This window comes from Gemmobacter sp. 24YEA27 (assembly GCF_030052995.1).
Lineage (GTDB): Bacteria > Pseudomonadota > Alphaproteobacteria > Rhodobacterales > Rhodobacteraceae > Pseudogemmobacter.
Window position 1 is genome coordinate 3,075,062 of sequence record NZ_JASJPW010000001.1, and the last position, 113,646, is coordinate 3,188,707.

Genomic DNA, 113,646 nt, shown 5'->3' on the forward strand with positions numbered 1-113,646 from the left:
GACGCCTTCACCGCCCATGAGCCAGACGAGCGGGGCCAGCAGCACAAGTATCCAGATCGCGAAGAAGTCGAAGATATTGCGCGCCTCGAGCGCTGCAATCGCCGGCGGCAGCGCCACAATACAGAGGATCAGGATCAGCCGCAGCGCAATGCCAGAGGCCTCCCCTCTGACAAAGGGGATCACCACCAGCAACAGCATCGCGACTGAGACCGGGATAACATAGGAGAGCGGCATGACGGACCCCGGGCTGGACACCGGCCGCAATATTGCCCGGAGCTTTGTCCGGAATATGGCTTTCCGGCTCAGCCCGTTCTGCGCATCGAACGCCAGAACCAGATCAGCGGCCAGCGCATCACACTCGCGCCCCCGATCAGGAAGACAAGGCCCCAGACCGGGCCGTTGCTCCATGTCACCCAGCCCAGCAGCGGAATGCCGATCACCACCAGCATCATCGCCGCCCGGATATGTTTGTCACGGGTGGGAAACATCGCGATCACATTGGCCAGAACCAGCCAGAGACAGGCCAGGATCAGAGAAAGGTCAATCATGGCAGCCCCGTGCGTTCGGGCGCGTTGCAAGGCGCCTTCGGTGTCAACAATGTTACAGTCAGGCCCGTCACAGGCTATCGGCCAGTGTGAGCGCAAGAATACAGAGGTGAAGGACCGCACAACCGATCCCCACCGGCATGGAATAGGCGGCGATCACGCCGATGATCAGCCCGATCCCGGGCCCGGCCGCCAGCGCAACCGCGACCAGCATCTCACCGAGACCGGCCAGATAACTGCCACTCGCAATGGTCGAGAGATAGAAAAACAGCCCCACAAACCCCGCCACGACCAGCAGGGCCAGAAGAACCGCCAGCTTCCACCCGCGCCTCCAGGCCACCCAAGCCCCTGCCGCGCTCAGCCAGGTGGCGGCGAAGAAGGCAAGGAGCAAGAGGGCCACGTCCACCCGTTCAGGCCGCCTGACCAAGCAGTTTCGCCGGCAGCCCGTTCGCCCAGGCCGAGATGGTCCCGGCGCCAAGGCAGACAAAGATATCGCCCGGCCGCGCCTGTTCGCGGAAGAGCCGGGCAAGATCCGCCTCGTCGATCACCGCCCGGGCATGACGATGGCCATGCGCGATCAGCCCGGCCACGAGATCATCGCGGCTCGCGCCCTGGATCGGGTCTTCGCCCGCCGCATAGACCTCGGCGATGCCAACCACATCGGCCTCGTTGAAACAGGTGCAGAAATCATCGAACAGGTTGGAAAGCCGCGAATAGCGATGCGGCTGATGTACCGCGATTACCCGCGCGCCTGGCGTGCCCGATACCGCCTGGCGTGCCGCTTTCAGCACGGCGGCGATCTCGACCGGGTGATGGCCGTAATCATCGATGATCGGCACGCCGTTCACCTCGCCCACCCGGGTAAAGCGGCGGTTGACGCCGGCAAAGCCTGCCAGCGCCGCGCGGATCTCTTCTCGCTTCATCCCGAGATGGCGGGCGACAGCCACCGCCGAAAGCGCATTCGACACATTGTGGTCGCCCGGCATCGGCAGCTCGCAGCCTTCGATAACCGAGCCTTCGCCCTCATTTTGCAGCTGGATATCGAAGCAGGACATGCCCTTTTCGAACCTGAGATTCACTGCCCGCACATCGGCCTGGGCGTTGAAACCAAAGCTGATCACCCGGCGGTCGGCGACGCGGCCGACCAGCGCCTGCACTTCCGGGTGGTCGGTGCAGCAGACCGCCACGCCGTAAAACGGGATATTGGAGACGAAATCGAGGAAGCCCTTGCGCAAAGCCTCGATGGTGCCCCAGTGCTCCATATGTTCGGGATCGATATTGGTCACGATGGCGATGGTCGCGGGCAACCGGTTGAACGAGCCGTCAGACTCGTCGGCCTCGACCACCATCCATTCACCGGCGCCTGCGCGCGCGTTCGACCCGTAAGCATGGATCACGCCGCCATTGATCACGGTCGGATCAAAGCCGCCTTTGTCGAGCAGCGTCGCCACCATCGTCGTCGTGGTCGTCTTGCCATGGGTGCCCGCGACCGCGATGTTTGACCGCAGGCGCATGAGTTCTGCCAGCATCTCGGCGCGGCGCACCACGGGAAGCTTACGGCGGCGCGCCTCTTCCAGCTCCGGGTTGCCGCGTTTGATCGCCGAGGAAATCACCACGACCGAGACGTCTTCGCCGATATTCTCGGCCCGCTGCCCTTCATGGAATTCCGCACCGAGGGCCACCAGCCGGTCGGTGATATTCGACGCCTTGCTGTCCGAGCCCTGCACCCGGTAGCCCAAAGTCAGCAGGACCTCGGCGATGCCCGACATGCCGATGCCGCCGATGCCGACGAAATGGATCGGCCCGAGCTCCAGCGGGAGTTTGGTTGCGGCGTTCATCTTTTATCTCCTGCGAGCTCTTCGACCAGCGCCACCAGAGTTTCGGTCGCATCCGGGCGGCCACAGCTCAGCGCATTGGCGGCCATCTGCCGCGCGCCCCGGGATTTCCGAGGACGGCGGCGACTTGCGCGCTCAGGCTGGCGGGGTCAAGCAATTTCTCAGGGATCAGCACCGCTGCCCCTGCGTCAACCAGGCCGCGCGCATTGGCGGTCTGGTGATCGCCCGTCGCGGCGGCAAAGGGGATCAGCACCGAAGGGCGCCCGATCACCGAAATATCCGCCACCGATGAGGCGCCGGACCGCGAGATCACCAGCTGCGCCTCGGAAAGCCTGCGGGGAATATCGTCGAAGAACGGCCTGATCTCGGCGCGGATCCCGGCCTCGTAATAGCCGGCCTGCGCCCGTTCGGCATCCTCGGCCCGGGCCTGATGCGCCACGCGCAGATTGTCGCGCAGGCGCCCGGGCAGCAAAGCGAGTGCCGCTGGCACCACATCCGAAAGGATGCGCGCGCCCTGGCTGCCACCGATCACCAGCAGGCTCATCGGGTAGTCACCCGGCTCGATATAGGGGGCGCCGGCGCGTTCCAGGACGCTCGCGCGCACCGGATTGCCGACAGGCTGGCCCTCGACCCCCTCCGGCAAAGCGGTCGGCCAGGTGCCGCAGGCGACAAGGTCAACGCGTTTGGCAAAAAGCTGGTTCACCCGCCCCAGCACGCCGTTTTGTTCATGGATCATCCGGGGCCGGCGCAAGAGGAACGCCGCCGACAGCGCCGGTATGGTCGGATAGCCGCCAAAGCCCACCACAATGGCGGGCTTGTCGGACAGCATTTTCACCGCCGCCCCGATCACCCCGCCCGCGATGCGGAAGGGCGCTGCCAGTTTCGCCACCGCGCCGCCGCGCGCGAAAGTGGCCGAAGACACTTTCTCGACAACCACCGCTTTGGGAAATCCGCCAGCATAGCGCGTGCCGCGCTCATCGGTCGAGAGCTTCACCCGCCAGCCGCGTGCCAGCATGGCTTCGGCCAGGGCCTGGGCGGGGAACATATGTCCGCCGGTGCCCCCGGCCGCGATCAGCAGCAAAGGCGCCATCAGCGCCTCCGCCCGAAGAGTTCCGCCATCCGGTCGCGCGGCCTCGTGCGGGTCAGTGCCAGAAGCATCCCCACCGTGATCCCGGCGGCGATGATCGAAGAGCCCCCGTAAGAGACGAAGGGCAGCGTCATGCCCTTTGCGGGCAACAGACGAACGGCAACGCCCATATTGATCATGGCCTGGACGCCGAAGATGCAGGCAAGGCCCGATCCGGCAAGGCGGGTGAAAGTGTCGCGTTCGGCGGTCAGCCGCACCAGCGAGCGCACCACGACGATCCCGAACAGCGCGAGGATCACGAGGACGAGCACAAGGCCGTATTCCTCGGCCGCGACCGCGATGATGAAATCGGTATGCGCATCGGGCAGCGACCATTTCACCTGGCCCTCACCGACGCCGACGCCGAAGAAACCGCCTTCCTGGATCGCGTTTGCCGCATAGCCAAGCTGGGTGCGCGGGTCGACATCCGGGGACAGGAACCCGTCGATGCGGCGGGCAAAGTGTTCAGACGCGCCATAGGCGGTAAAGCCGCCGAATGCGACAATGCCGATCACGCTTGCAATCAGCACCATCGGCGCTCCGGCGATGAAATAGATCACGCCCCAGGAGAAAACGATCAGCGCGGACTGCCCGAAATCGGGCTGCATGGCCAGAAAACCGACCACAAGCCCAAGGATCCCGAAGGAAATCAGCTTGCCGGGTGGCCCGTTGATATCCTGGGCCGCCGCCATCATCCAGGCGGTGACGATCACGAAACCGGGCTTGAGAAATTCAGAGGGTTGCAGCGAAAAGCCGCCCAGCGACAGCCAGCGAATGGCGCCCTTGCCGTGATCCTGACCGACGAGAGGCAGCGCCATGACAAGCACCAGCGCGATCACGAAACCAAGGATCCCAAGCCGCCGCACCACCGCAGGCGACATGGTCGAAATCGCCAGCATCACCACGAGCGCGATACAACCGAAAATCGCCTGACGCTGCACATAGAAGAACTGGTTCAGCTCGTTCCGGCTTGCAAGCGGCACCGAGGCCGCAAGGCCCAGCAGCAGCCCGATCCCGAACAGCATGAAAACCGAACACATGGTCCAGCGATCAACCGTACGCCACCAGCGCGGCAGCACAGGCTCGCGTACAGCAACGGGTGAGGAACCATAGACCATCTCAGTCATGGGGAGCCGCCTCGATAAATCGGTAAACCGAATTTCTGCCTCTGGCCCGGGTGTCCCCCGGGTCCGTAATGTGAAACTCTACCGGCAAAGAGGCCGGAAGGCCAGCGAAAATCCGGCCGGATTGTGGCGGCATCTGCTGGCTTTTACCTGGCAGGCGGGGGTCGCCCGGCGCCATGTCTCAGGTCGCTTCAGCCCGGCCCGTTTGACGTCAGGCCGCTTCGTCAGGGTCGCTCGCCAGATGCTGATATTGCTGCAGGAGACGCAGATCTCCCGCAGGGCCAAGAGCCTGGCTGCCGGCCGCATGCAGGCAGGCCGCCCAGAGCCGATAGCACCCGGCCTGCCGGATCAGCTGGTCGAAGCGCGCGCGATGCCAGGCGACCGCCGCTTCATGTAAAGAGGCCACCCCCGGAAGCGCCATCAACGCGGCGACCTCTTCGGCCAGCGGCGCCGCAAGCGCGAGCGCTGCGCTATTTTCCTGGCTGTTGAAATTGCGCTCGACCCAGTAATGCAGGTCGATCTCTTTCTGGCTGCGATTGGGCAGGCCGCGATCTGACTTGACCACAAAAGCCGCAGCCGAGCGCAGCGAATAGTGGTGCATTTCGGCAAGGTCACGATAGCCGGTCAGCGGGATCAGGGACAGCCGGCCGTCCTGGCTCAGGACAGGAGACAACGCGCGGCCGCTGCCATCAACCCAGGCTGCAGGCCCCTGCCCTGCGCGGCGCTGTGGACGATGCACCCCCGGGCGCTGAAACGCCGCTGGCCGGAACAGGCTCTTGAACATCGTGGCCGCAACCGGATGCATCATATCGGGCGGCGCCGAGCGGAGAAACTGCGCCGTCACCGGCCGCTCTTCGAACCCTGCGATACCGCCCGCACCGAACAGACGCCAGGCCAGGGCCACCGCCTCCGCCCCTCGGGCAATGCCGCGATCAGATCGGCAAAGCGGCCATTGCCGCAATGGATCACCGGGAATTCATCGACATCCGAGATCAGCATCCAGTCGGCGGCCTTGCGCTCCGGCCCGGCCCAGATCGCCTTGAGCGCGCGCCATTGCACGCTGGCAGCTTTGCCTTTCGCAGAGGCCAGCGCGGCCATCGGCGGCTGCGGCAGATGGCGCAGCACGCCTGCCTCGGCCAGGGCGTCCAGCAGCCGGTCGGTCCCATCGCGACAGTCATTCGAGGCGATCAGAAAATCGCTCGCCCGAGCAGCCGGTGCCAGGCGAGCCATTCAATCAGATAGGGCCCTTCATCGCGGACCGAGGTGGCACAGAGAATACGCATCTTTCATGCGTCGCGCAGATCCGGCGGCGGAGCAAGCCCCCCTCGCCCGGGCCGCGCGCCCTCAGCCGTCACGCAGGGCCTTTTTGCCGGCCATTTTCGCCAGCGTGCCGTCTTTCCACATCGCCTCATGCAGGCCGACCATCGCGATATGGCCGATCAGCAGCGCGCCAAAGACCCAGCCCAGTTCGCCATGCACCGCATCCCGAAAGTGACCATCCAGGCAATGGGCTCTTCGCGGGTCGGAAACAGCGGGAAGCCAAAGGGCGAAAAGCCGCGCCCCGAGCCGAAAGCCCGCGCCAGCGCCGCCAGCGGCACGATCAGCATCACCAGGTAAAGGATGCCATGCCCGGCTTTGGCCGCGATGCCGATGAACCCGCGCCCATGATCGGGCCGGCGCCCGGCATTCGCGAAAGCCCAGGCCACCCGGATCACGATCAGCACGAAAACCGCAGTTCCAACCGGCCCATGCGAGCCGACAATGGCGCTTTCCCTAGGCGAGACGCCAAATCCCACCTTGAGGATCATCGTCATGAACTGCCACAGCACCAGGGCCGCGATCGACCAGTGCAGCGCACGGGTCACTTTGCCATAGGCGCGGGGCGTGTCTCGCAGGGGGAGCCTCATCCGGGTCATGCTCGTTATCTGTTTCACCTGGTCTCGCAGCGCGGGTGTTCCGTTCAGGGTTCTGGCCGCGCCTTTCTTACCGCCTAAGGGATAATGCTGCACCTGCCAACCGCCAGAGGTAAAGTTGACTATTTTTCCAGGTGGCTTTATCCCGGCGCCACGAGCGTCATCCCGGCCCGCCGGACATGCCGCAAAACGCCGTCACTGTTCCGCAGGTGCGCCATGACCGAAGCCCCCCGTCCTGATGTGGCCCGTCCTGATGTGGCCCTGCCAGATGTCGCCACTCCCGAAGTTGCCGCGCCACACCAGACCTGGCCCGCAGATCTCGCAGCGCGCTACCGCGAGAAAGGGTATTGGCGCGGCGAAACCTTCGGCACCCTGTTGCGCCGGCTCGCGGCTGAACACGGGCCACGGATCGCCGTGGTCGGAGGGGAAACCCGGCTCAGCTATGCGGATCTGCTGACCGCCGCCGAGCAGGCGGCACGGGGCTACCTGGCGCTTGGCCTGCGGCCTGGTGAGCGCGTGGTGGTGCAGCTTCCGAATATCGCGGGCTTCTTTCCTTCGGTCTTTGGCCTGTTTCTGGCCGGGCTTATCCCGGTCTATGCCCTGCCCGCGCATCGTCGGACGGAGATCTCGCATTTCATCGCCCGCTCGGATGCGAAAGCGCTGGTGATCGCCGACAGCTGGGAGGGGTTTGATTACCGCGCCCTCGCCCGTGAGCTGCGCGAAGAGGCCGCAGGCCTCGAGGTCATTGTGATCGGCGAAGCGCAGGAATTCACCAGCTTCGCAGATCTTGGCGCATCAGGTGAGGGCGCATCAGATCAGGACGCAGGCGCGCTGCCTGAGACCGATCCGTCCCGGGTCGCCTTCATGCAGATTTCTGGTGGCACCACGGGGCTTTCGAAACTGATCCCGCGCACCCATGACGATTATATCTACAGCTTCCGCGAAAGCGCGGTGATCTGCGGGCTGACCCCAGACAGCGTCTATCTCTGCGCCCTGCCGGTCGCACATAATTTCCCGATGTCCTCGCCCGGCGTGTTCGGGGCGCTGTCAGTGGGCGCGAAAGTGGTGCTCTGCCCCAACCCCGCCCCCGCCACCGCCTTCCCGCTGATCGAGGCCGAGCGGGTCACCATCACCGGCCTTGTGCCGCCGCTGGCGCTTTTGTGGATGCAGGCGGCCCCCGGAAGCACGCATGACCTTTCCAGCCTCGAAGTGCTGGGCGTGGGCGGCGCGAAATTCATCCCCGAAGCGGCGGCGCGGGTGCGCCCCACTCTGGGCTGCACGCTGCAACAGGTGTTCGGCATGGCCGAGGGGCTGGTGAATTATACCCGCCTTGATGACCCGGAAGAGATCATCATCTCGACGCAGGGCCGCCCGATCAGCGAGGATGACGAGGTGCTGGTTCTGGATGATGAAGGCCAGCCGGTCGCCCCGGGCGAAGCGGGCTACCTCCACACCCGTGGCCCCTACACGATCCGCGCCTATCACAACGAGCCGGCGGCCAATGCCCGCAGCTTCACCCCCGACGGGTTCTACCGCACCGGCGACATGGTGAAGCAGCTGCCCGGCGGTTACCTGGTCGTCCAGGGCCGCGCAGGCGACCATATCAACCGCGCCGGCGAAAAGATCTCGGCCGAAGAGATCGAGGATCACCTGCTGGCCCACCCGGCGGTGTTTGACGCTGCCGTGGTCTCGATCCCGGATGCTTTCCTGGGCGAGCGCATCTGCGCCTTTGTGGTGGTGAACCCGGGCGTTGAACGGCCAAAGCCCGCCGCCGTGAAGGCCTTTGTCAGGGGGCGCGGTATCGCCGCTTTCAAAGTGCCCGATGAGGTGGTTTTCGTGACGGAATTCGCCACCACCGCCGTTGGAAAGATCAGCCGCAACAAGCTGCGCGCCGGGCTGCGCGCGCGCTATCTGGAAGAAGAAGCCGCAAAATGACTGTTTCCGGTGAGACTGTGACCCTTGAAAATATGCGGGCCGATATTGCGCGGCTGATCGACCTTGAACCCGAAGAGATCGGCAATGACGATCACCTGCCCGATCTGGGGCTGGATTCTCTCCGGCTGATGCGGCTCGTGAGCGCCTGGGAACAGGACGGGCTGAAAGTGGATTTCGCGGTCTTCGCCGAAAGCGCGACGCTCGGCGAATGGTGGGAGGCGATCTCGCACCTGCGGGCGGCTGGTTGAAATGGCACAGGATGTTCAGGACACGCGCCCGCTGACCGAGGCGCAGGAGGGGCTGTGGTATTTCCAGGCGCTCGATCCGGCCAATCCGATCCTGAATACCGGGCAATATCTCGAGCTGACCGGCGCCGCTGATCTGGCGGCTTTGCGCGAGGCGGTGGCGCGCACGGTGCAGGAGACCGAGGCGCTGCATCTGCGTTTTCGCGCGGCCCCCGCGGGCCGGAGCAATGGCTGGCCCCCGGCGGCATCACCTTGGGCGAGGTCGATCTGACGGCCCATCCGGATGCCGGGGCCGAGGCGCTGGCGCGGATGCAGGAAGACAGCGCCCGCCCCCTTGATCTGGCGCGAGAGCCGGTGGCGGCCTTTACCCTTTTCCTGCTGCCAGACCGGGTGTTTCTCTATGAACGCATCCATCACCTCGCGACAGATGGCTATGGGATGGTGCTGGTTTCGAACCGGATCGGCGAACATTACGGCCATCTGACCGGCGCAGGGCCGGCGCCGCTGCCCTTCCCGCCGCTGGCGCGCGCGGAAGACGAGGATGCGGCTTACCGCACCGGCCCGCGCCGGGCGGCGGATGCGGCCTGGTGGAAGGCAGAGATGACCGGCGCGCCTGTGGTGACAAGCCCGGGCACGCTTGCGGGCGAACGCGCTGTCAGCGCCCATGATTTCCGCCGCGAAAGCCTCTGGCTGCCGGGCACGCTGACCAGACGGCTGGCGGCGTTCTCCGAGGAACATGACCTCGGCTGGCCCGATGTGCTGACCGCTTTGACCGGCGCCTGTCTCGCGCGCTGGTCGGGGGTGGATGGTGGCGGGGGCGAGGCGGTGATCGGCATGCCCTTCATGGCGCGGATGGGACGAAAGATCGCCCGGCTGCCCTGTATGGCGATGAACGTCCTGCCGCATCGGATCCGCCCCGAGGAAGAGGCACCGCTGGCGGAATGGCTGGCAAGCGAGGCGAGGCGGATGCGCGAGGCGCGCAAACACGGGCTGTACCGCTCGGAACAGCTGCGCCGCGATCTGGGGCTGATTGGCGGGGTAAGGCGGCTGCACGGGCCGCTGGTCAATGTGCAGCCCTTTGACCGGCCTCCGGTTTTCCCGGGGCTGGATTGCAGGCTGCATATTCTGGGCGCCGGCGCGGTCGAGGATCTGACCTTTACCTTCCGGGGCGATCCCGATGCGGGGATCCTTTTTGAGACCGACAGCAATCCAGGCCTGTACAGTCCCGATGAGACACAGGGTCATGCATTGCGGCTGGTGGCTTTCCTGGAAGGAGCACTTGCGGCAGAGCGGCTGCGGGATGTGCCTTCGGCCAGCCCGGCAGAGATCGCGGCGCAGGAGGCAAGAGCGGCGGCGAGCCGTTGTGATTTGCCGGACACCACGCTGACCGACCTGATTGTTGCACAGATGCAGGCGACACCAGAGGCGCCGGCGCTGCGTTTCGGCGCGACAGGGTTGAGCTACGCCCAGCTTGATGTGGCGAGTGCCGCACTTGCGGCTAAACTGCGCGCGCGGGGCGCCGGTCCGGAACGGATCGTCGCAGTGGCGATCGAACGGTCGCTGGAACTCTCAGTGGCGCTGATCGCGATCCTGCGGGCCGGGGCCGCCTGGCTGCCGCTCGACCCCGATCACCCGCCAGAGCGCCTGGCCCGGATCATCGCCATGGCACAGCCGGTGCTGGTCATGACCAGCGAGGCAATCGCGCCGCTGCTGCCGCAGGATGCCCCGCTTTTCCGGCCTGTGGACTGGCCTGCAGACCGTGCCACAGACTGGCATGAAATCTGGCCCGCAGATTTGCCCCGAAATCAGACGGCCGGCCCGATCCTGAATCCCGGCTCAGGCCCGGGCGACAGCGGTGCGACAGCGGTGAAGCATCCCGGCTCTGCCGGGATGCTTCCGGGGGGGGCAGGGGGGGCTCTGCCCCCCCTGCCCCCCCCCGCGCCAGGCCCTCAGGCCGCAGCGCCACGGGCCAAAGGCGGCCCGGCCAGCACTGAAATCGCGCGGGAAACAGCGGTCCATTTTGGTGCCGCAACCCTCTCACCCGCGCTCTCCGAAACTCCGGCACCCGCCGCCTCCGGTGACGGCCTCGCCTATGTCATCTACACCTCCGGCTCTACCGGCGAGCCAAAAGGTGTGATGATCGAACACCGCGCCATCGTGAACCGCCTGCTCTGGATGCGTGATCACTACGGCATCGGCCCCGGCGACCGCATCCTGCAAAAGACCCCTGCAACATTCGACGTCTCGGTCTGGGAGTTCATCCTCCCCTATATTTCAGGTGCCGAACTGGTCATGGCGCCCCCTGACGCCCATCGCGACCCGTCGGAAATCGCACGGCTGATCCGCGACCACCGGATCACCACGCTGCATTTCGTGCCCTCGATGCTCTCGGCCTTCCTTGCCGCACCCGCCTCAGAGGGCCTCGCCATCCGCCGCACCTTCTGTTCCGGCGAAGAGCTCACCGCCGATCAGCGCGCGCGCTTTCACCGCCGCATCACCGGCGAATTGCACAATCTTTACGGGCCGACCGAGGCTGCGGTCGATGTTTCCTTCTGGCCCGCAACGCCAGAGGACCAGTCCAACCCGCTGCCGATTGGCTGGCCGGTCTGGAACACCTCTTTGCCGGTGCTGGATGAATACCTGCGCCCGGTGCCTGCCGGGATGCCCGGCAATCTTTACCTCGGCGGCGTGCAGCTGGCGCGCGGCTATCTTGGCCGCCCGGATCTGACAGCCGAGCGATTCATCGAAGACCCGCGCCACCCCGGCCAGCGGCTCTATGCCACCGGAGATGTTGCGAAAACCCGGGCTGATGGGGCGGTTGTCTATCTCGGGCGCTCGGATCACCAGGTCAAGATCCGGGGTCTCCGGATCGAGCTGGGTGAGATCGAGGCCGCGATCATGGCGACCGGTCAGGCGCGCGAATGCGTGGTGCTGGCGCGCGAAGACCGCGCCGGGGAAAAGCGCCTCGTGGCCTATCTTGTGCCCGAGCTGGCACCCGAGACCGGCACGGCGGCAGACTACCGGCCGGGCAGTCTTGCGCCTTTGCTCGCAGCCCGCCTGCCCGCTTACATGGTGCCTGCGGCCGAGATCGCGCTGACCGCTCTTCCCGTCACATCGAACGGCAAGCTTGACCGCAAAGCACTGCCTGCACCCGAATTTACCGCCTCGGGCCGCGCGGCCGGGACCGGGGCCGAGCGCCTTCTCGCCCGGCTCTATGCCGAGGTCCTGCATCTCGACGCCCCGGCCCCGGCCGAGGCCGATTTCTTCGCGCTTGGCGGCGACAGTCTGTCGGCCGTGCGCCTCGCGCTGCGGATTGAGGAAGAGACCGGGCGCGCGCCTGGGCTTGGCACGATTTTCGGCGCGCCGGTCCTTGATATGCTGGCGGCAACGCTCGACGCGGCTGGACCGACCGATGACGGGCTCAGGTCACTGATCCGGCTGGCGCAGGGCAACCCCGGCAAAGCGCCTCTGTTCCTGATCCATCCCGCAGGCGGGCTTGGCTGGGGCTATCGCGCCCTCGCCCGTGCGCTTGCGCCTGACCGCGCGGTCTATGCGGTACAGCATCCGGGGCTTGATCCGGCGCAGCCGCTGCCCGACAACCTCGGGGCCCTGGCGGCGGATTACGCGGCGCTGGTGGCGCAGGCACAGCCCGAAGGCCCGATCCACCTTGCGGGATGGTCTGTGGGCGGCATCATCGCCCAGGAAATGGCGGTGGAGCTGGCGCGAACGGGCCGTGAGCCCGGGCTCGTGGCGCTGCTCGACAGCTATCCGACCGATGTCTGGCGCGACGAGCCGGAACCCGATCCGGCGGCCGCACTCAGGGCGCTGCTGGCAATTGCCGGGCATGACCCCGAGGCGCATCGTGACCTCGACAGCCGGGACAAGGTGGTCGCGTTCCTGCGCGCCGGAGACAGCGCCATGGGCGCCCTGCCCGAAGAAGTGCTCAATGGTGTCGTGCGGCTGGTGACGGATACCAATCGTCTGGTGCGCAGCCATCAGCAGCGGCAGTTCGCAGGCCAGATCACCCATATTCGCGCCGGGCACGACCATGCCGGGCGCGATCTCACCGCCGCGCTCTGGGCGCCCTATGTCGGCCAGACAGAGATACTGGAAGTCCCGTTCCTGCATTCGGAGATGATCTCGCCCGCCGCAGTTGCCCTGATCGCACCGGAACTGGCAAAACGGATGGGCTGACCGCCCCTCCGCTTCAGCCCATTCGCTTCAGCCCAGTGCGAAAGGCAGCGCGAGCGGCAACGATCCCGCGATGGTCTGGATATGCGCGTGATCGGGCAGAACATGGATTTCCGGCGCGAAACCGGGATGTTCGGCGAGGCCCTTCACGAAATCCATCGTCGCAGGCGCGGGCCCGTCGGGCGGCGGGCCAGAGGCGCCGCTGCGCTTTTCCTTATCGCCCAGTGCCATCATCAGCGCCGGAGGGGTGTCGAGCTTTGCTGCCCCCGCCGCAACCCGGCGGATCAGATCCTCATCCCACCAGATCGACGGGCTGATCGCGGCATAGCGTGCAAAAGCCGAAGGCCGCGTCAGCGCCGCGTAAAGCGTGAAGAGCCCGCCGAAGGAATGGCCCCAGAGGCTGCGGCGCGCGGGGTCGACCGGCAGGCCATCTTCCGCCGCCAGACGCAGATCGCCGGTCAGCCGGTCGAGAAACTGCGCCGCGCCCCCTGCCATCCGCCCCTCATGGACATGATCCGGCCGGATCCCGTCCCCCGGCCCGTCCGTCGCCGTAAAGTCCGGCGCGGTGAAATCCAGCGTCCGGCGCTCGCGCGAGAACTGGCGGTCGGTATCATACCCCACCCCCACCAGCATCAGCCCGGGCACCAGCGCCAGATGGTCTTCCGTCAGGAAATCAAAGGCCGCATTGCCGTCGAGCATATACAGCACCGGCCAGCCCGCCGCCGGCGCCATGCCCTTCGGGACCGCGAGATAAAGCCGGTGGCCTGGCCCGGTCTTCACGGTTTTTTGCGACAGGCTGTGGCTGGGAAGATCGGCGTCCATGATCTTCAGCTCTGCCGGTTTTCGGGCATGATCGGGGCCGGTCTTGCCGTTTACAGACATGGTATTCTTCCTCTGGCAGGGGAAAACACAGCAATCGCGCCACATCAGCCGCCGATAACCGCGGCAGGCACATAGTCAGGCGCATCCTCCTCTGCCAGTTAGCCCCGGGCGAATTAGTTGACAATCCCTCTCAAGAATATACTGCTGCACCGGAAGACCGGCGTCAGACCGGATGGGGGCGCGGCAACAATTTCGCGGCCCGGTATCCTGTCTGACCGATTGTCTCCTGTCTGACCGATTATTGCCTGACCGATTGCAGCCCTGATGACGACACCCGGAACACCACCCGCTTCAGATCCTGCGTCCGGCCCGGTGGCCGCCGCCCCACAGCCCCCTTCCCGCGCCAGACCCGCCAGGGACCATTTCTGAGCCGATCCAGCATGATATCGAGGAGACCAATATGGCATTCCCCCCGCTGCACCGCTTTCGCGGCATTCTTGGCGCCTCTGCCCTGGCCTTTGCCGTGATGGCGGGCCCGCTGAGCGCCGAAACCATCTTTTCGGCCACAACCGACGGCTTCCCTGGCGTGGTGCGTGCCGGTGCGGTGGATCAGGGCGCGGCCGTGGTTGCGGGATCGGCCGTGTCGATCACCGGCGAGCGGATGATCCCGGGTCAGGAAATCACGCTGATGCGCGGCAATACTGTCCTGAATGAAGGCGGGCCGATCCGCGTTGGCGACGACGGAAAATTCCGCTTTGACCTCAAGCTGGACGCCAAAGCCGTGACCGGCTTGCAACCGATCCTGGTGATTGCCGAGAAGCCATCAGCCGCGACGGTGGTGGATCTGAAGATCTCGCCGGACCTTGCGACTGAAGGCGCGGATAAATTCGACATCACCAGCGCGCCGGTGACGCGTGGTCTTTATCAGCTGGCTTACAGCCCCTCGCGGCATGTGTTCTATGTCACCTCGGCGGTGGGCCGTCCGCCGGTGAAAGACTCGGCACTGTCCAAAGTCGATCCCGACACGCTGAAAGTGATCGAACAGATCACGCCCGGTGCAGAACCTGCGCCAGAAGGCAGCGCGGCCCCGGCAGTGGATGAGGATGGCCGCCCCGCGCTTTACGCGGTTTACGGTCTGGGCCTTGATGAAGCGGCGGGCCGGCTCTGGACCACCAATACCCGGCAGAACACCATCGCCGTCTACAGCGCTGATGACCTCTCGCTGGTGAAACAGTTCGAGCCGGATTTCATCGCACATCCGTTCTCGGTGCAGATCGATGAGGCGGCGGGCCGTATCTATATCTCTTCGGCGCGCTCGCCGGTGATCGAGGTGATCGATTCGAAAAAGCTCGAAAAGCTCGCGCCTTACACGATTCCCTCGCAGCTTCGCGGCGAGAGCTTTGGCACCCAGGTCATCCATTTCGACGCAGAGACCGGCAAGCTGTTCGCCGCCTCGAACGCGACGCCGGAGCTTGCGGTGATCGACACCAGAACCGGCGAGATCCGGGTGACGCCGCTGCCGGGTTCGATCGGCGCGGCTTCGGTGGCTTATGATGCGGCGGATGATCTGGTGTTCGTGGCCTCGCAAACAACCGATAACCTGCTGATCGTGAACGGCGCCGATGGCTCGGTGCTGCATGATGTCGAAACCGGGGCCGGGGCGCTTTACGTGACCTATGAGCCGAAATCGAAGCTGGCTTTCGTCGGAAACCGGGGCGCGGGCACCATCACCGTGGTCGATACCGAAGGCCAGGTCGTGGCAAATTTCGACGCCGGCAGCCTGCCCAATGAACTGGTCGCCGATGCCGAGGGCACCGTCTGGGCGGTGAACAAATCGCGCGGCGAAGATGATGACAGCGGCGACCGCATCTGGCGGATCAGACCGAAAGCCGATTAAGCGGTCCGCTGCCGCGACCGCTCTGCGACGGGGGCGGATCACCGCCCCTGTCCTCGTAAGAAAGCCGCCCGTCACAGGCATCGCGCCCCGATGCCAGAGATGTCCGGTGCCAGAGGTAACCCGATGATCCGCTTCCGCCCGCTTTCCCTGACCGCTGCGCTGCTGACAGCGCTGGCACAGCCAGCACTGGCCGAGATCCGCGCCACCGATATCCTCGGGCGCGAGGTGGTGCTTGAGGCCCCCGCGACCCGGATCGTATTGGGCGAAGGGCGGCATTTGGCGGTGCTGGGCCTCCTCCATGACGATCCGGTGGCGAAAGTGATCGGCTGGCGCACCGATAAGGGGCTCGATGAGCCGACACTGGCCGCATATCGTGCGAAATTCCCCGCGATTGACGCGATCCGCCCGGTCGGCACCGGCAATCGCGAAATCTCGGTCGAGACGATCATCTCGCTTGATCCCGATCTGGTGGTGCTTTCGCTGATGGACGAAGGCAATCCGGCGATGGAGCGCGCCCGTGACCAGATCGAGGCTGCCGGTATCGCCGTCGCCTATGTCGATTTCTTCGCGCATCCGCAGGAAAACTCGATCCCGTCGCTGCGGCTTTTGGGCGAGCTGACCGATGGCACCGCCCGGGCGGAAGAGTTCGCCGAATTCTACGAGACCCGGCTGAAGCGGATCCGCGACCGGCTCGCGGATCCTGCGATCAGACGGCCACGCGTCTTCTTCCATGTCCATGCCGCGCCCACGAATTGCTGTTCGACCGTTGGATCAGGGGTGTTTCGCGATTTCATCGAGACGGCGGGTGGCGCGAATATCGGGTCTGACGTGGTGCAGGGGGTGCTGGGGAATGTCAGCCTCGAATTCCTGATCGGCGCCGATCCTGAGTTTTATGTCGCGACCGGCGGCGATCACATGCGGGCGCGCGGCGGCCTGGTGCTGGGGTCGGATATCACCGCGCCAGAGGCGCGCGAAAGTTTCGACGCGCTGATTGGCGCCACCGGGTTCAACGCGCTGACCGCCGTGGCCGAAGGCCGCGCTTACGGGGTCTGGCATCTCTTCAACGACACGCCGAGCCATATCGCGCTGATCGAATATCTCGCAAAAGCCTTCCACCCGGACCTTTTCGAAGATGTCGCCCCCGCAGCGACGCTGAACGAAATCGAGACCCGTTTCTCGCCGGTTCAGGTGCCCGGGACCTGGTGGATTTCGGAAGAGACCTGATCCAGCATGTCCGGCTCCGAACTTCTTGACCGCTATCACCGGCAAAACCGCCGCCGTGCCGCCCTGGTGGGGGCAATGGCGGTGTTCGCGCTGATCGCGGTGCTGGTCGATCTGACCACCGGCCCTTCGGGCCTGCCTTTGTCCGAGACGATCCGGGCGCTGAGCGGGGGTGATGTGCCGCGCGGCACCTCGGTGATTGTCTGGCAGGTGCGCCTGCCCGTGGCCGTCATGGCGCTGCTTGTCGGAGCCGCCCTGGCGCTCGCGGGGGCAGAGATGCAGACGGTGCTGGAAAATCCGTTGGCCGAGCCTTTCACGCTGGGGGTTTCCGCGGCCGCAGCGCTTGGCGCCGGGGTGGCGATTGTGCTGGGGCTGACGATCCCTTTCCTGCCGCCCGCCTGGGGGATCACCGCGAATGCCTTCCTGTTCTCGCTGGGGGCGCTTGGGCTTTTGCAGCTGATGGGGCGGCTGCGGGGTGGCGGGCCGGAAGTGCTGATCCTGTTCGGGATCGCGCTGAACTTCACCGCCGCCGCCTTTCTGTCGCTGTTGCAATTCGTCGCCTCGGCTGAGGATCTGCAACAACTGGTGATCTGGACCATGGGCAGCCTCCAGGCCGTCAACTGGGGCTCGGTCACGATCCTTGCGCTGGTCATCGCCGTGACTGTGCCCTTCGCGCTGATGGCGTCCTGGAAGCTGACCGCGCTTCGACTGGGCGAGGAACAGGCGCGCGGCTTTGGCGTCGATGTCACCGCTTTGCGCCGCTGGGCGCTTTTGCGCGTCAGCCTGCTCGCCGCCACCGCCGTGTCTATGGTGGGCGTGATCGGGTTCATCGGCCTTGCCGGCCCGCATATCGCGCGGATGCTGGTGGGCGAGGATCACCGTTTCCTGCTGCCCGCCAGCATTTTCACCGGCGCACTTCTGATGTCCGCCGCCTCGACGCTCTCGAAACTGCTGATCACCGGCACTTTGCTGCCCGTGGGGCTTGTGACCTCACTGATCGGCCTGCCGGTCTTCTTCTGGCTGATCCTGCGCGGGAGGTCTGCGCGATGAGCCTGGTGCTGCACGATGTTTCCACGGGCTATGGCCGCCGCCGTGTGATTGCGGGGCTGAGCCTGCCTGATCTGCGGTCGGGCGAGGTCACGACCCTTGCCGGACCGAACGCTGCCGGAAAATCGACGCTGCTGAAGGCGATTGCCGGCCTTGCACCTTTCACAGGCCAGATCGCGCTGGACGGTCAGGACCTCGCGCAGCTGAGCGCCCCTGCCCGGGCAAAAATCGTGGGCTTCATGCCGCAAAGCCTGCCCTCGGGCGCCTCGCTCAATGTGCTGGAAACCGTGATCACCGCGCTTCGCGCCAGTGGCGAACGCGCCGTGACCGAGCCGCCCGAGACCCGCGCTATGGCGGTGCTGTTGCGCCTCGGGATCGACCATCTCGCGCTGGCGGGGCTGGATCAGCTGTCGGGCGGGCAGCGCCAGATGGTGAGCCTTGCGCAAGCCATCGTGCGCGCGCCGCGCCTTTTGCTGCTGGACGAGCCGACCTCGGCTTTGGACCTCGCGCGTCAGGTACGGCTTTTATCCGAGGTGCGCCGCATCGCAGCCGAAGGCCGGATCGTGCTGACCGTGTTGCACGATCTCGCGCTGGCGGCGCGCTGGTCGGACCGGATCGCGATCCTGCACAAAGGCGGCCTTTACGCCTTTGGCCCGCCCGCCGAAGTCGTGACCCCCGCCATGCTGGCGGAGGTTTACGGCGTCATAGCCAGGGTCGAGCGCTGCAGCCAGGGTCATCTGATGGTGCAGATCGACGGCGAGATGCCAGCGAGAGATCCGGCGAATAATCCCGGTGAAACTGCGGGGGATGCGCGCAGAAGATGACCGAAATCTGCCTCAGCCTCCCCCCGCGCCGGACGGGTGGTCTCGCACGTCTCAGCAGGATGGTGCTGCGGCTGGAAAAGGGGATCGGCGCCCTGCTGGTCGCACTGATCTTTCTGGCGATGGTCGCGGGCGCCGCCTCGGGCTGGCTGCGCCGTCCGCTGGCCTGGACCGATGAATTTGCCGTGCATCTGATGGTCTGCCTCGCCTTTCTCGGCGCCTCGATGGCGATTGCGCTAGGCCAGCATATGACGGTCGGGCTTTTGCCCGAGGCGCTGAGCCCGAAGAACCGCGCCCGTCTCGCGCTGGTCAATGATCTGGCGCTGCTGGTTTTTCTGATCGTGATGGCGGTGATCATCTGGCGCTGGCTGGATCTGCCGGGCCTGATCCGCGCCGGATCGGGCGCCGCGCTGGCGCAGGAGACCTTCAGCTTCATCTATACCGACCCGACCCAGACGCTGGGGTGCGGAAAATCTGGTTCTGGCTGGTGATGCCGGTCACCACGCTGACCTCGATCCTGCATGTCCTGGCGCAGATTGCCGCTGACCTGACCACGCTGAGAGAGCTGCCATGATCGCGGGTCTGTCTTTCACCGTCCTGTTGCTGATGGGCGCGCCGATTGCCTTTCTGCTGGTCGCGACCACGCTGATCCTGATTGTGGCTTCCGGGAATGAGGTTCTTCTGACCGGCTTTCCGCAACAGCTCTTCGCCGGGATCGAGAGCTATTCGCTGCTGACGCTGCCGCTCTTCATCCTGCTGGGCGAGCTGATGGGCGCGGGTGGCATCGGGCGCCGTCTTTTCGCGCTGGCGGCTGCGCTGATCTGGCCGCTGCGCGCAGGTCTCGCCTATATCAATCTGCTGGCGAACCTGATGATGGCCTCGGTGCTCGGATCGACCGTGGCGCAGCTCACGATCATGTCGCGCCTTGCCGTCCCCGAGATGGAGCGCGGCGGCTATCCGAAAGATGTATCAGCCTCTGTCACAGCCGCCGGAGGCCTGCTGGCGCCGGTGCTGCCGCCTTCGATGAACCTGATCGTCTTTGCCGCCGTGGCGCAGCTGCCGGTCGACCAGCTGTTTCGCGCGAGCCTTTTGCCCGGCCTCGCGCTGGCCGCGAGTTTCGCCGCCGTGATCGCCTGGCTCGGCTGGCGGTTCAACCTGCCGAAAACCGGCCGGATGGCGCTGAATGCCCGCCTCATCGCCCTGCGCGACGCGCTGCCCGCGCTGATCATCCCCGGCGTGGTGGTAGGCTCGATCCTCGGCGGCTTTGCCACGCCGACGCAATCGGCGGCACTGGCCTCGCTGGCCACGGTGCTGATCGGGCTGCTTGTTTACCGCGAGATGCGGATCCCGGACCTTGCCCCGGCGCTGGTGCGCACTGCCGTCACCTCGGGCGCGGTGCTGTTTCTGGTGGCCGGCGCGCAGATCATCGGCTGGGTGCTGACCTATGGCAATCTGCCCGCCGAGGCCGCGCGTCTGATCCAGGACCTCGCCCATTCGCCGCTGATGTTCCTGATCCTGCTGAATATCCTGCTGCTTTTGCTGGGCACCGTGCTGGAGCCGATCCCCGGCATCATCCTCACCGCGCCGGTGCTGCTGCCGGTCGCAACCGATGTCTATGGCATCTCGCCCACCGCATTCGGTGTGATCCTGTGCCTCAACATGGCGCTTGGCCTGCTGACCCCGCCGGTGGGCGCCGGGCTTTACACGGCGTCCCTGATGACCGGGGTGTCCTCCACGCGCCTCTCCTGGCTTCTCACCCCTTTCTTCATCGCGACCCTTGCGGTTCTCGCCGGGCTGACCGTGATCACCGCGCTGCAATCCACCATGACCGGAGGCTGATATGGCATTCCTGCGCCCGACACCCCTCGCCCTCGCGCTTTTCGCCCTCGCAAGCCCCGCCGGGGCCGAAGACCTGCGCATCGGCCTGATCACGCCGCCGCCGCATCAATGGACCCGCTCGGCCAATCACCTCGCCGGGGAACTTAACACCGCAACCGATGGCCGTCTGAACCTCGCGATCTTCCCCTCGGGCCAGCTCGGCAATGAGGCGCAGATGCTGCAACAGCTGCAATCGGGCGCGCTGGATCTTGCCTTCCTGACGGTCGGAGAGCTGAGCAATCGCGACGGGAATTTCGGCATCCTGACCGCGCCTTACCTCGTCGACACGGCCACACAGGCCGCGACATTGCTCGAAGGCCCGACCGCCACCGGGCTGCAGGACAATCTCGCAGCCCTCGGTCTGCACGGGCTGGGCTATGGCATGGCGGGAATGCGGATCGTCCTGCTCGCCAGACCGCTGGAAGACGGCGGCACGGTCGCAGGCCGCAAGATCCGCACCGTGCCGCTGGCGCAGGAGCTCGACTTCTGGACCCGTGCCGGTGCCGCCCCCACGCCCCTGCCGCTGCCGGACCTGTTCGACGCCTATACGAATGGCCAGATCGACGGCATGCAGCTGGATTTCGAGGGCACGTTCAACAACCGCTTCCATGACTATTCCGCCGTGGTGCTGGATACCGAACATATGATCTTCCCGATGGTTGCTGTCGCCTCGGCGCGGAAATGGAAAAGCTACAGCGAAGAAGACCGCGCCGTGATCACCCGGCTCGTTGCCGCCGAGACCGCACAGATCCGCGCCGTCTATCCGCAGATCGACGCCGATTACCGCGCGAAGCTCATTGAGGCCGGCGCCAATGTCGTAAAACCCGGGCCAGAGATCTTCGGCGATGCGGTGACGGGCTGGTACGAGGCCTGGCGGGAAAAAACGCCGCTGCTGATCCAGCTGGAAACGGAAGCCAAAGCGATCAGAGAATAGGCTCAAGCCCCGCCATGGCGGGGCTTTCAATCTGGCAGGATAGTCAGGCGATGGTCAGGCGATGGTCAGCCCGGGGGCGCCATCGCCAACCTCGCCAATCACTGCCGCCGCCTCGAAACCCTCCTCCCGGAAGATCCGCAACACCTCGGCCACCGCCTCCGGCGCGCAGGCAACCAGCAACCCGCCCGAAGTCTGCGGATCGGTCAGCAGCACCTGATCCACCTTCGACATTTCCCGCGCGAAGGCGATCTCGGCGCCATAGCTCGCCCAGTTCCGCCCTGAGGCACCGGTGATGAACCCGGCTTCCGCCAAAGCCACCGCATCCGTCAGGACCGGCACCGAGGCCCAGTCGATGCGGATCCCCTTCCCCGCGCCGCGCGACATCTCAAGCCCATGGCCCCCAAGCCCGAAGCCGGTCACATCGGTCATCGCATGAACCCCCGCCAGCCGCGCGAGCCGCGGCCCCGGCGTGTTCAGCTTCGTCGTCGTCGCGATCATCTGCGCATAGCCCGCAGCGCTCAGCTTTTCCTTCTTCAGCGCCGCCGAATAGACGCCCACGCCCAGCGGCTTGCCGAAAACCAGCACATCGCCGGCCTGCGCAAGCGCATTCTTCTTCACATGCGCCGGATCGACCACGCCCAGAGCCACCAGCCCGTAAATCGCCTCGACCGAGTCAATCGTATGGCCGCCGGCAATCGGGATCCCCGCCGCCCGGCAGGCCTGTGATCCGCCTTCAAGGATCCGGCCGATGGTCTCAACCGAGAGCACATTGATCGGCATCCCCACCAGGGCCAGCGCGAAGATCGGCGTCGCCCCCATCGCATAGACATCCGAGATCGCATTCGTCGCCGCGATCCGCCCGAAATCCACCGGGTCGTCGACGATCGGCATGAAGAAATCGGTGGTCGCGACGATCGCCTGATGCTCGTTCAGCTGATAGACCGCCGCATCATCCGAGGTCTCGATGCCCACCAGCAAAGCCTCCGGCACCGGCAGTGCAGAGGTGCCGCGCAGGATCCCCGAAAGCACGCCGGGCGCGATCTTGCAGCCACACCCGCCGCCATGGGACAGTGAGGTCAGGCGCGGTTCGGGCTGCGGGGTCTGCATCTGGGTCATGGCTGTCACCTCTCAATCTGGGCGGACCTCCGGACAGGCCCCTCAATGGGCGCGGCATACGCGCCATCGCCGGTCCCGGGGCTGCAAAACACCCCCGTATCCCAGCCGCATCCTGACTTTGCCAGTCCCGCTCCGCCGGGGCAAGTATGCGGAAAGGACAAGCCGGCCAGCCCTGCCATTTCACCTTGAAAGACTGGCCCCGAAACCTGCCAGAAACCGGTTTTTCAGGTCATCTGACCGGCGCGCCAATCGTTATGTACACCAGGAAATAACGTGTTTTCCTTGACTTCCCTGATCTTAGACCGGACCATTTGTCTTATCTATGACGTGATTGAAGCAACCCATCGCGCGCGGATCCGGCCGGCACCCTGCCCGCCAGGCACAAGCGCAGACAGGTAGTAAAAGGAGGGGTCACATGAATATCGACCTTTCGCGCCGCAGCTTTATCAAGCTGTCAGGGGCGGGGGTGGCAGCAACGTCTCTGGCAGCCATGGGCTTCCATGAGGCCGAGGCAGCAGAGGCCGCGCATGTGCGCGATTTCAAGCTGGCCACCATGACCGAAACCCGCAATATCTGCACCTATTGCTCGGTCGCCTGCGGCGTCATCATGTATTCCAAAGGGGATCTGGCCGCCGGCGAAAAAGCCGAGCTGATCCATATCGAAGGCGATGCCGACCACCCGACCAACAAGGGCACGCTCTGCCCAAAGGTGCGGCGCTTAAGGATTACGTCAAGGCCGAGACCCGCCTGACCCATCCGCGCCTCCGCCGCCCCGGCTCGGACAGATTCGAGGAAATCTCCTGGGATGAGGCCTTCGACAAAATCGCCCGCGCCGTCAAAGACGACCGTGATGCGAACCTGATCGAGAAGAATGCCGATGGCGTCCAGGTCAACCGTCTGACCACCACCGGCTATCTGGCGGCCTCGGCCACCACCAATGAAACGGCCTGGGCGACCTGGAAAGTGGTCCGCTCGCTGGGCATTGTAGGTTTCGACAACCAGGCGCGCGTCTGACACGGCCCCACGGTGTCCAGTTTGGGCCCGACATTTGGCCGTGGAGCGATGACAAACTCCTGGACCGATATCAAGAATACCGACCTCGTCGTCATCATGGGTGGCAACGCCGCCGAAGCGCATCCCTGTGGCTTCAAATGGGTGACCGAGGCCAAGCACCATCGCGGTGCGAAACTGATCGTGGTGGACCCGAGGTTCAACCGGTCGGCCTCTGTCTCGGATTACTATGCACCGATCCGTCCCGGATCTGACATCGCTTTCCTGATGGGGGTGATCCGCTGGTGTATCGAGAATGACAAGGTGCAGTGGGATTATGTCCGCAACTACACCAATGTCGGATATCTGGTGCGCGAAGACTTCGGCTGGGCCGATGGCATGTTCACCGGCTATAATGAAGAGACCCGCAGCTACGACCAGACCAGCTGGGAATATGAGCTGGGCGAGGATGGCTATGTCATCACGGATGAGACACTGACGCATCCGCGCTCTGTCTGGCAGCTGATGAAGAAGCATGTCGAGATCTACACGCCTGAATTTGTAGAGAATGTCTGCGGCACGCCGAAGGATCGCTTCCTGAAGATCTGCGAGATGATCGGCGAGACCTCTTCGCCGACAAAGACCATGACCTCGATGTATGCGCTTGGCTGGACCCAGCATTCCAAAGGCTCGCAGAACATCCGTGGCATGGCGATGTTGCAGCTGCTTCTGGGCAATATCGGGGTGCCGGGTGGCGGGATGAACGCCTTGCGCGGGCATTCCAATATCCAGGGTCTGACTGACGTTGGTCTGATGTCGAACCTGATCCCCGGCTATCTTGCGATGCCACGGGAGACAGAGCCCGATTTCCAGACCTATATGTCGACACGCGGCAACAAGCCGCTGCGCCCGAACCAGATGAGCTACTGGCAGAACTACGGCAAGTTCATGGTTTCCTTCATGAAGGCGCTGTGGGGTGACAAGGCGACAGCTGAGAACGGCTGGGGCTATGACTGGCTGCCGAAGCTCGACATCGCGCAATATGACGCGATGCGAATGTTCAACATGATGAAGAATGGCGAGGTGAATATCTACTTCTGCCAGGGCTTCAACCCGATCCTGTCTTTCCCCAACCGGGGCAAGATGACCGAGGCGTTTTCCAAACTTAAACTCCTCGTGGTGATGGACCCGCTGGCGACCGAAACCGCCGCCTTCTGGGAAAATCACGGCATTTACAACGATGTGGATAGCGCCAGCATCCAGACCGAGGTGCTGGAACTGCCGACCACCTGTTTCGCCGAAGACGAGGGCGCGACGGTGAATTCGGGGCGCTGGCTGCAATGGCACTGGGCGGGGGCGACCCCTCCCGGTGAGGCGCGGACCGATGTCTGGATCATGACGCAGATCTATCAGCGGATCAAAGCGCTCTATGAGGCAGAGGGCGGCAGATCGCCCGAACCGGTTCTGAACCTCGCCTGGGATTACGCGGATCCCGAAGAGCCCACCGCAGCTGAACTGGCGATGGAGCTTAACGGCCGCGCGCTGACCACGCTTTACGACGCCACCGACCCGACGAAAGTCGTGCTGGAGGCGGGGAAGCAGGTCTCGGGCTTTGGGCAGCTCCGGGATGACGGCTCCACGATGGGCGCCTGCTGGATCTATGCCGGCTGCTTCACCGAGGACGGCAATATGATGGCGCGGCGCGACAACAGCGACCCGTCCGGCATGGGGGTGTTCCAGCAATGGTCCTTCGCCTGGCCGGCCAATCGCCGCGTGCTCTACAACCGCGCGTCTTGTGACCTTGACGGCAAGCCCTGGGATCCGTCCCGCGTGCTGATCGAGTGGAATGGCGAGAAATGGGTCGGCCCGGATATCCCGGATATCGCCGTCACCGCCAAACCGCGCGAGGTCGGGCCCTTCATCATGAACCCGGAAGGCACCAGCCGTTTCTTCAGCCGCAAGCTGATGCGCGACGGCCCCTTCCCGACCCATATGGAGCCGTTCGAAAGCCCGATCGCCAATCCGCTCAACCCGGAAATGCGCGGCAACCCCGTGGCCCGCGTCTTCCCGGATGACATGGCGAATATGGCCACCAGCGCCGAATTCCCGCTGGTTGCCACCTCTTACCGTCTCACCGAGCATTTCCATTACTGGACCAAGCACAACTATGTGAATGCGGTGAATCAGCCTGAATTCTTCGTGGAAATCAGCGAAGAACTGGCGGCGGAAAAGGGGATCAAAAAGGGCGGCATGGTCAGGGTCTGGTCAAAACGCGGCCAGGTCTGGGCGAAGGCGGTGGTGACGAAACGGATCCGTCCGATGATCTGCGACGGCAAACCCGTTCATGTCGTCGGCATCCCGATCCATTGGGGGTTCAAAGGTGCGGCGAGGAAGGGCTTTGGCCCCAATACGCTTGGCCCCTTTGTCGGCGACGCCAATATCGAGACGCCCGAATTCAAGGCGTTCCTTGTCAATATCGAACCCGCATCGGAGGGCCTGGCATGACCGAACGCGCCCCTCAACCCACCACGGCGGCGGCGAACCCTCCGGTTCAGCCGCTCGCCTCAAACCTGCTTCCCTCGGATGTCGTGCGCATTTCGGCCACCGCCAATGTGCCCGCGCCCGAGCGGCAGCTCGACAAGGTGGCAAAGCTGATCGATGTGTCGAAATGCATCGGCTGCAAGGCCTGCCAGTCGGCCTGTATCGAGTGGAACGACACCCATCCGGCTATCGAAGAAAATGTGGGGGTCTATGAGAACCCCCATGATCTGACGCCGGAAATGTTCACGCTGATGCGCTTTTCCGAATATGAAAACCCGCAAGGCGATCTGGAATGGCTGATCCGCAAGGATGGCTGCATGCATTGCGAGGATCCGGGCTGTCTGAAAGCCTGCCCGGCGCCTGGTGCCATCGTGCAATATTCCAACGGCATCGTTGATTTCGTGTCCGCGAATTGCATCGGCTGCGGCTATTGCGTTTCCGGCTGCCCCTTTGACGTGCCGCGGATCCATCAGACCGCGCATGTGTCGAAAAAATGCACGCTCTGTTCCGACCGGGTTGCGGTGGGGCAAGGGCCGGCCTGTGCGAAAGCCTGTCCGACCCAGGCCATCACCTTCGGCACAAAGGAAAGCCAGATCGCGCTGGCCAATGAACGGATCGAGGATCTGAAATCGCGCGGTTACGCCAATGCCGGGCTTTACGATCCGCAAGGCGTGGGCGGCACGCATGTGATGTATGTGCTCCATCATGCCGATAAGCCCGCTTTACGCCGGGCTGCCGGATGATCCGCGCATCTCGCCGGTGGTGGAAAGCTGGAAAGGTGCCACCAAGACCGTCGGCCTTGCCGCTATCGGTCTGGCTGCGGCAGGGGCGGTGCTGCATGGGCTCTTCTCGAAGGGCAATACCGTTACCGCCGAGGAAGAGCATGAGGCCGAAGAGCTGGTGGTGAAGACCGCAGCGGTTCAGCCCGAGAACCGGGAGGAGCTGTGATGTCCCATCAGTATTCCGCCCCCGGCGACCATATCGAAAGCACGAAACCGGTGACGGTCAGCCGTTACCGGGGCATCACGCGGCTGAACCACTGGGTCACGGCCGTGTCGCTGATCCTGCTGGCGATCTCGGGGCTGGCACTGTTCCACCCGTCTTTGTTCTTCCTCTCGGGCCTGTTCGGCGGTGGCCAGGTGGTGCGCTGGCTGCATCCGGCCATCGGGATCGTGCTGTTTCTCAGCTTCTTCCTCTTGTTTTTGCAGATGTGGAAGCTGAACCTGCCGAGACGCGAAGACGCGACCTGGGTCGCGCATATCGGTGATGTGGTCCAGGGCAATGAGGATAAGCTGCCCGAGCTTGGCAAATACAATGCCGGGCAGAAATTCGTCTTCTGGGCGATGACCGGGCTGATCCTCCTGCTGATCCTCACCGGGCTGATGATCTGGGAGAAACAGGTACATCTGTGGAGCGACTACGCCCCATGGGCGGCCACGATCCCGGCGCGGCGCATCGCCCTTCTGGTCCATGCGCTCTCTGCCGTGGGGATCATCCTTGTGTTCATCCTGCATGTCTATGCGGCGATCTGGACCCGGGGCACGCTGCGCGCGATGACGACGGGCAGCGTGACCGGCGGCTGGGCCTTCCGCCATCACCGCAAATGGCTGCGGGAGCTGGCGAAGAACCGCAAAGCCCCCGATAATCATAACACCCGGCGGAGTGATCCGCCGGCCCTCTCCCCGGCCCGTCCCCGGTCCGGGGAGGATAAAATGCGGCCGGAGAGACCCATGACCAATGACATCCAACCCGACCCTTCGGTCATCGGCGGCGTCCCCGAGGCGCCGTTCGCATTCCTGCCCGACCCGGTCGCGGTCTTTACCCGCCGCGCCGGGCGCTTCGCCTTTCTGGCCCAGACCAGCCGGCTTGCTCCCTACCTGACATTCCTCGCAGAGCTCACAGAGATCCAGGCCCGGCTGGCGAAATCCGGCCCTGCGCCGGTGATCGCGCCGGACCAGCTGGCGCGGGCCAGGGCGGCACAGATGCCGCCCATCGACCGCGCCGCGCTGGCGGCTGATCCCGCCTTGCACCAGCTGCTGGCGCGGCTTTGCGAGGCCGCCGCCCGCATCACCATGCCAGACCCCGCCCGCACCGCACTTGAGGCGGTGACGGCGGCGGATGAGGGGGATCGGACCTGGCTCTTAACCAATGCGCTGGCGGGCGAGATCCCCGAAGACAGCGCCGCGCCGCATCTCTTCGCCTCGGCCGCCGTGCAGGTTTATCTTGCGCGTCTCGCCGCCGGGCTGGCGGTGGAAAACCTGCGCCCGATCCGCACCGGCATCTGCCCCGCATGCGGCGGGCGACCGGTCTCGTCGCTGGTCACCTCGACCCCGGGGATCGAGAGCATCCGCTACGCGGTCTGTTCGGGTTGCGCTACGCAATGGAATGAGGTTCGCATTCATTGTCTCGCCTGCGGCACCAATAAAGGGCTGACCTACCGCTCTGCCGAGACCACCGAGGCGACGGTAAAAGCCGAATGCTGCCGGGAATGTCACTCCTGGATCAAGATTTTCTACCAGGAAAAGAACCCGAGCCTTGACGCGGTGGCCGATGATGTCGGCAGTATCGGACTTGATATGATGATGAAGGAAACCGATCTGAAACGCGCAGGCTTCAACCCCTTTCTGACGGGCTACTGATGGAGGGGTTTCGGGCCCTCCCCTCGGTCGATCAGGCCCTGAACAGTGCCGAAGGTGCGGGCCTTGTCGCCCGCCATGGCCGCCAGGCCGTGCGCGAGGCGCTGCGGGCGCGCCTTGACGAGATGCGCGATGCAATCCGCGCCGGCGAGGATGGTGCGGTGCTGGCGCAGCGGTTGCCGGATCTGGTTGCAGCCGATCTGGCCGCGCGTGACCGCACCCGGCTCAGGCCGATGCTGAACCTCACCGGCACGGTGTTGCACACCAATCTCGGCCGCGCGATCCTTGCCGATGAGGCGGTGCGCGCGGCGGTGACCGCGATGGCGAACCCGCTGGCGCTGGAATTTGATCTGGAGACCGGCGGGCGCGGTCAGCGGGACGACCATCTGCGCGGCCTGCTGGTGGAACTTACCGGCGCCGAAGATGCCACCATCGTCAATAACAACGCCGCCGCCGTGCTGATCGCGCTGAACACCCTTGCCCAGGGCCGCGAGGCAGTGGTCTCGCGCGGTGAGCTGATCGAGATCGGCGGCGCCTTCCGCATGCCCGATATTATGGCGCGGGCCGGTGCGAAGCTGGTCGAGATCGGCACCACCAACCGCACCCATCCCAAAGATTACCAGGGCGCGATCACCCCTGAGACCGGCGTGATCCTGAAGGTCCATACCTCGAATTACCGGATCGAGGGCTTCACCGCCGAGGTCACAGCCCCCGACCTGGCGCTGATCGCGCGCGAGGCGCGGGTGCCGATGATGAACGATCTTGGCGCAGGCTCGCTGGTTGATCTGTCGCATTACGGGCTCCGGCGTGAGCCCACGGTGGCCGAGGCCGTTGCGGAAGGCGCTGATCTGGTGACCTTTTCCGGCGACAAGCTGCTCGGGGGGCCGCAGGCCGGATTCATCGTCGGGCGTAAGGACCTGATCGCCGCGATCAACCGCAACCCGCTGAAACGCGCGCTGCGTCTCGACAAGATCCGCATCGCCGCGCTTGAGGCAACGCTGAAACTGTATCGCGACCCGGACCGGCTGGCGGAGCGGTTGCCCACATTGAGGATGCTCGCACGCCCGATGACAGAGATCGCCGCCCAGGCGCAGCGGCTGGCGCCCCGTATTGATGCTCTGCTGCGGCCCTTTGGCTTTGACGCCACCCCCTGCCCCTGCGCCAGCCAGATCGGATCTGGCGCGCTGCCGGTCGATACGATCCCCTCGGCCGGGCTGCGGCTGACCGGTCAGGGCGGCGACGCGCCCGACCGGCTGGCAGCACAGCTGCGCGCCCTTCCCATGCCGGTGATCGGCCATATCCAGGGTGGCGCGCTGATCCTTGATCTGCGCTGTCTTGAAGAGGACGCTATGCTGACTGACGCCCTGGCCGCGCTGTGATCATCGGCACTGCAGGCCATATCGACCACGGCAAGACGGCGCTGGTCCAGGCGCTGACCGGGGTGGATGCCGACCGCCTGGCCGAAGAAAAGGCGCGTGGCATCACGATTGAACTTGGCTTCGCCTATACCGATCTCGGCGATCCGGCTGAACCGGAGATCCCATCGGGGCGGATCACCGGCTTTGTCGATGTGCCCGGTCATGAGCGGCTGATCCGCACCATGCTGGCCGGTGCCGGCGGCATCGACTTTGCCCTGCTGGTGGTGGCGGCCGATGACGGCGTGATGCCTCAAACCCGCGAACATCTTGAAATTCTGAACCTTCTCGGCCTCCCCGGTGGCGTGGTCGCGATGACCAAAGCCGATCTCGCCGATGAGACGCGGCGGGCAACCGTCCGGGCGGAAATCCGCGCCGCACTGGCCGGAACCGGCCTGGCCGCCGCGCCGGTTGTCGAGGTTTCCGCCCAGACCGGCGAAGGCATCGCAGAGTTGCGCCGGATCCTTGCCGAAGCCGGGGCCGAAATGCCTGGGCGCGGGGCATCCGGGCCGATGCGGCTTTCGGTTGACCGCAGTTTCACCATTGCGGGCGCGGGCACGGTGGTCACGGGGACGATGATCGCGGGCCGGGTGGCTTTGGGTGATCAGGTGATGATCTCGCCCCTTGGCCTGCCGGCGCGGGTGCGCGGCATCCATGCCCAGAACCGCAAATCTGATCAGGGGCTTGCCGGGCAGCGCTGCGCGCTGAACCTGTCCGGCGATGGCGTTACGAAAGACGCGATCCAGCGCGGCGACATGATTCTTGCACCCGGGCTGCATGCCCCCGCCGGGCGGATCGACGTCATGCTTGAAGTGCTGGCCTCGGCCCGCAGGCCCGTCACAACCTGGATGCCGGTGCATCTTTATACCCATGCCTGCGAGGTCGCCGCCCGCGTCGTGCCGATTGGCGGCGATATCGCTCCGGGCGAGACCGGTTTCGCGCAGCTTGTGCTGGAGCGCCCGATTGCTGCCACCATGGGCGACCGTTTCATCCTGCGCGACACCTCTGCGACCCGCTCGCTCGCCGGCGGTTTCTTCATCGATCTGCGGGCGCCCGCGCGCAAACGTGGCACGCCAGAGCGGCTGGCCTGGCTTGAGGCCGCGCGCGAAACCTCTCCCGGGGCGGCGCTGATGCGGCTCTTGCAGGTTGCGCCGGTCGATATGCCGGTCTTCCTGCGCGATCGCGGGCTTGATCCGGCTTCCGGCCCGGATCTCGCGGCCAGGGCCGGGGCGGTGCTGCTTGGCCCCCTCGCCCTCTCGCCCGCTCAGATCGAGGCTCTGCGCGCGGGGCTCGCCACCCATCTGGGGGAATTCCACGCGGCCAATCCCGACCTCGCCGGCCTTGGCCGCGAGCGGTTGCGGCTGATGCTGAGCCCGCGCCTGCCGAAAGATGTCTTCCTTGTATTCCTTCAGGAAGAGGCCGGCGCCGGGCGCCTCGTGCTGGATGGCGCATTCCTGCGGCTTCCCGGGCATCAGGTGCGGCTCTCGCCCGAGGATGAGGCGCTTTTTGCCCGCATCTTCCCCCGGCTTCTGGGCGAAGAGCGCTTTCGTCCGCCGCGGGTGCGCGATTTCGCGACCGAATTCGCCGTCGAAGAGAAAGAGCTGCGCCGGCTGATGCGCCACAGCCAGAGGCTCGGCCTTACCGATCAGATCGCCACTGACCATTTCTTCGCCCGCGTTGTAGTGCGCGAGATGGTGGCGATCCTGCGCGATATCGCCGCTGCCAGCGCGGATGGCTGGTTCACCGCCCCCGCCTTTCGCGACAAGGTGCAGAACGGGCGCAAGGTCGCGATCGAAATCCTTGATTTCTTCGACCGCAACGGGCTGACATTGCGGCGCGGCGATCTCAGACGGCTCAATCCGCACCGGATCGACCTCTTCGACTGACGTCACCAAAGACGAGGGTCAGAAGGTAGCCCCTGGATGCGGCGCGCCCCGCGCAGGGGCAAATGATGCACCAGGCAACCGGAACAGGCGCCGCTGATCGTCGCGATACGAGACATGCAAGGGCCGCGCCGCATGGTGCGCCGGATCAGAACGACGCCCGTATGCCAGGACACACGCCGGTCTCGCCGGGATCGGTTCTCGCTGCAGCAGGAGGCTGTTCCCGGGTGCCGTCCCGGTCATGGCACATGGCAGCGGGCGTGCTGGCCAGGGGTCAGCCGCGCGATTGTTTCTCGGCGATACCAGAGAGCCCCTCGCGACGCGCGAGCTCCTCAAGCACATCGGTCAGCGTGACATCGCGCGACGTCAGCATGACGAGGAAATGGTAAAGCACATCGGCGCCTTCGGAAATCAGGCGCTCGCGGTCGCCTTTGGAGGCTTCGATGATCGCCTCGACCGCCTCTTCGCCGAATTTCGCGGCGCATTTCTCAGGGCCCTTTGACAGCAGCTTGGCGGTCCAGGAGGTTTCGGGATCGGCATTTTTGCGCGCAGCGATGGTGGTCGCGAGGCGGGCGAGGCTGTCTGTGTCGGATTGGGTCATGGCTTTACTCCAGCCGCATCGGGATGCCCGCCGCCGCCATATGGGCCTTGGCTTCGGCGATGGTATAGGTGCCGAAATGGAAGATCGAGGCCGCGAGCACGGCTGAGGCGCGGCCTTCGCGGATGCCCGCAACAAGGTGGTCAAGGTTGCCGGCGCCCCCGAGGCGATGACCGGGATCTTCACCGCGTCTGAGATCGCGCGCGTCAAGGGCAGGTTATAGCCGTCTTTGGTGCCGTCGCGGTCCATCGAGGTCAGGAGGATCTCGCCCGCGCCTTTGGCCTCGACGAGCCGGGCAAAATCAACCGCATCAATGCCGGTCGGTTTGCGGCCGCCATGGGTGAAGATCTCCCATTTGCCGGGGCTGACGGTTTTCGCGTCGATGGCCACGACGATGCACTGGCTGCCGAAACGGTCGGCGGCTTCGGCGACGACATCGGGGTTCGCCACGGCGGCGGAGTTGAAGCTGACCTTATCGGCCCCGGCGAGCAGCAGCGCGCGGACATCTTCATGGCTGCGCACGCCGCCGCCCACGGTCAGCGGCACATAGATCTGTTCGGCGGTGCGGGTGACAAGGTCGAACATCGTGCCACGGTTTTCATGAGTGGCGTGAATGTCGAGGAAGGTGATCTCGTCGGCGCCGGCGCGGTCATAGGCGGCAGCCACGGCGACCGGGTCACCGGCATCGACCAGATTGACAAAATTCACACCCTTGACCACGCGGCCATCGGCAACGTCGAGGCAGGGGATCAGGCGGGTCTTCAGCATCCGGTCAGGTCTCCTGTGAAGGGCCGGGCCAGGGGAAAAGCAGGGGGCGCTGCCCCCGTCCCGCTGGCGCGGGACTCCCCCGGGATATTTAGCGACAGATGAAAGCCGGTCAGGCCTTCAGGGTTGCGAGGGCGGTGGCAAGGTCGATGGCGCCATCATAGAGCGCACGGCCCGAGATGGCACCGGCGATCACGCCGGTATCGCGCAGCTGGATCAGATCTTCCATCCGGCTGACACCGCCCGAAGCGATCACCGGGATCGAGACGGCACGGGCAAGCGCTTCGGTCGCGGTGATATTCGGGCCCTGCATCGCGCCGTCGCGATCGATATCGGTGTAGATAATGGCGGCGACCCCGGCATCCTCGAAGCTTTTCGCGAGATCGGTGACCTGGACGGTGGTTTCTTCGGCCCAGCCCTTGGTCGCGACAAACCCCTTACGGGCGTCGATGCCGACCGCGACCTGGCCCGGGAAGGCGCGGGCTGCCTCGCGTACGAGGTCAGGATTTTCGACCGCGACGGTGCCAAGGATCACCCGCGAAAGACCTTTTTCCAGCCACATCGCGATGGTCGCCATGTCGCGGATACCGCCGCCAAGCTGGGCGGGAACCCTGATCCGGGCGAGGATTGCCTCGACCGCTGCCGCATTGACCGGCTGTCCGGCGAAGGCGCCGTTCAGATCGACGAGATGCACCCATTCACAGCCGGCGGTCTCGAATTTCGCAGCCTGGGCGGCGGGATCATCGCCGAAGACGGTGGCGGCGGACATCTCTCCGCGCAGGAGGCGCACACATTGGCCGTCCTTCAGGTCGATGGCGGGATAGAGGATCATGGGCCCGGGCTCCGTCATGCTGGCATCATCGGTCCTTTGGCACGGGCGGGGCCGGAAGGGAAGGCCCAGGCCCGCGACCAGAGACCATCACCGGCCCTGCCCCGGCCTCCCGCCACGTCAGGTTTGATATGCCCGGGGCTTCGCCGGAGGTCTGTCTGAATTCAGGGGGCGAGTTTTCAGCGCAGGAGGAGACTGCAACGAGACCTGTCGCGCGGCCTTTATCATACCAGCAGGCAGTGGCCGCCTGATCGCGGAACGACCTGTAACTCCGGGATGCAGCTGCGCGGCAAAAGCCTCGCAATCAGGGGCCGTGTTCAGGAAATCTGCCGTGATTGTTGCACATGCCCCCGGGTGTCGGGAACCGGATCGGAGTGTAAGGCACCTGGATGTACGAGAAGCGGGCCTGTTACACCCCGCGACAGTTTAAGGCCGCAGCTCAGGGTTTCCAGGCGAGGAAGTTCGCGATGATCCTGAGGCCGGTGGCGGCGCTTTTCTCGGGGTGGAACTGGGTCCCGAAAATATTGTCGCGCCCGACAATCGCGGTCACATCGCCCGCGTAATCCACCCAGGCGATGCGGTTTTCCGCCGAGGCCGTGCGAAATTGCCAGGAATGAACGAAATAGGCATGATCCCCGCTGTTCACACCTGACAGCACCAGATGCGGTCGGTCGATCTGCAGATCGTTCCAGCCCATATGCGGCACTTTCAGCGCGGGATCAGCCGGCGAAATCCGCCCGACCTCGCCCCGGATCCAGTCAAATCCGGGGGTTTCGCCATGTTCAAACCCGCGCGAGGCCAGCATCTGCATACCGATGCAAATGCCAAAAAACGGCCGCGCCCGGGTGATCACCGCCTCTTCAATTGCCTCAAACAGCCCGTCTTTTGCGGCGAGCGCCCTGCGGCAGGACGGGAAAGCCCCGTCGCCTGGCAAGACGATACGCGACGCGCGCAGGACATCCTCGGGCCGCGATGATACGATGATCGCGCCGGCCCCGGTCTCATCGGCCATACGCTGAAACGCCTTGGCGGCGGAATGGAGGTTGCCGCTGTCGTAATCCACCAGAACGGTCAGGGTCATAGGAGCACTCCCGCGGTCAAAGGGCGCAAACCGGAGTTTTGCAAAACTCCGGCCAAATTTCTTGCAAGAAATTTGCGGCGCGCACAGGGCACCCGTGTCACAGCGCACCCTTGGTCGAAGGCAGGACCCCCGCCATGCGCGGATCCGGTTCCACCGCCTCGCGCAGCGCACGCGCGACCGCCTTGAAACTGGCTTCGGCGATGTGATGGCTGTTGATCCCGTGAAGGCGGTCGACATGCAGCGTGATGCCGCCATGGGTCGAGAGCGCCTGGAAGAACTCGCGCACGAGTTCCGTATCGAAGGTGCCGATCTTCTGGCTGGGGAAATCGACATTCCACACAAGGTATGGCCGCGCCGACAGATCCAGCGCCGCCGCCACCTGTGTGTCATCCATTGCAAGCCCGAAATGGCCGTAGCGCCGGATCCCTTTTTTGTCGCCAAGCGCCTTTACCAGAGCCTGGCCGAGCGCGATGCCGGTATCTTCGACCGTATGATGGTCATCGACATGCAGATCACCCTCTGCCCGCACCGTGATATCGATCAGCGAATGGCGCGCCAGCTGGTCGAGCATATGGTCAAAGAACCCGACACCGGTCCGGCAGTCATAGCGACCGGTACCGTCGAGATTAATCTCGACCTCGATCCCGGTTTCCGCCGTTTTGCGGCTTATCGTGGCCTTGCGCATCTCATCTGCCTCCCGCGGTCTTTGCGGCAGGGAATAGTCGCCCCTCACCCGCGCGGCAAGGGTGTGAAATGCAAAAGGGCGCCCTGAGGCGCCCTTTGCTTTCCGAACTGGAGCGGGCGAGGCGATTCGAACGCCCGACCCTAACCTTGGCAAGGTTATGCTCTACCCCTGAGCTACGCCCGCACCGTTTCGGTGAACGGGGATTTAGGCGAAGCGCCCGGCCACCGCAAGAGAAAAATTCCGTCTTGCGGCTTCGGCGATGCTTTTCTTCCGCATGAGGAAAACACCCCCGGTCTTCCGTCTGAGAAAACGCATCGGGGGGCCGGCGCCCCCCCGCCAGATGACCAGGTTCACTCCAGCTCGATCAGCAGGTCCTTCGCTTCGATCTGCACACCGGGGCTGACATGGATCGCCTTCACCGTGGCCTCGCGGTCGGCATGAAGCCCGGTTTCCATCTTCATCGCCTCAATCGTCAGCAGGAGATCCCCTGCCCTGACCTTTTGCCCCAGACTCACCGCAACGCTCGCGACCGAGCCCGGCATCGGTGCACCGATATGGGCGGGGTTGCCATCGACTGCCTTGGGGCGCGCCGCTGTCTTCGCCTTCACCGCGCGGTTCGGCACCCGGATCGTACGGGGCTGGCCGTTCAGTTCGAAAAAGACCTTCACCTCGCCCGCGTCATCCACCTCGCCCAGCGTCAGGAAGCGGATCTCCAGCGTCTTGCCCGGGTCGATCTCGACCGCGATTTCTTCGCCAGGCTCCATCCCGTAGAAAAAAGCCCGCGTCGGCAGGGTGCGCACGGGGCCGTAAACCCGGTGGCGGTTCATGTAGTCGAGGAAAACCTTCGGATACATCAGATAGCCGTTCAGATCCTCGTCATCGATCTTCATGCCACCAAGCTCGGCCGAGACCTTCGCGCGGGTCTCTTCCAGATCCACGGGCGGCAGGAGCGCGCCGGGGCGTTCGGTCAAAGGTTTCTCGCCTTTCAGCACCTTTTTCAGGATGCCCTGCGGCCAGCCCTGATAGGGCTGCCCCAGATTGCCCCTGAGCATATCGACAACCGAATCGGGGAAGGCCACATCGGTGCCCGGATCCTCGACCTGGGTGCGGGTCAGACCCTGGGCCACCATCATCAGCGCCATGTCCCCGACCACCTTGGACGAGGGCGTCACCTTGACGATATCGCCGAACATCTGGTTCGCATCGGCATAGGATTGCGCAACCTCGGGCCAGCGGTCTTCCAGACCAAGCGAACGCGCCTGGGCCTTGAGATTGGTGAACTGGCCCCCGGGCATCTCATGCAGCCAGACCTCCGAGGCCGGCGCCGCCGTGCCCGATTCAAACGCGGCATATTGCGCCCGGACATGTTCCCAGTAATTCGACATCTCGCGCACGGCCCCGATATCAAGACCGGTGTCGCGCTCGGTGTGGCGCAGGGCCTCGACGATAGACCCAAGGCAGGGCTGCGAGGTGCCACCCGAAAACGCATCCATCGCCGCGTCAATCGCATCGACGCCCGCATCACAGGCCGCGAGCACCGTCGCCGCCGATGCGCCGGAGGTGTCATGGGTGTGGAAATGCACCGGCAGGCCGATCTCCTGCTTGAGCGTCTTGATCAGCACCCTGGCGGCCGCAGGCTTCAGCAGCCCCGCCATATCCTTCAGCCCCAGCACATGGGCGCCGGCGGCTTTCAACTCATTCGCGCGCCCGACATAGTATTTCAGATCATATTTCGACCGGTCCGGGTCAAGCATATCGCCGGTATAGCAGATCGTGCCCTCGCAGAGCTTGTTCGCCTCCAGCACCGCATCCATCGCGACGCGCATGTTTTCGACCCAGTTCAGGCTGTCGAACACGCGGAACACATCGACGCCGGTCTCGGCGGCCTGTTTCACGAAGGACTGGACGACATTATCCGGATAATTCGTGTAACCGACCCCGTTCGAGGCGCGCAGCAGCATCTGCGTCATCAGGTTCGGCATCGCGGCCCGCAGGTCGCGCAGCCGCTGCCAGGGGCATTCCTGCAGGAAGCGGTAAGCCACATCAAAGGTCGCCCCCCCCCAGCATTCAACCGAGAAGAGCTGCGGCAGATTGGCCGCATAGGCCGGGGCCGCCTTGATCATGTCGATCGAGCGCATCCGCGTCGCCAGGAGCGACTGATGTCCATCGCGCATCGTGGTGTCGGTCAGCAGCACCTGGGTCTGCGCCTTCATCCAGTCGGCGACGGCCTGCGGGCCCTTTTGTTCCAGAAGGTTGCGGGTGCCGTAGCTTGCCTGAACATCACGGACGACCGGCGCTTTCGGCGCCTTCGCCTCTGCCGGTTTGGCGCGACCATTGGTCTCGGGGTGACCATTGACCGAGATATCGGCGAGATAGGTCAGGATCTTGGTTGCCCGGTCCTGACGCATCTTGAAGCTGAAAAGGTCCGGCGTCGTGTCGATGAACTTCGTCGTATAGGAACTGTCGAGGAAGGTCGGGTGCTTGAGCAGATTGATGACGAATTCGATATTGGTCGCCAGACCGCGGATGCGGAATTCGCGCAGCGCCCGGTCCATCCGTGACAGCGCCTTTTCCGGCGTCTGGGCATGGGCGGTGACCTTCACCAGCAGACTGTCATAATAGCGCGTGATCACGCCGCCGGCATAAGCAGTGCCGCCATCAAGCCGGATGCCGTTGCCGGTGGCCGAGCGATAGGCCGTCAGGCGGCCATAATCCGGGATGAAATTGTTCAGCGGATCTTCGGTCGTCACCCGGCATTGCAGCGCGTGGCCGTTCAGCTTCACCTCGGCCTGGCTGGCCACCCCGGTCGCTTCGGGAAGCGATTTGCCTTCTTCGATGAGGATCTGGGCCTGAACGATGTCGATACCGGTGACTTCCTCGGTGACGGTATGTTCAACCTGGACGCGCGGGTTCACTTCGATGAAGTAGAATTCCTGGCTGTCCATATCCATCAGGAATTCGACCGTGCCGGCGCATTCGTAATTGACATGTTTGCAGATGCGGCGCGCCATTTCGCAGACCGCTTCGCGCTGTTCCTGGCTCAGATAGGGTGCCGGGGCGCGTTCGACCACCTTCTGGTTGCGGCGCTGCACGGTGCAGTCACGCTCCCACAGGTGCCAGACATTGCCTTGCTTATCGCCAAGGATCTGTACCTCGACATGGCGGGCGCGGAGAATCATTTTCTCCAGATAGCCTTCGCCATTGCCGAAAGCGGCCTCGGCCTCACGCCGGCCTTCCAGCACTTTGGCCTCAAGTTCGTCTTCCGAATTGATCGGCCGCATGCCGCGACCGCCGCCGCCCCAGGAGGCTTTCAGCATCAAAGGATAGCCGACCTCACCCGCCTGTTTGCGAATGAGCGCCATGTCGTCGCCCAGCACCTCGGTCGCCGGGATAACGGGCACGCCCGCCTCAACCGCGACCTTGCGGGCCGAGGCCTTGTCGCCAAGCGCGCGCATGGTTTCCGCGCGCGGCCCGATAAAGGTGATGCCAGCAGCATCGCAAGCCTCGACGAAATCGGGGTTTTCCGACAAAAGCCCATAGCCCGGATGGATCGCATCCGCACCCGAGAGCCGTGCGACCCGGATGATTTCCGGGATCGAGAGATAGGCGCCGACCGGGCTCATACCCTTGCCAATCAGATAGGCCTCATCTGCCTTGAACCGGTGCAGCGAGAGCTTGTCCTCTTCTGCATAGACGGCGACCGTCTTCTTCCCCATTTCATTGGCAGCACGCATCGCACGGATCGCGATTTCACCGCGATTGGCGATAAGGATTTTGCGAAATTCGGGCATGGCAGACCTCCCCCGGGACTGTTTCTTTGGGGCGCACTCTATGGGCGCTGCACTGCGGCGCAAGGCCGCAGCGCAGAAAACCTGCAAATTTTGCGAAATATGCAGGCACAGTTTGCAGTTGCAAATCTGTTACCATACGGACGTCGGTGGCCCGGCTGCGCGCCCCGCGGCGGAAATGCGCGGACTGTCAGAATCGTTCGTGAATATACCCCGCCAGATCCGGGCGCTTTGCGCGCAGCACTTCAAGGAAATCGCGCTTGCCCAGATGACAGGAGAAAAGAAGGATCTTTCGGCCAGCCTGCGCGACCAGCTGAAATTGCAGCTTTTTCACCTGATGCAGCGCGACCGGCCCGCCGGGACGCAATCACACCGGGGCGTCAGACCCAGGCTCGTCAGCCCGATCAGCAGCGAAAGCAGCGAGAAGAGCAGCGAAAAGCCGCTGAGAAACCGCAGTTGCATGCTGCCATCGGCAAGCCGCTTTGCACGGCTGCGGTCGCGCCAGATTTTCCAGATCAGAAACATCATTCCGAAGATGGCGGCGATCACAATCTGGCGAATGATCAATGCTGACATAGTCCCTGACATTTCCCCGCATCCGATCCGGACAGGCTTGCGGGTCCGGGCGGCGGATTTGTGGCATGATGCAGGCAACTGGCCCCTGCCTCGCAATTGCTTGCGCAAAAAGCGTTGATTTGCGGGGACCTCCGGAACATTCCTTGAACATCCGAAACACGCAGGCTAAATTTGACCTTATGGACCACTGGGATGATCACGAAGCCTTCGAGGCAGCAGCAGCCCCTGTCCCGCTTTCGCAGCGGGCACTCGCGGCACGTCCGAAACCTTATCTCGACGGGCTGAACCCGGCGCAGCTAGAGGCTGTGCTGACGCTGGACGGGCCGGTCCTGATGCTAGCGGGGGCCGGCACCGGCAAGACCAGGGCGCTGACGGCGCGAATCGTGCATCTCATGCGCGAGGGGCGTGCGCGCAGCAATGAGATCCTTGCGGTGACATTCACCAACAAAGCCGCGCGCGAGATGAAATCCCGCGTCGAGGTGATGAACCAATCCGAAAGCGGCATGCCCTGGATGGGCACCTTCCACTCGCTCAGCGTCAAGATCCTGCGCCGCCATGCGGAACTCGCGGGGCTGAAGCCGAGTTTCACCATTCTCGACACCGATGATCAGCTGCGCCTGCTGAAACAGCTGATCCAGGCCGCGAATATGGATGACAAGCGCTGGCCGCCCCGGATGCTGGCCGGTCTGATCGACACCTGGAAGAACCGCGCCTGGACCCCGGACAAAGTGCCCTCCTCGGAAGCCGGCGCCTATGACAATAAAGGCACCGAACTATACGCCCAGTATCAGGACCGGCTGCGCACCCTGAACGCCTGCGATTTCGGCGATCTGCTCTTGCATTGCGTGACGATCTTCCGCGCGCATCCCGATGTTCTGGCGCAGTATCAGCGCTGGTTTAAATATATCCTCGTCGATGAATATCAGGATACCAATGTCTGCCAGTATCTCTGGCTGCGCCTCCTGGCCCAGGGCCATCAGAATATCTGCTGTGTCGGCGATGACGATCAGTCGATCTATGGCTGGCGCGGGGCCGAGGTCGGCAATATCCTGAAATTCGAAAAGGATTTCCCCGGCGCCAAGGTGATCCGGCTGGAGCAGAATTACCGCTCCACCCCGCATATCCTGGCGGCGGCCTCGGCGGTGATCCGGGGCAATGCCAACCGGCTTGGCAAGACGCTCTGGACCGAAGCCGAAGAAGGCGAGAAGGTCCGCCTCACCGGCTATTGGGATGGCGAGGAAGAGGCGCGTGCGATCGGCGAAGAGATCGAGGCATTGGCCGGGGAACACGCGGACATCTCCCGGTCGGGCTGAATTCCCAGGCGATCCTGGTGCGGGCCTCGCATCAGATGCGCGCCTTCGAGGACCGCTTCCTGACCATCGGCCTGCCCTACCGCGTGATTGGCGGCCCGCGCTTTTACGAGCGCCAGGAGATCCGCGACGCGATGGCCTATTTCCGCCTCGCAGTCTCGCCCGAGGATGATCTCGCCTTTGAACGCGTGGTGAACCTGCCCAAACGCGGGCTTGGCGATAAGGCGACAGCATCCATCCGGGCCGAGGCGCGGCGGATCGGCATGAGCCAGCAGGAGGGCGCGCGCTCGCTGATCCAGGCGGGGGGCATCGGCGGCAAAGGTGCGGGGCAGCTGCGGCAATTCATTGAAGGCATCGACCGCTGGCATGAGGCGGTCCTGACCACGCGGCCCGATACCGCTGATCAGGTGATCGAGCCACTCCTGCCGGACACACCGCCCGAAAGCACTTCGGGCCATGTGCGGCTGGCTGAGATCATTCTGGAGGAATCCGGTTATATCTCGATGTGGCAGAATGCTGAGAAAGATAAGAACCCGGATGCCGAGGGGCGGCTGGAAAACCTCAAGGAACTGGTAAAGGCGCTGGAACAGTTCGACAGCCTTCAGGGCTTTTTGGAACATGTCGCGCTGGTGATGGAGAATGACAGCGAAGAGGCCGCCGAGAAGGTCTCGATCATGACGCTGCACGGGGCCAAGGGGCTGGAATTCCCGGCGGTCTTCCTGCCCGGATGGGAGGAAGGGCTGTTCCCCAGCCAGCGCAGCATGGACGAATCCGGTCAAAAAGGCATCGAGGAAGAACGCCGCCTCGCCTATGTCGGCATCACTCGGGCCGAAGAGCTGTGCTATATCTCTTTCGCCTCGAACCGCCGGGTCTACGGGCAATGGCAAAGCCAGTTGGCCTCGCGCTTTGTCGATGAACTGCCGGTCGCGGATGTGGATGTGCTGACGCCGCCCGGACTGATGGGCGGCGGCTATGGCGCGGCGGCGGGTGGCGGTTTTGGGGGCGGCGGCTTTGGTTCGGATGTCGAGGCCCGGGCGACCAAAGCCGATGTCTATAACTCGCCGGGCTGGCGCCGGCTGCAAAGTAATGCCGGCCCGCGCCCGGCCACGCCGCGCCGCCAGGTGACGATTGATCTGGAGGTTCTTGCCGGTTTTTCAGTGGGCGACAGGGTGTTCAATCAGAAATTCGGCTATGGCAGAATTCTCGATATGGAAGCCGATACATTTGAAGTCGAATTCGAGAAAGCCGGTGTGAAACATGTGAAAGCCGGCTTCGTGACTGCCGCCAGTGCGGATGATGAAGTCCCCTTCTGATCAGGCTTCCCATCATTGGCGCAGCCGGAATTTTCCAAAATTCCGGCCCGATTTCTTTGAAGAAATCGGCGCTCATCTCTGGCGGGCGGCGTGCAGTCTTTCGAGGCCGAAAATGGCAATGCCGGCCATAAGCCCCCAGAACGCCGCTCCGATCCCGAAAGCTGTCATGCCAGATGCACTTACTGCAAGGGTCAGCGTAGCCGAGAAACGCTGATCCGGGGCGGCGCAGGCGGTTGCCAATGCACCAGTCAAAGGACCGAGCAGTGCCAGCGCCACCAGCGTCACCATAACCGCGGCCGGCAGCGCTGTGAGCAGCATCAGGATCATCGGGCTGAACAGACCGAGGCAGATCCAGATCGCCGCATAGACGATCCCCACCTTCCAGCGCCGCGCCGGATCTGAATGCACATCCGGCCCCATACAGATCGCAGCCGTGATTGCGGCCATCGTCACACTATGGGCCCCGAACAGCCCGGCAAGCGCCGAGAGCCCGCCTGTCACCCCAAGCGCGGGCGAGACCGGCGGCTCGTATCCGGACGCCCGCATCGTCGCAAACCCAGGCAGGTTCTGTGAGGCCATATTCACCAGATAGAGCGGCACCGCGAGGCCGATCAGCACCCCGGGCGAGAATTCCGGGGCGACAAGAACAAGGCCCGGCAGGTGGAAGGTCAGATCCGGCCAGGCCGCCGCGCCGGTGATGACTGTCGCACCGAGCCCCGCGAGCAAGGCCGCCAGCACCGCCATCGGCGCATTGAAAAGCCGCACCAGCGCAAAGACCGCGACCATCGGCAGCACAAGACCCGGGCTCTCGCCCGCAACCCTTGCCCCTGCCATGGAAAATGGCAGCAGAACGCCGGCCAGCATCGCCCCCGCAATTCCGTCCGGGATCGCCCGGATCAACCGCCCCAGCGGCCCGATCACCCCGGTCAGCGCCACCAGCAGGCCAGAGACGATAAAAGCCCCTGCCGCCTCGGCCATAGTCACGCCGGCACTGGCCGCGATCAGCGCCGCCCCGGGCGTCGACCAGGCCAGCACCGCCGGCACCCGGTAGCGCCAGGACAGAAAGGCCGAACCCGCCGCCTTTGCAAGACAAAGCGCCAGGATCCAGCTGGTGGTCTGGGCAGGGCTCGCCCCCACCGCAGCCGCAGCCGAAAGCACGATTGCGATGCTGGATCCAAAGCCGATCAGCGCGGCGACAAGGGCTGCGGGAAACATCGCTCAGCCCCGCGCGGCGCAACGACACGCTGCAAGGATTAAAACCGGCGCGGACAGGGGCAGAGACAACACTTAGGGGCTCGCTTTCCGTTCAGGATCGGGTCGTTGTTAGCAATCGGCCCGCCTCGCAGCAAGCAGGCTCTCCGCCGGGCCCGTCAGCCGCCCCTGCAAGAACCAGGGCGATATAAGGCCAGAGGCTGATCAGGCGCAGCGGTTTCGCCGATAAGCACCATTGCATCCGGCAATGATCCCTGAATGTCAGAGGAGATTATGGCACCGGGCGATCACCTTGCCTGTCGTCCCGGCGCACAGCCTGCCAGGCCCCGACCAGGGACAGGTCCATCACCAGCTCCGTCACCCCACGCGCGCGCTCTGACATGCGCGCGGCGCCACCTCGTCAAAAAAGGTCCAGGTATTGGCGAAACCAGGCTGCGAGATGCCCAGCTCTGCCCGGCTCAGGTCATTGCGTGAAAAGACCGAATGGCTGTGCTTCACCCGCAAAAGCAGCTCCTCGAGGATCAGCCCCGCCACCGGATCGGCCGCCGCATAGCTCAGCGCCAGAGCATTAGTGTTGAGCAAAAGGTCCGTACCGCCAAGGCTGTAGCGATCCATTCCGCGAAAGCCATTCTTTGTTTGCGCCTCGGAGCCGGGATAGACCGCATTGGTCTCAAGCCCCTCAATAGCGCGCTCGCCCTCATAGATCTTCATCATATTGGCGTAGAAATAGCCGATGCCGCCGATCAGGCGCTGCGCCTCGTTCCGGCCATGATCGAGGAAGGTCTGCAGGCTCGAGATCAGCCAGCGCGTACTGAGTTCCGCCGCGAGGTTCTTCCCCTCCTCACGCCAGATGCGGTGGAAGAGATCACGGGCCTTGTCGGTCAGCTGGGTGTCGCGGCGCAGGTACGAGATCGTCAGTCCCAGCGTCCAGGCCAGTTCGCTGCGACCACGAAAGTGATAACGCAGAATATCGGCCTGGTCGCGTATATCGCTGCGGCCGACCTGGGGCATTTCGGCGTCAGCGGGCATCTCTACTGCGCCAAGTGCGGCAAGGTCAGTCTCGGGGCCCGGCAGAATATCAGCGACCTGCTCCGGGGCACCCACCCGCTCCGCCGCCCGGCGGGCAAGGGCGGAAAGCCCTGGCACATCCGGCGGCGGCGCGGGCGGCCAGACAGGATCCCCTCCCCCGGGCGCCCCGGCGCGATCCGCCGCAAGCAGCCGCTCTTTATAAACCGGCAGGAGTTTGGAATTGTCGGCAAAACGGTTGAGCCGTTCCAGCCGCGCCAGCGTTGCGGCGGGCAGTGACAGGTTTTGCACCATCGCCGAACAGTCAAACCCCTGTGGCAGCGCCTGGAACCCGGCATAGGATAAAAGCCGTGTCACCCCATGGTCCGGCGCGCGGCGATACTCTTCAATGAACACTGTCCCGGGAAAGGTCTCTTCCAGTTTTGCCGTCAGATCTTCCCAGCGGAAATCCCTGACCGCTGCCGAGAAATCCTCAAAGCGCGAGAATTTGGCCTGATAGCGCAGATGCTGAGCATAGCAGCTGCGCAGCCATTCCGTTTCGTCGCGGCAAAAAAAGACGAAAACCGGCCGGTGGCGCGCAAAAATCCGCGACATGATGCGGATGTTTTTCACCAGTGTCGGATAGACCTGCGTGGTATTGGTGCGGCCGAACAGATCGCCGGCGAAATCCTCTTGCGAAAGGATGGTGACCGGGCTTTGGCTTTTGCCGGTCTCATGGTTAAGCCGGGTCAGAAGCCCCTTGGCCGCATCGAAATCTTTGGCGGCCAGTGCCTTACCGGCCTGCGATGGCAGCGGCCCGGCAAGGGTCGAGACCCCGGCTGACAGCAAAAGCGCGGTATTCTGCCACAGCATATTCTGGATCGCCGTGGATCCGGTCTTATGCGGGCCAAGATGATCAATCAGCGAAGATTGCGCGGGAAGGACAGACGGAACTGGCACGATACTCACAACTGGAGCGGAACTGGTTATAGGGGGCACAAAAGACAAAAAAAGGCAGACAGGACCGACACTGGCGGGAAACAACCGCCCTTGCCGGCAATTCAGGTCTTCAAAACACAGATCTTCTGCGAATCGCAAAAGATTAACAAAAGATTAACCCACCCCGCTGAAAACAGTGACTCCTCTTTGCAGACCTGGTTAATTGCCACCCGTCCTGCGCCACAGCCCGCGCTACTCCTGACCACTTGCGAGGCTCGTGAAACAATGGCTTATCCGGTCAGGACGAGGAGGAAGCGCATGGACCAGGATTTCATCATCATCGGCGGCGGGATCGCGGGGATCTCGCTGGCTGCCAGGCTGGCCCCGGCCGGGCGGGTGCTGCTTCTTGAGGCCGAGGATCAACTGGCGCATCACGCCTCGGGCCGCTCGGCCGCGCTTTATGAGCCGAATTACGGCCCGCCAGCCGTGGTGGCGCTGTCGAAAGCCTCGGAGCCGCATTTCCGCGCAACGGCGGATATTTTAACCCCGCGCGGTCTTCTGATGGTCGCAGGCGCCGGCGAGGAAGATGCGTTCAAAGCCGAAGCGCATGATATGGAGATGACGCAGGTCACGCCGGATGAGGCGAGAGCGATGGTGCCGATCCTGAGGCCAGACCGCATCACGCTTGCGGCGCATTCCAACTCCGCAGAGGATATCGACACCGACCTGCTCTTGCAGAATTTCGCCCGTGAGGCCAGGGCGGCGGGGGCTCAGATCCGGGTCAAAGCGCGGGTGACCGGGATCCGGCGCGAGGGCAGCGGCTGGCATGTCACTTGGCAGGGCGGCGAGGCGCGGGCACAGGTGCTGATCAATGCCGCCGGTGCCTGGGTCGATGAGGTCGCGGCCCTGGCGGGAATCGCGCCGCTTGGGTTCAGGCCGCTGCGCCGTTCCATGGCGCGGATCCCGGCGCCTCTGGGGGTGGATGTGACCCGCTGGCCGATGGTCTTCGGCCCGGAAGAGATCTGGTACATGAAGCCCGATGCCGGCGCACTGATCGTCTCGCCGGCCGAAGAAGACCCGGTTGATGCGCCGCATGACGCCTGGGCCGATGATATGGTGCTGGCCGAGGGCCTTGCGCGCTACGAGGATTGCGTGACCGAACCGGTGACGCGGCTCCTCGCAAGCTGGGCGGGGCTGCGGACCTTTTCGCCCGACCGTCAGCCCGTGATCGGCTTTGCCCCAAAGCAGGCGGGGTTCTTCTGGCTGGCGGGCCAGGGCGGCTATGGTTTCCAGACCTGCCCGGCGGCGAGCCAGCTCGCGGCCGCGCTGATCCTTGGGCAAAGACCGGATCTTGCGCCCGACCTGGTCGCCGCGCTCGCCCCCGCACGCTTTGCGTAAGAAAGGCCCGCCCAACGGTAAAATGACCCCGTGACAGCCCGGCCCGGATCGGCGACGATCCGCGCCATGACCCGTATCCTGATCGCACTCGCCCTGAGCCTGACCCTCGCCGCCTGTGGTGGCACCGGGTCGAAAGACCGACCCGCCGCGCGGCCCTCCGCCCCAATCGCGTCAAACGTCGTGACCGCGCCGAATTTCGGTGATGCAAAGCCGGTCACCGGCTGGGGCGGCAAGCCCCCTCAGGGCTATGCCGTGCATGGGATAGACGTCGCGCGCTACCAGACTGAGGTCGACTGGGCGACCGCCCGCGCCAATGGCGTCAATTTCGCCTTCATCAAGGCAACCGAAGGCGGCGACCGGGTCGATCCGATGTTCGAAGAGCACTGGCGCGGTGCCGGTCGCGCCGGTGTGCGGCGTGGCGCCTATCACTTCTTCTACCACTGCCGTTCGGCAGAGGAGCAGGCCCGCTGGTTCATCCGCCATGTGCCGAAAGTGGCAGGCGGTTTGCCCCCGGTCCTCGATATGGAATGGACCCCCTTCTCGCCGACCTGCACCATCCGCCGCGATCCTTCGGTGATCCGCGAGGATGCCCGCATCTTCATCGATATCCTGACCCGGCATTACGGGCAGAAACCGATCCTCTATACCTCGATCGACTTTTTCGAAGACAATCAGATGTGGAAGGTGACCGGGGCCGATTTCTGGCTGCGTGCGGTCGCGAAACACCCGCAGGACCTGTATGCCGGACATCACTGGCTGTTCTGGCAATATACCTCGACAGGATTGATCCCCGGTATCAAGGGTGAGGTCGACATCAATGTCTATGAGGGCAATGCCTCGCAGTGGAACGCCTGGCTGGCCGCGCGCGCGCCGTAACGTGGGGCAAGGCGGGGGCCAGCCCCCGCACCCCCGGATATTTGAGGACAGATGAAAAGGCCGCCCTTTGCAAAGAGGGCGGCGCTTTTGTTTTCATCTGTCTGAAAATATCCCGGGGCCCGGGGCAGAGCCCCGGACACCAGTCCAAATGCTCAGCCGTCGACGCGGATGCGGAGATTGGCCGGGTCATGCGGGCTGTCTTCAACCACAACCGCATCCCATTCTTTCAACAGCATTTTCACCTTCAGCTTCGTGCCGACCTCGGCCAGATCCGGGCGGACATAACCCATGCCGATCTGCTTGCCGAAGACCACCGACCAGCCGCCCGAGGTCAGGCGCCCGATTTTCTCGCCATTCAGAAGCAGCGCCTCCTTGCCCCATGGATCAGTGTCCGCCGGCCCGTCGATCAGTACGGTCACGCATTTCGCACGGATGCCTGTCTCGAGCATCGCCTGTTTGCCGCGGAACTCTTTCGACAGATCGACAAAGCGCGGCAGATCCGCCTCGAGCGGCGTGGCGTCGCGGCCAAGCTCGGTCCCGAAAGCGCGGTAGCTCTTTTCCTGGCGCAGCCAGTTTTGCGCGCGGGCGCCGACCGGGGTCAGGCCGTGTTTTTTGCCTGCCTCAAGCAGCAAATCCCAGAGATAGCGGCCGAATTCGATCGGGTAATGCAGTTCCCAGCCCAGCTCGCCGGTATAGGCGACCCGGATCGCGCGGACCGGGCACATGCCGAGCTCGATATCGCGGCAGGAGAGCCAGGGGAAGCGCTTGTTCGAAAGCACAGTTTCCGGGTTTGCGTCTTTGACGATCTCATTAAGGATAGCGCGCGACGTCGGGCCAGCCAGTGCGAAGACACCCCATTGCGTGGTGATGTCATGGATGTCGATATTGCCGCCACCACCTGCGATGAAGTCTTCCGCTGCTTTATGCAGGAAATCAGCGTCATAGGCGGTCCAGGCCCCGGCCGAGATCAGATAATATTCATCCTCGGCCAGCCGCACGATGGTATATTCGGTGCGGGTGGTGCCGGCCTCGGTCAGCGCATAGGTCAGATTGATGCGACCAACTTTCGGCAGTTTGTTGCAGGTAAAATGGTCGAGGAAGGCGGTCGCGCCCGGGCCCCGCACGAGATGCTTGGTGAAGGCCGAGGCATCGATGATGCCGCAGGTTTCGCGCACGGATCTCGCTTCGCGTTCAGCGAATTCCCACCAGGCGCCGCGACGGAAGCTGCGGGAATTGTGATCGAAATCAGCGGGTGCATCGACCGGGCCATAATAGTTCGGGCGTTCCCAGCCATTGACCTGACCCATCTGCGCGCCAAGCGCGAGCTGGCGGTCATAGGCCGGCGCGGTGCGCAGCGGGCGCGCCGCTTCGCGCTCCTCATCCGGGTGGTGAAGGATGAAGACATGCTCATAGCATTCCTCATTCTTCTTCACCGCATATTCGGTGGTCATCCAGGAGCCGTAGCGCTTGGGATCAAGCGACGCCATGTCGATCTCGGCCTCGCCCTGCACCATCATCTGGGCGAGGTAATAGCCGGTGCCGCCAGCGGCGGTGATGCCAAAGCTGAACCCTTCCGCCAGCCACATATTGCGCAGGCCCGGCGCCGGGCCGACCAGCGGGTTGCCATCGGGCGTATAGCAGATCGGGCCGTTGAAATCATCTTTCAGACCAACGACTTCCGACGAGGGCAACCGGTGGATCATCGACATATATTCTTCCTCGATCCGCTCCAGATCGAGCGGGAAGAGGTCGGCGCGGAAGCTGTCCGGCACGCCGTAGGGGAAGCGTGCGGGTGCGCCGCGCTCATAGGGGCCAAGGATCCAGCCGCCGCGTTCTTCGCGGACATACCATTTCGCATCGGCATCGCGCAGCACCGGGTGCTCGGGGTTGCCGGCGGCGCGGTAAGCGACCAGCGCCGGGTCGGGCTCGGTCACGATGAACTGATGTTCGACCGGGATCGCGGGGATCTTGATGCCGAGCAGTTTCGCGGTGCGCTGCGAATGGTTGCCGGTCGCGGTCACGACATGTTCAGCATGGATCTCGAACTTCTCTTCGGTTGGCACCAAGTTGCCACCGACATCGGCCATACGGGTGACCGAAACGATCCATTCCGAACCCGTCCAGCGATAGCCGTCGACCTGGATCTTGCGCTCAATCGTCACGCCCAGCTGGCGCGCGCCCTTGGCCATGGCCTGGGTCACATCGGCGGGGTTGATATAGCCGTCCTGCGGGTGGAAGAGCGCGCCGATCAGATCATCGGTTCGCAGGAGCGGCCAGCGCTCTTTCATCTGCGAAGGCGTCAGGAATTCGTGATAAACGCCCGCGGTCTCAGCGACCGAGGAATAGAGCATATATTCGTCCATCCGGGCGTCGGTCTGCGCCATACGCAGGTTGCCACAGATCGAGAACCCGGCATTGAGGCCGGTTTCAGCCTCGAGCCCCTTATAGAAATCGACCGAATATTTATGGATATGGGTGGTGGCATAGCCCATGTTGAACAAAGGCAGCAGGCCGGCGGCGTGCCAGGTCGAGCCGGAGGTCAGCTCGTCACGTTCGACCAGCATCGTCTCCCAGCCCGCCTTTTGCAGGTGATAGGCAATCGAAGTGCCAACGGCACCGCCGCCAACGACGAGGGCTTTGACATGGGTTTTCATCTGGGCTTCTCCGGCGGGATGATCGTGGCGGAATATCGTGGATCATTACTGCCAGAGCGGCAGAAGACAGGGCTGCACCGCACGACCCATAGCGTCAAAAAGCGACATCAGCGCAGTTCGCGGGACTGCGGGCCGTCCCTTGTGGGGGCCTGGTGCAGGCCGTGCGTGTCCGTGGAGCGCGCCCGGAGGCGGCGCGATGACATAGGCACCCCCGGTCGGTGATTGATCCGCCGGCCCTGAAGGGATCATTCTCTCCGACGCCCCGCCGGACCGTGTCGCGGCATCTTTCATCAAGGCCTGGCGGCGCGTGTCCAGCCCATTGACGGAAAGCGCCTTGCCATCCGACCCTGATACATTCCGGCGGGTCCAGGCCTTCGGTGCCTCGGGGAACATATCGGCCAGTGCGGTCACGCCCCTGCCGGGCAGATGCGACATGACGGCGCTGCCAGCGTGCGCGGCCCAGGTAAGGACATATTGGTCAAAGGTGACCTGATCACGCCCCTCCTCCAGATTGGCCTGATTGGTCTTCTGAAAGCTGACCCACAGCCAAGCGGTCAGGGCCACCGCCGGCAGCATGATGCCGACCCGTAAATTCCCTGAACGCATTCCACACCTGCAGAACCGTCGGGCACCATGCCGTCCGGCCCAGGGGGGACTTCAGAAATCGGACAGGTCTCGGGCAATGGCCCGGCAGTTTTCAGCCAGATGCCGCGCTTTCCAGCAAGCCTGCCGGTCTCAGCCCTGCCGGGATGCGGGCCTGATCCGGGCCAGAAGTCCCGGGACTATCCCCGCCAGCGCGAAGAGCCCCGCCGCCGCGACGATGACGGAAGGCCCCGCCGGCGTGTCCTGCCAGAGCGAGAGCTGCAGCCCCAGAAAGACCGAGACCATACCGAACCCAACCGCCAGCACCGCCATCGCCTCGGGTCCGCGCGCCAGCCAGCGCGCGCTTGCCGCCGGGATGATCAGCATGGCCGCAATCAAAAGCGCGCCCACCAGCTTCAGCGCCACCGCAACCACCACCGCCAGCGCCACGACCAGCACCAGCCGTTCCCGCGCGGGGTTAAGGCCCGAAGCATGGGCGAGATCCTCGCTCAGCGTCGTGGTCAGAAGCGCCTGCCAGCGCCAGGCGATCAGCGCCGCCACAAGCCCCGCGCCGATCCATATCCAGGCCAGGTCGCCAGAGCCAACCACGAGGATATCGCCGAAAAGCCAGGAGGACAGATCGCTGCGCACGGTCGGGAAATAGCTGACCGCCACCAGGCCAAAGGCCAGCGCGGAATGCGACAGCACACCCAGCACCGTATCCATCGCCCAGCCCCTGACCGCCAGCGCCGCCACCGTCACCGCCATGGCAAGCGCCACGACCAGGGTGCCAAGGCTCACCGGCAGATCTGTCGCCAGTGCCAGCGCCACGCCAAGGATCGCGGCATGTGCGGTCGCATCGCCGAAATAGGCCATGCGCCGCCAGATGACGAAACAGCCAAGCGGGCCGGTCGCAAGCGAAAGCCCTGCCCCCGCAAGCGTCGCGCGGGTTACCAGATCGTCAAACATGCGGGGCGTTTCCGTGATGGTGGTGATGATCATGCGGATGGTCGTGATCATGGCCGCAGTGATGATCCTGCGGCCCGTTATGATCATGATCGTGTTCATGGCGATAGAGCGCCAGTGCCCCATGGGTGCCCATGCCGAAAAGCGCGCGATATTCCGGCGCGGTCGAGACCACCTGCGGCGTGCCCTGGCAACAGATATGACCGTTGAGGCAGATCACCCGGTCGCTCGCCGCCATGACAACATGCAGATCATGGCTGACCATCAGGACGGCAGCACCGGTCCCGGCCCGCACCTCCTCGATCAGCCGGTAAAAAGCCGCCTCGCCCGGCTGGTCAAGGCCCTGGGTCGGTTCATCGAGAATGAGGAGCTGCGGGTTGGACAGCAGCGCCCGCGCCAGCAGTGCCCGCTGCATCTGCCCGCCCGACAGCGCGGCCATCTGCAAGCCCCCCTTGCCGTCCAGCCCGACCTGGGCCAGCGCGGCTGCGGCGCGCGCATCGGTCACACGCGCGGGCAGCGACAGAAAGCGCCGCAGGCTCAGCGGCATCGTCCGCTCGATCACCAGCCGCTGCGGCACATAGCCGATCCGGAGCCCAGGCGCGCGGGTGATACTGCCCTTGCTCAGCGGCAGAATGCCAAGAAGCGCGCGCAGGAGCGTCGATTTCCCCGAACCGTTCGGGCCAAGAATGGTGACGATCTCGCCAGGCTCGACGCCAAGCGAAATGTCATGCAGCACCTCATCGCCGCCAAAACGGATGCAGATACCGGTCGCGCTGAGCAGACTGCCCGCACTCACGCCGCCTGCTCCTGACAGCTGGGGCAAAGGCCGAGCGCCTCGACGGTCGAGCGTTCAACGCGAAAGCCAAGAAGGCCGGCCGCAGAGTCCAGCGCCTCGCGCACCGTCGCTGCCGGGGCCTCGGCCACCGTGTTGCAGAGGCGGCAAATCAGGAAAGCGGGCGCATGGGCCTCCCCGGGATGCATACAGGCGGTAAATGCGTTCAGACGCCGCACCCGATGAGCAAGCCCTTGTTCAACAAGGAATTCCAGCGCCCGGTACGCCACCGGCGGCTGATTGCCATAGCCCTCGGCCGCGAGACGCTTGAGCACATCATAGGCCCCCATGGCGCGATGTTCCTCAAGCAGGATCTCCAGAACCCGCCGCCGCACCGGCGTCAGCCGCGCACCACTGAGGGCAACCAGCCCATCGGCGCGTTCCAGCACATCCTGGGCGCAATGGGCATGATCATGGCGGGCAAAGGCCGCAGCCGGCTCCTGGCAGGCCGGACAATCTGATGCGTGATCATGCGCCATATTGGCCCCTTGACGTGTTATGGTATTACATACATAGATCATGCGCCTCTCAAGCGGAAGACCTGTCTCATGCGTTATATCATATCGAACACCCTTTCCAGCGCCGCCATCCTGCTTGGCAGCGCCGCTCTCCTTCCTGCGGCCTTTGCCACCGCCGCCTTTGCCGAAGTGCCGAAAGTGGTGACCGATATCCCGCCGGTCCATGCGCTGGTCGCAGCGGTGATGGGGGATCTCGGCCAGCCCGATCTTCTGCTGGAACCCGGCGCGTCTGAACATCATTTCCAGCTCCGCCCCTCCCAGGCGCGCGCGCTCTCGGCGGCGGATCTGGTGGTGCTGATCGGGCCGGAGCTGACGCCCTGGATTGAACAGCCGCTCGCGCTGCGGCCGTCCGGCGCGGCGGTGCTCGGCCTCCTCGCGGCAAAGGGCACGCATCTGCAGGACTATGGCACAGACGGCGATGCAGAGGGGCATGATCACGACCACGGCCACGATCATGAGCACAGCCATGAAGACGGACATGACCATGGCGAGGCCGCGGACGACGGTCACGACCATGGCCATGATCACTCCCATGAGGGAACCGACCCGCATGCCTGGCTCGATCCCGCAAATGGCCGGCTCTGGCTCGGGGTGATCGCGGCAGAACTGGGCCGGCTGGATCCGGAGAACGCAGTCGCCTATCAGGCCAATGCCGCCGCTGCCGCAGAGAAAATCACTGCCGCCGATACCGAGGCGCAGGCGCTGCTCGCCCCGGTCAAAGACCAGCCTTTCGTAAGCTTTCACGACGCCTGGGGCTATTTCACCGCGCATTACGGGCTCAGCTCTGCCGGCGCAATTTCGCCGGGGGATGCCAGCACGCCAGGCGCGAAACATCTCACCGAACTGCGCGCGAAAGTCGCCGCCGGAGCGGTGGTCTGCCTTTTCCCCGAGGCCGGACAGGACCCGGTCCTGGCGGAACGGGTGGCTGAAAACACCGGTGTCCGGATCGGCGCCGCGCTTGACCCCGTGGGGACCGCGATGGACCCGGGGCCGGACCTTTATACGCTGCTGCTGACATCGACCGCCCGGCAACTCGCCGAATGCCTGTCGGCAGGCCCCGTCGCGCAACCCTGATCAGCGGTTCTGAATCTGGCGCTTGCCCCCTGGTGCAGCTTTCGCAATGTCAGCCTTACCCACTGACGGACCCGTAGCGACATTGCGGCCGGGGCTGCACAGGAGCGCTTAACGGGGTATCGGGCTGATCATCCACGGCGGCATCACAGATCAGCTGATCGCGACGAAAGATGCGCCGCAACCAGGATGACCCACGCAGCAACCGCATCGGTCACCCGCCGGAACCGGACCGCTCCAATAGGCGGCGGCCCGCTCTCACTGCAACAAACCGGGCGCAAGGATGCGCCCGGTATTCCTGTGATCAGCCGGTCACCAGACCTGCGGCGCGGAACAGCCCCAGCACATCCGCCTCGGGGCGTGCGCCGAAATGGCCGATCACCTCGGCTGCGGCGACGCAGCCCATCCGGCCTGACACTTCGAGCGAGGCTCCGGTCGCGAGACCATAAAGGAAGCCCGCCGCGAACTGATCCCCTGCCCCGGTCGCGTCAACCGGCACCACGCGGGTGACCGGCACCACCACCTGCTCATCGCCCCGGATCAGGATCACTTCGGAGCCAGAGCGCGTGCAGACCACCAGCCCGGCATCCTGCGCCGCCTGTTCCAGCGCCGATGACAGATCGGTCTCGTAAAGCGAGGCCCATTCATGTTCATTGCCGATGACGTAATCGAGGTCTTTCACAAGCTTGCGGAAACTGTCGCGATGACGGTCGACGCAGAATGGGTCCGAAAGCGCGATCCCCGCCTTGCCGCCGCCCTGACGGGTGAGCTTTGCGGCGCGTTCAAAGGCCGCCTTGCCCTTGTCTTTGTCGTAAAGATAGCCCTCGAGGAACAGGATCCCGGCGCCACCGGCGACCGAATCCGACACATCTTCCGGCCCCAGTTCGGACGAGACCCCGAGATAGGTGTTCATCGAACGCTCGCCATCGGGCGAGACGAAGATCATCGAACGCGAGGTCGGAAGCTCTGCGCCCGGCACCGGCGGGTTCACGAAATCGGTACCCTCATCCGCCATGCTTTGCGCGTAGAAGCGACCAAGGCCATCATCGCTGACCCGCCCGATAAAGCCCGTCGAAAGGCCAAGGCTGCCGAGACCCGCGATGGTATTCGCGACCGAGCCGCCCGGCGCCTCGCGACGGTTGTCCATCGCATCATAGAGAAACTCGCCCCGCTCGCGCTCGACCAGCTGCATGATGCCCTTTTCGATGCCGGTGCGCGTCAGAAAGCTGTCATCTGCGGTGGAGAGTACATCCACGATGGCATTTCCGATGCCTACGACCTGGTATTTCTTCATGTCTTCTCCTCGAAAAGGCACCAGTCTCTGATGGGGCAGATGCCGCATTTGGGGTTTCGCGCGACGCAGATATACCGCCCGTGCAGGATCAGCCAGTGATGCGCGTGTTGCTGGAATTCGGCGGGGACATTGTCTTCGATGGCGCGCTCGACGGCGGTCTCGTCGCGGCCCGGACAGATGCCGCTGCGGTTGCCGATGCGGAAAATATGGGTGTCGACGGCCTGGGCCGGAATGCGGAACCACATATTCAGCACGACATTGGCGGTCTTCCGGCCGACCCCGGGCAACGTCACCAGCGCCGCGCGCGAGGACGGCACTTCGCCGCCATATTCATCGATCAGGCGCTGGCTGAGTTTGATGACGTTTTTCGCCTTGTTGCGATAAAGGCCAATGGTCCTGATATGGTCGATCAGGCGCTCTTCGCCAAGCGCGAGCATCTTTTCCGGCGTATCGGCGATCTGGAACAGCTCGCGCGTCGCGCGATTCACGCCCTTGTCGGTGGCCTGGGCAGACAACGCCACCGCCACCAGCAGCGTGAAGGCGTTGGTGTGATCAAGCTCGCCCTTCGGCTCGGCTTCGGTTTCCCGAAAGCGGGTGAAGACGGCGTGCATCGCATTATAATCGAGCTGGCGTATCATGGCAGGGCTTTGCCATGGCGGGAGGGCGGGAAACAAGCGTTTTGCGCCGTTTGCAGCGGGAATAGCCTCTGGCCAATGACGGATGCCTCCGGCGAGGGCGCCTTGATCAGGGGAAACAATCGATCACGACTGCTGTTCAGAAAGCCACAGCACATGGACCGATCGGCACAGAGCCGCGCATGGGACAGGTCAGCGTCACCCCACTGTCACCTATCCCGTCAAGGTGATATAGGATAAGGCAAGCCCGGCCTTTTGCGGGCCACACCTCTGTCAGACAAGAGCAGCACTATGACCAGGATTTCTATTCTTCTTGCATCGGTTTGCGCCATCGGCCTGTCGGGCTGCGTTGATCCGAATGCCTATCCGGACAATCCCAATGCCCGCTCGCAACAGGGCGCGATCATGGGCGGTCTGGTCGGCGCGGCTGCGGGCGCCAGCTCGGGCGGCAAGGGCAGCCTTGGCAAGGCGGCCGTGGGCGGCGTGATCGGCGCAATCGCGGGCGGCGCCATCGGGGCGACGCTGGATCAGCAGGCGGCCGAGCTGCGCTCGCAGATGTCGCCGGGCGTCAATGTCACCAATCATGGCGATTACCTGCTGGTGAACATGCCGCAGGATCTGCTGTTCGCAACCGACAGCGCCACGCTTTCGGGCTCGCTGCAAGGCGATCTGCGCGCCGTCGCGCAAAGCCTGACGCGCTATCCGAACAGCCAGGTCCAGATCATCGGCCATACCGATTCGACCGGGGCTGCAGCCTATAACCTCGACCTGTCGCAGCGCCGCGCCAACTCGGTTGCGACCGTTCTGCGCAACAATGGCGTGCCGGCGGGCCGGATCTCGGCAATTGGCCGGGGCGAAGATGTGCCGGTGGCCTCGAACCAGACCGCCGATGGTCGTGCAAAGAACCGCCGCGTCGAAATCTATATCCGCCCGACCAACTGAGCCGGCGGAAAGAATGCAGAAGGGCCGGGATTACCCGGCCCTTTTTTTTCGGGTGTCCTGAAGGTTTTTCCCGCTCTGCTATCTGCCGGATCAGCCCGGGATGTTTGCGACCGGCGTGTTCTGGCTGAAGAGACTGACCCAGCCCCCGTACTGCCGGCGCCAGAGCGAACTGACATAGTAAGCCTCATCGCGCGTTGCGCCCGTGCGGCGAAAATCGGCGCGACAGGCCAGGAGCGCGAGCGGCGTAGCTTCTTCCAGTCCCGGTGCAACGGTGCCGGGAGGCACCTTGCCAGACGCATCCGAGTCACGCGGGTTCAGGTCATGCAGACCGATACGGCCCAGGCGCATCACGCGCCGCCCCATCTGCTGTGACATCTCCCGTGACCAGCGCCTGCCAGACCCCTGTCTCGGCCGCTGTCGTCAGCTCGGCGAGCAGATCAGTTGCCACCAAGGATCCCTTCCAGAAGCCGCCCCGCCTCCTGTGACACCGCCTCGCGGGCGCGACGTTTGGCGGCCTCCTGCAGGCTTTCCTCTGCGGCGGCCTCGATCCCAAGCTCGGATTTCAGCTTTGCCTCCAGCTCGGCTTTCGCCCGCGCTTCTGCCTCTTTCGCCTCGGCCTTCAGCCGTTCCTCGGCGGCCTTTGCCTCGGCCTCCATCTTTTCACGGGCGATGGCCTCGAGATCCAGGCGGTAAGTGGGATCGGCCCAGGAACCGGTGATCCGCAAGGGCACCATTACGCCGCCGGTGCCCTCACCGTCTCCCGGGAAGGCGGTCGGGCGCAGCCGCATGTCGAGATCGCGGTCCCCCAGCCCGATGCGCCCGCGCCGCTTGCGGTCAGGTAGGGGGCGACGAGGCTCAGGTCGCTGGTGGTGAGGTTGCCGTCCAGAATGGTGAATGTGCCGGCGATCCCGTCGAAAATCGTCTTCTGCCCCTCGCCAACATAAGAGGTGTCGAGACGGCGCAGCATACCCGCGATGTCGAGACCCCGAACTTCCCCCTTGCCCAGTGTCAGGCTGCCATCACCTTTCAGGCTGCGCATGATCTCGTCGATGGAATTGCCGACGCCGAGGAATTTCAGATTGAGGCTCGCCTTGGTAATCATCCGGTCCCAGCCGGCAAGGTCCTGCATCAAAGGCGCTACATCGAGACCTACAAGCGAAAGATTGCCCCGACCGACAGACCGCCCCGCCCGTTGACGACGAATTCCCCGCTGACGGCGCCGCCATAGGCGGCAAGCTGGCGCAGATCGAACACCGCGCGCGCGCGGTCAATGGTCAGCATAAACCTGGTTTCGCCGAATTTCACCACGCCCAGATCAACCGAATTGGCGGCAAGGCTGATATTGGCGTCGACGAGACCAAGCGCCGAGACGTCGATATGATCCCTGGGCCAGCCCGGCGCCTTCATGCCCCCGGCTGCGCCGCCGCCGGGTGCGGTTCTGTCACCGCCGCCCGAGAGGCCAGCGAACTCAAGCGCATCTGCGCGCAGATTGCCCGAAATTTTCGGACGCGCCTCGCCCTGGCTCAGATCAAGATCGCGGCGAGGATCGCCCGGCGATCAAGATAGAGCGCGCCTTTTTCATCCAGCACCACCTGGCCGGTCACGGAAAGCCTGTCGGCGCCAAAGCCCGCAGGAGGGGCCGAGACCGCCGTTCCGAACGCCGCCCCGAGGGCGGGGATATCGGAAAGACTGGCAGTCAGCGCGCCCTCGGCCGCCCGGGGCGCCCAGCCGCCGCGCCCGACAAAGCCGATCCGGTTCTGACCGATGGTCAGATCAAGCGTCAGCGGCACCACCCGCCCATCGGCAAAGGCGGAAAACACCCCGCCTTCGGCGCTGATCGACAGGGGCTGACCAGAGGCGACCGCGCGCGCGGTCAGGGTGAAGGGCCCGGTGAAGTCAGGGATGGAAAACTCGGCATCAACCCCGTCCAGCACCAGATCCTGGCCCGTGCCATGGTCGATGTAACGCAGCGTCGCACCGGAGATGAGGCCGCGTTCCAGCGTGAAGGCGGTCGGGCCAGCGGGCGCCGTAATGGCGGGTGCGGTATCCCCGGCCCCGTCTGTTATGGCGACTGGCTCGGGCTGAAATTCCCAGTTGGCCTCGCCGCTTTTGCTGCGCTCAAGTTGCAGTCGCGGACGTTGCCATGCGATCCCGAGGATTTTCACATCGCCCCCGAGGAGCGCCGAGGCACTGAGTTCGATCGTCACACTGTCCGCCGCAAAGAGCGGCACTGTGCTGTCGGACCAGGCGGCATTGGCGATGGTGACCGGGCCGGTTTTGATGCCCAGAACCGGCCAGAACCGGGGCGAGACCTCGCCCTCGATCTGCAGGGCGCGGCCGGTGGCCTTTTCGAACTGATCCGCCGCCAGCCGGGCGATCCGATCCGCCGGGATCATCATGACCCCGACCACCAGGATCAGCACGAGGACCGCCAGACCCGCAAGCGCCCGCCAAACCCACCGCATCGCCGTCTCCAGTCTTTTATTATGCTCTGGTAACGAGTTTAGGAGCGGAGCGGTTCCCCGGGCAAGGAGCGCTGCATGATGCAGCACGGCTCTGGCATCAAATTGCCGGGAGCGCGGGCTGTGTTGCGGCCCTGACCGGGGCGCAGGAACCTCCGGCGGGAGTATTTTTTCAAGAGGAATTGGGCATACCCCCAGGCGTGAGGCGTTCATGCCCCCTATCCAGGGGGGCGGGAATGGCCTATAGGCGCGCGCATGTCGCAAAATCCTCCGCTCCTCCGCCCTGACCTTGCCCGTGCAACCGTCCCCGAAATGGCGCGCCGTGAGGGGCAGCCGACAATTGGCATGGTCTCGCTCGGATGTCCCAAAGCGCTGGTCGACAGCGAGCGGATCCTGACGCGGCTCCGGGCCGAGGGCTATGCGATCTCGCCTGACTATAAAGGCGCCGATGCGGTGATCGTGAACACCTGCGGGTTTCTGGATTCCGCGAAGGCCGAAAGCCTGGATGCGATTGGCGAAGCCCTGCGCGAGAATGGCCGGGTGATCGTCACCGGCTGTCTGGGGGCCGAGCCCGAATATATCACCGGCGCGCATCCGAAGGTGATGGCGGTGACCGGCCCGCATCAATATGAACAGGTGCTGGATGCGGTGCATGGTGTGGTGCCGCCCTCGCCCGATCCCTTTATTGATCTTTTGCCGGCCTCAGGCATCCGCCTCACGCCGCGGCACTTCTCTTATCTCAAGATTTCAGAGGGTTGCGACCATAAGTGCAAGTTCTGCATCATCCCCGATATGCGCGGGAAGCTGCAGTCACGCCCGGCAAAGGCGGTCTTGCGCGAGGCGGAAAAGCTGGTCGAGGCGGGCGTGAAAGAGCTTCTGGTCATCAGCCAGGACACCTCGGCCTATGGCACCGACTGGAAAGGCCGCGACGAGAAATTCCCGATCCTGAGCCTTGCGCGCGATCTCGGCGCGCTCGGCGCCTGGGTCCGGATGCATTACGTCTATCCCTATCCGCATGTACGCGAGCTGATCCCTGCCATGGCAGAAGGGCTGATCCTGCCCTATCTCGACATCCCCTTCCAGCACGCGCATCCCGAGGTCCTGAAGCGCATGGCGCGGCCCGCGGCGGCCTCGCGGACGCTCGACGAGATTGCCGCCTGGCGCGCCGCCTGCCCCGATATCGTGCTGCGCTCGACCTTTATCGTCGGCTATCCCGGCGAGACCGAAGCAGAGTTCCAGACGCTGCTCGACTGGCTGGATGAGGCGCAGCTCGACCGGGTCGGCGCGTTTAAATACGAGAATGTGAGCGGTGCGCGATCAAACAGCCTGCCCGATCATGTGCCGGAAGAGGTGAAGGAAGAGCGGTTCGCCCGCTTTATGGAAAAAGCCCAGGCGATTTCCGAGGCGAAGCTGGCAGCGAAAATTGGCAGCCGGATCGAGGTGATCGTCGACGAGGTGGACGCCGATGGCGCCACCTGCCGCACCAGAGCAGATGCGCCCGAGATCGACGGCAATCTCTTTATCGACGAGGAGTTCGAGGGGCTTACGCCCGGCGATATCGTCACGGTCGAGGTGGACGAAGCCGGGGAATATGACCTCTGGGGCCGGCTGGTCTGAACCGCCCCCTCCTCTGAGCCGCCCGCTCTGAGACGGCGTCGCGGCGAGACCGGTTTCGGCACCGCTACGCCGTTTTCGCGCCATCTTCTTTTGCCAAAGAGAGCCCCGATTACGGAGGATCTCTTATGTTTTTAAATCATTCCTTTACCCATGGCAGGCGCCTGTCTACCGCGCTGCTGATCGCGGGCGCGCTGTCCTTGACCGCTGGCGCGCTGCAGGCCCAGGACAGTATCCCGGTGCCGGATACCGCCCCTGTCAGCGCCCTCGGCACCCTGCGCAGCGCTGCTCTGGCCGGAGATTTCGCTTTGCTTGAGACCGCGATCCAGGCGGCCAGAGAAGGGGACAGTGACGGCGGCAACGGCGATCAGGCGCGGGCGATTTTCGCCCTTTTCAACAGCACCGACCCGGCAATTGACCGGGCAACAAAGGCCTGGCTTGCCGCCGATCCCGCAAATCCAAACGCCATGACCGCGCGCGGCTGGACCTTGCGCAGCCGTGGCTTTGCGCTGCGCGGTGACGGCTATATCGACGATGTGCAGCCCGCAGCCCTCGCACGGTTTCGCAGCCTGCATGCCGAAGCCTGGGATCTCGCCCTGGCGGCAGTTGCGGCTGATCCGGCCTCGCTTCCGGCCTCGGATCTGAAGCTGAGCGTCGCGCATACCACCGGTCATGCCTCTGTTATTCCCGTCGAATTCACCCGCATGATGGAACTTGTGCCGAACCGTCAGACACTTCTCTGGGCCTCGGTCGGCATGGCGCCGCAATGGGGCGGAAAAAGCGGCTGGGGGCGCGAGGCCTGTGCGCTCTGGGCCGAAAAGATCCCGGCACCCGAAGGTTATGACGCTGCGGCCTGCGCCATTGAGGCAAGCTATTTCGCCACAGATGAAGCCGCGATCCAGGCCTGGGCGCGCGCAGATCTGCGAAAAGATGACAGCCCCTTTCTTGATGCCTGGCGCAGCCATGACGCAACCCATGGCCGCGCTGGCAGCGACACGGATCGCGCCTGGGCGAAGGACTGGCTGACCCGCGAGGGCAAAAAATCGCAGCTGACCTTCCGCCAGGCGATCCAGCTGGAACAAATGAACGGCCGCAGCCCGCTCAGCGACGGGCCGGGGCCGGTGCTCGACACGGTTCTGCGCCGTGATCTGGCGGCGATCTGCCGCGCCGCCGACGAGGACCCGGGCAACTGGCGCAAGGTCTTCGACTGCAATGAGGGGCTTGGCTACAGCCGCTTTATCGACCTGCCGCGCGACAAAGCGGCCGAGGTGGCACGGCTGGAACGGCTGGTCACCCTCGCCCCTTACGAACCCTATATGTGGGAGTATCTCGCCATGGAATTGCGCGACAGCACCCCGCCAGAGCGGCTGACCGTCGAGGCCGGGGCCGGGATGATGGCGGCCTTCCGCACCGCGCTGGCGCTTTCAGGAAATGCGCTGGATGTCGCCAGCCGCTATGAGCGCTTTGCCCAGGGGATCTGGAACGATATGGACCGGATCAATGTCGATGCGATCGACACGACCGGCGCGCCCGCTTTCGCGAAAGAGGCGTTTGACACCGCCATCGCATGCCCCGTCGTCCATGCGATCCGCCTGCATCGCGGATTGTGCAAAGAGACCGGCACCAAAACCGCCGCCTGCGAGATCGAACATGACCAGGCCTATCGCGTCGATTACCTCGACCGCGCCGCCCGCCGGGGCGCCTGCGAAGCGGAGGGCACCCTGACGCGCCCGCTCAGAGAGCTGAAACTGCCGCTGCCGGATTTCGGCAACAGCGGCTATGAGTAAAGCCGTGCAGTTGCAGGTCCGGGCGCGCGTCAGCGCCCGGTCTCTTCGCGCCGCGCCTCAAACCAGGCCCTGACGCAGGCGGTGACATGCGAAAACCGGTCGCCGCCCAGATGCACCCCGCCATACCAGCGGGTGACGACGATGATATGGTCCTGCAACCCCTCGCGCTCAAGCATCCTGAGGATGATCGCCGCCGCACCGCTTTCACCGTCATCATTGCGCAAAGGGCCGTCTGCCAGTGTATTGGCGGCCCAGGAATTATGGGTGGCTTTGGCGAATTTCCTGTCGCGTTTCAAAGCGGTCAGAAAGGCCAGCGCACCCGCCTTGCCCGCCACCGGCCCGCCCGACACCGCATAGCGCGAGCCACGGTCACGGATCACATCGGCAAGCGTGAAGCCCCCATCCGGCAGATCCGCCATCCGCTCAGCCGCCCGCGATCCGCTTCACCGTCGCGCGAACCACCGCGAGCCGTTCGGAATTCGCGGGATGCGAGCCCATGAAACGGTCGCCGGGATCGGGCAGACGGGTGAAGAAATTCGCGCCCCGGATCGGATCATAGCCCGCCGACAAGGCGATCTCGGCCCCGAGCGCATCGGCCTCAAGCTCGAATTCCTTGGAATAATGCTGGGCGGCAAGCCCCGCACCGATCTCCTGGACACGTTTCAGCTCCTCGCCGGTAAGCCCGGCGGACTGGCCGAGGATTCCAACAAGGATCGCGCCGGTCATCGCCTGATCCTGACGGCGCGGGATATGGCCGGCAATGTGATGCGCCGCCTCATGGCCCAGCACAAAGGCCAGCTCATCGGGGTTCTTCGCCAGATTAAGCAGGCTGCGGGTGAAAACGATCACGGGGCGGCCATTGTCGTCAAGCGTCTGGAAGGCATTGGCCGGCTGCGCGCGGTCTTCATCCACCGCGATCTGGAAGGCACAATTGCCCCTGCGCAGCTTCTCGCGGCAATAGCGAATAACAACCGGGGTCATACGCGCGGCGACGTCGAGGATCGGATCATTGGCGGCAAGCGGCTTGCCGTTCGAGGTCAGGACTTCCTGGCGTATGGTCCCGCCTGGCCCACCCCCTGCCGGATAGGCCGCCGGAACCACACAGCCCGACAGCACCATGGCAGCTGTGAGGCCTGCGGCGAGAACCGGCATCCGGCCCAGACGGCGCAGGGCGGCCATCAGACCGCACATGAGACTGCACATGAGACCGGGCATCAGGGCCAGAGGGGTAGTTTTGGACGGGGAATCGAGAACCATGGCGCCGGACAATCTGGAAAAGACAGCTCAGCCTTAGCAGCATCTCTCCCCTGGCGGAAAGGGCACATTGCCACCCCGGCCGAATGCGGATCGCGCGCCGCCCCTGCACACAAATAGTTTACCGCCAGACCAGGTGGCCCGCAAAAGGCTCCCCTTCCGAAGGGAAATAATTGCCGAAGCGCGGTCTGATACATTGCCCCTCGCGTGCAAAGCGGCCATGCTGGCATCATGTTCACGATCGAGCACGAATATGACGCGACGGTTGTCACCCTGATCGACGAGGGAGGCGATGGAATGCCGCTGACCGGCGATGTCACCATCACCGCTTTCGATGAATGCGTGACGGTCGAACAGACCGATCCCGAAACGGATGAAACCTCGCGCATCACGCTTTCCATGGCGCAGATCGCAGACCTTGCCGCCGCGCTCGACCTTCCCGAGGGCAGCTACCGGATCGACACGCGCAAGCGCTGAGACCGGGCACCACTCTCGCGCCGATCAGGGGCCTTGCCAATGTGTCCCCTTCTGATGGAGGCCACGGGCGTCAGTCTTCAGTCCAGGCGGAAGAGCTTGTCGCGTGATTTGGCACCCCGGACCAGGGTGAGCCGCGATTTGGCCACGCCCATCGCTTTCGCGAGCAGGTCACGCGCCGCAAGGGTTGCGCGGCCATCTTCGGGCACGACCGTCACGCTGATCCTGACCGGCACGCCGGGCTCCAGCTGTTCGCGCCGCGCATTGGGCGTTACCCTTACCGCGATCTCCGCTCCGCTCACCGCCATTCCGGTCAGATCCGGCAAAGTCATATTCGCGTCCTTTCCCCTTGCGGTCAGCATCCGGCTTCGCAACTCTGGCCACAAGACAGGAGGCCCGGATGGTCACAGGTTTTTTCTCGGATGAGCGGTGTTTCTGGCATGGCGGCGGCAATTATGCGCTGACCCTGCCGGTTGGGGGCCTTGTACAGCCAACCTTGGGCGGGCTGCCCGAAAACCCTGAAACCAAGCGCCGGCTGAAGAACCTGATCGAGGTGACCGGGCTGATCCGCGATCTCGACCATCGCAGCAGCGATCCGGCCACGGATCAGGAACTCGCCCGGGTGCATCCCCGGGCCTATCTTGATGCCTTCCGCGCGGCCTCGGATGCGGGCGGCGGCGAGCTCGGTCTGCGCACACCGTTCGGGCGCGGCGGGTATGAGATCGCGGCGCTTTCTGCCGGGCTGACCGTCGCCGCGCTGCGGTCTGTGCTGGCAGGTGACCTGCAGAACGCCTATGCCCTCTCGCGCCCGCCGGGGCATCATGCGCTGCCCGACTGGCCCAACGGGTTTTGCCTGATCAACAATATCGCGGTGGCGATCGAGGCCGCCCGCGCCGAGGGCCGTGCGACCCGTTTCGCAGTGGTGGACTGGGATGTGCATCACGGCAATGGCACCGAGGCGATTTATTACGCCGATCCCGATGTGCTGACGATGTCCATCCATCAGGAGCATAATTACCCGCTCGATACCGGCGACGCGGCGGATCGCGGCGAAGGTGCCGGGCTAGGCGCCAACATCAATCTGCCATTGCCGCCCGGCGCCGGTCACCTCGCCTATCTGACCGTGTTTGAAGAAGTGGTGATCCCGGCGCTGTACCGGTTTCGCCCCGATGTGATCCTGGTGGCCTGCGGCTTTGATGCCTCGGGGGTTGATCCGCTGGGCCGGATGCTGGCCACGGCCGAGACGTTCCGGCAGATGACGCGGATGGTGATGGGGGCGGCGCGGGATCTGTGCGGCGGCCGGCTCGTCCTGAGCCATGAGGGCGGCTATTCCGAGGTCCATGTCCCGTTTTGCGGCCATGCGGTCCTTGAAGAGCTTTCAGGCAGCAAGATCAGCGCCCCCGACCCGCTGGCCGCGACACTTTTGCAACGGCAGCCCCCGGCGCGGGCGGATGCGTTCCACCTGGACTGGATCCGCGCGCTTGTCGCCCTGCATTCTGCCTGAGCCACGGAATTGCGGGCTTGCTCGCGCGCCCTGACGCCCGCTTTCGCCGGGAAGCCCCATCTGCGCTCCCGGGCAAGGGCATCCCCCGGGCAGGAGGCGCCCCGCGAGATCGGCCTGCCCCACCATACAGCCCGCCGCCGCAGAACTGTCACGGGGGTGTCAGATCTGGTGCCGCTATCAGACGCAGCAAGCCGTATCACCCCGACCACGCGCGCCCTTTCCGGCAGGGCATCCAATCCTGATGACAGGGCCTCTCGCGATCTGGTCCCCGTGCGGATGGGCGGTTATAGCAGAAGCTACCCGGCAGACAGCCCCGGGGCCGGAGCCGAAAATGACAGACCAGATCACCGTCGAGACCGCGATTGCCGGGCTTCGTGCCGCCGCCGACCCGGCCCGTGCCGCCGAGGCCGCCAGCTATCACAAGACCGCCCGTGACTATCTTGGCATCCCGGTGCCGGTGCTGACGGAAATGGCAACGGCCTGGCGCCAGGGGATCGATATTGACCAGAGGGTCGCGCTGGCCTCCGGGCTTTGGGACAGCAATATCCATGAGGCGCGGATCGCGGCGGCCAAGCTGATGGTCCAGGCCCGGATCCGCCCGGATGACGGCGTCTGGGCGCTGATCGCCTCCTGGGTGCCGCAGTTTGATGGGTGGGCGATAGCCGATCATGTGGCCGATGCCGGCGGGCGCCGGCTGATCGCCGATCCGTCGCGTCTTGACGAGGTCGAGACCTGGACCACCTCGCCGCATATGTGGTCGCGGCGCGCGGCGCTGGTCTTCACCCTGCCCTGGGCAAGGATGAGCAACCCGAAAGCCGCAGACCTTGAGATCCGCGAACGGGTGCTGGGCTGGGCCGGGCGCTATGTTACGGAAAGTGACTGGTTCATGCAAAAGGCGGTCGGCTGGTGGATCCGCGATTTTTCGAAACATGATGCAGCGCGCACCGAAGCGTTCCTCGCCGGCCCCGGCCAGGGGCTGAAGAGTTTCGCGAAAAAGGTTGCCCGTACCTGGCTCCCTCGGGACTGACGCCTCGCCACCTCTCGTTCGATAATCACGAACCCGGCTTTCCGCCTCCGGGGACTGCCTCTTCCGGCCATGAAATGGCATATGGGGGAGGACAGTTTCGACAGGAGGCAGGAATGACCACTCTTTTCTACAAACAGGGCGCATGTTCGCTGGCGCCGCATATCGTGCTCGAATGGATCGGCGCGCCTTATGAGGCCGTGCGGGTCACCGCCGGCTCGCCCGAGATCCTCGCGGTCAATCCGACCGGCGCGGTACCGGTCTTGCGCGAAGACGATGGCTGGCTTTTGACCCAGGCCGGTGCGATCCTTGACTATCTGGCGCATAAGCACCCCGGGGCCGGGCTTTCCGGCGGCGACAGCCTGCGCGCCAAAGCCGAGGCGCATAAATGGTCGGCCTTCCTGACCTCGGATGTCCATGCCGCCTTCTGGCCGGTCTTCATGCCCGACCGTTATACGACCGATGGCTCAGATGCGGCGAAAACCGCCGTCACCGCCGCCGGGATCGAGCAGGTGAAGAAGAAGTTCGCGGTGCTGAACGACCATCTCGCGGGGCGCGACTGGTTCCTCGACGGCGGGCGCTCGGTGATCGATGCCTATGCTTTCCCGATGATCCGCTGGGGCCGTGCGAAAATTCCGGGCGGGCTGAAGGACTACCCCTATATCCAAGCGCTGCATGACCGGCTGGCGGCTGACGAACAGGTGCAGAAAATCCTCGCGCGTGAAGCGGGGAAATAACCCCGCGAAAGGAGAGCTGAAATGACAACGGGCATCCATCACGTCACCGGAATCACGGCCAGTGTTCAGGCCAATGTCGATTTCTATATGGGCTTTCTGGGCCTGCACCTGGTCAAACAGACCGGCGGATTTGAGGATGCCGAACAGCTCCACCTGATCTATGGCGACGAAACCGGCAGCCCTGGCTCGCTTTTGACCTTCCTGGTCTGGGAGGCGGCGGGCCGGGGTCGCACGGGTCTCGGCCAGGTTTCGGAAATTGCCCTGGCGGTGCCGTCAGAGACGATCGGCGACTGGCTGACCAGGGCGCTCTCAGAGCGGATCCAGGTCGAAGGCCCGGGCCGGGAATTCGGCGAGCCGGTCTTGCGGCTGAAAGACCCGGACGGGATGGTCGTGAAGCTGACCGGCACCGATAGCATGGCTGCGATGCGGGTCCGGGGCGTCACAATCCTGACCGATAAGGGCGATGAGACCGCCGGTTTCATCACCCGCTTCGGCTATGGTGAGACCGCCCGCGACGGCGCCAGCCGCCGGCTCAGCTCTGACACGGATGTGGTTGATATTCGTGAGGTTTCCGGATTCGTGCCCTCGATCCAGGGCGCGGGCGTCGCCGATCACGTCGCCTTCCGCGCCCCGGATGTGGCAGCGGTCCAGGCGATGCGGGTCTCGCTTAAGGATTACGGGCCCACCCATGTCCATGACCGCAAATATTTCCTGTCGCTCTATGTCCGCGAACCGGCTGGCACGCTGATCGAATATGCCACCGACGGGCCGGGGATGAGCGTTGATGAGGCGCCGGATCAGCTGGGCAAGCGCCTGATGGTGCCGCCCTCCGATGCTGCGCGGGCAGATGATCTTCGGGTCATGCTGCCGCAATTCGCCCGACCGGGCGAGGAGAGGTTTCCGATGCGCGATCTTGCCTTCATCCACCGTTTTCACCAGCCTGAAGACCCCGATGGCTCGACCATCGTGCTGCTGCATGGCACCGGCGGAAACGAAACCGATCTGATGCCGCTGGCGCATAAGATCCATCCGCGCGCCACATTGCTGGGTGTGAGGGGCCGCTCGACCGAGGAAGGCATCAACCGCTGGTTCCGCCGGTTTGACGCGGTGACCTATGACCAGGAGGATATCCGTGCCGAGGCGGAGGCTTTTGCGGATTTCACCGCTGGCGCGATAAGGGGCTATGGGCTTGACGAGGGCAAGCTTTCTTTCCTCGGCTATTCCAATGGCGCGAACCTGCTCGGCGCGATCCTGCAACTGCATCAGGGCGTGGTGAATCGCGCGCTGCTCCTGCGCGCGGTGCAGGCGCTGGAGGTGCCGCCTGGTGGTAAGCTGGGTGCACCAGAGGTCCTGATGCTGAACGGCGCCCGCGATCCCTTCGCCCGAATGGCCCCGGCGCTGGAAAGCGCTCTGCGCCAGGGCGGTGCAGATCTGACCGCCGAGACGCTTTCCGCCGGACATGAGCTGGCCGCTGACGACCTGACCCATGCCCGGGCCTGGCTCCGGGCCCGCACCTAACCCTGTGTCGCCCCCTGGATCATCTTGAGCCAGGGGGCTTCGCCGTTGAAATGCCCCAGCAGATGGTCGATGAAGCGCCTGAGTTTCAGCGGCATCGGCTGCACCGGCGGCCAGAGCGCCGTCACCGGCAGGCTGCGCGTGCCGCATTGGCCCAAGACCGCCACCAGCGCCCCGATTGAAGTGCAGGTGCCGCGATAAAGCCGGGCAGCATCGCAAAGCCAAGGCCAGCCACCGCCATATCGCGCATCGCCTCGCCATTATTGACGCTGATCCGCTCGGTTACGGCGGGCGAGACCATGCGGCCGCCCTCGCTTAACTGCCAGAGATCCGCGTTGGAGATATGGCTGTAGCCGATCACCGGCTGGCCGGTCAGGTCCTGCAAACCTGCGGGACTGCCGTGGCGGGCGAGGAAATCGGGGCTGGCACAGACCAGCGAGCGATCCTCGCAAAGCTTTCGCGACATCAGCGCGCCGCCCGGTGACTGGCCAACCCGGATCGCGAGGTCGAACCCTTCGCGCGCAAGGTCGCGGGCGCGGTCGTCATAATCGACCCGGATCTCCAGCCCCGGGTGAAGCCGCGCGAAATCCGCAATGATCCCGGTCAGATGCAGGGTGCCAAAGGTCATCGGCGCGGCAAGTGAGAGCGTGCCGCGCAATCCCTCGCCATCGCCTGTCCCTCCCCAGGCGGCGGATTCCGCCGCAGCGCGCAGATCGGTCAGCGCCGGGCGAAAGCGGTTGGCCAGCCGGTGCGCGGCCTCGGTCGCGGTGATGCGGCCGGCATTGCGGCGAAACAGCGCCACGCCAAGCCCGGTTTCCAGATCACCCAGCCGTTTTGAGACCACCGATTTCGACAGGTTCAGCCGCGCGGCAGCAGCGGTGACGGTGCCAAGCTCCATCACAGTCAGGAAAGTGTCGATTTCATCAAGAGTGTAGCGCATGACCGACTGTCGCCTGGACAGGGCCGTTCGTAAAGCGCGAACACCGGATCAGGCAATGCCTCGCTGGAAGGAAACGGCCGCTGCACGCATATTCAGGACAACGAAAGGAGGCCGATCATGGCAAACTCTTCTGACCTTACACTCGGCGGCATCCACCATCTGACAGCGATCACCGCCAATGCCCCCGAAAACAAACGTTTCTATACCGAGACGCTGGGCCTGAGGCTGGTGAAAAAGACCGTGAACCAGGATGATACTTCGGCCTATCACCTCTTCTATGCCGACGGGCTGGCAAGCCCGGGCACCGATCTGACCTTCTTTGACTGGCCGGTGGGGCGCGAGCGGCGCGGGGTGCATTCGATCAGCCGGACCGGCCTTCGGATTGCGCCTGACAGCTTTGATTTCTGGGCAGGGCGGGTCCACGATCATGGGCTGGTCAGCGGGGCTGTCAGCACGGTTGACGGGCGGGTGAGCCTCGATTTCGAAGACCCCGAAGGCCAGCGTTTCCGGCTGACCGCCGATGAACCGGGTGTGGCGAACCCCTGGGACCGGAGCCCGGTCGAGGCGGCGCATCAGATCCGGGCCTTGGTCCGATCACCCTCTCGGTCGCCGACCTGGCGCCGACAAAGGCAGTGCTGGAGCGGGTGATGAACATGCGCGCGACCGGAGAATATGCGAGCCCGGATGGCGAAGGGGTGGTGCATGTCTTCTCGATGGGCCAGGGCGGTCCGGCGGCGGAGCTGCATGTCGCGGTGCAGCCCGGATTGCCGGTGGCCCGTCAGGGCGCAGGTGCGGTGCATCATGTCGCCTTCCGCACCCCGGATACGCAAGGCATCCAGGACTGGGCCGCACGGCTCAGGGAGTTCCGCATTCCCTCTTCCGGCGAGGTGGAACGCTATTATTTCCGCAGCCTCTATTTCCGCGAGCCCGGTGGCAATCTGTTCGAAATCGCCTCGGACACACCTGGTTTCACCGTGGATGAGCCCCTGGAAAGCCTTGGTGAACGCCTGTCGCTGCCGCCCTTCCTCGAAGCAAAGCGCGAGCAGATCGAGGCCAGGCTGAAACCTCTGTAACCTGGTCGTGCGATTAACCAGAGGCGGTGGCCGCCCGCCTCACGGCGGGCGGCGGGGAGGGGGCAGGGGAGGGGAACCCCTCCCCTGCCCCTCCCCGGTTGCGCCTTTGCCGCAACCGCATCTCCCTGAGGTCAGCCAAAGACCAAAAGAACAAGGATCCCGCCCGTGATCAACAGGCAGCCGGTCACTTCGCGCGGCGCGATCTTTTCGCGAAAAAAGAAGACCGTCGCCGCAAAGGTAAATAAAAGCTCAATCTGACCAAGCGCCTTCACCACTGCCGCGTTTTGCAAGGTCATCGCCGAAAACCAGCACAGCGAGGCCCCTGCCCCGCAGACACCCGCAAAAAACGATACTTTCCATGCCTTTGCGATGCGGGAGAATTCCTCCCGCTCGCGCCAGAGCATCCAGCCCCCCATCACCACCACCTGCACGACCAGGGTCGCCACCAGCGTCAGGGTCGCCTGGGTCAGGAAATCCGGCCCGCCAAGCGAAAGCGACGCCGCCCGGTAAGACACCGCCGACCCCCGAACATCGCCCCGGACCCCAGCCCGATCAGCGCATTGCGCGAGAAGACCGAGGTCAGGAGGCTCCGCCACCCCCCCTGGACATGCGCGACAGATATCAGCATCACACCCGCCACGCTGATCGCGATCGCAGCCAGCGCGCCCGGCGTCACCCGCTCGCCCAGAAAGATCAGTCCGAACAGCGCGGCTTGTGCGGGCTCGGTCCGCGAATAAGCTGTCCCGACCGCAAAATTCCGAAAGGAAAACAGGTGGATCAGCAGGAATGTCCCCGCGATCTGCGACAGCGCTCCAAGCAGAACCCAGAGCGCGAAGTCAATCTGCGGCACCGGCAGTGGCCCGCGCCCCGAGGCCAGCACCCCCGCCAGCATCAAAAGCGCCACCGGCAAACCAAAGCCAAAGCGCACGAAGGTCGCGCCGGTCGTGCCCATCGCGCCTTTCAGATGCTTTTGCGCCGCCGAGCGCAGGTTTTGCAAAAAGGCACCGGCAAGGGTGATCGGGATCCAGATTTCCATGCTCAGAACCTCCAGTTTTTAAGGCGACTATGCGAGCGAGGCGCCACTGGCAAGCGCCCGAAGCATGCGCCATCCCCACAGGACGGCACGCGCCCCAGTGAAAGCGCCCGGATGAAAACACACGGAAAACCTTCCCTTGTGCCGCCATGCATGTCCGTCCAGACTCGCGTGAAACCCGATTTCAGGATGTCCGATGCGCCCGTTCGCTCTTGCTGCCCTTGTCCCTCTGGTCGCCGGCCTGCTCACCGCCGCCCCCGCCTTTGCCGCCTGCCAGGGCGAGGGTCTCTTTGAATGCAGCATCGGCAAGAAAGCGCTGGAAGTCTGCCGTACCGGCAGCGCGGTAAGCTATCGCTTCGGCCCCGCAGGCAAGCCCGAGCTCGAGATCGCCACGGCGCTGAGCGAACTGCAGTATCAGCCCTGGCCTGGCGTCGGCCGCGCGATCTGGGAGGCCGTCACATTCCACAATGACGGCACCAGCTATGAGGTCTGGTCCAGCTTTGACCGCCAGGACCCGGATGCAAAGCCCGAAGGCGGGGTGAATGTGCTCAAAGGCGAGAAGCTGATCGCCGCGCTCGACTGCACCAAAGGCTCCGTTCTAAGCGGGCTCGATCTGCTTTACGGCGCGAAAGAGAGCATCGGCCAATGCTGGAGCTTTGAGAACCACCGCTGGACCACCGCGCCCTGCAACTAGGCCAAATCCCCTTTTGATAGCCCATGCCGTCCGCCCCGGGCGGACCGATCTTCTGCTGCCCTTCATGCAGGATCGGTTTTCTCCGCCGGCGGAACGGCGTCAGGGGAAAGCGCGCCTTCACCCATACCCGCGCGCGGAGCGGTCGGGCGCGCGCCGTCCCAGGCCTCGCCCATCGCGAGAAGGCAGCTCAGCCCATCCGCATAATTTTGCAGCAAAAGCCAGTTTCCATCCGCATCGGCACGGATCTCGATCATCGCCTCGGAATCGCGCAACCCCTGGCCCTGGGTGGCAAAGTCCCGCCCATGTTCCAGACGCGCCAGCAGCCGGGCCCTCGGGCGCAGATCGTCTCGCCGCCAGGCCCCTTTTGCACCCGGCCTGTCTCTCCCGGGCCTTTCAGGGCCTCCTGCGCCGATAACCCAGGGGCACCGCCCGGAAACACGGCGAGACAGGCGGCGGATAAAAGGGCGAGGCGCTGCGTCATGCATGAAATCGTAACATAGAAATGACAAATGCCATGCAAAAACACGCCCCTCCGGCGGGCAGCGTTTGAGTCCTCCCGGCCACACCTGGCCCACACAATATCCGGTGGTTAACTTTTTCCCTTTCTCCTCATCCGGTGGTGGTGCCTATAGTCAGAGCAATGAACCGGGGGAACACCCGGTCTTGAGGCAGGCCAATAACAACAAGCAAGGAGGGCGCGATGCGCTGCCCGTTCTGCGGTAATATCGACACCCAGGTGAAGGACTCGCGTCCCGCCGAAGATCACGTCTCGATCCGTCGTCGCCGTTTCTGCCCCGCCTGTGGCGGGCGTTTCACCACCTATGAGCGCGTGCAGCTGCGCGATCTGGTGGTGGTCAAATCCAATGGCAAACGCGAGGATTTCGACCGCGACAAGCTGGAGCGTTCGATCCGGATCGCGATGCAGAAGCGCCCCATAGACCCCGAGCGCATCGACCAGATGATTTCCGGCATCGTGCGGCGGCTAGAAAGCATGGGCGAAACCGATGTGCCGTCGCGGACCATCGGGGAAATCGTGATGGAATCCCTCGCCAGGATCGACACGGTTGCCTATGTTCGCTTTGCCAGCGTTTACAAGAACTTCCAGGCTGCGGGTGATTTCGACCGCTTTGTCAGCGAGCTGCGGCCCGCCACCGACAAGGCCGAGGAGTAATCCCCCGGGGCCCGAAAAAGGCCCCGGAGTGACCATGACCCGTCAGATCGATGAGACCCATATGACCCATGCCCTGCGTCTCGCGGCGCGGGGCAATGGCACATGCTGGCCCAACCCTTCGGTGGGATGCGTGCTGGTGAAAGACGGGCGGGTCGTCGGGCGCGGCACCACACAGCCCGGCGGGCGCCCCCATGCCGAACGCGTGGCGCTGGCCCAGTCTGGCGCGGCCGCGCGCGGCGCCACCGCCTATGTGACGCTGGAGCCCTGCGCCCATCACGGCAAAACCAGCCCTTGCGCCGAGGCGCTGGTCGCAGCCGGCGTCGCGCGGGTCGTCACCGCGATCACCGATCCCGACGCCCGCGTCGCAGGACGCGGCCACGCGATCCTGCGCGCGGCCGGCATCGAGGTGACCGAGGGCATCCTCGCCGCCGAAGCCACCGAGGTCACGGCAGGCTTTCTCAAACGGGTCACCCGCGGCCTCCCCTTCGTGACGCTGAAACTTGCAACCACGCTCGATGGCCGCATCGCGACGGGCACCGGCGAAAGCCGCTGGATCACCGGGCCGGAGTCGCGCCGCGCCGTCCATGCAATGCGGATGGCGCATGATGCAGTGATGATCGGCTCCGGCACCGCCCGTGCCGATGACCCGGATCTGACGGTGCGCGGCATCGGCGCGACCCGCCAGCCCATCCGTATCGTGATCGACAGCCAGCTGAGCCACCGCCCCGACAGCCGCCTCGGCCGCACCGCGCGCGAGGTGCCGGTCTGGCTGATGCATGGGCCCGATGCGCCCGCCGCCGCACAGACTGCCTGGGCCGCAACGGGCGCGAAGCTGCTCCCCTGCCCCAGAACCGGCCCCCATCTCGACCTGACGGCGGCGCTGCAAGTGCTCGCCGCCGAGGGCCTGACCCGCATCTTCTGCGAAGGCGGCGGCAGCCTCGCCGCAGCGCTGATCCGCGCGGACCTCGTCGATGAACTGGTCAGCTTCACCGCCGGCGCGCTGATCGGAGAAGACGGGCGCGCCGCCCTCGGCCCGCTGGGGCTCAGCGCCCTGCAAGACGCGCCCCGCCTGGATCTGATCGCGCAACGCCGCATCGGCACCGATACCCTCAGCCAGTGGAGATTCTGACCCTCGGCGCGCCACAAAGAAACAAGGCGCCCGTGTGGAACGCCCCGGCCCCTGCCTGAAAGGCCGCGGCGTGCTTGTGGCCCCCGCGCGCCCTCCGGCTCAGAAATCGGTCGGCGCGCCGCCTTCCTGCTTGCGCCGCGCCACAAAGCGCGCGAGCTCCTCCTGCGCCGTATGATCCATGGCCGGAGGCTCGAATTCCGCAAGGATCTGCTTATAGATCCGATGCGCCCGCTCGGCGGTCCAGGTCGCCCCATCCAGCGCCCAGGCCTCATAATTGCGCCAGTCGCTGGCAAAGGGCTGATAGAACGCGGACTGATAGCGCGCCTGGGTATGGGCGCAGCCAAAGAAATGCCCTCCCGGCCCGACCTCGCGGATCGCCTCCAGCGCGATGTCGTCCTCGCCGGAAGCAAAAGTCGCCTCCTCGAAATAGCGCTGGATCATTTGCAACACTTCGCAATCCATCACGAATTTCTCAGGGCTCGCGATCAGCCCACCCTCCAGCCAGCCCGCCGCGTGATAGACCATATTGGTCCCCGACTGCACGGCGGCCCAGAGCGAGTTCGAGGTCTCCCACATCGCCTGGCCATCGGGCACATTGGCCGCGCAAACGCCGGAAGACCGCAGCGGCAACCCGTAATACCGCACCAGCTGCCCGGTCATCTGCGTCGCGCGCATATATTCCGGGGTCCCGAACGCGGGCGCGCCCGATTTCATATCGACATTCGAGGTGAAGGTGCCGATCGCCACCGGACAACCGGGGTTGATATATTGCAAAAGCGCCACCGCCGCCAAAGCCTCGGCCAGCGACAAGGCCACCGCCCCCGCCATGGTCACCGGCGCCATAGCCCCCGCCAGCGTGAAGGGTGTGATCACCACCGGCTGGCCGCGCCGCGCAAGCCGCATCGCGCCGTCGAGCATCGGATAGTCGTGTTTCAGGGGCGAGACCGAGTTGATATTCGTGTACATACGCGGCTTTGCGTCAAATTCGGAATGCGAAAGCCCGCCCGCGATGCGGACCATCTCCATCACGTCCTCAACCCGTTCGGCACCCAGCGAATAGGCGTGAACCACCTTATCGGTCACCACCAGCTTTTCCTGCAGGCAGTCGAGGTGCCGGACGCTTGCGTGAATATCAATCGGTTCGACCGGATAGCCGCCCGCAACATGGATACAGTTGAAATACTGCGTCAGTTTGATGAATTCCTGGAAGCTCGCGAAATCGCCCGAGCGTTTGCCGCGTTCCAGATCCCAGGAGTTCGGCGGTGACGACACATTTACAAACACCATGTGTTTGCCGCCGATCACGATCTCACGCCCGGGGTTACGCGGCGTGATGGTGAACTGGCTGGGAGCATGGCCCAGCATCTCCATCACGAAAGCCTCATCCATCCGCACATTGGTGCCGTTGATGATGCAGCCCGCCTTACGCATGATCTCCAGCGCCTCGGGGTTCAGGAACTCAATGCCGATCTCCGAGAGGATCGTCATCGCACCCCGGTGGATACGCTGGACGCCGTCGGCATCCTGTGGCTCGGTCGGGCGGTCGGGGTTCAGCGGGATTCGCCAGGGCATCTGTTCAATGGCCAAAGCGCCGCGAGATTTCATCCCGGCGCGCCCGCCGCTGCGCTTGCGCCGGCCCGTGTCAGCCCCGCTGTCAGAAGCGTGGTCACCTGCCTGGATCCCTGAATCCCCGGTCATCTGCGGCCCTCCCTGAAGCTCCGGGCGCACGGCCCGGTCAGGAATCACGATGACTGAGCCTGCGCGCAGAGGCGCAACAAACCGGCGACATGCCGGTGTCGTTTTTGGCGCGCGCCTGCAGATAATCAGTCCGACAGCTGATCCAGCCAGGCCGGCAGCGCACCGATATCACGCAAGACCAGATCGGCATGCGGCGCCAGATCTGCCTCTGTGGCGATCCCGGTCAGCACCGCGATCCGCGTCATGCCCGCCGCGTGCCCCGCCTCCATATCATGGCGCGAGTCGCCGATCATCGCCACCCGCCCGGGCCTGAGGCCCTGTTCGCGCAGAAAGGCGTTCAGCATCCCCGGCCCCGGTTTCGCCCCATGGCCGCTGTCATAGCCGGCAATGTAATCGACCAGCCCGGTCAACCCATGTGCCGCCATATGCGCCTTCGCCGGGCGCTCGGAATCATTGGTGACGATGCCAAGTTTCAGCCCGCGCCCCCGCAGAGCGGTGAAAAGCGGCACCAGCGGCACCGCCTCGACCATCCGCGCCTGGGCCGCCGCCTGGTCGATCCGCCCGGTCAGTTCGGCCAGCCCGACCCCCGGCAGATGCGGTTGCAGCGTTGCGGCTATATCCGCCGCTGTCGACGCTATGACCGGGCTGTCGGGGTGAAAATCATTGGTATCAGGCAGATAGCCGACAGCCGCCGCCAGCCGGCTGGCATGATCCGCATCGCTCGCGATCTGGGTCAGAAAGCTTTGCGCCCAGGCGCCCCAGCTTTTGCGAAAGTCGAAAAGCGTGCCATCCTTGTCGAAAAGCAGGGCGTCGATCATCAGGCGGGTTCCTCTGGCTGCGGCCCTTTGCACTTAGGACCGGGGGGTAACAGGATCGTCTCGCAGACTGCAGCCGCCGCCAGAAACGCGTGTGCGGCCGGATCGGGGCGGCTCTCAGGTCCAGTCGGGCACCTCGCCCCGGGCAAAGCCGCCCGCGCCGCCGCCACCTCTGCGGGCGCACGCCCCGCCCCGGCCGCGAATTCTACGACCCGTGCATCATCGCCCAGCAGGAAATCCATCACCGCCGCCAGGACCTCAGTCTCGCCGGCCCGCGCCTGCAATTCCAGGATCCCGATGCCGCTTTGCGCCAGGAACGGGCCAATCCGGTCCTCATCCGCCGCAAGCCAGGCCAGGGCCTGAAGGGCCAGGATCTGCGCGTTTTCCTGCTGCGTCATCGGGGGGTTCTCCTGCTGTCATCGCGCACGTCCGAGGCTTCATCCATCCCACAGCCATCGGCGGCCGGCAATGCCGCATGTCCCGGCTGAGCCGGGGTGGGTCGCGAAAAAAGGCAGGGAAGCCACGCGCGATCTTGGGGGAAAGTGCCGACCGAGCCCCCTCCGGGAGAAGATTTTTCTAATCGTGAACCCGACCTCGGACCTGGCCCTTGCTGTTATCCAGAGCTTTACCCACAGATTCCAGGATTTATCGCCAAAAGGTGAGCGGGATCGAAGCGATTTGAAAGGATTTGTTAACCATCTGCATAACAAAATCCTGACAGATAAAACCGCGCTGTCTTTCCTGCATGCGACCAACCGAAGATCCTGCAATCTGACTTTCCGTCCCGCCCCCCCCAATCGGCCGATAATCCCCGTAATTGTCCGCCGCGCCCCGTTCCGACCGACCTTCCAGCAGGGAAGCCTGATATGCCACGCCGTATCCTGATCGCGGACTCTATCCCGGCAAACCGGGTCATCTTCCAGGTCCGGCTGAGCGATGGCTTTTTCCGGCCCCTGCTGACGGCGGATGCCACTTCCTGTCTGCGCGCAGCACGGCGCGAACGTCCCGATCTGATCGTAATCGATTGTGACCTGCCCGATATGCCCGGCCCGCAGGTGATCACCGCGCTGCGCAGCGATCCGCGCACCCGCAACCTGCCGGTGATTGCCCTCATCGCGCCAGACACGCCAGAGCGCCGGCTGGCCGCGCTGCGGGCGGGCGCAGATGACGTGATGGTCAAGCCGCCCGATATGTCGGTCCTGCTGGCGCGGATCCGCAATCTGCTGCGCCAGCGCGAGGAAAGCCAGATGATGTCACGCGCCTGGGGGTGCGAGATCCCCGAGATGCTGGGCCTCGCAGACCGCAAGGGCAGCTTTCTGCCGGTCGGCCCCGTCGGCCTGATCGCCGCCCGGCCCGAGACCGCGCAGGCCTGGAAACAACAGCTGGACCCGAGGCTGCGTGACCATGCGCGCGTACATGCCCCTGCGGAAGTGGCGAGCTATGGCGAACAGGCGGCCCATACCCATGTCTTCCTGATCGAGGCCGATACCGGCACCCATGGCGGCGGTCTGCGGCTGATGACCCAGCTTTCCGGCATTTCGCATTTCCGCCACAGCATGTTCTGCATCCTGGCGCCGGAAACCAGTGACACCGCCGCGCTCGCCTTCGATATGGGCGCCCATGACGTGATCGACCCTTCTGTCAGCGCCGAAGAGCTGGATCTGCGCATCCGCCTGCTTTTGCGGCGCAAGCAACAGGCCGATGCCGAGCGGAGCTCGATCGAGGCCGGGCTGCGGCTTGCGATCATCGACCCGCTGACCGGTGCCTATAACCGCCGCTATGCTTTCCCGCGCCTGGCAGGCATCGCCGAACAGGCGGCGGTCGAGGGCAGCGAATTCGCGGTGCTGGTAATCGACCTCGACCGGTTCAAATCCGTCAATGATTGTTATGGCCACACCACCGGCGACACTGTCCTGGTCGAAGTGGTCCGCCGCCTGCGCGACAATCTGCGGATCGATGATATGCTGGCGCGGATCGGGGGTGAGGAGTTTCTGATCGCCCTGCCCGAAACCACCGCCGCCGAGGCGCAGCGCATTGCCGAACGGCTGCGCTGCGTGGTCGGCGCCACGCCGGTCGATGGCGGCAATGGGGTCACGCTCAGCGTGACGGTTTCCATCGGCGTGAAAACCGGCGGCGGCCCGATGGCGCCTTCCGAGGATATCACTGCCATGGTGGATGCGGCCGATGGCGCGCTTTTGCGGTCGAAAACCCTGGGCCGCAATGTCGTAACGCTCAGCCATTCCTCTGTGTGACGCCACCTCTTGCCGCCATCCTGCGGCGCCCCGGTGATATGGCGCGGACGGAAGAGCCCGCGTCCAGCGCCTTGCCAAAACCGGGCACCAGACCTCGCCCTCGCATCCTCAGACCAGGCAGCGCCGCACCTGTCTGTGCAGGAGACCTGCTGGCGGCCCCTGCGCCCTGGTCAGGAAGACAGCTGGCGGAAACCGATGCCACATCCCCACAGGCAGAACAGCGCGGACGGGCCCGGTACCCGAGGTCAGCGGCGGATCGCCGCCAGCTCTGCCAGGCCCGCCAGAAATTCCGCGCTGCTCAGCATGACCTCCTGCCGTCCGAGCGCCGCCGCCTCCCCCATCGCAATCCCGGTGAGCTTTTGCGCAAAAACAACGGCATCGGCCAGGGAACGACCGCGCCCCAGCCCGGCAATGATCAGCGCCGCGAACAGATCCCCGGTCCCCGACAGCGCCAGCGGCAAATGCGGCGCGGGGTGACGGCTCACGCCGTCCGGCGTGATCACAACGCTTTCAAGACAGCCCTCGGGGCTGTCTTCCAGCACGCATCCGGTCGCAATTACCCGCGCACCAGGCCTCAGGTTCAGCCCCGCCCGCGCCAGCGCCAGATCTTCAGGCCGCGTAATCTTCTGCCCCGACAACAGCGACAGCTCAAACGGGTTCGGCGTGGTCAGATCGGCCAGCGGCAGCAATTCGTCGCGGATCACCGCCACCACCGCTTCGGGCACATAGCGCCCCGGGCCGGCATCGCCGATCACAGGGTCGCAGAGATAGACCAGTCGCGGGTTGATCTCGCGCGCTTTTGCGATGAATTCCGCCGCCAGATGCGCGATCGCGGCCGAACCGATATAGCCCGTCACGATGTAATCGGCCCGTTCGGGCAACCCACGCTCCATCGCGCCCAGAAGCAGATCGGCGAAAAAATCCTCGGGCAGCGCGCGACCGCGCAGGCTCGGGTAATCGGGGGTATTCGAGAACACCACCGTCGGGATCGCCGCCACCTCCAGCCCGGCCGCGCAAAGCGGAAACAGCGCCGCCGAATTGCCGACATGGCCGAACACGACCTGGCTCTGGATCGAAATGACGAAAGGCGGGGTCTGCATGGCTATGTCCTTCCTGCGCAGGATCCCGGTCATGGCCCGGCGCGCGCGGGCAGAGGTTACATCCGCCCGCGCGCAAAAGACCATGGGGTAAACCACGGGGCTTTGGGGAAATTTCTGCAAAGAAATGAAGACGGGGGCCGAACGGCAACCGCCCGCCCCGCCCCTCAGGACAGGCTCCTCACAAGGGGTCCCGGATGCCCCCTTATAACGCGCCCGTGATAACGGGCGTTGACAGACCACCACCCCGGCGGGTAGCGCAGAGGCGACGGTTCCCGCGAGGGAGGAAAGAGGGAACGCAGCAGGGCATCCGCCCGATCTGCGGCTGCCCCCGCAACTGTGAGCGGCGAGGGTTTCGCGATATGCCACTGGGGTTCATGGACCCTGGGAAGGCGCGAAACCCACTGACCCGCGAGCCAGGAGACCTGCCGTCGGCCATATTCACGGGCAGGCGCATCGGGCGGGGGTTCCTGATGGCAAGGATGACATGCGGGTGATTGCCCGTCGGTTCCTTGCAGTCTGCAGTGACGTGCAAAACGCCTTTCGGGGTAAAATTCATGCCGTCCATTTCCCGCCGCACATCTGTGCGGCTTTTGCTGACACTTACCGCTCTCACCCCCATCGCCGCTGCGCCGGCGCTGGCAGAAGAGACCACCATCGGCCTTGGCACCATCTGGCTGCCGGTCGATGACGACGCAGGCCAGGGGCTTGACGCCACCGCGCCCACCGCCAGCCGGCTGGGCGAAAAAATCCGCGACATCCCTGCTGCCGTCGAGGTGATCGGCACCGAAACCATGGCCGAACGCGGTCTTCATTCGATCGCCTCCGCCGTATCGCAGACCGCAACCGGGGTCACCTCGATCGCTGCACCGGGTTATGACAATGCCTTCGCCGCGCGCGGCTTTCAGGGCACGAGCTCGGTGATGATGCTGTTTGACGGCACCAGGCAGTTTCCCGGGCGCGGCAATATCTCTTTCCCGGTCGACAGCTGGCTGATCGAGGAATTCGAGGTCCTGAAAGGCGGCGGCTCGGTGATCCATGGCCATGGCGCGATTGGCGGTTTCGTCAATGCGATGCCCAAACGCCCGTTTGACGGTGCGCCGCGCCATTTGCTGACCGCGCTTGCGGGGTCAGATGGCAGGCTGCGCTTTGGCGCCGACAGTGGCGGCTCGCTCTCGGACACGCTTTCCTACCGCGTCGCGGTGATCGCGGATGGATCTGACGGCTGGATCGACGGTGCGGATGACAGTCTCGGCGCCGTGACCGCCGCGCTGAGCTGGAAGGCGACGCCTGATCTGACCTTCACCCTGTCCGCCGATTACGCAAAGCGCGAGCCGATGGCCTATTATGGCACGCCTTTGCGCAACGGGATCCTCGTCGCGGGGACCGAGGCGCTGAACTACAATGTTGAAGACGCGAAGACCGACTTCACCGATCACTGGCTGCAGCTGAAAACCGAATGGGCGCCGTCGGACGCGGTCCGCGTGTCGGCAGTGCTTTACCGCATCGGCTCTGACCGCAGCTTCCGCAATGCTGAAACCTATGAATGGGATCCGGTGACCGATACGGTATCGGTCGGCGAATTCGTCGCCATCGACCAGGATCAGGATCAGACCGGCTTCCGGCTGGATGCAGGCTTGCGCCATGGGATCGCGGGCTATGACAGCCATACGGTGATCGGCTTTGACCTGAACCGCTCGAAATCCAGCTATGCCAGTGCCTTCAGCTTCGGCTCGGTCACGGTCGATCCGTTCAACCCGCGCCCCGGTCGTTTCCCCACCGGCCTGACCCCGGTGGCGCAATACCGCTCGACCCTAGACCAGCGCGCGATCTTTCTGGAAAACCGCACCGAGCTTGGCAAGGGGCTGGCGCTCAGCCTTGGCCTGCGCCAGGACTGGTTCGATCTGAGCCGCCAGGGTGTCGCAAACCCCGCCACGAGCTTTGACGCCAGCTACAACTCTCCATCAGCGCGGGTCGCGCTCAGCTGGGCGGCGACTGAGACCACGGTGGTTTACGGCCAGCTGGCCTGGTCCACCGACCCGGTGAACGTGCCGCTGATGGATTACGCCGCGAATTTCCGCGATTTCGACCTGACCACGGGGCGACAATTCGAGATCGGGCTGCGCCAGAGCTTTGCCGATGGCCGCGCCGAATGGTCGCTTACCGCCTATGATATCGTGAAGCGCAATGTGCCGGTGCTGGCGCCGGGGTCTTTCACGCTGCAACAGGCCGGGCAGCAATCCTCACGCGGGATCGAGCTGGCAGCCAGCGCCACGGTGACCGACACCCTGCGGCTCAGCGGCAATATCGCCCGCACCAAAGCGCGGTTTGACGATTTCACCTTCTTCGATTTCAACACCTTTTCCTGGGTGGATTATTCGGGGAATGTGCCGATCCTCGTGCCGGAAACCTCGGCCAATCTCTGGGCATCCTGGGATTTCGCCGATGCCTGGACCGCGCATCTGGGTGTGCAATTCGTCGGCAAGGCCTGGTATGATTACGCCAATACCGAGAAACGCGGCAGTTTCTCGCTGATCAATGCCGGGCTTGACTGGCAGGCGGGCGAGACCTCGACCCTGTCATTGCGCGTGACGAACCTCTTCGACAAGAGCTATGCGGCATATCTCTACCCCGAAAAGGGTCAGGTGGTTCTCGGTGCGCCGCGCCGGTTCGAGTTGCAGCTGACTTCGAAGTTCTGAAAGTGCGCCCATGACCGATGCCTCACAAGACGAGACCTTCGCGTTGCTTGCCCGGCTTTTCGGGGCCGAAGGGCATTTGTGGAGCATCGGCACCCTTGCAGGGTTCATGGGGTTTGACCTGACCGGTATCCCGCAAATGATCGGCGGGGCACTGGTGCTGGAAGGTGAGACCGGGCGCGCCCGTCTCACCCCCGGCGCAAAGCTTCTCGCATTCGAGACCCTCAGCAGCGAGCCGAGGGGCTGGAACCACGGGATCGCGCTCTGCGAGGCAGGTGGGCTGCCTCCCCGCCCCCGCGACCGCCACCTTACCGTGGTCGCGGATGACGCGGCCCTGGTCGCCGCAGACCAAGGCGCACCGGCGCTTGATCTGGGGCTGGGCCATGCCGGGCTTCGCTGTTTCTTTCGACCTGCAGCGACGGCCCGCGCCCAGGCTCTGCTGCTGGCCGGCCAGCACTGGAACGATTGCCGCGAGGCGCTGGCCGCGCTTCCGGGTGACTGGATTGCCGAGACGCCTTTTCTGCGCGCCGAGCGGGTGGCGGATGGCGCCTGCCCGATCCATGCGATCCCTTCCGCCGGGATCCGGGGCCTGACCCATGCCGCGACCACGCCGGTACCAGAGGGCTGGCTGCCCTTTGCCCATATCTTCCCGCCGCATCCGGCGCGGGTGCGCCCGGGGCAGCGCCGCCCGTTCGATCCCGATCTCCATGCCGCATTCCAGTCTATCCTCGCGCGCCATGGCCGCCCCGACCTGACGACGCTGAAAGCCGCAACCCGCGCGCGGCTGCAAAGCGGCCTGCCGCCCGAGGCAACCGATGCGCCCGGGCAGAAGCCCGACCGCCACGCCCAGGCCGTCATCCGCGTCACCCTGCGCCAATGGCTCGCCGAGACCGGCGCAGCCCCGCCGAAGCCTGGCTCTCGCGCTATGACCGCCCGCTTCTGGCTGCGGTCCGGAGCCAGACATGACCCCCTTCCCCCCTCTGACGCGGCGCGGGGCACTGGCGCTCGGGTTTCTGCGCTCCTTCCGGCCCTTGCGCCGCGCGGGGCCCGTGCACAGGATGCGCACGCGCCCCGTTTTGTCACGACCGAACTGATCCTGACCGAAACCGCGCTGGCGCTTGGGCTCACCCGCTCGCCGCCGGCAATCTGCCGCTCTATCGCCGCCTCGTCGGCGTTCCGGCATTGCCCGATGGCCTGCATGACCTCGGCCCGCTCAATGAGCCGAATATGGAGCTGCTGTTTCACCTCGCCCCGATCTGATCATTGCCGCCGACTGGCAGCGCGGGCCGCAGGCAGGGCTGGAACGGATCGCGCCGGTCCTCTGGCTGGAGACAATGCCCTTTTCCCGCCCCGGTCTTGAGATCGCGACCGATCTGGCCCGAGAGATCGCCGATGCGGGGCAGATCAGTGCGGATGACCTTGTCACCGGATTTGACCATGCGCGGGACCGCCTGACCCGGGCCATCGCCAGCCGCAATCCGCCCCCGTTCTGCTGGCCCGCTTTCTGGAAGATGGCCGACACGCGCTGGTTTTCACCGAAGGCTCGCTGCCCGGGGATCTGCTGGCCGGGGCCGGCGGGCGCAATGCGCTTCCCGCCAGCGGCCCGCCGGGCGCTTTGCCCCTTGGCCTCAGCGAGATCCTCGCCACCGGCGCCCCGATCCTCGCCACCGGGCCGCTGCCGCAGGGCGCGCTCTTCACCCGTGTGATCGAAAGCGGCGCCCTGCGCGCCATTCCCTTGCCGCCGGTCTTCCCCGCAGGCGGTCTCGCCTCGGCCACCCGGCTCGCCGATGCCCTCACCACCGGGATCGGTCTGATCTGATGCGCGCCCTGCTGATCCTTTTGCCCGGCCTGGCCGCCCTGGTGCTCTTCGCGCTGAATGCCGGGACTGCGCTGCCGGGCCGCTGGCCTGCCGCGATCCTTTGGGCCGATCCGGGTGATATCCCGGCGCTTATCCTGCATCTGAGCGCCGCGCCGCGCCTCGTCACCGCCGCCCTCGCGGGGGCCGCGCTCGCGCTGGCCGGTGCTTTGCTGCAGCGCGTTTTCCGCAACCCGATTGCCGAGCCCGCGACGCTGGGGATCACCGCCGGGGCGCAATGTGCGCTGACGCTGACACTCCTGAACGCGCCAGGCCTTGCGCCGGCCTGGCTGCCGCTGCCGGCTTTTGCAGGCGCGCTTGCGGCACTGGCGCTGGTGCTGGCTCTGGCCGCGCTTCAGGGGGTCTCGTCGCTCACGCTGATCCTGTCGGGGCTGGTGGTGACCACGAGCCTTGGCGGGCTGAATGCCGTGCTGACGCTGTTTCACCATGAGGTGCTGCAAAGCCTGTTCCTCTGGCAGGCAGGCTCGCTGGAGCAGGAGGGCTGGACCAGTGCCGCACGGCTTGCCCCGGCGCTGGCGCTGGCGCTGGTGCTCGCGCCTTTCGCGCGCAGGCCGCTCGAGGTGCTGGCGCTTGGCGATCAGGGCGCGCGGGTGCTGGGGCTGGCGCCGGGCGGCTGGCGGGTCATGCTGGCGACGGCGGCGGTGAGCCTTGCCGCGCTGGTGACCGCGCTGACCGGGGTTTTCGCCTTTCTCGGCATCATCGCGCCCCTGGTGGCACGGGCGCTGACCGGCCGCGCGCCGGGAACTGGGGCGATTGCTGTGACGGGCGCCGGGATCCTGATGCTGGCGGATCAGCTGGTCCAGCTGCTGCGCCCCTGGATCCCGGTGCAGACCGGCACGCTTCTGGCCCTGATCGGGGCGGTGCTGATGATCGCGCTGTTGCGCAAAAGCAGCCAGCCCGCACCTGAGCATCTCTTGCCCGCCTTGCCGCGCCGCACGCGGCCTGTGCCCCGGCTGCCCCTCCTCCTGCTGGGGCTTCTGGCGCTGTTTGCCGCCGCCCTTGCCATCGGGCGCGGTCCGGAGGGCTGGGATATCTCGCCCCTCGCCATGTTCGACTGGCGGGTGCCGCGCGTGGCCGGTGCTGCGGCAGCCGGGGCGGCCTTCGGTCTTGCGGGCTGCCTGATCCAGCGCCTGACCGGCAATCCGCTGGCCAGCCCCGAGCTTCTCGGCATCAGCGGCGCGGCGGCACTTGGCCTCGTGCTGGGCGTCGTGATGACGGGTGGCGGTGGACGCGGGCTGCTTTACGGTGCCACCAGTCTTGGCGCCCTCGCAGGCCTGGTCCTGATCCTTGCCGCAGGAGCGCGGCTGCGGTTTTCATCCGAAGGGCTGCTGCTTGCCGGGCTGGCGGTCTCGATGCTCCTGTCGGCGGTGCTGGCGATGCTGCTGGCCTCGGGCCATCCGCTCGCGGGGCAGCTGATGACCTGGCTCTCCGGCTCCACCTACCGGATCGCCCTGTCAGATGCCGTCATCGCGTTAAGCGTGACGGCGGCGCTTCTCGGCCTCGCGCTGCTGCTCCGCCGCTGGCTCGACCTGTTGCCTCTCGGGCCAGACGCCGCCCGCCTGCTGGGGCTGCCGCTGACACGGGCCCGCGCAAGCGTGGTGGTGCTCGCGGCGCTGGCCACGGCTGTGGGCACGATCCTGACCGGCCCGCCGGGCTTCATCGGGCTGATCGCCCCCGCCATCGCGCGGTTTTGCGGCCCGCCCCGCGCCAGCGCACAGCTGCCGCTTGCCACGATATGCGGGGCTGCGCTGATGGTTCTGGCCGACTGGCTTGGCCGCAATCTGGCCTTCCCATGGCAGATCCCTGCGGGGATGATGGCGCTGCTTTGCGGCGGGGTTTTCCTCATGATCTTTCTCGCAAGGAGACCGGCGTGACCCGCATGACCATTGGCGACCCCGTTGGATTTCATCTGGAAAATCTGGGCCTTACGCTGAACGCTCAGCCGGTTCTGCGAGAGATCAGCCTGCGCCTGGCCCCCGGAAGGGTCTGTGGTGTGATCGGGCGCAACGGCTCGGGAAAGTCGAGCCTGTTGCGGGTGCTCGCCCGGCTATCCCCGGCCGATGCCGGAACATGCCGCCTTGACGGCAAACCGCTTGACGCCTGGAAGTCGCGCGATTTCGCCCGCCGCGTCGCGCTGATGCCGCAAAGCGCGCCAGCCACCGGGGTCATGGTGCTTCAGGATCTGGTGGCGCTTGGCCGATATCCCTGGCATGGCGCCTTTGGCCGTGCGGGCCCGGAAGACCAGCGGGCCATTGCCGAAGCCATCGCGCTATGCGGGCTGGAGGGGCTTGCCACGCGCCCCCTCGACAGCCTCTCGGGCGGTGAGGCGCAACGCGCCCGGCTTGCGATGATGCTGGCTCAGGGTGCTGACTGGCTGTTGCTGGATGAGCCCTCGGCCTCGCTCGACCTGGCCTGGTCTTTTGATCTTTTATCCGCTCTACGGGGCCTTGCGCGCGAGGCCGGGCGGGGTGTGGTGATCGCGCTGCATGACATGAACCTCGCGGCGCGGTTCTGCGATGATCTGGTAGCGCTGAAGGGCGGGCGGGTGACCGGCGCCGGAGCGGTCGCCGACGTGTTCCGCGCGCCGATCCTGAGCGAAACCTTCGGCCTTGCTGTCACCACCGGCAGCGTTGCGGGCCTGCCTGTGGCAATCCCCTCCCCCTGATCGCGCCCTGATCTCCCCCTGATCTCTGCCTCAGACCCCATGAAAAACGCCGCTCCCATCAGATGGGAGCGGCGTTCAGAAGACTGACCCCTGTGAGAAACGTGAAGCCCGGCCAGCCCGTCTGTGGGATGGATCAGAACCTGATCTGCGAGGTCAGGTAGAAGGTACGCCCGGCCTCGGGATAGCCCTCGACAACCGAGACGTTGCGGTCAAAGAGGTTGCGGATGCCAAAGCCCACATTCGCCTGATCGCTCACCTGCCAGGCCATATCGAAATTGGCCAGCGCGAAGCCGCCCATTTTCGTATAGATCGGCGCGTTGCGGTTCCCCGAGCCAATGGCCGGATCCGACCAGCGGCCGCCATAGACCTCGACCGAGGGCGAGATGGTCAGCCGGTCCAGCGCCTGCCAGTCCAGCCGCAGATAGGCTTTGTGATCGGGCAGATCGGTCACTTTCGCGGTGGTGACAACCGGATCTTTGACGCTGGTATGCAGGTAGGTGTAATTCGCCGTCAGCGCGACAGTGTCATTCACCGCCCAGTTCGCCGCGATCTCAAAGCCCTTATAGGTGCCTTTCGCGAGGTTCTGGCGCTGCGATTGCGGAAGACCGGAAATCGGGTCGATCGTCCCCAGATCAATCGACTGGATCAGATCGGTGATGCGGCTGTAGAACACCGCGCCTTCCAGCTGCACCGGGCCAAGATCGCCCTTATAGCCCAGTTCGAAATTCAGCGCGCGCTCTGCATCCAGATCCGGGTTCGGCACCATCGAGCCGAAACCGGTCGAATAGCGGTGGAAGAGCGTCGGGAAGCTGGTCCTGGACGAGAGGCTCGCATGATATTCGCCGCCTGCACCCGGGGTCCAGATCGCAGCCAGCTGCCAGTTCACCGCATCGACGGAGACCGTCGGCTTGCCCGGACTGGCAGCAGTGCGGTCGGCCTCAAGCACTTTCGCCTTGTCATAGGACAGGCCCGCAACAATGCGCAGCTCGTCATTGACGCGCCAGGTGTCCTCGATCGCCAGCGAGAGGGTCTGTTCCTTGCTGTGCTCGGTCGGGTCGATCCGTGCCAGCGTCGGATGGTCCGGACGCGCGTAATTGGTGGAGCGGTGGACATCGCGGCGGAAGAAGGACGCGATCCGCAGATCGTGATCGCCAAAGCTCAGCCCGTATTCGACGCTGCCGCCGACCGAATAGTCATCATAGATGCTGTTGAAGGCCCGCGGAAGGGACTGGAGGGAATGGTTCGCATTGTCCCAGGCCGAGAGCGTATTCTCGAACGTGTTGTAGAAAAGCTTGGTCTTCAGCGTACCGGATCCGACTTCGGTCGTCGAATAGAAGGCGATGCTGCTGATATCCCATTGCGGCCAGGTCCAGTCCCGCTGGTTCGACCCCGGACCGGTGCCCGGATAGCCCATGACCGGCAGCAGGGTGCTGTAAGGCGCCGATTTCGAGCCTTCCTGGCGGGTATAGCTCAGGACATATTCGTCGGTCGCATTGGGCGTATAGCCAACTTTAAGGTTCAGACGGCTGTCATCGGTGGCGCTGTCTTTGCGCAGACCTTCGCCCTGATAGGGGTAGCGCGGATCGGGAACATAATCGCGCGACAGGTAGAAGCCGTCGACATTGCGCCGCATGTAAGAAACCTGGCCGTACCAGAATTCCTGTTTTGTGCCGAGCGAGAGATAGCCCGTACGCCCCGTCACATCGCCGCGATTGCCGGCGTCGATGCCCAGCCGCGCCTCGCCTTCGAAGGGCTGTGTCGGTTTGCGGGTCACGAGGTTGATCGCGCCGCCCATGCCGCCCGGGCCGTTGATCACCGAGACATAGCTTTTCTGCACCTGGACCTCGGCGAGGTCCGGGGTCAGGAAACGGCCATGATCCAGCCGGTTGTCGGCAGGCAGAAAGATGCGGATGCCGTCAATCGACAGCGGCACATGCCAGCGGTCAAAGCCGCGCACGAAAACCTCGCGCTCGTTTCTGGATCCACCACCCGAGGGGGTGGAAGAAACGCCGGGCAGAACGCTGAGTGTGTCATCAAGCGTGGCGCGGTTCTGTTTCGCGGCCTCTTCGCCGGTCACTTTCGCGGTGGTCCCCCCTGACCTTCATCATCGACGCCAAGCCAGATCGTGCCGAGCGCGAAGGCGGTCTCCTCGGAGGACTGAGCGAAAACGGGGGCAGACAGCCCGGGGAATAACAGACCTGCAATCACCAATCGCTGCAATAAAGACATCAGGAATCCTTCCAGTGGCATGGCTTTTCATCCGCGACCACCGGGCTTTCGGCGGATTTTCGCGAATCGTTATGTATGATGAAATATATCGTCACGAAATTGGCAAGAAGCCCGGGCGCAGGTTCCGGGCTCTTTTTCCCGGGCGTAGCAATCCGATCACTGTCAGTAGAAATGCGGCCTGCCGTCAGGCCCCTCGATCCGGCGCACCGCAATGCCGTAAAGCCGGCTCAGGGCGGCTTCCTGCATGACATCCGAGACCGGCCCCGAGGCGATCACACCGGCGCGGCTGACCAGCAGGGCCTCATCGCCCAGCATTGCCGCCTGGCCCGGATCATGGGTCGAGACCACCACCGCCTGGCCCGCTGCCGCCAGACCAAGGATCGCGGCCTCCACCGCTTTGACATTGGCGAAATCGAGGCTGGCGGTCGGCTCGTCCATCACCAGAACCTGCGCCTCCTGCGCAAGGGCGCGGGCGATCAGCACCATCTGACGCTGGCCACCCGAAAGCCGCGTGACATCCTCATCCGCCAGATCCGCAATGCCGAGCCGGTCGAGCGCGGTCAGAGCGCGGGCCTCTTCGGCGCGCCCGGGCCGGGCAAAAGCACCGAGGCCCACCGAAGCCCCCATCAGCACAATATCCCGCGCAGTATAGGCAAAAGGCGAGGCCAGCGCCTGGGGCACATGCGCCAGCCGGGCGGCAATCTGACTGCGGCTCAGGCCGTCCAGATCGGCGCCGCCCAGCAGAACCTTGCCCGCAACCGGCGGGATCAGCCCCAGAAGGGTGCGAAACAACGTGGTCTTCCCCGCCCCGTTCGGCCCGAGGAGGCACAGAACCCGCCCCGCATGAAGGTCGAACCCGATGCCCCGGATCAACGGCCGGGCGCCATGGCCGACCGCCAGATCACGCGCCGACAGCAGCGGCGCCTCATTCACTGTCAGCCGTTCCATGCCCGCGCCCCCCTGGCCAGCAGGATCACGAAAACCGGCGCGCCAAGCACGGCAGTCAGGATGCCCAGCGGCACTTCCATCGGCGCGATCATCCGTGCGGCGGTATCGACCAGCACCATGAACGATGCCCCCGCCAGCAGCGCCGCCGGCAGCATCCGGTCAAAGCGCGGCCCCGCCACCAGTCGCGCCATATGCGGCACCATCAGCCCGATCCAGCCGATCACCCCCGCCAGCGCCACCGCCGCCGCCGTGATCAGCGTCGCCGCCGCGATCACCACAAACCGCAGACGCCCGGCCTCGATCCCCATCGCGCGGGCCTCGTCATCGCCCATCGCCAGAAGCCCGATCCGCCAGCGCAGCGCGATCAGCGGCACGAGGCCCAGGATCACCGCCGGCGCCGCCGCCAGCAGATCGACCCGCTTGACGCCGGCAAGGCTGCCCATCAGCCAGAAGGTGATCGCGGGAAGCTGTTCATCCGGATCTGCAAGCAGCTTCACCAGCGAGATCCCCGCCCCCGCCAGCGCGCCAATGACGATCCCGCACAGGACCATGACCAGAAGCTGTGCGCCGCCCCTGAGCGCCAGTGTCAGCCCGATCACCAGCGCCACCGTCGCAAGGCCAAAGCCAAAGCCCATCAGCTGGATCGCCATCACCGGCAGGCCCAGCAAGATCCCGAGCACCGCGCCAAACCCCGCCCCGGCCGAGACGCCAAGGATATCGGGCGAGACCAGCGGGTTGCGGAACACCACCTGATAGGCCGCCCCCGCCGCCGCCAGCCCCGCCCCGATCAGCGCCGCAGAGATCACCCTTGGGCCGCGGATGTTCCACAGCACCACCTGCGCCTGGCGATCATCCCCCGCCCCCGTCAGGCCCCCCGTCAGGCCCCCGGTCAGCCCGCCCGTCAGAGCATTAAAAATCTGGCCGGGGCTCAGCGGGTATGGCCCGAGGCCGATCCCGAGGATCAGCGCGAAGACCAGCGCCAGCGCCAGCAGGGAAAGCCGCATTCTTCTGGTCCCGATCCTATTCGCCCAGCAACGCGTCCAGCGCTGCCGCATCCGGCGTCACCTGGTAGAAGAGCGTGTAGAACTCAGCGATCTCCTGGCGCAGATCAGCCTGTTCCAGATCTCCTCCGGCCAGGTCCGGGTAGAAGACATGTGCCAGATATTTCAGGCCGATCAAGCGGTTGACCGAAGGCGGCGCGTCGATAAAGCCAAAGGGCTCACCGGGTGCAAGATAGATGCGTCCCTGATCGACCGCCGGGATCCCCTGCCATTCCGGCATCTTGCGCACATTGGCCGCGAAATCGCGGTCCACCGTCAGAATGATATCCGGCGCCCAGGCCTGGATCTGTTCGGGCGAGACCGTGACCAGCCCACGCGTCTCGGCCTCGACCACATTGATGCCGCCCATCCGTTCAATGATCTCGGCATTGATCGAGCCGCGCGCCGGGCTTTCCAGCCCCTCCGGACCACGGGCCAGGTAGACGCGGGGGCGCTCTGCATCGGGCACCTGCGCAAGCAAAGCGTCCGCCTCCGCATAGGCGGCCTCGGCGTAAGTTGCGAGCTGCTCGCCCCGGGCATCGACCCCAAGGATCGCCGCCATCTCACGGATCGCCTGTGGCGTCGCGGCAAAGCTGCCATCGATCAGCACATAGGGCAGCCCCGCCTGATCCTGCACCCGCGTCGCCAGGTCGCGGTAAGTGGCATTCACGGTGCCGAAATCGACGATCAGCTCGGCCCCGGTGGTCAAAAGCACCTCAAGGTTCAGCGTATCGCCCTTGCCGGTCAGCCGCCCCAGCGCCGGCAAGCCGCGCGTCTCGGGCAAAAGATAAGGCAGATCGTCGGGTTTTGGCGCCATCACCCAGCCGACCATCGCTTCGGGCTTCAGCGCATAAAGCAGCACCGAGGCGGGCGGCCCGGCGGCAAAGACCTTTTCCGGGTTCAGAGGCACCAGCACCTCGCGGCCGGTGGCATCGGTGACGCTTTGTCCGTCAAATGCCAGAACCGGCGCGGCCAGGGCGGCAAAAACCGCGGCCAGCACGGCGCGGCGGGTTGGGAAGCTCATGGAATCGCTCCGAATTCGCCTTTGATATCAACAAGCGGCGTGCCATTGACACAGTCCAGGCCGCGCACATGCAGAACCGCGCCTTCAACGCGCAACAGCCGCACCACCGTCGCCGCTATCGGATTGGGCCGGACCGGCGAGCGCAGCGAGAATGTCCCCACCGAGGCATCGCCGAAATTCGGGTTCTGCCGCATCAGGTCGCGGCGCGAGAGATGCATCCAGTATAACAGCTGGATCCGCTCGCGCCCCTCGACCCCCGCCAGCCCCTCGATCCAGCGCGGGTCAAGTTCGACCCGGCAATCGGGGCCGGTCTCGGGATCGCCCCGGCGCGGGCATTGGCTGCGATCCGTCCAGGGGGTGCGCAGCCGGCCGATGAACCAGATCGAGGCGTCGAATGCCCCGGGCAGCGGCACCGCCACCTCATGCGGGCGCAGGTCGGTCACGTGATCAGTCATCGGTGCCGATCATCACATCCGAGGCCTTGATCACCGCCGAGGCCTTTGCGCCCACGGTCAGACCCAGCTCTTTCACCGCCTCTTTGGTGATTGCCGCCGTGACAATCGAGCCGCCAAGATCAAGGCGGACATGGCTCGTCACCGCGCCGGTGACAATCTCGATCACCGTTCCCGGCAGGACATTTCGGGCGCTCAGTCGCATCTCGGTCTCTCCCCTGATGGCGGCCCTATGGCCGCGCCATATGTATGGTGCAACACATCGGAGGGAGCAGCAAGCCCCGCCGCCCTGGCCACATTGCCTGCCTTGTGAAAAGCTGCGCGGAAAATATGCGTTTTGCCCGGGCGCCCGCTCTGCCAGGATGGGCAAAGCAACCGGAGAACCGCATGCGGATCGCCCTTCTCAGCGATATTCATGGCAATCGCGAAGCGCTGGAGGCAGTGCTTGCCGATGCGGCGGCGCGGGATATCGGGCGCTGTGTGATCCTTGGCGATATCGTCGGATATGGCCCCGATCCGGCCTGGTGCGTGCAGCGGATCCAGGAGATGGAGGCCGCCGGCGCTCTGGTGCTCCGGGGCAATCATGATGCCGCCATCGCAGGATCTGCGCGCGACATGAACGCCACGGCGCGGGCCTCCATCGACTGGACGCGGCCACGGCTTTCCGCCGCTCAGACCGGCTGGCTTGCCGCGCTGCCACTGACGATCCGCGAGGAGGACCGGCTTTACACCCATGCCTCGGCCCATAGCCCGGGCGACTGGATCTATGTCACCTCGGACCGCGATGCGATGGCTAGCTTTCGCAGCTCTGACGCCGGTGTGATCTTTTGCGGTCACGTCCATGTGCCGGCGCTCTACAGCAGTGACATCCATGACCGGATCCAGGCCCATGCAGAGAGGCCCCGGATCCCGGTGCCGCTTTTGTCGTCGCGGCGCTGGCTGGTGGTGGCAGGCTCGGTCGGGCAGCCCCGCGATGGCAGCCCCCAGGCCGGCTGGGCCATCTTTGAAACCGCGACCCGCGAGCTCAGCTTTCGCCGCACGCCCTATGATACCGCCATCACCGCCGGAAAGATCCTGGCTGCCGGCCTGCCCGAAGAGCTTGCCCTGCGCCTGAGGAGCGGAGAATGAGCCGCAGCCAGAAACGCCCGGCCGAGGGGCTTCAGATCGACGGTTTCACCCTTGGCCCGCTTTTGCATCGCGGCGGCTTTGCCACGATCTGGGAGGTCACCCATCCCGATCATCCCGGCCCGATGGTGATGAAGGTGCCGACCATTCTCGACGGCGATGACGGGCCGACGATTGTGGGGTTCGAGATTGAACAGATGATCCTGCCGCGCCTTTCGGGCCCGCATGTGCCACAGCTGATCGCGGCGGGCGATTTCGCGGTCATGCCCTATCTGGTGACGGCAAAACTGCCAGGCGCCTCGTTCCAGGAGCTGTTTGACCGCGCGCCGCTGCCGCCCGATCAGCTGGTCGCGCTGGCCATCGAAATCGCGACGGCGCTGCATGAGGTGCATCGCCAGCGGGTGATCCATCTGGACCTCAAGCCCGGCAATCTGATGCGCGATGAGGCCGGGCGGCTGGTGCTGATCGATTATGGCCTCGCGCGCCATCTTGATCTGCCGGATCTGCTGGGCGAGGAATTTGCCATTCCGATGGGCACTTTCCCCTATATCGCGCCCGAGCAGTATCTGCATCACCGCGATGATCCGCGTTCGGATATTTTCGCCTTCGGCGCCTTGCTTTACGAGCTTGCGACCGGAAGGCTGCCCTTCGGCCGGACCACCACGCTGCGCGCCGTGCGCCGCCGCCTCTGGCGCGATCCGCTGCCGCCGCGCGCGCTGAACCCCGATCTGCCGCCCTGGTTGCAGGAGATCATCCTGCGTGCGCTGGAGGTCGAGCCGGAAGAGCGCTTTCAGTCGGCGGCGCAGATGGCTTTTGACCTTGGCCATCCCGATCAGGTGCAGCTTACCGCGCGCGCCACAAAGCTCGAGCAGGACGGGGTCTGGCCGGTCTTGCGGCGGCGCTGGCGCGCAAGGCGGATCCGGGGCTACCTGCCCGCACCATCCCCCGAAGACGCCTCCCGCGCCCAGGTGGTGATGGCCGCCGTCGACCTCTCGCCCGAGATGGAGGCCTTGTCGCAGGAGATCCTCCGTGCCACACGCGAGATCCTGCATTTCCGCCCCGAGGCGCGGCTTGCCTGTGTCAATGTGCTGCGCAGCACGCGGATCCAGCTGGATCAGGGCACCGATGAAGCGGGCAACAATCTGCATGTCGCCCGCCTTGTCGCACTGAAAGCCTGGGGCGAGGCGCTTGGCCTGCCCGAAGGACGCGTAACCTATACCGTGCTTGAAGCCCCCGACCCCGGCAATGCGCTGACCGAACACGCGACCCGTATCCTTGCCGGTCATATCGTGATGGGCGCGCGGGCAAGTTCGGCACTCCGGCGCTATCTTGGTTCGGTCTCGGCCCAGGTGGTGGCCGAAGCGCCCTGCACCGTGACCATCGTGCGTCTGCCCGCCCCCGGAGGCTGAGACCTCTGCGCTGAGAGCGGGGCCTTTTCGTGCCCGCCAAATCAGGCTAGCCATGGTCGGAACAATTTTCCCGGGGAAATCCGATGCCGCGCTCCTATTCTTTCACCCACGCAATCAGCCGCAAACCGGCGCAGTCGATCATCCGGGGGCTGCGCGCCGTGGATACCGGCAACCCGGACCTTGCCCTGATGGAGGAACATCACAGCGCCTATATCGCAGCCTTGCGCTCGACCGGGGCCGAGGTCACGGTACTGGAGGCGCTCGACGCCTATCCGGACAGCGTTTTTGTCGAAGACACCGCGCTCTGCCTGCCTGAAGGCGCAGTGATCATGCGGCCCGGCGCGCCCTCGCGCCTCGGTGAGGCGGCCGAGATGGAGCCGCATCTGCGCGCGCTTTACAGCGAGATCCGCCGCATTGAGGGCGAAGACAGTTTCATCGAAGGCGGCGATGTCCTGATGGGCGAAACCGAGATCCTTGTCGGCCGCTCGGCCCGGACCAATGAGGCCGGGATCGCGGAGCTTGCGCGTCTGGTCGCCGATTGGGGCCAGGTGGTGCGCGAGGTCCATACCCCGCCGGGCGTGCTGCATTTCAAGACCGACTGCTCGCTGATGGATGCGGAAACCGTGCTCGCGACCGACCGGCTGGCGGCATCGGGCTGTTTCACCGGCTATAAGGTGATCGCGGTCGCCGAAGGGGAAGAGGCCTCGGCCAATGCGATCCGCTTCAACGGGATCGTGCTCTTCCCCGCCGGTTTCCCGAAGACCCGCGACCGGCTGGTGGCGGCGGGCTACGAAGTGGTCGAGATTGGCAATTCGGAATGCCAGAAAATCGATGGCGGCATGTCCTGCCTGTCATTGCGTTTCACGCCGCGCTGAACAGGGTGGCGCCGGTGCCCCCTGCCCGCCCGTTCAACATCGCAGCCGTGGTGCAACGCGGCCGCCTTGGGCATGAGGCGCTCTTGCTCGCGGCGTCACTGCGCGCGGCGGATCCCGGCTTTCAAGGGCGCCTTTTGCTGGCCGAGCCGCAACCGGGTCCTCTCTGGCCCGAAGATCCGCGCCTGCCAAAAGGCGCGCTTCGCGACCGGCTGGAAGAGCTGGGCGCCGAATTCGTGCCCTTTGACAGCAAGGTCTTTGGCGCCGCCTATGCGATCGGCAACAAGATCGAGATGCTGGCCGCCCTTCCCCATGAGCCTTTCCTCTTTCTCGACACCGATACGCTGGTGACGGGGCCGCTCTCGACGCTGGCGCCGGATTTCTCGCGGCCCTCGGCGTCGATGAAACGCGAGGACACCTGGCCGGTGATTGAGCTTTATGGCCCTGGCTATGCCGAGACCTGGGCCGCGCTTTATGACCGGTTCGGGCTGGATTTCGCGGGTTCGCTGGATCTGTCCTGGCCCGATGAACACTGGCAGCGCTACATGTATTTCAACGCGGGCTGGTTCCTGCATGACAGCCCGCAGGACTTTGGCCGCCGGTTTCTGGATTACGCGGAGACGATCCACAAAGACCGCCCGGCGGCGCTGGTCTGTCAGGAGCTCTGGCCCTGGCTGGATCAGATCGCGCTGCCGCTGGTGATCGCTTCTTTCGGCGGCGGCAGGCCAGGAACCGATCTGGCCGGGCTCGATAGTGATCTGACGCTGCATTACCGCACGCTGCCGCTGTTATACGCCACCGGATCGGACCTGGCGGTGCACGTGCTGGAGACCGTTGCGAAAGAGAAAGAGAACCGCCGCCTGCTGCGCGACTGGGAACAGGCCAAACAGATGGTTTATCAGAACCGGGGCCGCAAGGCGCGGGCGCTGTTTGACCAGAGGGATCTGCCGCGCCGCGAGAAGGTGATCCGCAATACGCTCAGACGCGAAGGGCTCTGGCTGCGCTGAGACGGCTGCGCTGAGCTGCGACCAGGCTGGTTTCGGCGTATGGCCGGCGCCCAAACCAGCATGATTTCGCGCATTCCTTTTCCGATATCGCCCCTGACCGGCGGCCCTTCCCCGCCGAACTCCGTCGAAACTCCTTTGAAATCAGATATATAGAAAAACAGGCATCCGGTTCCCCGTCCTGATCTGCCCCAGCGGCACGGGAACCGGGATGCGGTACAGGGTGTTTTCCCTGCATCTGGAACCGTGCCGCGTAAGACACCGGACATTCCCGGACGCGGCCGCAGAACAGGAGTATTTCGCATGACGTTTACTGTGACCCGGATGAAAACCACCATCGCCGGAACAATGGCAGCCGCCATGACAATGGCCACGCTGGCGCTGCCGGCCTTTGCCGTTGATCGCGCAGATGCTGTGAAAAGCATCGAGGTGACCGCAGATATGGGGTCGGTTCAGAATACCGCCGCAGCCGCATATTGGGCCACGCTCGACAAGGATCTCGAAACCGCGATCCTGACCAAAGTGACCGACCGGATGGGCGATGAAGGCGCCGCGATCACCGTCGATATTGACGAGGTTTCGCTGGCCAGCGGCTTCGCAGAATCGATTGGCCTGGCAGATTCGAAGCTTTCGGGCCTCGTGAAAGTGTCTGACCCGACCCAGCCGGGGCGCGGCGATTCCTATACGCTGACGGTTGACATGAATTCGACACTGCCTGCGCTTGGCGCCGGGTTCGATATCACCTCGCCCGAAGTCGATACCGCCGCCGTCTATGCCGCGATGCTTGACACATTTGCCGCCCAGGTGGTGACAAACCTCAAGTAAAGCAAAAAGGCGCGGGAGCAATCCCGCGCCTTTTCAACCCTTGATCCGTTGACCGGCTCAGCTGTTCAGGGTCTCGGTCGAGGAAAAGAACATTGCCTGGCTCACCGCCGAGCGCACCTGCTCCTCGGTATAGGGTTTGTTGATCAGGAAGGTCGGCTCGGGTCGTTCCCCCGTCAGCAGGCGTTCGGGGAAGGCGGTGATGAAGATCACCGGGATCGACCCAAGATCGGCCAGGATATCATTGACCGCATCAACGCCGGAGGAATTATCCGCAAGCTGAATATCGGCCAGGATCAGATCCGGCACCTTTTGGGCAGCAAGCGCCACCGCCTCGCTGCGGGTCCTCGCAACGCCGGTTACCGCATGGCCCATCGCCTCGACAATGGCGGTGATATCCATCGCGATGATCGCTTCATCCTCGATCACCATGACCTTGCCGAGGATCGAACTGGCCATTTCGGCAAAGGCGCGTTCAACCAGCGCCGTGGCACTGGCAGTGTCAACGCCAAGGATCGCCGCGACCTCGGCCGGGCTGAAGCCCTCGATGGTTTGCAGCAACAGCGCCTCGCGCGAATTCGGGGTCAGCCGCGCCATATGCTGCTGCGCCGCAACCGCCAGACGATCTTCGGCGGCAGTTACCGGGGAATCGGCTTTTTGCCAGACCTCATGAAAGCAGGCGAAAAGCCCGACCTTCACCGAGACCGCCCTCAACACCGGGGATGGATCCGCCAGAACCGCCTCGATTGCGGCAATGGCATAGGCATCGCCGCTCACCTGGTTTCCGGTCAATGCGCGCGCATAGCGCCGCAGATAGGGCAAATCCTGCGCAACTGCGCGGGAAAGATCTTCGCCAGACGTCACTTGCCCGGCGATTTGCCCCCCGGCAGACACCGCAGCCGAAGCATCATCTGCCGCTGCCCCCGTCGCGGCTCCCGAAGGAGCCCGGGCCGGAGCCCTGGAATCGGCCATAAAAAATTCTCCGTTCTGCGTACTTCTTGCGGAACCAAACGCGTCGAAGCCGCGTTTGGTTCCGTAGAGCAATGGCAGGACCACGAAAAAAATGCTACCAGGCAAACCCGCAGTCGCGACAGATCGCTCAGCGATCCGCACTCAGATCGATGAAAATCTGAGGCGGGTTTATGATGAGGTCCTGACTGAAGCGGTGCCTGACCGCTTTCTCCAGCTGCTCGCCCAGCTGAATCCTGATCCGCCTGCCAATGCCGATACCGATAAATGAGCCCGACAAATGACCCGCTTCCGGCCGGACTGCCGGCTCCGGAGCCGCGCAGGACAAGGTGGTAAAAGACAGGGCCATGAAAGATCAGTCTCCTCCCGCTCAGGCCGTACCTGATCCGCGCGAGCAGCTGGCGGCCCTCCTGCCCAATCTGCGGGCATTCGCGATCAGCCTGTCGCGGAATGTGGTTCTCGCCGATGATATCGTGCAGGAGACCATTCTGAAGGCCTGGTCGAATATGGACAAATTCGACCCTGCAACCAATCTCGAAGCCTGGCTCTTCACCATCCTGCGCAACACCTATTATTCGTTCCTGCGTAAAACGCGCCGCGAGGTGCAGGACAGCGACGGCGTCTTCGCTGGCAGCCTCTCTGAGGCCCCGGCCCATGACAGCCGCCTTGCCTATGGCGATTTCCAGCGAGCCTTTGATCAGCTGTCGCCGGAGCATCGCGAGGTTCTGATCCTGATCGGCGCCTCCGGCTATTCAGTGGAAGAAGCGGCGAAGATGATGGCCGTGGCGCCGGGAACCGTCAAAAGCCGCGCCAGCCGCGCACGCAAGCGCCTGTCCGAACTGATGGGCCTTGCCGAGGGCGAGGATCTGTTTTCTGGCATCAGCGGCGTCACCGCTGCCGTGATCAGCCGGCCGACCACACCGGCGACATGAAACTCTTCGCGGCACGGGAGATCACGTCTGGCCTTGCGCTGCGGCTGGCCGCAATGGTTATGATCGCCCTTTTGCCGCTTGGCCTGCTGGCGCTGGCCCAGACCTATATGACAATGCGCCAGACCGACGAGACCCGTCTCGCGGCCTCTGTCGGACGGACCCTCCAGGAAGCACTGCACGAGATCCGGCTGATCCGTGCCTCGCAGGTGACCGCCCAGCTTTTGGCCAGCAGCCTGCGCAATCATCCCGGGGATTGTGCCAGCCGGATCGCTGCCTATGCCACCAGCGACGGGCGCATCTCGCGCGCGGGGGTTGTCTCGGCAGATGGCCGGATGGTCTGCAGCTCTGACGGCAGCACGCGCGATTTCTCGCAGACCGAACGCTTTGCCGAAATCCTTGCCTCGGACCAGCCGCGCATCTTTCACGACCCGCAATGGTCCGACCCCGGGCAATCGGATGTTTCTCTGACATGGCCGCTCGGCGATGCCTCGGACCGGACCGACCCTCGCTCGGAGCAGCCTGAGGGGTTTATCCTGCTCTGGCTCCCCGAAAGCGCGCTGATTGACCTGCCCGATGACCTCGTTTCCCTTCCCGGTGGTACAATACCCAGAACCAGCGACCGACCTCTGGCACTGATCGCAGCCAACGGCGCGGGCGAGGTGATCTATGCCTCGACCGGGATTGCCAATGCCGGGTTATATCTGCCCGGCCAGGCCAGCCTGAAAAGCCTGATCCCGCAGAAAGCCCATAGTTTTTTTGACCATCCCAAGGGGTGGGAAACCCTGATGTACTCCTGGGTGCCGGTCAATCGCGATCTCTTTTTGCTGGGCGCCTGGACCTTGCCGGTCGAGGAAAATTTCCTGAACCGCCATGTGCTGCCCTATCTTTTTCCGGCGCTGATGTGGCTGACCGGGGTTGGCGTGACCATTCTCGGCGTCGAGCGGCTGGTCACGCGCCATGTCCGGCACCTGTCGCGGGCGATGCGCGATTTTACTTCGGGGAACCGGCTGCCCACTCAGGATGTCACACTCGCACGGCCCCCGCCGAAATTGCCAGCCTGGCCGAGGAATATCGCTCGCTGACAGACACGATCCTGCGCGATGAGGCCGAACTGGAAAACCTCGTGCGACAAAAGGATGAACTGCTGCGCGAGGTGCATCACCGCACCGGAAACAGTCTGCAACTGATCGCCTCTTTTCTTCGGATGCACCGGCGCGAGGCCGAGGACGAAACCATGCGCCTTGTGCTTGACGACCTGCATAACCGGGTGATGTCGCTTTCTTCAGTGCATCTCGGGCTTTACCGGATGGCCGGGGGAACCGGGGTCACAGTCGATCTGCTGATGGCCGAAGTGATCTCCAAGGTTGATCTGATCCATGGCCGGGCGGGACTGCAAGGGGCAGTCCAGGCGGATCTGATGCCCCTTCTTCTGCAGTCGCAACAGGCGGTGCCGCTGGCGCTGTTACTGGCCGAGATCCTCTCCTGTTTCCCGCCTTCCGAAGCTGGAAATCAACCGGTACGGATCAGGCTGAGCCATGGCCGCGCCGAAGATCAGCCGGGGCCTGCATCCTCCGAAGTCTCAGGGCCCGACACGAAGGTCGTTACTCGCGCGGGCACTGAAATCGCCCGGCTTGAAGTCTCCGGTGCCATTTCCGCGCGGGGCCGCCTGACCGGAGAACATGCCGGCGCCCCTTCTGTAATCGGCGCAAGGCTGATCCGCGGATTTGTCACGCAGCTGCCCGGCGACCTGCAAATCATCGAAGACAGCGCGCGGGTCCGGGCAGTGGTCACCTTTGCCTTCGATCCGGCGCTGACGCAGGTGCCAGAGATCGCCGCCGCCAGTCGCGCCTGACTGACCCACGGCGCGCGCGCCTGAGCGCATCCCGTCCGGAATCAGATCGGCCCCCCTCCCTCACCGGAGAGCGACCCGAAACACGGCCCGGGCAGGCGCCCTTTCGCAACTGAGCCACCTCTGAGCCCCAGTTGAGCCCCAGTCTGACGGCAGAAAGCGAGCCATGCCCCTCAGGCCGCGCCCGCATCCTTATCGCGCAAGGCCGCCTCCGCCGGTGTTTCGTCCCGCCGTGTCGCGGTGCTTCCAGCCCGGGAGACGGTCTCGTCCACCACCGATCGCAAGGTCGAGGTCAATCTTGTCACAAGCAGGCTGAGCTGTTCCAGATCATCACGCAGCTCCTCGCGCGCTTCGGCCTCTTCCGTTCCGGCGTTGTCAGGGCCTCTCGCTGCCGCGTCTGATGATGGCTGGCCCCGCGACAACAGGCTGGCGACAAAGCCACCGGCCCCCGTCAGTGCCGCTCCGGCCGTGACAATCTTCCCGACCCGGCCAAGCATTCCACCATTCTGCCCGGATGCGCCGGACCCGCCCTTGCCGAATTCGCGCCTGCAGGCGGCCTCGCGCGCGGCCAGCGCCGCAGCGCGGGTCTCGGCATCCAGCCCGTCCAGGCCCTGGCCGATTTCCTGGCGGATCGCCTGTTCCAGCGAGGCCGCGATATCTTCGAGACTGTCACGCGCCGCAACCTCATCCAGCGCACCGCTGTCTCTGGAGCGCTCCACCCGGGCGCGCAACCGGTCGGCCTCCTCCCGCAATGCGGCGATCCCTTGCAGCCATTCCGGTCGCGCCGCACGCGAAGACGACGAGCGGCGGCGAATTCCGCTCCAGGTGAGCCAGGCCAGCCCCGCGCCGGCCAGCGCCGCCGCACGCGGATTGGCCCGGATGGCAGCGCCTGCCGCCTCGATCACCGGCATCACCGCCGCGCCCGGCGAAGCGGGATCCGCATGTCCTGACGCATCCGGGCCTGCTGCACGGCCCTGGCCGCCCCCGAAAAACCTTGTCATATTGAAATTTTGTTTAAGCGCCGCAATGGCCTCGGCCAGATCCTGGCGGCTGCGGGCGATCTCTTCACCGATCCGGTCCCGATCATGCATCTTCCGTTCCTCCACCAATGGGTCCCCGTTCACGTGACCTCCGCTCACCGGAAACCCGCTCACTGGAAACCCGCTCGCCGGCTGGCGGTTCCTCGGCCGTGCCAGGCTGAAGTGCTCCGCCCCGCGCGAAGATCTCGCGACGCGCGAAATAGGAGGCGTGGCTGATGCGGCGCAATTGCCACCAGATCAGACCGGCGGCGATGAAGCACAACCCCAGCCCCAGCACCAGCGAGGACCAGACCGGTGCCAGCCCCGCCATGACGAGGAGCGCATGACCCGCCGCTGCCAGCTGGACAAGTCCCAGCAAAACCAGAGCAAACCCGATCAGAATGACCACCAGTGCCCGGATCACGATCAGCGCGATCTCGCGCGCCTCGGCCTTGCGCATCGCGATCTCGCCGCGCAAGAGACGCATCGCGGCACCCGCGATCTGAAGGATCAGACCACCAGGCGTCGCCTCTTCACTTTCCGGAGCGCCGCTCAATCCCTGCGATCTCCGCGCGGCGTCAACAGTCGCGCAAGGGCAAAGCCCGCCAGAGCCGCACCTGCCATGAAGACCCCGGGATGGCGCTTTGCCATATGCCGCAGATCGGCCGCGATCTCACCGGCAGTGCTGCCTTTCAGCCGCGCCGCCGCATCGGACGCAACCTCTGACGCGCGCGCCGGGATATCACGGGCGTAGCTTTCGGCAGTGGAGGCGGCCTTGCGCAATTTGTCATTCAGTCGCTCGCCGGATTCGGTCAGGGCGTCGCGCGCGGCATCGCGGGCGGAAGCTGCCCGTTCCAGCACCGCTTCACCGGCTGCGCGCGCCGGCCGGCTGATCCGCCGCAGAACCTCCTGCCCGCTGTCCTGGACGCTTTCGGCGGCATCAGTTACGGCTTCGGCCATGGTCTTTGAGGCACTGGCCTGTTTGCCAGACCGTCTGGCTGACGCTTGCCGCGGGGGTTGCTTGGGGGATTGTGCCATTTCAACGCTCCTGTCTTCGGGTTTCGTCTTCCGGTCCCGGCCTTTGCAGATGTGGCCGGTCAACCTTCACCGCAATCCTATTGGAGACAATTCGGGGTCTCCTGTCGCCAGAAGATCGGCATGCAGGCTGTCTTTCGCCGATCCGGAGCCTCAACATCGGCAATTCACCCGGGTTTTGCAATTGTGGATTGAGCCACAGTCCCGGCTAAAACACCCATTGGATGAAAGAATTCAGAATACTACTTTTTTGACTTTTACCGGGAACCGCCCCCGCTGCACCGCGTTAACGATTTAACAGAATACGGAGCAGACTAAAATGCACAACCCATTGGCCAGGCTGGATAATACGGTGCTGCAACCGCATAAAGGATCATGAGAGGGTGAAGGTGGCGAAAATATGTATCGGCGAGGATTTGCCGGCTTATCTTTCGGATTACCGCAGCCATGGAACCCCCTTCTTCACCGATCTGCGAGGGATGGTCATCGGCGGCAAAGCGCCGAATCGAGCTGCCCCGACCTGGTCACACAACTCGGGGTCACACAACTCGGGCTGAATTCCTGAAAAACGGAGAATTACAAAGGCGTCTCCACCGCCCGCTGTCGCGCGGCCCGTTGGCAGGCGCCGGTAAAAGAAAAGATGTGCTTTCCCGCCCCCAAAGGCACAGGTTCAGAGCATATCCAAAATCCGCAGCCAGACCCCAGACTGGCTCGGTCGCACCCCCGGTCAGGGAGGCGAACAGGACGCGGCTTTCGGCATTACGAGTGTTTTTTTATGTGCCAGTCTCCGAAAGCAACGACCATGAAACGACGGGCCCGGTCACGGGTAATCAGTGCGATTTTTTTCAGTCGCCGGGCCCGTCACCTTATCTCGCGCTGTTGCGCGAGATAGCCTGAGGCCGCTGTACCTCCACTGTGTTCGGTTGTGTGACCGGGGGGCAGCGGCCTTGTATTTTTGCAGCCTTGTGTTTTTCCGGCGCAACTTCTCGCAGCGCCCCGGCCTGGCCGGCAAGAATCCGGGAATCATTCTCGCTGCATCAGGGCCAGATGGCGCGCGCAAACTTCGGTTCGGAACGGCATCGGCCACGATCGCCCATCATGCGATCGGCCGGGCTTTCTGCATATTGTGGTGCCGGCATCCGCCGATACGACAGTATCCGGAATTCCCGACCCCTGCCAGCAATCTGCTCAGCTCCTGGCAATAATGTGAGAACACTCACGCCGGCAAATGCTTGATTATGTGCGCAATCACACTAGACTTGAGCGAAATCCAGCCAGCAGGTGAACAAGTGCGCCTTAATAGTATTCTCAGCGGCCTTTCAGCAACGAGCGCGCTGCTCATAGCTCTCTCCTCTCCGGCTCTCGCGGCTTTTTGCTCAGACAGCGGCGGCCGCTATGAAGAGTGGAAACCTGTTATCGCCAAAGAGGCCCGTGCGGCCGGCGTCGGAGAGCGTGGAATCCAGGCCCTGATGGGCAGCTCTTATTCCAAGGCCACGATTTCGGCAGACCGGAACCAGAAGAGCTTTAAATATTCGCTTGAAAAATTCATGCAGGTGCGCGGCGCCGATACGATCGTGAAACAGGCGCGGTCGCGTAAGGCGAAGAACGCCGATTTCTATGCCTCGATCGAGCGGCAATATGGCGTTCCGGTCGGCGTACTTCTGGCCATTCACGGCATGGAAACCGCCTTTGGCAATTATATGGGCGATACCAATGTGATCTCCGCGATCGCCACGCTGTCCTATGACTGCCGGCGCAGTGACTTTTTCACACCGCATATGATTGCTGCCCTGATTCTGGTTGATCGCGGCTCGATCAGCCCGCAGAGCATTGGCGCAAAACATGGCGAGCTGGGCCATACCCAGTTCCTGCCCGGCAATGCGCTGCGCTATGGTGTTGATGGCAATGGCGACGGCAAAATTGATCTGAACAATGTGACCGATGCCCTTGCTTCTACAGCGAATTTCTTGCGCCAGAAAGGCTGGCAGCCCGGTCAGGGTTATCAGGAGGGCCAGCCGAATTTCGCGGTGATCCGCGAATGGAATGCCGCAACGGTCTATCAACAGGCCATCGCCATCATGGGCAGCCGCATCGACGGCTGAGCCGGGGGCTGACAGCACGGGGCCCCCGTGCTGTTTCCACCTGCGCCATGACGCGGTGGTGATGCGCCTTTGCCGGTTACGCCCGCCCTACTGATACGTCATATAAGAATACGCCTGCCGGCAGAGAAAGACGATCAATCAGAGTGGCTTCTGTCACGCATCACCGTTTGCAAATCCTGCAAAGGTGGCGCTCCCTCAGCGGCACCGCCGGCGTGCTCTTCAGACGGACAGACTGCTCTGCCGCAAAAGCCATTCCGCCAAGACCGTCAGCGCTGCGATGCAGCAGGCAGATTAGCGTGCGATCGCGGCCTTTCCCGGGTCACCAGCTGCACAGGCCTTCTGGAAACGGCAACAGCGCCAACATATTTCCCTCTGCAGTCGCCACATTACCGGTGACAGTCATCTTATGGCCTCGCCCGATGGCCTGGCCAAAGCGGTCATTCGCCTTGTTTGAAGAAATCGAGATCAGGCTGCTTCACTGCGAAAGGGCCACCCTTCCCGTCACAGCCGGGCGATGCGGCGGCACGGCGATTGCCCGACCGAGGCGGCTTGTGCGGCGCTGACCTGATCGCGCGCGAGAACTTCAGGTCTGACGCATGCTCCGTGTCAGGTAGTCGCATCCGGCAGCCAGTTGTCGCCGCGATTGCACTCCCTTGCATCCCACACGGGCAGCCACTCCGGCGCGGCGCGCGACAGACCAGCAGGTTCAGGCTCAGCCGGGAACTCACGGTCCGGCCCGAAAGCCTCGCGCCCCGGCCGCAGCTCGGCGGTGAGCACCTGTTTTCGTCGCCACCTGCGCCTTTCACGCGGGCTTTTCCATGTCAGGTTAAAGGCTCTGCCCACCGAAGAAATGGCTTTCCGGCAGCCGGACAGAAAGCGCAATTCTCGAGCCTCCCGGAAAGCTTTCCTCTGCGATCAGAACCAGCGCCCCGTACTCATCCGCCATGGCCCGCAAGGCGCCAGGCCTGATCTGGCCCAGTTCCTGCACCCTTTCGATGCAGCTGAACCGGAAGAGGTCGCCCGGTGAACAGAGACGTTCGGCACGACATAATCGCAGCAGCCGCCGCGCCGCAGCATTGTCGACACATGATGACCCAGGCGCCAATATCCTCATGGGTGACGGCAACCGGGCGTTCCGGCTCCGGCGCAGAATGGTGCAAAACACTGCGTTAAACCTCGATCCTGTGGTTCAATGCCGATGTGCGATGCCCCGATCGCCGCAATGATCCGAGCCCAGGCATAGGGATCGAAATTCTCTGGAAACAATCCTGCAGCGCGCGCAGTACAAAGCCTGCCACCCCACCAACCGCCTTCGCCGCAAAAGTGCGGTACCCGGCAAGCCTGGCAGCGAGATTTTAACAACTGGCTGCTTTTCTCTCACCCAGGGGTATGGAACAAGATGAATCCCGCCCTCGCCGCTGCCGCCAGGCTGGTTCGGCCGGTCGTGCACCGGCGGCGACGACGTCACGCGCCAGATCTCTGACATGGCGACCGCATCAGTGAACCCAAAGGGTTCCCCATCGCCCCGCCGCAGCCTGGACCTGGTGACCTTGCCCGACCTTACGGCCAGATGTCGCTGCCCTGCGGCCGTTCGTCGCCCTTCAGCGGCACCAGCAACGGCTATTCGCCCGGCTTATCCGGCGGCAGATCGGCCACCAGCAGCAAACAGAAGGTCGCGGCCGGATATCCCGACCAGGGCCAGCCCGACCCGAAACGCGCGCTGCTGAAATGGCGTCATCCCTGGCCGGTCCGGCAGCACTACCATTCAGACCGCATAGGCCGAGACCGCTCCGGTCAGCGCAAAAGCCCGCGACGCGTGACCGGGCCAGGAAAACGGATCTGGCGCATGATGCCCAGCCATACTCAACCCAGCTGACAGAAAAGCCCGGTATAGCAGCGCCCCCTGACCTGCCGCAGATCAGGGGGCGCTTCACAGATTTACCAGTGACCGATATTCTGCTTCGAGCTCCAGGGCTCTGCCGGCGGCAGCGCGCCGCCCTTTTGCAACAGCTCGATCGAGACATTGTCGGGGCTGCGCACGAAGGCCATACGACCATCGCGCGGGGGGCGGTTGATAACCACGCCATTGGCCTCGAGATGCGCGCAGGTGGCGTAGATATCGTCAACCTCATAGGCGAGATGCCCGAAATGACGGCTGTCCGAGGGCAGCCCGTCATCGCCATCCCAGTTGAAAGTCAGCTCGACCGGGCAGTCCGGCTGGCCGGGCGGCGCGAGAAAGACCAGCGTGAAGCGGCCACCCTCATTATCGATGCGGCGGGTCTCTTCCAGCCCGAGAAGCTGGTAGAATGCCATGGATTTTTCAAGGTCCAGCACCCGGACCATGGTGTGAAGATAGCGGATCGTCATCCTGATTTCCTTTGCCAAAGGGTGTGTTATGGCTAACACGGCACGGGGCAAGGCGACAGACGGGATTTCCCACCGATGTCCCGCAGCCGGCGCAGTGGCGCATAACTGCAGAGCCGCACCGCCCTAAGTCTTTGCGCAAAAATGGCAATTTGTAGCGCAGGCAGGTCGCGGCTTCCCGCCCCTGGATCTGTGATATTGCCGAAGCCTGCGGGCCTGCCTATAGTCAGGGGACCTCAGGCCCCGTGGCCCGCGTGCATCCCCCTGTCGGCTGTCGAACGGCGGCCCCCCGGGCCAGACCCGTCACCACCTCACCAGGAAAGCCCCGCAGTGCGACACCCGGAATATCAATATCTCGACCTCATCGACCGCATCTTGAAAAGTGGCGATGAGAGGGTCGACCGGACGGGTGTCGGCACGCGGTCAATCTTTGGCGCAATGACCCGGTTTGACCTGTCTGACGGGTTCGCGCCCATCCTGACCACGAAAAGGGTCTATTGGAAAACCGCGATCAAAGAGATGCTCTGGTTCCTGAAAGGCGGCACCAATATTCAGCCCCTCCTGCAGGACAATGTGCGGATCTGGACCGACTGGCCGCTTGCGAAATACCGCAGGGAAACCGGCACGGCGATCTCTCAGGAGGAGTTTGAGCGCCGCATCATTGAGGATGACGATTTTGCGAAAACCTGGGGCGAGCTTGGCCCGGTTTATGGCAAGCAATGGCGCAGATGGGTCGGCTCAGATGGGCGCGAACATGATCAGATCGCGACGCTGATCCATACATTGCGGACAAACCCTTCGAGCCGCCGGATGCTGTTCCACGCCTGGAATGTGGGGGAGCTTGAAGAGATGGCGCTGCCGCCCTGCCACATGGTCTATCAATATCATGTCACCAGCGATGGCAGACTGAACAGCCTTTGTTTTCAAAGATCTGCCGATCTGCTGCTGGGGTTGCCTTCAACTGGGTCGGGGCTTCTGCCCTGCAACTGATGATCGCACAACAGGCGGGGCTGAAACCCGGCGAGCTGGTCTGGTGCGCGGGCGATGTCCATTTGTATCTCAACCACCTGGACCAGGCCCGGGAACAGCTGCAAAGAGAGCCCCGCGAGATGCCGAAGCTGCGGATCATTCGCGAGGTTGCGCGCATTGAAGACTATCGGATCGAGGATTTCGAAGTCGAAAACTATGCGCCGCATGCGGTTATCAAAGCCGAGGTCGCGGTCTGAACCTTTGCTGCATCGCAGGGCTTTTCTGCGCGCCGCCGGACGCGGCGCACAGATCTCTCTCAGACTTCATACGGGCCTCACGGCACGGCTTCCCCAGGCCCGCGATGTGGCCCTCGCAGTTTCGGCTGCCCCGAAACACACTTATACCTCAACAACATTTGCACCGGCTGTCGGGCAGGGAGATCACAGTGAAATCAGGACATTCCGGGCGGGTCAGAGCGCCCTTCACCATTGCCCACCCGCCCCATATGCAGGCGCGCGCCCTGCACAGCATCCGTAAAGGGGCGGTGAGACCCTGCCTGTTCCCGTTGGCGTCTGCCTCATAGCACCCCTCATCGGGCACGATTGCGCCAAAGGCGGTGTTCCGTGCTGAGCCTTATCGTTGCCCGATCGAAGGAAGGCGCTATCGGCCGCGACGGCGATATTCCCTGGCACGCGCCCGAAGATCTCGGCTTTTTCAAGCGCGAAACACTTGGGGGCGCGGTGATCATGGGGCGGCGCACCTGGGAAAGCCTTCCATTCAAGCCTTTGAAAAATCGTGATAACATCGTCGTCTCTTCGACGATGGAAGCAGATTTCGCAGTCCCGTCGCTGGAAGAGGCCCTCGCCCGCGCCATGGCGCTCGGGCATCGCCGGATCTATGCGATTGGCGGCGCCAGCATCTATGCGGCGGCGCTGCCGCTGGCCGACCGGCTGCTGATCACCGAGGTCGATCTCTCGGTCTCCGATGCCGATACGTTCTTCCCGCGTTTCGCCCCCGAGGACTGGCGGCTGGCGGGCTCGCAGGATCTGCGCCGCGAGGCACCGTCATGCAGGCTGGATGAATATCTGCGGCGCCAGCGCTGAAGCTGCCCGCAGCTGGTATATCCGGGAAAGACAGAACCCTGCCAGGGCGGAGGCCCCTTCCGGGACCGCCGCCTTTGAGCTAGGCTGCCGCCTGATACAGGAGTTCCCCCATGTTCTTGCGTATATCCGCCCTTGCCATGATGCTCGCCTCGCCTGCTATGGCGCAGATGTATTACGAACCTTTCGAACCCAATGCCGAGCGCACCCGCGTCACCGGCGGTTATGAGCGCTATCAGACCCATGTGCTGAAACTGTCGAAACATCGCTATGCGGTGCTGTTCCAGCCGGGCTATGTCGATTTTGACACCGCTGTTCGCGCAGTCGCCCCTCTTTGCGCGGCGCAGGGACGTGTGGCGCAGGGCGACAGCCGGGTCGCGCCGGTCGATGTGCTCCTTGAAAGTGGCGCACCCGCGGTCCAGCAGGGCATCCGCGTAACCTGCGTGAAATCGGAGAAGTAACATGATCCTCTACGGCATCCCGACCTGTGACACCTGCAAAAAGGCGATCCGCACGCTGGAAGCGGCCGGGCGTGACGTCACGTTCCGCGATATCCGCAAGGATCCGCTCTCGGAGGCCGAGATTCAGGAGATCGTCACCGAATTCGGAGAGCGCGTGATCAACAAACAATCGACCAGCTACCGCGCCTTTTCCGATTTCCTGAAGGCATCTGAGCCAGAGGCGCAGATCGCCGCACAGCCCACCGTGATGAAGCGCCCGCTGATCCGCGACGGGGCCAGCTGGACCATCGGCTGGGATGAGGCCATCGAGGGGCGTCTGACCGCAGGCTGAAGCCGGTCAGATAAGCGCCGTCAGATCAGAGGGGAGCCGTTGCAGGCCCGGGGCCTGCGGCGCGTCTTTTGCAAATTACCCCTGCCCGCGCGCACG

General features: G+C 64.5%; 106 protein-coding genes, 1 tRNA gene, 5 pseudogenes and 1 riboswitch (1 of these 113 running past the window's edge). Of the genes and pseudogenes, 55 read left to right on the forward strand and 57 right to left on the reverse strand.

Features of this window, described 5'->3' with window-relative positions; genetic code table 11:
• The 10 genes and pseudogenes from QNO18_RS15295 to QNO18_RS15340 form a co-directional block, all read right to left on the reverse strand.
• Positions 1–234 carry the 5' portion of a hypothetical protein gene (locus QNO18_RS15295; protein ID WP_283178362.1) on the reverse strand. It extends 144 nt beyond the left edge of the window, so the window shows 234 of its 378 coding nt (coding positions 1–234); the start codon lies at positions 232–234; its stop codon lies beyond the left edge, outside the window.
• A gap of 68 nt (positions 235–302) precedes the next feature.
• Entirely contained in the window at positions 303–548 is a 246-nt protein-coding gene (locus tag QNO18_RS15300; RefSeq protein ID WP_233093075.1) for a DUF2484 family protein, read from the reverse strand.
• A gap of 67 nt (positions 549–615) precedes the next feature.
• Entirely contained in the window at positions 616–945 is a 330-nt protein-coding gene (locus tag QNO18_RS15305; protein WP_283178363.1) for a hypothetical protein, read from the reverse strand.
• Positions 946–955: 10 nt separating this feature from the next.
• Complete coding sequence (gene murC / locus QNO18_RS15310) at positions 956–2,383, reverse strand: UDP-N-acetylmuramate--L-alanine ligase (protein ID WP_283178364.1); 1,428 nt, start codon at positions 2,381–2,383, stop codon at positions 956–958.
• A pseudogene (locus QNO18_RS15315) lies at positions 2,380–3,473 on the reverse strand (UDP-N-acetylglucosamine--N-acetylmuramyl-(pentapeptide) pyrophosphoryl-undecaprenol N-acetylglucosamine transferase). The gene murC and the pseudogene QNO18_RS15315 overlap by 4 nt, the downstream one beginning before the upstream one ends.
• A complete protein-coding gene (locus QNO18_RS15320; protein ID WP_283178365.1) occupies positions 3,470–4,633 on the reverse strand; it encodes a putative peptidoglycan glycosyltransferase FtsW in 1,164 nt (387 codons plus the stop codon). The pseudogene QNO18_RS15315 and the gene QNO18_RS15320 overlap by 4 nt, the downstream one beginning before the upstream one ends.
• Before the next feature lie 208 nt (positions 4,634–4,841).
• On the reverse strand, positions 4,842–5,534 hold the full coding sequence (locus QNO18_RS15325; protein ID WP_283178366.1) for a hypothetical protein: 693 nt from the start codon (positions 5,532–5,534) through the stop codon (positions 4,842–4,844).
• A complete protein-coding gene (locus tag QNO18_RS15330; RefSeq protein WP_283178367.1) occupies positions 5,471–5,860 on the reverse strand; it encodes a glycosyltransferase family 2 protein in 390 nt (129 codons plus the stop codon). The genes QNO18_RS15325 and QNO18_RS15330 overlap by 64 nt, the downstream gene beginning before the upstream one ends.
• A 114-nt stretch (positions 5,861–5,974) precedes the next feature.
• Positions 5,975–6,109 (reverse strand): hypothetical protein, encoded by a 135-nt coding sequence (locus QNO18_RS15335; protein ID WP_283178368.1) that lies wholly within the window; start codon positions 6,107–6,109, stop codon positions 5,975–5,977.
• Positions 6,070–6,537: a cytochrome b/b6 domain-containing protein gene (locus QNO18_RS15340; protein ID WP_283178369.1), complete on the reverse strand. Its 468-nt coding sequence runs from the start codon at positions 6,535–6,537 to the stop codon at positions 6,070–6,072. The genes QNO18_RS15335 and QNO18_RS15340 overlap by 40 nt, the downstream gene beginning before the upstream one ends.
• 222 nt (positions 6,538–6,759) lie before the next feature.
• Between QNO18_RS15340 and QNO18_RS15345 the strand changes: the two genes are divergently transcribed.
• The 4 genes from QNO18_RS15345 to QNO18_RS15360 are packed head-to-tail and all read left to right on the forward strand — an operon-like array spanning position 6,760 to position 12,917.
• Entirely contained in the window at positions 6,760–8,478 is a 1,719-nt protein-coding gene (locus QNO18_RS15345) for an AMP-binding protein (protein WP_283178370.1), read from the forward strand.
• Positions 8,475–8,726, forward strand: a complete 252-nt coding sequence (locus QNO18_RS15350) for a phosphopantetheine-binding protein (protein ID WP_283178371.1) — start codon at positions 8,475–8,477, stop codon at positions 8,724–8,726. Before QNO18_RS15345 ends, QNO18_RS15350 begins: the two co-directional genes overlap by 4 nt.
• Before the next feature lies 1 nt (position 8,727).
• Positions 8,728–8,994 carry a condensation domain-containing protein gene (locus tag QNO18_RS15355; protein WP_283178372.1) on the forward strand — a complete coding sequence of 89 codons (267 nt, stop codon included), beginning with the start codon at positions 8,728–8,730 and terminating at the stop codon, positions 8,992–8,994.
• Positions 8,976–12,917, forward strand: coding sequence for an amino acid adenylation domain-containing protein (locus tag QNO18_RS15360; RefSeq protein WP_283178373.1), 3,942 nt, complete (start codon positions 8,976–8,978; stop codon positions 12,915–12,917). Before QNO18_RS15355 ends, QNO18_RS15360 begins: the two co-directional genes overlap by 19 nt.
• 27 nt (positions 12,918–12,944) lie before the next feature.
• Here the strand turns inward: QNO18_RS15360 and QNO18_RS15365 are convergent, their stop codons facing one another.
• Positions 12,945–13,796: an alpha/beta hydrolase-fold protein gene (locus tag QNO18_RS15365; RefSeq protein ID WP_283178374.1), complete on the reverse strand. Its 852-nt coding sequence runs from the start codon at positions 13,794–13,796 to the stop codon at positions 12,945–12,947.
• A 400-nt stretch (positions 13,797–14,196) separates the two neighbouring features.
• Between QNO18_RS15365 and QNO18_RS15370 the strand changes: the two genes are divergently transcribed.
• The 7 genes from QNO18_RS15370 (at position 14,197) to QNO18_RS15400 (ending at position 21,534) form a co-directional block, all read left to right on the forward strand.
• Positions 14,197–15,633: an ATP-binding protein gene (locus QNO18_RS15370; protein WP_283178375.1), complete on the forward strand. Its 1,437-nt coding sequence runs from the start codon at positions 14,197–14,199 to the stop codon at positions 15,631–15,633.
• Between the two features lie 123 nt (positions 15,634–15,756).
• Entirely contained in the window at positions 15,757–16,857 is a 1,101-nt protein-coding gene (locus tag QNO18_RS15375) for an ABC transporter substrate-binding protein (RefSeq protein WP_283178376.1), read from the forward strand.
• A gap of 6 nt (positions 16,858–16,863) precedes the next feature.
• Positions 16,864–17,904, forward strand: coding sequence for an iron ABC transporter permease (locus QNO18_RS15380; RefSeq protein WP_283178377.1), 1,041 nt, complete (start codon positions 16,864–16,866; stop codon positions 17,902–17,904).
• Positions 17,901–18,725, forward strand: a complete 825-nt coding sequence (locus tag QNO18_RS15385; protein ID WP_283178378.1) for an ABC transporter ATP-binding protein — start codon at positions 17,901–17,903, stop codon at positions 18,723–18,725. Before QNO18_RS15380 ends, QNO18_RS15385 begins: the two co-directional genes overlap by 4 nt.
• Positions 18,722–19,213, forward strand: a complete 492-nt coding sequence (locus QNO18_RS15390; RefSeq protein WP_283178379.1) for a TRAP transporter small permease subunit — start codon at positions 18,722–18,724, stop codon at positions 19,211–19,213. The genes QNO18_RS15385 and QNO18_RS15390 overlap by 4 nt, the downstream gene beginning before the upstream one ends.
• 79 nt (positions 19,214–19,292) lie before the next feature.
• Complete coding sequence (locus QNO18_RS15395; protein WP_283178380.1) at positions 19,293–20,561, forward strand: TRAP transporter large permease; 1,269 nt, start codon at positions 19,293–19,295, stop codon at positions 20,559–20,561.
• 1 nt (position 20,562) lies between these two features.
• Complete coding sequence (locus QNO18_RS15400) at positions 20,563–21,534, forward strand: TRAP transporter substrate-binding protein (protein ID WP_283178381.1); 972 nt, start codon at positions 20,563–20,565, stop codon at positions 21,532–21,534.
• Between the two features lie 54 nt (positions 21,535–21,588).
• Here QNO18_RS15400 and selD read toward each other — a convergent pair whose 3' ends face one another.
• Positions 21,589–22,650 (reverse strand): selenide, water dikinase SelD, encoded by a 1,062-nt coding sequence (gene selD, locus QNO18_RS15405; protein WP_283178382.1) that lies wholly within the window; start codon positions 22,648–22,650, stop codon positions 21,589–21,591.
• A 415-nt stretch (positions 22,651–23,065) separates the two neighbouring features.
• Between selD and fdnG the strand changes: the two are divergent.
• From fdnG to selB, 6 genes and pseudogenes are all read left to right on the forward strand, one after another.
• Positions 23,066–26,145 (forward strand): annotated as a pseudogene (fdnG, locus tag QNO18_RS15410) (formate dehydrogenase-N subunit alpha).
• Positions 26,142–26,924, forward strand: a complete 783-nt coding sequence (gene fdxH / locus QNO18_RS15415) for a formate dehydrogenase subunit beta (protein ID WP_349293866.1) — start codon at positions 26,142–26,144, stop codon at positions 26,922–26,924. The pseudogene fdnG and the gene fdxH overlap by 4 nt, the downstream one beginning before the upstream one ends.
• Positions 26,887–27,129, forward strand: coding sequence for a formate dehydrogenase N subunit beta transmembrane domain-containing protein (locus tag QNO18_RS25695; protein ID WP_349293867.1), 243 nt, complete (start codon positions 26,887–26,889; stop codon positions 27,127–27,129). The genes fdxH and QNO18_RS25695 overlap by 38 nt, the downstream gene beginning before the upstream one ends.
• On the forward strand, positions 27,129–28,820 hold the full coding sequence (gene fdhE / locus QNO18_RS15420) for a formate dehydrogenase accessory protein FdhE (RefSeq protein WP_283178383.1): 1,692 nt from the start codon (positions 27,129–27,131) through the stop codon (positions 28,818–28,820). The genes QNO18_RS25695 and fdhE overlap by 1 nt, the downstream gene beginning before the upstream one ends.
• Positions 28,820–30,196: an L-seryl-tRNA(Sec) selenium transferase gene (gene selA, locus QNO18_RS15425; protein ID WP_283178384.1), complete on the forward strand. Its 1,377-nt coding sequence runs from the start codon at positions 28,820–28,822 to the stop codon at positions 30,194–30,196. The genes fdhE and selA overlap by 1 nt, the downstream gene beginning before the upstream one ends.
• On the forward strand, positions 30,193–32,118 hold the full coding sequence (selB, locus tag QNO18_RS15430) for a selenocysteine-specific translation elongation factor (RefSeq protein WP_283178385.1): 1,926 nt from the start codon (positions 30,193–30,195) through the stop codon (positions 32,116–32,118). The genes selA and selB overlap by 4 nt, the downstream gene beginning before the upstream one ends.
• A gap of 271 nt (positions 32,119–32,389) precedes the next feature.
• Here selB and QNO18_RS15435 read toward each other — a convergent pair whose 3' ends face one another.
• The 7 genes and pseudogenes from QNO18_RS15435 to QNO18_RS15465 form a co-directional block, all read right to left on the reverse strand.
• Positions 32,390–32,716, reverse strand: coding sequence for a phosphoribosyl-ATP diphosphatase (locus tag QNO18_RS15435; RefSeq protein WP_283178386.1), 327 nt, complete (start codon positions 32,714–32,716; stop codon positions 32,390–32,392).
• Between the two features lie 4 nt (positions 32,717–32,720).
• Positions 32,721–33,481 (reverse strand): annotated as a pseudogene (gene hisF / locus QNO18_RS15440) (imidazole glycerol phosphate synthase subunit HisF).
• A gap of 109 nt (positions 33,482–33,590) precedes the next feature.
• A complete protein-coding gene (hisA, locus tag QNO18_RS15445; protein WP_283178387.1) occupies positions 33,591–34,310 on the reverse strand; it encodes a 1-(5-phosphoribosyl)-5-[(5-phosphoribosylamino)methylideneamino]imidazole-4-carboxamide isomerase in 720 nt (239 codons plus the stop codon).
• A 436-nt stretch (positions 34,311–34,746) separates the two neighbouring features.
• On the reverse strand, positions 34,747–35,388 hold the full coding sequence (gene hisH / locus QNO18_RS15450; protein ID WP_283178388.1) for an imidazole glycerol phosphate synthase subunit HisH: 642 nt from the start codon (positions 35,386–35,388) through the stop codon (positions 34,747–34,749).
• Between the two features lie 97 nt (positions 35,389–35,485).
• Complete coding sequence (gene hisB, locus QNO18_RS15455; protein WP_283178389.1) at positions 35,486–36,073, reverse strand: imidazoleglycerol-phosphate dehydratase HisB; 588 nt, start codon at positions 36,071–36,073, stop codon at positions 35,486–35,488.
• A gap of 108 nt (positions 36,074–36,181) precedes the next feature.
• Positions 36,182–36,256: transfer RNA gene (locus tag QNO18_RS15460), tRNA-Gly, on the reverse strand.
• Positions 36,257–36,423: 167 nt separating this feature from the next.
• Positions 36,424–39,864: a pyruvate carboxylase gene (locus QNO18_RS15465; protein ID WP_283178390.1), complete on the reverse strand. Its 3,441-nt coding sequence runs from the start codon at positions 39,862–39,864 to the stop codon at positions 36,424–36,426.
• On the opposite strand from QNO18_RS15465, the gene QNO18_RS15470 reads away from it, so the two are divergent.
• Both QNO18_RS15470 and QNO18_RS15475 read left to right on the forward strand, forming a co-directional pair.
• Positions 39,794–40,555: a hypothetical protein gene (locus QNO18_RS15470; RefSeq protein ID WP_283178391.1), complete on the forward strand. Its 762-nt coding sequence runs from the start codon at positions 39,794–39,796 to the stop codon at positions 40,553–40,555. The genes QNO18_RS15465 and QNO18_RS15470 overlap by 71 nt on opposite strands.
• A 61-nt stretch (positions 40,556–40,616) precedes the next feature.
• Positions 40,617–43,060: pseudogene (locus QNO18_RS15475) on the forward strand (UvrD-helicase domain-containing protein).
• A 72-nt stretch (positions 43,061–43,132) separates the two neighbouring features.
• On the opposite strand, the gene QNO18_RS15480 reads toward QNO18_RS15475, so the two are convergent.
• Positions 43,133–44,275 (reverse strand): benzoate/H(+) symporter BenE family transporter, encoded by a 1,143-nt coding sequence (locus QNO18_RS15480; RefSeq protein ID WP_283178392.1) that lies wholly within the window; start codon positions 44,273–44,275, stop codon positions 43,133–43,135.
• 354 nt (positions 44,276–44,629) lie between these two features.
• Entirely contained in the window at positions 44,630–46,237 is a 1,608-nt protein-coding gene (locus QNO18_RS15485) for a hypothetical protein (RefSeq protein ID WP_283178393.1), read from the reverse strand.
• Between the two features lie 297 nt (positions 46,238–46,534).
• Between QNO18_RS15485 and QNO18_RS15490 the strand changes: the two genes are divergently transcribed.
• Both QNO18_RS15490 and QNO18_RS15495 read left to right on the forward strand, forming a co-directional pair.
• Positions 46,535–47,614 (forward strand): FAD-binding oxidoreductase, encoded by a 1,080-nt coding sequence (locus QNO18_RS15490; protein WP_283178394.1) that lies wholly within the window; start codon positions 46,535–46,537, stop codon positions 47,612–47,614.
• A 66-nt stretch (positions 47,615–47,680) separates the two neighbouring features.
• Complete coding sequence (locus QNO18_RS15495) at positions 47,681–48,490, forward strand: GH25 family lysozyme (protein WP_283178816.1); 810 nt, start codon at positions 47,681–47,683, stop codon at positions 48,488–48,490.
• Between the two features lie 152 nt (positions 48,491–48,642).
• Here the strand turns inward: QNO18_RS15495 and QNO18_RS15500 are convergent, their stop codons facing one another.
• The 5 genes from QNO18_RS15500 to QNO18_RS15520 all read right to left on the reverse strand — a co-directional run bounded on the left by QNO18_RS15500 (position 48,643) and on the right by QNO18_RS15520 (position 54,003).
• Positions 48,643–51,144, reverse strand: a complete 2,502-nt coding sequence (locus QNO18_RS15500) for an FAD-dependent oxidoreductase (protein WP_283178395.1) — start codon at positions 51,142–51,144, stop codon at positions 48,643–48,645.
• A gap of 45 nt (positions 51,145–51,189) precedes the next feature.
• Positions 51,190–51,750: a hypothetical protein gene (locus QNO18_RS15505; protein WP_283178396.1), complete on the reverse strand. Its 561-nt coding sequence runs from the start codon at positions 51,748–51,750 to the stop codon at positions 51,190–51,192.
• Between the two features lie 129 nt (positions 51,751–51,879).
• The gene (locus QNO18_RS15510; RefSeq protein WP_283178817.1) at positions 51,880–52,695 is read right to left on the reverse strand and encodes a metal ABC transporter permease; all 816 of its coding nucleotides are present in this window, start codon (positions 52,693–52,695) and stop codon (positions 51,880–51,882) included.
• A complete protein-coding gene (locus QNO18_RS15515; protein WP_198837059.1) occupies positions 52,688–53,488 on the reverse strand; it encodes a metal ABC transporter ATP-binding protein in 801 nt (266 codons plus the stop codon). Before QNO18_RS15515 ends, QNO18_RS15510 begins: the two co-directional genes overlap by 8 nt.
• Complete coding sequence (locus QNO18_RS15520) at positions 53,485–54,003, reverse strand: transcriptional repressor (protein WP_283178397.1); 519 nt, start codon at positions 54,001–54,003, stop codon at positions 53,485–53,487. The genes QNO18_RS15515 and QNO18_RS15520 overlap by 4 nt, the downstream gene beginning before the upstream one ends.
• A gap of 69 nt (positions 54,004–54,072) precedes the next feature.
• On the opposite strand from QNO18_RS15520, the gene QNO18_RS15525 reads away from it, so the two are divergent.
• A complete protein-coding gene (locus QNO18_RS15525) occupies positions 54,073–55,116 on the forward strand; it encodes a zinc ABC transporter substrate-binding protein (RefSeq protein WP_283178398.1) in 1,044 nt (347 codons plus the stop codon).
• A gap of 301 nt (positions 55,117–55,417) precedes the next feature.
• Here the strand turns inward: QNO18_RS15525 and QNO18_RS15530 are convergent, their stop codons facing one another.
• Together QNO18_RS15530 and nth are read right to left on the reverse strand one after the other, a co-directional pair.
• Entirely contained in the window at positions 55,418–56,407 is a 990-nt protein-coding gene (locus QNO18_RS15530) for an adenosine kinase (protein ID WP_283178399.1), read from the reverse strand.
• A complete protein-coding gene (gene nth, locus QNO18_RS15535) occupies positions 56,404–57,045 on the reverse strand; it encodes an endonuclease III (protein ID WP_283178400.1) in 642 nt (213 codons plus the stop codon). Before nth ends, QNO18_RS15530 begins: the two co-directional genes overlap by 4 nt.
• Positions 57,046–57,333: 288 nt before the next feature.
• Here nth and QNO18_RS15540 point away from each other — a divergent pair, with 288 nt between their 5' ends.
• Entirely contained in the window at positions 57,334–57,984 is a 651-nt protein-coding gene (locus QNO18_RS15540) for an OmpA family protein (RefSeq protein ID WP_283178401.1), read from the forward strand.
• 90 nt (positions 57,985–58,074) lie between these two features.
• Here the strand turns inward: QNO18_RS15540 and QNO18_RS15545 are convergent, their stop codons facing one another.
• The 5 genes from QNO18_RS15545 to QNO18_RS15565 all read right to left on the reverse strand — a co-directional run bounded on the left by QNO18_RS15545 (position 58,075) and on the right by QNO18_RS15565 (position 60,449).
• The gene (locus tag QNO18_RS15545; protein ID WP_283178402.1) at positions 58,075–58,332 is read right to left on the reverse strand and encodes a hypothetical protein; all 258 of its coding nucleotides are present in this window, start codon (positions 58,330–58,332) and stop codon (positions 58,075–58,077) included.
• Positions 58,333–58,421: 89 nt separating this feature from the next.
• The gene (locus QNO18_RS15550; protein ID WP_283178403.1) at positions 58,422–58,718 is read right to left on the reverse strand and encodes a hypothetical protein; all 297 of its coding nucleotides are present in this window, start codon (positions 58,716–58,718) and stop codon (positions 58,422–58,424) included.
• A complete protein-coding gene (locus QNO18_RS15555; RefSeq protein ID WP_283178404.1) occupies positions 58,718–59,113 on the reverse strand; it encodes an AsmA-like C-terminal region-containing protein in 396 nt (131 codons plus the stop codon). Before QNO18_RS15555 ends, QNO18_RS15550 begins: the two co-directional genes overlap by 1 nt.
• A 20-nt stretch (positions 59,114–59,133) precedes the next feature.
• Positions 59,134–59,391 carry a hypothetical protein gene (locus QNO18_RS15560; protein WP_283178405.1) on the reverse strand — a complete coding sequence of 86 codons (258 nt, stop codon included), beginning with the start codon at positions 59,389–59,391 and terminating at the stop codon, positions 59,134–59,136.
• Positions 59,392–59,507: 116 nt separating this feature from the next.
• Positions 59,508–60,449 (reverse strand): AsmA family protein, encoded by a 942-nt coding sequence (locus QNO18_RS15565; protein ID WP_283178406.1) that lies wholly within the window; start codon positions 60,447–60,449, stop codon positions 59,508–59,510.
• A 252-nt stretch (positions 60,450–60,701) separates the two neighbouring features.
• Here QNO18_RS15565 and rimO point away from each other — a divergent pair, with 252 nt between their 5' ends.
• Positions 60,702–62,063 (forward strand): 30S ribosomal protein S12 methylthiotransferase RimO, encoded by a 1,362-nt coding sequence (gene rimO / locus QNO18_RS15570; RefSeq protein WP_283178407.1) that lies wholly within the window; start codon positions 60,702–60,704, stop codon positions 62,061–62,063.
• 125 nt (positions 62,064–62,188) lie between these two features.
• A complete protein-coding gene (locus tag QNO18_RS15575; protein ID WP_283178408.1) occupies positions 62,189–63,847 on the forward strand; it encodes a hypothetical protein in 1,659 nt (552 codons plus the stop codon).
• 29 nt (positions 63,848–63,876) lie between these two features.
• Here the strand turns inward: QNO18_RS15575 and QNO18_RS15580 are convergent, their stop codons facing one another.
• Positions 63,877–64,266 carry a YigZ family protein gene (locus QNO18_RS15580; RefSeq protein ID WP_283178409.1) on the reverse strand — a complete coding sequence of 130 codons (390 nt, stop codon included), beginning with the start codon at positions 64,264–64,266 and terminating at the stop codon, positions 63,877–63,879.
• A 4-nt stretch (positions 64,267–64,270) separates the two neighbouring features.
• Entirely contained in the window at positions 64,271–65,026 is a 756-nt protein-coding gene (locus QNO18_RS15585; protein ID WP_283178410.1) for a M48 family metallopeptidase, read from the reverse strand.
• 306 nt (positions 65,027–65,332) lie between these two features.
• Here QNO18_RS15585 and QNO18_RS15590 point away from each other — a divergent pair, with 306 nt between their 5' ends.
• A complete protein-coding gene (locus QNO18_RS15590; protein ID WP_283178411.1) occupies positions 65,333–65,578 on the forward strand; it encodes a hypothetical protein in 246 nt (81 codons plus the stop codon).
• A 77-nt stretch (positions 65,579–65,655) separates the two neighbouring features.
• Here the strand turns inward: QNO18_RS15590 and QNO18_RS15595 are convergent, their stop codons facing one another.
• Positions 65,656–65,907 (reverse strand): DUF167 domain-containing protein, encoded by a 252-nt coding sequence (locus QNO18_RS15595; RefSeq protein WP_283178412.1) that lies wholly within the window; start codon positions 65,905–65,907, stop codon positions 65,656–65,658.
• A gap of 68 nt (positions 65,908–65,975) precedes the next feature.
• Here QNO18_RS15595 and QNO18_RS15600 point away from each other — a divergent pair, with 68 nt between their 5' ends.
• The 4 genes from QNO18_RS15600 to QNO18_RS15615 all read left to right on the forward strand — a co-directional run bounded on the left by QNO18_RS15600 (position 65,976) and on the right by QNO18_RS15615 (position 70,358).
• Positions 65,976–67,079 carry a class II histone deacetylase gene (locus tag QNO18_RS15600; protein WP_283178413.1) on the forward strand — a complete coding sequence of 368 codons (1,104 nt, stop codon included), beginning with the start codon at positions 65,976–65,978 and terminating at the stop codon, positions 67,077–67,079.
• Positions 67,080–67,410: 331 nt separating this feature from the next.
• On the forward strand, positions 67,411–68,106 hold the full coding sequence (locus tag QNO18_RS15605; RefSeq protein ID WP_283178414.1) for a DNA alkylation repair protein: 696 nt from the start codon (positions 67,411–67,413) through the stop codon (positions 68,104–68,106).
• Positions 68,107–68,219: 113 nt separating this feature from the next.
• On the forward strand, positions 68,220–68,840 hold the full coding sequence (locus QNO18_RS15610) for a glutathione S-transferase N-terminal domain-containing protein (RefSeq protein WP_283178415.1): 621 nt from the start codon (positions 68,220–68,222) through the stop codon (positions 68,838–68,840).
• A 21-nt stretch (positions 68,841–68,861) separates the two neighbouring features.
• Positions 68,862–70,358 (forward strand): VOC family protein, encoded by a 1,497-nt coding sequence (locus tag QNO18_RS15615; protein WP_283178416.1) that lies wholly within the window; start codon positions 68,862–68,864, stop codon positions 70,356–70,358.
• Here QNO18_RS15615 and QNO18_RS15620 read toward each other — a convergent pair.
• Both QNO18_RS15620 and QNO18_RS15625 read right to left on the reverse strand, forming a co-directional pair.
• A complete protein-coding gene (locus QNO18_RS15620; protein ID WP_283178417.1) occupies positions 70,355–70,483 on the reverse strand; it encodes a hypothetical protein in 129 nt (42 codons plus the stop codon). The two genes, QNO18_RS15615 and QNO18_RS15620, sit on opposite strands and share 4 nt — an antisense overlap.
• Positions 70,480–71,295, reverse strand: coding sequence for a LysR family transcriptional regulator (locus tag QNO18_RS15625; RefSeq protein WP_283178418.1), 816 nt, complete (start codon positions 71,293–71,295; stop codon positions 70,480–70,482). Before QNO18_RS15625 ends, QNO18_RS15620 begins: the two co-directional genes overlap by 4 nt.
• Positions 71,296–71,412: 117 nt before the next feature.
• Between QNO18_RS15625 and QNO18_RS15630 the strand changes: the two genes are divergently transcribed.
• Both QNO18_RS15630 and QNO18_RS15635 read left to right on the forward strand, forming a co-directional pair.
• Positions 71,413–71,943, forward strand: coding sequence for a VOC family protein (locus QNO18_RS15630; RefSeq protein WP_283178419.1), 531 nt, complete (start codon positions 71,413–71,415; stop codon positions 71,941–71,943).
• A complete protein-coding gene (locus QNO18_RS15635) occupies positions 71,940–72,368 on the forward strand; it encodes a VOC family protein (RefSeq protein WP_349293885.1) in 429 nt (142 codons plus the stop codon). The genes QNO18_RS15630 and QNO18_RS15635 overlap by 4 nt, the downstream gene beginning before the upstream one ends.
• A 131-nt stretch (positions 72,369–72,499) precedes the next feature.
• On the opposite strand, the gene QNO18_RS15640 is transcribed toward QNO18_RS15635, so the two are convergent.
• Both QNO18_RS15640 and QNO18_RS15645 read right to left on the reverse strand, forming a co-directional pair.
• A complete protein-coding gene (locus QNO18_RS15640) occupies positions 72,500–72,883 on the reverse strand; it encodes an EamA family transporter (protein ID WP_283178421.1) in 384 nt (127 codons plus the stop codon).
• Positions 72,835–73,404, reverse strand: a complete 570-nt coding sequence (locus QNO18_RS15645) for an EamA family transporter (RefSeq protein WP_283178422.1) — start codon at positions 73,402–73,404, stop codon at positions 72,835–72,837. The genes QNO18_RS15640 and QNO18_RS15645 overlap by 49 nt, the downstream gene beginning before the upstream one ends.
• A gap of 193 nt (positions 73,405–73,597) precedes the next feature.
• Here QNO18_RS15645 and QNO18_RS15650 point away from each other — a divergent pair, with 193 nt between their 5' ends.
• The gene (locus tag QNO18_RS15650; RefSeq protein WP_283178423.1) at positions 73,598–74,095 is read left to right on the forward strand and encodes a hypothetical protein; all 498 of its coding nucleotides are present in this window, start codon (positions 73,598–73,600) and stop codon (positions 74,093–74,095) included.
• Positions 74,096–74,157: 62 nt separating this feature from the next.
• Here the strand turns inward: QNO18_RS15650 and QNO18_RS15655 are convergent, their stop codons facing one another.
• Positions 74,158–74,367, reverse strand: a complete 210-nt coding sequence (locus QNO18_RS15655) for a hypothetical protein (RefSeq protein WP_283178424.1) — start codon at positions 74,365–74,367, stop codon at positions 74,158–74,160.
• A gap of 428 nt (positions 74,368–74,795) precedes the next feature.
• Between QNO18_RS15655 and nrdR the strand changes: the two genes are divergently transcribed.
• Together nrdR and ribD are read left to right on the forward strand one after the other, a co-directional pair.
• Positions 74,796–75,266, forward strand: coding sequence for a transcriptional regulator NrdR (gene nrdR, locus QNO18_RS15660; protein ID WP_198837080.1), 471 nt, complete (start codon positions 74,796–74,798; stop codon positions 75,264–75,266).
• 34 nt (positions 75,267–75,300) lie between these two features.
• Positions 75,301–76,395 (forward strand): bifunctional diaminohydroxyphosphoribosylaminopyrimidine deaminase/5-amino-6-(5-phosphoribosylamino)uracil reductase RibD, encoded by a 1,095-nt coding sequence (gene ribD, locus QNO18_RS15665; protein WP_283178425.1) that lies wholly within the window; start codon positions 75,301–75,303, stop codon positions 76,393–76,395.
• Between the two features lie 99 nt (positions 76,396–76,494).
• Here the strand turns inward: ribD and QNO18_RS15670 are convergent, their stop codons facing one another.
• The 3 genes from QNO18_RS15670 to QNO18_RS15680 all read right to left on the reverse strand — a co-directional run bounded on the left by QNO18_RS15670 (position 76,495) and on the right by QNO18_RS15680 (position 79,306).
• Entirely contained in the window at positions 76,495–78,093 is a 1,599-nt protein-coding gene (locus QNO18_RS15670) for a trimethylamine methyltransferase family protein (protein WP_283178426.1), read from the reverse strand.
• 125 nt (positions 78,094–78,218) lie between these two features.
• Positions 78,219–78,911 (reverse strand): HAD family hydrolase, encoded by a 693-nt coding sequence (locus tag QNO18_RS15675; RefSeq protein WP_283178427.1) that lies wholly within the window; start codon positions 78,909–78,911, stop codon positions 78,219–78,221.
• Positions 78,911–79,306, reverse strand: coding sequence for a DUF3572 family protein (locus QNO18_RS15680; RefSeq protein ID WP_283178428.1), 396 nt, complete (start codon positions 79,304–79,306; stop codon positions 78,911–78,913). The genes QNO18_RS15675 and QNO18_RS15680 overlap by 1 nt, the downstream gene beginning before the upstream one ends.
• A gap of 468 nt (positions 79,307–79,774) precedes the next feature.
• Between QNO18_RS15680 and QNO18_RS15685 the strand changes: the two genes are divergently transcribed.
• Positions 79,775–81,160 (forward strand): diguanylate cyclase, encoded by a 1,386-nt coding sequence (locus tag QNO18_RS15685; RefSeq protein WP_283178429.1) that lies wholly within the window; start codon positions 79,775–79,777, stop codon positions 81,158–81,160.
• Positions 81,161–81,405: 245 nt separating this feature from the next.
• Here QNO18_RS15685 and pdxY read toward each other — a convergent pair whose 3' ends face one another.
• Positions 81,406–82,260, reverse strand: coding sequence for a pyridoxal kinase (gene pdxY, locus QNO18_RS15690; RefSeq protein ID WP_283178430.1), 855 nt, complete (start codon positions 82,258–82,260; stop codon positions 81,406–81,408).
• 249 nt (positions 82,261–82,509) lie between these two features.
• Positions 82,510–82,705: riboswitch (cobalamin riboswitch) on the forward strand.
• A gap of 109 nt (positions 82,706–82,814) precedes the next feature.
• Between pdxY and QNO18_RS15695 the strand changes: the two genes are divergently transcribed.
• From QNO18_RS15695 to QNO18_RS15715, 5 genes are all read left to right on the forward strand, one after another.
• Positions 82,815–84,956: a TonB-dependent receptor gene (locus tag QNO18_RS15695; protein WP_283178431.1), complete on the forward strand. Its 2,142-nt coding sequence runs from the start codon at positions 82,815–82,817 to the stop codon at positions 84,954–84,956.
• A 10-nt stretch (positions 84,957–84,966) separates the two neighbouring features.
• Positions 84,967–86,313 (forward strand): hypothetical protein, encoded by a 1,347-nt coding sequence (locus QNO18_RS15700; RefSeq protein WP_283178432.1) that lies wholly within the window; start codon positions 84,967–84,969, stop codon positions 86,311–86,313.
• Positions 86,314–86,568: 255 nt separating this feature from the next.
• The gene (locus QNO18_RS15705; protein ID WP_283178433.1) at positions 86,569–86,772 is read left to right on the forward strand and encodes a hypothetical protein; all 204 of its coding nucleotides are present in this window, start codon (positions 86,569–86,571) and stop codon (positions 86,770–86,772) included.
• Entirely contained in the window at positions 86,772–88,703 is a 1,932-nt protein-coding gene (gene fhuB / locus QNO18_RS15710; protein ID WP_283178434.1) for a Fe(3+)-hydroxamate ABC transporter permease FhuB, read from the forward strand. Before QNO18_RS15705 ends, fhuB begins: the two co-directional genes overlap by 1 nt.
• A 5-nt stretch (positions 88,704–88,708) precedes the next feature.
• A complete protein-coding gene (locus QNO18_RS15715) occupies positions 88,709–89,494 on the forward strand; it encodes an ABC transporter ATP-binding protein (protein ID WP_283178818.1) in 786 nt (261 codons plus the stop codon).
• Between the two features lie 133 nt (positions 89,495–89,627).
• Here the strand turns inward: QNO18_RS15715 and QNO18_RS15720 are convergent, their stop codons facing one another.
• From QNO18_RS15720 to QNO18_RS15745, 6 genes are all read right to left on the reverse strand, one after another.
• Positions 89,628–91,571, reverse strand: a complete 1,944-nt coding sequence (locus QNO18_RS15720) for a TonB-dependent receptor (RefSeq protein ID WP_283178435.1) — start codon at positions 91,569–91,571, stop codon at positions 89,628–89,630.
• A 314-nt stretch (positions 91,572–91,885) separates the two neighbouring features.
• Positions 91,886–92,671 carry an ABC transporter ATP-binding protein gene (locus tag QNO18_RS15725; protein ID WP_283178436.1) on the reverse strand — a complete coding sequence of 262 codons (786 nt, stop codon included), beginning with the start codon at positions 92,669–92,671 and terminating at the stop codon, positions 91,886–91,888.
• Complete coding sequence (locus QNO18_RS15730) at positions 92,659–93,675, reverse strand: iron ABC transporter permease (RefSeq protein WP_283178437.1); 1,017 nt, start codon at positions 93,673–93,675, stop codon at positions 92,659–92,661. Before QNO18_RS15730 ends, QNO18_RS15725 begins: the two co-directional genes overlap by 13 nt.
• Before the next feature lie 16 nt (positions 93,676–93,691).
• A complete protein-coding gene (locus QNO18_RS15735) occupies positions 93,692–94,735 on the reverse strand; it encodes an ABC transporter substrate-binding protein (protein WP_283178438.1) in 1,044 nt (347 codons plus the stop codon).
• Complete coding sequence (locus QNO18_RS15740) at positions 94,732–95,190, reverse strand: SAM-dependent methyltransferase (RefSeq protein WP_283178439.1); 459 nt, start codon at positions 95,188–95,190, stop codon at positions 94,732–94,734. The genes QNO18_RS15735 and QNO18_RS15740 overlap by 4 nt, the downstream gene beginning before the upstream one ends.
• Complete coding sequence (locus QNO18_RS15745; RefSeq protein WP_283178440.1) at positions 95,183–95,392, reverse strand: TOBE domain-containing protein; 210 nt, start codon at positions 95,390–95,392, stop codon at positions 95,183–95,185. The genes QNO18_RS15740 and QNO18_RS15745 overlap by 8 nt, the downstream gene beginning before the upstream one ends.
• Positions 95,393–95,574: 182 nt before the next feature.
• On the opposite strand from QNO18_RS15745, the gene QNO18_RS15750 reads away from it, so the two are divergent.
• From QNO18_RS15750 to QNO18_RS15770, 5 genes are all read left to right on the forward strand, one after another.
• On the forward strand, positions 95,575–96,315 hold the full coding sequence (locus tag QNO18_RS15750) for a metallophosphoesterase family protein (protein WP_283178441.1): 741 nt from the start codon (positions 95,575–95,577) through the stop codon (positions 96,313–96,315).
• Entirely contained in the window at positions 96,312–97,721 is a 1,410-nt protein-coding gene (locus QNO18_RS15755) for a bifunctional serine/threonine-protein kinase/universal stress protein (RefSeq protein ID WP_283178442.1), read from the forward strand. Before QNO18_RS15750 ends, QNO18_RS15755 begins: the two co-directional genes overlap by 4 nt.
• Positions 97,722–97,804: 83 nt before the next feature.
• Positions 97,805–98,596, forward strand: a complete 792-nt coding sequence (locus QNO18_RS15760; RefSeq protein ID WP_283178443.1) for an arginine deiminase family protein — start codon at positions 97,805–97,807, stop codon at positions 98,594–98,596.
• Between the two features lie 14 nt (positions 98,597–98,610).
• Positions 98,611–99,600, forward strand: a complete 990-nt coding sequence (locus tag QNO18_RS15765; protein ID WP_349293868.1) for a hypothetical protein — start codon at positions 98,611–98,613, stop codon at positions 99,598–99,600.
• 300 nt (positions 99,601–99,900) lie between these two features.
• On the forward strand, positions 99,901–100,422 hold the full coding sequence (locus QNO18_RS15770; RefSeq protein WP_283178444.1) for a hypothetical protein: 522 nt from the start codon (positions 99,901–99,903) through the stop codon (positions 100,420–100,422).
• 57 nt (positions 100,423–100,479) lie between these two features.
• Here the strand turns inward: QNO18_RS15770 and QNO18_RS15775 are convergent, their stop codons facing one another.
• Positions 100,480–101,391 (reverse strand): response regulator, encoded by a 912-nt coding sequence (locus tag QNO18_RS15775; protein ID WP_283178445.1) that lies wholly within the window; start codon positions 101,389–101,391, stop codon positions 100,480–100,482.
• Between the two features lie 91 nt (positions 101,392–101,482).
• Between QNO18_RS15775 and QNO18_RS15780 the strand changes: the two genes are divergently transcribed.
• From QNO18_RS15780 to QNO18_RS15795, 4 genes are all read left to right on the forward strand, one after another.
• On the forward strand, positions 101,483–101,659 hold the full coding sequence (locus tag QNO18_RS15780) for a NepR family anti-sigma factor (protein ID WP_283178446.1): 177 nt from the start codon (positions 101,483–101,485) through the stop codon (positions 101,657–101,659).
• A gap of 76 nt (positions 101,660–101,735) precedes the next feature.
• The gene (locus QNO18_RS15785; RefSeq protein WP_283178447.1) at positions 101,736–102,320 is read left to right on the forward strand and encodes a sigma-70 family RNA polymerase sigma factor; all 585 of its coding nucleotides are present in this window, start codon (positions 101,736–101,738) and stop codon (positions 102,318–102,320) included.
• Positions 102,317–103,402: a hypothetical protein gene (locus QNO18_RS15790; protein ID WP_283178448.1), complete on the forward strand. Its 1,086-nt coding sequence runs from the start codon at positions 102,317–102,319 to the stop codon at positions 103,400–103,402. The genes QNO18_RS15785 and QNO18_RS15790 overlap by 4 nt, the downstream gene beginning before the upstream one ends.
• A gap of 41 nt (positions 103,403–103,443) precedes the next feature.
• Positions 103,444–104,172 carry a sensor histidine kinase gene (locus tag QNO18_RS15795; RefSeq protein ID WP_283178449.1) on the forward strand — a complete coding sequence of 243 codons (729 nt, stop codon included), beginning with the start codon at positions 103,444–103,446 and terminating at the stop codon, positions 104,170–104,172.
• A gap of 170 nt (positions 104,173–104,342) precedes the next feature.
• Here the strand turns inward: QNO18_RS15795 and QNO18_RS15800 are convergent, their stop codons facing one another.
• The 3 genes from QNO18_RS15800 to QNO18_RS15810 are packed head-to-tail and all read right to left on the reverse strand — an operon-like array spanning position 104,343 to position 106,226.
• Complete coding sequence (locus QNO18_RS15800; protein WP_283178450.1) at positions 104,343–105,260, reverse strand: hypothetical protein; 918 nt, start codon at positions 105,258–105,260, stop codon at positions 104,343–104,345.
• A complete protein-coding gene (locus QNO18_RS15805; protein WP_283178451.1) occupies positions 105,253–105,744 on the reverse strand; it encodes a phage holin family protein in 492 nt (163 codons plus the stop codon). Before QNO18_RS15805 ends, QNO18_RS15800 begins: the two co-directional genes overlap by 8 nt.
• The gene (locus QNO18_RS15810; protein WP_283178452.1) at positions 105,741–106,226 is read right to left on the reverse strand and encodes a hypothetical protein; all 486 of its coding nucleotides are present in this window, start codon (positions 106,224–106,226) and stop codon (positions 105,741–105,743) included. The genes QNO18_RS15805 and QNO18_RS15810 overlap by 4 nt, the downstream gene beginning before the upstream one ends.
• 1,301 nt (positions 106,227–107,527) lie before the next feature.
• On the opposite strand from QNO18_RS15810, the gene QNO18_RS15815 reads away from it, so the two are divergent.
• On the forward strand, positions 107,528–108,325 hold the full coding sequence (locus tag QNO18_RS15815; RefSeq protein ID WP_283178820.1) for a lytic transglycosylase domain-containing protein: 798 nt from the start codon (positions 107,528–107,530) through the stop codon (positions 108,323–108,325).
• A 606-nt stretch (positions 108,326–108,931) separates the two neighbouring features.
• Here the strand turns inward: QNO18_RS15815 and QNO18_RS15820 are convergent.
• Positions 108,932–109,207, reverse strand: a complete 276-nt coding sequence (locus tag QNO18_RS15820) for a hypothetical protein (protein ID WP_283178453.1) — start codon at positions 109,205–109,207, stop codon at positions 108,932–108,934.
• 1,056 nt (positions 109,208–110,263) lie between these two features.
• Entirely contained in the window at positions 110,264–110,692 is a 429-nt protein-coding gene (locus QNO18_RS15825; RefSeq protein ID WP_283178454.1) for a VOC family protein, read from the reverse strand.
• Positions 110,693–111,019: 327 nt separating this feature from the next.
• On the opposite strand from QNO18_RS15825, the pseudogene thyA reads away from it, so the two are divergent.
• The 4 genes and pseudogenes from thyA (at position 111,020) to QNO18_RS15845 (ending at position 113,550) form a co-directional block, all read left to right on the forward strand.
• Positions 111,020–111,915: pseudogene (gene thyA, locus QNO18_RS15830) on the forward strand (thymidylate synthase).
• Positions 111,916–112,281: 366 nt separating this feature from the next.
• Positions 112,282–112,761 carry a dihydrofolate reductase gene (locus tag QNO18_RS15835; RefSeq protein ID WP_283178455.1) on the forward strand — a complete coding sequence of 160 codons (480 nt, stop codon included), beginning with the start codon at positions 112,282–112,284 and terminating at the stop codon, positions 112,759–112,761.
• A 110-nt stretch (positions 112,762–112,871) separates the two neighbouring features.
• The gene (locus QNO18_RS15840) at positions 112,872–113,219 is read left to right on the forward strand and encodes a hypothetical protein (protein ID WP_283178456.1); all 348 of its coding nucleotides are present in this window, start codon (positions 112,872–112,874) and stop codon (positions 113,217–113,219) included.
• Between the two features lies 1 nt (position 113,220).
• Positions 113,221–113,550 (forward strand): ArsC/Spx/MgsR family protein, encoded by a 330-nt coding sequence (locus tag QNO18_RS15845; protein WP_283178457.1) that lies wholly within the window; start codon positions 113,221–113,223, stop codon positions 113,548–113,550.
• The last annotated feature ends 96 nt before the right edge of the window (positions 113,551–113,646 follow it).

Bases quoted from the DNA above. Each gene is read 5' to 3' on its own strand.
- QNO18_RS15615 (WP_283178416.1), top strand. From the start codon at position 68,862: ATGACAACGGGCATCCATCACGTCACCGGAATCACGGCCAGTGTTCAG.
- QNO18_RS15575 (WP_283178408.1), top strand. From the start codon at position 62,189: ATGTTTTTAAATCATTCCTTTACCCATGGCAGGCGCCTGTCTACCGCG.
- QNO18_RS15840 (WP_283178456.1), top strand. From the start codon at position 112,872: ATGTTCTTGCGTATATCCGCCCTTGCCATGATGCTCGCCTCGCCTGCT.
- QNO18_RS15555 (WP_283178404.1), bottom strand. From the start codon at position 59,113: ATGCAGGACCTTGCCGGCTGGGACCGGATGATTACCAAGGCGAGCCTC.
- pdxY (WP_283178430.1), bottom strand. From the start codon at position 82,260: ATGCAGACCCCGCCTTTCGTCATTTCGATCCAGAGCCAGGTCGTGTTC.
- nrdR (WP_198837080.1), top strand. From the start codon at position 74,796: ATGCGCTGCCCGTTCTGCGGTAATATCGACACCCAGGTGAAGGACTCG.
- ribD (WP_283178425.1), top strand. From the start codon at position 75,301: ATGACCCGTCAGATCGATGAGACCCATATGACCCATGCCCTGCGTCTC.
- QNO18_RS15350 (WP_283178371.1), top strand. From the start codon at position 8,475: ATGACTGTTTCCGGTGAGACTGTGACCCTTGAAAATATGCGGGCCGAT.
- murC (WP_283178364.1), bottom strand. From the start codon at position 2,383: ATGAACGCCGCAACCAAACTCCCGCTGGAGCTCGGGCCGATCCATTTC.
- QNO18_RS25695 (WP_349293867.1), top strand. From the start codon at position 26,887: ATGCCGATAAGCCCGCTTTACGCCGGGCTGCCGGATGATCCGCGCATC.
- QNO18_RS15770 (WP_283178444.1), top strand. From the start codon at position 99,901: ATGACGTTTACTGTGACCCGGATGAAAACCACCATCGCCGGAACAATG.
- hisH (WP_283178388.1), bottom strand. From the start codon at position 35,388: ATGACCCTGACCGTTCTGGTGGATTACGACAGCGGCAACCTCCATTCC.
- QNO18_RS15345 (WP_283178370.1), top strand. From the start codon at position 6,760: ATGACCGAAGCCCCCCGTCCTGATGTGGCCCGTCCTGATGTGGCCCTG.
- QNO18_RS15650 (WP_283178423.1), top strand. From the start codon at position 73,598: ATGCGCCCGTTCGCTCTTGCTGCCCTTGTCCCTCTGGTCGCCGGCCTG.
- hisB (WP_283178389.1), bottom strand. From the start codon at position 36,073: ATGCGCAAGGCCACGATAAGCCGCAAAACGGCGGAAACCGGGATCGAG.
- QNO18_RS15530 (WP_283178399.1), bottom strand. From the start codon at position 56,407: ATGAAGAAATACCAGGTCGTAGGCATCGGAAATGCCATCGTGGATGTA.
- QNO18_RS15735 (WP_283178438.1), bottom strand. From the start codon at position 94,735: ATGAGCTTCCCAACCCGCCGCGCCGTGCTGGCCGCGGTTTTTGCCGCC.
- QNO18_RS15760 (WP_283178443.1), top strand. From the start codon at position 97,805: ATGCCGCGCTCCTATTCTTTCACCCACGCAATCAGCCGCAAACCGGCG.
- QNO18_RS15300 (WP_233093075.1), bottom strand. From the start codon at position 548: ATGATTGACCTTTCTCTGATCCTGGCCTGTCTCTGGCTGGTTCTGGCC.
- selD (WP_283178382.1), bottom strand. From the start codon at position 22,650: ATGACCCAGATGCAGACCCCGCAGCCCGAACCGCGCCTGACCTCACTG.
- QNO18_RS15695 (WP_283178431.1), top strand. From the start codon at position 82,815: ATGCCGTCCATTTCCCGCCGCACATCTGTGCGGCTTTTGCTGACACTT.
- hisA (WP_283178387.1), bottom strand. From the start codon at position 34,310: ATGATCCTCTATCCCGCCATCGACCTGAAGGACGGCCAATGTGTGCGC.
- QNO18_RS15750 (WP_283178441.1), top strand. From the start codon at position 95,575: ATGCGGATCGCCCTTCTCAGCGATATTCATGGCAATCGCGAAGCGCTG.
- QNO18_RS15465 (WP_283178390.1), bottom strand. From the start codon at position 39,864: ATGCCCGAATTTCGCAAAATCCTTATCGCCAATCGCGGTGAAATCGCG.
- selA (WP_283178384.1), top strand. From the start codon at position 28,820: ATGGAGGGGTTTCGGGCCCTCCCCTCGGTCGATCAGGCCCTGAACAGT.
- QNO18_RS15565 (WP_283178406.1), bottom strand. From the start codon at position 60,449: ATGCGGTGGGTTTGGCGGGCGCTTGCGGGTCTGGCGGTCCTCGTGCTG.
- QNO18_RS15500 (WP_283178395.1), bottom strand. From the start codon at position 51,144: ATGAAAACCCATGTCAAAGCCCTCGTCGTTGGCGGCGGTGCCGTTGGC.
- QNO18_RS15435 (WP_283178386.1), bottom strand. From the start codon at position 32,716: ATGACCCAATCCGACACAGACAGCCTCGCCCGCCTCGCGACCACCATC.
- QNO18_RS15370 (WP_283178375.1), top strand. From the start codon at position 14,197: ATGGCATTCCCCCCGCTGCACCGCTTTCGCGGCATTCTTGGCGCCTCT.
- QNO18_RS15510 (WP_283178817.1), bottom strand. From the start codon at position 52,695: ATGTTTGACGATCTGGTAACCCGCGCGACGCTTGCGGGGGCAGGGCTT.
- QNO18_RS15845 (WP_283178457.1), top strand. From the start codon at position 113,221: ATGATCCTCTACGGCATCCCGACCTGTGACACCTGCAAAAAGGCGATC.
- QNO18_RS15330 (WP_283178367.1), bottom strand. From the start codon at position 5,860: ATGGCTCGCCTGGCACCGGCTGCTCGGGCGAGCGATTTTCTGATCGCC.
- QNO18_RS15385 (WP_283178378.1), top strand. From the start codon at position 17,901: ATGAGCCTGGTGCTGCACGATGTTTCCACGGGCTATGGCCGCCGCCGT.
- QNO18_RS15495 (WP_283178816.1), top strand. From the start codon at position 47,681: ATGACCCGTATCCTGATCGCACTCGCCCTGAGCCTGACCCTCGCCGCC.
- QNO18_RS15320 (WP_283178365.1), bottom strand. From the start codon at position 4,633: ATGACTGAGATGGTCTATGGTTCCTCACCCGTTGCTGTACGCGAGCCT.
- QNO18_RS15560 (WP_283178405.1), bottom strand. From the start codon at position 59,391: ATGAAGGCGCCGGGCTGGCCCAGGGATCATATCGACGTCTCGGCGCTT.
- QNO18_RS15825 (WP_283178454.1), bottom strand. From the start codon at position 110,692: ATGACGATCCGCTATCTTCACACCATGGTCCGGGTGCTGGACCTTGAA.
- QNO18_RS15355 (WP_283178372.1), top strand. From the start codon at position 8,728: ATGGCACAGGATGTTCAGGACACGCGCCCGCTGACCGAGGCGCAGGAG.
- QNO18_RS15550 (WP_283178403.1), bottom strand. From the start codon at position 58,718: ATGGTGCCCTTGCGGATCACCGGTTCCTGGGCCGATCCCACTTACCGC.
- QNO18_RS15670 (WP_283178426.1), bottom strand. From the start codon at position 78,093: ATGACCGGGGATTCAGGGATCCAGGCAGGTGACCACGCTTCTGACAGC.
- QNO18_RS15505 (WP_283178396.1), bottom strand. From the start codon at position 51,750: ATGCGTTCAGGGAATTTACGGGTCGGCATCATGCTGCCGGCGGTGGCC.
- QNO18_RS15525 (WP_283178398.1), top strand. From the start codon at position 54,073: ATGCGTTATATCATATCGAACACCCTTTCCAGCGCCGCCATCCTGCTT.
- QNO18_RS15700 (WP_283178432.1), top strand. From the start codon at position 84,967: ATGACCGATGCCTCACAAGACGAGACCTTCGCGTTGCTTGCCCGGCTT.
- QNO18_RS15790 (WP_283178448.1), top strand. From the start codon at position 102,317: ATGAAACTCTTCGCGGCACGGGAGATCACGTCTGGCCTTGCGCTGCGG.
- QNO18_RS15580 (WP_283178409.1), bottom strand. From the start codon at position 64,266: ATGGCGGATCTGCCGGATGGGGGCTTCACGCTTGCCGATGTGATCCGT.
- QNO18_RS15745 (WP_283178440.1), bottom strand. From the start codon at position 95,392: ATGCGACTGAGCGCCCGAAATGTCCTGCCGGGAACGGTGATCGAGATT.
- QNO18_RS15545 (WP_283178402.1), bottom strand. From the start codon at position 58,332: ATGCGCCTGGGCCGTATCGGTCTGCATGACCTGAACCCGCGTGACTCG.
- QNO18_RS15490 (WP_283178394.1), top strand. From the start codon at position 46,535: ATGGACCAGGATTTCATCATCATCGGCGGCGGGATCGCGGGGATCTCG.
- QNO18_RS15380 (WP_283178377.1), top strand. From the start codon at position 16,864: ATGTCCGGCTCCGAACTTCTTGACCGCTATCACCGGCAAAACCGCCGC.
- fdhE (WP_283178383.1), top strand. From the start codon at position 27,129: ATGTCCCATCAGTATTCCGCCCCCGGCGACCATATCGAAAGCACGAAA.
- QNO18_RS15340 (WP_283178369.1), bottom strand. From the start codon at position 6,537: ATGAGGCTCCCCCTGCGAGACACGCCCCGCGCCTATGGCAAAGTGACC.
- QNO18_RS15740 (WP_283178439.1), bottom strand. From the start codon at position 95,190: ATGACTGATCACGTGACCGACCTGCGCCCGCATGAGGTGGCGGTGCCG.
- QNO18_RS15780 (WP_283178446.1), top strand. From the start codon at position 101,483: ATGCTACCAGGCAAACCCGCAGTCGCGACAGATCGCTCAGCGATCCGC.
- QNO18_RS15605 (WP_283178414.1), top strand. From the start codon at position 67,411: ATGACAGACCAGATCACCGTCGAGACCGCGATTGCCGGGCTTCGTGCC.
- QNO18_RS15590 (WP_283178411.1), top strand. From the start codon at position 65,333: ATGTTCACGATCGAGCACGAATATGACGCGACGGTTGTCACCCTGATC.
- rimO (WP_283178407.1), top strand. From the start codon at position 60,702: ATGTCGCAAAATCCTCCGCTCCTCCGCCCTGACCTTGCCCGTGCAACC.
- QNO18_RS15730 (WP_283178437.1), bottom strand. From the start codon at position 93,675: ATGCGGCTTTCCCTGCTGGCGCTGGCGCTGGTCTTCGCGCTGATCCTC.
- QNO18_RS15680 (WP_283178428.1), bottom strand. From the start codon at position 79,306: ATGACGCAGCAGGAAAACGCGCAGATCCTGGCCCTTCAGGCCCTGGCC.
- QNO18_RS15595 (WP_283178412.1), bottom strand. From the start codon at position 65,907: ATGACTTTGCCGGATCTGACCGGAATGGCGGTGAGCGGAGCGGAGATC.
- QNO18_RS15800 (WP_283178450.1), bottom strand. From the start codon at position 105,260: ATGCATGATCGGGACCGGATCGGTGAAGAGATCGCCCGCAGCCGCCAG.
- QNO18_RS15540 (WP_283178401.1), top strand. From the start codon at position 57,334: ATGACCAGGATTTCTATTCTTCTTGCATCGGTTTGCGCCATCGGCCTG.
- QNO18_RS15365 (WP_283178374.1), bottom strand. From the start codon at position 13,796: ATGTCTGTAAACGGCAAGACCGGCCCCGATCATGCCCGAAAACCGGCA.
- QNO18_RS15785 (WP_283178447.1), top strand. From the start codon at position 101,736: ATGAAAGATCAGTCTCCTCCCGCTCAGGCCGTACCTGATCCGCGCGAG.
- QNO18_RS15520 (WP_283178397.1), bottom strand. From the start codon at position 54,003: ATGGCGCATGATCACGCATCAGATTGTCCGGCCTGCCAGGAGCCGGCT.
- QNO18_RS15395 (WP_283178380.1), top strand. From the start codon at position 19,293: ATGATCGCGGGTCTGTCTTTCACCGTCCTGTTGCTGATGGGCGCGCCG.
- QNO18_RS15775 (WP_283178445.1), bottom strand. From the start codon at position 101,391: ATGGCCGATTCCAGGGCTCCGGCCCGGGCTCCTTCGGGAGCCGCGACG.
- QNO18_RS15725 (WP_283178436.1), bottom strand. From the start codon at position 92,671: ATGGAACGGCTGACAGTGAATGAGGCGCCGCTGCTGTCGGCGCGTGAT.
- QNO18_RS15645 (WP_283178422.1), bottom strand. From the start codon at position 73,404: ATGGAAATCTGGATCCCGATCACCCTTGCCGGTGCCTTTTTGCAAAAC.
- QNO18_RS15755 (WP_283178442.1), top strand. From the start codon at position 96,312: ATGAGCCGCAGCCAGAAACGCCCGGCCGAGGGGCTTCAGATCGACGGT.
- QNO18_RS15715 (WP_283178818.1), top strand. From the start codon at position 88,709: ATGACCATTGGCGACCCCGTTGGATTTCATCTGGAAAATCTGGGCCTT.
- QNO18_RS15685 (WP_283178429.1), top strand. From the start codon at position 79,775: ATGCCACGCCGTATCCTGATCGCGGACTCTATCCCGGCAAACCGGGTC.
- QNO18_RS15675 (WP_283178427.1), bottom strand. From the start codon at position 78,911: ATGATCGACGCCCTGCTTTTCGACAAGGATGGCACGCTTTTCGACTTT.
- QNO18_RS15400 (WP_283178381.1), top strand. From the start codon at position 20,563: ATGGCATTCCTGCGCCCGACACCCCTCGCCCTCGCGCTTTTCGCCCTC.
- QNO18_RS15810 (WP_283178452.1), bottom strand. From the start codon at position 106,226: ATGGCACAATCCCCCAAGCAACCCCCGCGGCAAGCGTCAGCCAGACGG.
- QNO18_RS15610 (WP_283178415.1), top strand. From the start codon at position 68,220: ATGACCACTCTTTTCTACAAACAGGGCGCATGTTCGCTGGCGCCGCAT.
- QNO18_RS15375 (WP_283178376.1), top strand. From the start codon at position 15,757: ATGATCCGCTTCCGCCCGCTTTCCCTGACCGCTGCGCTGCTGACAGCG.
- fdxH (WP_349293866.1), top strand. From the start codon at position 26,142: ATGACCGAACGCGCCCCTCAACCCACCACGGCGGCGGCGAACCCTCCG.
- QNO18_RS15630 (WP_283178419.1), top strand. From the start codon at position 71,413: ATGGCAAACTCTTCTGACCTTACACTCGGCGGCATCCACCATCTGACA.
- QNO18_RS15390 (WP_283178379.1), top strand. From the start codon at position 18,722: ATGACCGAAATCTGCCTCAGCCTCCCCCCGCGCCGGACGGGTGGTCTC.
- nth (WP_283178400.1), bottom strand. From the start codon at position 57,045: ATGATACGCCAGCTCGATTATAATGCGATGCACGCCGTCTTCACCCGC.
- QNO18_RS15480 (WP_283178392.1), bottom strand. From the start codon at position 44,275: ATGTTTCCCGCAGCCCTTGTCGCCGCGCTGATCGGCTTTGGATCCAGC.
- QNO18_RS15600 (WP_283178413.1), top strand. From the start codon at position 65,976: ATGGTCACAGGTTTTTTCTCGGATGAGCGGTGTTTCTGGCATGGCGGC.
- fhuB (WP_283178434.1), top strand. From the start codon at position 86,772: ATGCGCGCCCTGCTGATCCTTTTGCCCGGCCTGGCCGCCCTGGTGCTC.
- QNO18_RS15585 (WP_283178410.1), bottom strand. From the start codon at position 65,026: ATGGCCGCCCTGCGCCGTCTGGGCCGGATGCCGGTTCTCGCCGCAGGC.
- QNO18_RS15625 (WP_283178418.1), bottom strand. From the start codon at position 71,295: ATGCGCTACACTCTTGATGAAATCGACACTTTCCTGACTGTGATGGAG.